We start from the raw sequence: 115343 nt of genomic DNA, 5'->3' as shown, positions 1-115343 counted from the left end.
GGCATAGGCCTTGTCGCCGGTGGCGCGGTACAGCATGCCCGCGCCGTAGATGGCCATGTAGTTGCGCTTGTGCTGCTCGTGGGTGCGGCCGCCGCCCGGATCCTTGGGCACGGGCACGTCGATGCCGGCCTTCATGGCCGCGTCGACCTCCTTGCGGACCCGCTTCAGTTCGGCGGCGAACATCGGATAGCCCTCGCCTTCGCTGCGCATGGCCGCCAGATCCGCGCCGCCGACCAGAACAGGCCCCTGCCCGCCCGGCTGGGCCATGACGCCGACGGGCAAAGCCGCCGAGACCAGCAGGGCCAGAACCAGGCCGCCCGCGCGTCGCCGAATGTGTCGCACTCGTCTTACTCCCTCGATGCCGCCAGCTCTGTGGCTGGTCCGCAGGTTCGAGAAAACGGCATACGGCAGAGCGGACCATTTGTCCTAACAAATTTTCAGATCTCAGCCCATTTTTGGTCCGCGATATTGCCTATACCAATTTAGACCAGTTTGGTTTGGCGCTCATTCGACGGCTTGCGGCCATGGCGCAGCGAGCCCGGCGCCCCTGCGGGCCTCGGGATCGGGATGAGCATCAGGGATGAGAACGGCGCGAAGCCGTCAGTTGATCCGGCGCTTTTCCAGCTTCCGGGCCAGGGTGCGGCGGTGCATGCCCAGACGCCGGGCGGTCTCGGAGATGTTGAAGTCGGTCTCGACCAGGGTCTGGTGGATCCGCTCCCATTCCAGATTCTTCAGCGAGGTGGCGCGCTCGCCGATGGCCGCGCCGGCGTCGCCCTCGCGCTTGTCGAAGGCCGCCTCGATGTCGTCGGTGTTGGAGGGCTTGGCGAGGTAGTGGCAGGCGCCCAGCTTGATGGCCTCGACCGCCGTGGCGATGCTGGCGAAGCCGGTCAGCACCACGATCAGCATGTCCGGATCGCGGGCGATCAGCGCCTGGACGCAGGACAGGCCCGACTCCCCGGCCAGCTTCAGATCCACGACCGCGTAGCGCGGCGCGAAGGTCTCCAGCGCCGCCAGGGCCTCTTCCAGGCCATGGACATGCACCACCTCGTAGCCCCGACGCTCGAACGAGCGCTTCAGGGTGGCGGCGAACTTCTCGTCGTCCTCGACGATGATCAGCTTGCGCTCAGCTGGCATGACGCCTCCGGATCTGCAGCGAGGCCAGGGGCAGGGTCAGCACGACGCTGGCGCCGCCCTCGGGGCGGTTCTCGGCGCCGACCGCGCCGCCCAGCTTGCGCAGCACGTTGACCACCAGGAACAGGCCAAGGCCGCCCCCTGCCCGCCCCTTGGTCGAGTTGTAGGGCTTGCCGAAGTTCTCCAGTGTCTCGAGCGCGAAGCCGGGGCCGTCGTCGTCGACCTCGATGACGATCAGCCCGCCGCTGACGCTCGCATGCAGCCGCACCGCCTCGGGCGAGGCGTCCAGCGCGTTGTCGAGCACGTTGTGGATCACCTGCTTGAGGGTCGATTCCGCGACGATCGAGGTCGGCGTGACCAGATCGGTCTCGTAGGTCAGGACGTCGCTGTTGCGGGTGGCGCGCCAGTCGGCCACCACCTCGTCCATGAAGGCCCGCAGGGTGCTGACGCGGACCTCGCCGCTGCGCGCCTCGCCCGCCGACAACAGGACGCCGGTGACGATCTGCTTGCAGCGCTGGACCTCGCCGCGCATGTCCTCCAGCTCCTGGGCCAGCTCGGGGTGCTTGGCGAAGACCTTCATGCGACGCCAGTCGCTCAGTATGACGTCCAGCGTGGCCAGCGGCGTGCCCAGCTCGTGCGCGGCGCCGGAGGCCAGCAGGCCCATGCGGACGATGTGGGTCTCCTCGGCCGCCCGCTGGCGCAGCTCGGCCAGGTGGGCGTCGTGGCGGCGCAGGTTGGTGTTGATGCGCGAGACGAAGGTCACCAGCAGCACCGCGTCCAGCACCACGCCCATCAGCATGCCCATGATGAACAGGCCGAAGAACGCCTGGTCGCTGAGCCCCGTGGCGATGACCGGACGGTTGAAGGCCACCAGCATCAGGAAGCAGAAGCTGGTCAGGAACACGATCGCCCAGGTGGCCCAGACCTCAAGCAAGACGACGCCCAGGATCACGTGCATCAGATAGAGGGTCGTGAAGGGGTTGGTCGCCCCGCCGCTGAAATAGAGCTGGGCAGTCAGGGCCAGGGCGTCCAGCGCCAGGGCCGAGAACAGGTCGTACGGGCCCAGCGGCTTGGCGCTCTTCAGGCGTAGGAGGCTGGCGAGGTTCAGCACCACCAGCGCCGCCAGCACCAGCATCATCGCCGCCAGGGGCAGCTGGAAGCCAAGGCTGAAATGCACCGCCAGTATGGTGACGACCTGCCCAACCACTGCGATCCAGCGCAGGTGGATCAGCTGCAGCATGTTCTGCCGGGCGATGGCGTCGGCGGGGTTCGCCGCGTTGTCCGCGGCCCGCGCCCCCGAAAGCCAGCCCGACATGCCGGCGATCAGGATGCGGGCGGTCGGCGTCATGGGGCCTCTTTAACCCGGTTCCGGCGCGCGTCGAACAGAACATAGGCGGCCGCCCTGCCGGTCAGCAGCGCAAGGCCGAACCAGGTCAGGGCGTAGACCAGGTGGCTGTTGGGGAAATTGACGACGGTCAAGCCGCCGATCGGCCAGCCGCCGGGATTGGGCGTCGCGTCGGCGTCCACGAAATAGGGCGCGGTCCGGCCCAGGCCCTTGGCCTTGGCGATGGCCTGGACGTCGCGGGAGTACCAGCGGCCGCCCGCCGGATCATTCTTGCGCAGGAAGCCGCCGTGCGGCTCGGTCAGGCGCAGCAGGCCCACGACGCTGACGGGACCGGCAGTCTGGGCGGCCAAGCGCGTTCCGGGCGCGCGATGATCGGCGGAAACGAAGCCGCGATTGACGAGGACGTCGAAGCCCTGGTCGGTGGAAAGCGGGGTGATTACCCAGAAGCCGGGCCCTTCGAGGGTGACGGCCTGAACCAGGGTCTCGCGGTCGTGAAGGAAACGACCGGTCAGGCGCACGCGGCGATAGCCGTCGGAGGCCTGGCTGATCCCCGCCCAGCGGTCGGGACCGGGGGGCGGGGTCGGCTCTGCGTGGATGCGCTGCTCGACCCGGGCGATCAGGTCGAGCTTCCAGGCCCTGCGCTGGACCTGCCAGCCGCAGAGCGCCAGGAAGATCGCGGTGAAGGCCAGGCAGAGCCCGGCCAGGGCGATCGTCCGGGCGCCGCCGCGGCGGGCCGTCATCAGGGAACTTCCCGCATGTCGTGCGGCATCGGGGCCATCATGTGGGTGTCGAGGTTGTGCATGACCCACAGCGAACCCGACAGCGTGATCACCACCACGACGAGGGTGAACACCAGGGCCAGCATGGTCCAGCCGCCTTCCGAACGCGAGTTCATGTGCAGGAAGTAGATCATGTGGACCAGCACCTGAATGATCGCCAGGCCCATGACGGCGATGGCGGTCATCTGGTTGCTCGGCAGGACATGGCCCATCACCAGCCAGAACGGGATGGCGGTGAGGATCACCGCCAGCACGAAGCCGATGACGTAGTCCTTCAGCGAGCCATGGGCGCCGCCGTCGTGGTCATGACCGTGGTCATCGTGCGCGTGGTGCGCATCGTGGCTGGCCGCGCTCATTTCAGGGCTCCGAGCAGATAGACGAACGAGAAGACGCCGATCCAGATGACGTCGAGGAAGTGCCAGAACATCGACAGGCACATCAGGCGGCGCTTCATCTCGACGCCGAGGCCGCGCTTGGCGACCTGGACCATCAGCGTGACGAGCCAGATGATGCCGAAGGTCACGTGCAGGCCGTGGGTGCCGACGAGCACGAAGAACGACGACAGGAAGGCGCTGCGCTGCGGGCCGGCGCCCTCGTGGATCAGGTGATGGAACTCATAGAGTTCCAGCGACAGGAAGCCGAGGCCGAAGAGGCCCGTGATCGCCAGCCAGATCAGCGTCGACGGAACCTTCTTGGCCTGGGCCGAGAGCATGGCGAAGCCATAGGTGATCGACGAGAACAGCAGCAGCGCGGTGTTCACCGCCACGATGGGCAGGTCGAACAGATCCGCCCCCGAGGGGCCGGCCGCATAGTTGCGGCCGAGCACGGCGTAGCACGCGAAGAGGACCGCGAAGATCAGGCAGTCGCTCATCAGGTAGATCCAGAACCCAAGCAGGGTCCCGTTCTCCGGATGGTGGTCCTCGGTCAGGTGGAAGCGGGTTTCGCCCGCTTCGGTCAGAGTCTGGGCGTGGGCCATGGTTACGCGAGGCTCCGCAGGGCTTCGGTCCGGGCGTCCTCGACTTGGACGACCTCCTCGGCCGGAATGTAGTAGTCACGCTTGAAGTTGAAGGTGTGGGCGATGGCCCCGCCGACCAGGGCGACGAACGACGCCACAGCCAGCCACCAGATGTGCCAGATCATCGCGAAGCCGACGACGATGCTGATGCCGGCCAGGATGATCCCCGCGCCGGTGTTCTTCGGCATGTGGATCGGGATGAACCCGGTGGTCGGACGCACGTAGCCGCGCTGCTTCATGTCATGCCAGGCGTCGACCTCGTGGATCACCGGCGTGAAGGCGAAGTTGTAGGCCGGCGGCGGCGACGAGGTCGACCACTCCAGCGTACGGCCGCCCCAGGGGTCGCCGGTCGGATCGGCCAGCTGCTCGCGCTTCAGATAGCCGACGACCATCTGCAGAACGAAGGCGATGATGCCGATCAGGATCAGAACCGCGCCGAAGGCCGAGATCACGAACCAGATCTGCAGGCTGTGGTCCTCGAAGTGGCTCATGCGGCGGGTCACGCCCATCAGGCCGAGCACGTAGAGCGGCATGAAGGCGAAGAAGAAGCCGATCTGCCAGAACCAGAACGAGACCTTGCCCCAGAACGGGTCGAGCTTGAAGCCGAAGGCCTTGGGGAACCAGTAGACGATGCCGGCGAACATGCCGAACACCACGCCGCCGATGATCACGTTGTGGAAGTGGGCGATCAGGAACAGCGAGTTGTGCAGGACGAAGTCGGCGGGCGGGACGGCCAGCAGCACGCCGGTCATGCCGCCGATGACGAAGGTGACCATGAAGCCCACGGTCCACAGCATCGGCACCTCGAAGCGGATGCGGCCGCGGTACATCGTGAACAGCCAGTTGAAGATCTTCGCCCCTGTCGGGATCGAGATGATCATGGTCGTGATCCCGAAGAACGAGTTCACGCTGGCGCCGGAGCCCATGGTGAAGAAGTGGTGCAGCCACACGATGTACGACAGGATCGTGATGACGACCGTGGCGTAGACCATCGAGCTGTAGCCGAACAGACGCTTGCCGCAGAAGGTCGAGACGACTTCCGAGAACACGCCGAAGGCCGGCAGCACCAGGATGTAGACCTCGGGGTGACCCCAGATCCAGATCAGGTTCACGTACATCATCGGGTTGCCGCCGAAGTCGTTCGTGAAGAAGTTGGTGTGCAGGTAGCGGTCGGCGGTCAGCAGGGCCAGAACGGCCGTGAGGATCGGGAAGCTGGCGACGATCAGGACGTTGCTGCAGAGCGAGGTCCAGGTGAACACCGGCATCTTCATCAGGCTCATGCCCGGCGCGCGCATCTTCACGATGGTCACGATCAGGTTGATGCCCGACAGGGTGGTGCCGACGCCGGCGATCTGCAGCGACCAGATGTAGTAGTCTACCCCGACATCTGGACTGTACGCCAAATTGGAGAGTGGCGGATAAGCCAGCCAGCCGGTGCGGGCGAACTCGCCGACGAACAGCGACAGCATCACCGTCACCGCGCCGCCGACCGTCATCCAGAAGCTGAAGTTGTTCAGGAACGGGAAGGCCACGTCGCGGGCGCCGATCTGCAACGGCACGACGAGGTTCATCAGGCCGGTGATCAGCGGCATCGCCACGAAGAAGATCATGATCACGCCGTGGGCGGTGAAGACCTGGTCGTAGTGGTGCGGCGGCAGGTAGCCGGCGGCGTCGCCGAAGGCCAGGGCTTGTTGCGCCCGCATCATCAGGGCGTCGGCGAAGCCGCGCAGCAGCATGATGATGGCCAGGATGATGTACATCACCCCGATCTTCTTGTGGTCGACGCTGGTCAGCCACTCACGCCACAGATAGCCCCAGACCTTGAAATAGGTCAGGGCGGCCAGGACGGTGATACCGCCCAGCGCGACCATGGCGAACGTGCCGAGCAGGATCGGCTCGTGGAAGGGAATGGCGTCCCATGTGAGACGGCCGAAGATCGTTTTTACGAGGTCCGGGGACATGATGATCTCTAGGCTTTGATCAGCGCGCTTCGGCGGGCGCGGACTTGGGGGCGCAGAGCGCGGCGACGAACGAGCGGATGCCGCCCTCCCCGCGCCGAACCCGCTTGTCGTATTCGAGGGTGGTGACGTTGGTGGTCCCGGCCATGCCGAGGCCGCCGGCCTTGTCGATGGCCATCATGTCGTGCTGGCACATCTTGCCCGGCTCGACGCAGCGGTTGACCGCCTTGTCGAACAGGCCGGCCTCGACCGAGGCGAAGCGTTGCGGCGGCACCTTCTCGCTCGGCTTTTCCAGCACGAGGTAGCGCGTGCCGTCGAGGCGACCGTCGCTCTTGCGGACGTCGGCGGCCCACTTGTCGAAGTCGGCGCGGCTCATGCCGTGGAACTTGAAGCGCATGTGCGAGAAGCCCTCGCCGCTGTAGTTGGCCGAGAAGCCGTCGAACACGCCCGGCTTGTTGATCACGGCGTGCAGCTTCGTGCGCATGCCGGGCATGGCGTAGATCTGGCCGGCCAGGGCGGGCACGTAGAACGAGTTCATCACCGACGAGGCCGTCAGGTCGAAGTCGATCGGGGTGTCGACCGGGGCCGCCAGTTCATTGACCGTGGCGACGCCCAGCTCGGGATAGATGAACAGCCACTTCCAATCGAGAGCGACGACCTGAACCTTCAGCGGCTTGACACCTTCGGCCGTGCGGCCCGGCGCCAGGCGGTCAAGCGGACGGTACGGGTCGAGCAGGTGGGTGCTGGTCCAGGTGACGGCGCCCAGGATCATGATGATCACCAACGGCGCGGCCCAGATCACGATCTCGAGCTTGGTCGAGTGGTGCCAGTCGGGATCGTACTTGGCGGTCTGGTTCGACTGCCGGTACTTCCAGGCGAAGAACAGGGTCAGGAAGATGACCGGCACAATGATGACCAGCATCAGCACGGTCGACAGGATGATCAGGTCGCGCTGCTGAACGGCGATATCGCCCGACGGGTTCATCACGACCCAGTCGCAGCCGCTCAGGGCGAGCAGCAGGGGCAGCAGGGCGAGCTTCTTCAATGGACTCGGAATCATGGGGAACCTGGACTTCGGACGCATTGGCCGGCGCGATAGTCTAACGCAGGAGGGCGCGACATTGGACCATTTGTCCTAGGGCGCCGCAGTGCAGCACGAAAATGAGGAGCCGAAGGCGCATCAAGGCGTTTGCCAGAACGGGGCAGTTGGTCTCATGCTCTCGTTCAGACCGTCGGCAAGGCGGCTGAAAAGAGTTTGGGACGGAACAACAGGAACAAGGCGCGTAGCTGCATGAATCAGGATTTCGCACTGCCGACGTCATCGGGCCTCGAGCGCGACGCGCGGCGATTGCACGCCGACCACAAGGGCGTCCGGCCTGGCGAGATCGCCATCGGCGTGATCATCGGGCGAACCTCGGAGTTCTTCGACTTCTTCGTCTACGCCATCGCTTCGGTGCTGGTGTTCCCTCACCTCTTCTTTCCGTTCGTGGACCGGCTGACGGGCGTCCTGTGCTCGTTCGCGATCTTCTCGCTGGCCTTCGTGGCCCGCCCGATCGGCTCGGCGATCTTCGGCGTCATCGACCGCAACTACGGCCGCGGCGTGAAGCTGACCATCGCGCTCTTCCTGCTGGGCGGCTCGACGGCCGCGATGAGCTTCCTGCCGGGCTACGCCACGGCCGGCGCCGCGGCGATCTGGGCGCTTGCGGCCTTCCGCATCGGCCAGGGCCTGGCCCTGGCGGGCGCCTGGGACGGCATGGCCTCGCTGCTGGCGCTGAACGCGCCTGAGAAGAAGCGCGGCTGGTACGCGATGATCCCGCAGCTGGGCGCGCCGTTCGGCTTCATGCTGGCCAGCGGCCTGTTCGCCTATTTCGTCGCCAGCCTGGGCTCGGCCGACTTCCTCGACTGGGGCTGGCGCTACCCGTTCTTCGCGGCCTTCGCGATCAACGTCGTGGCCCTGTTCGCCCGCCTGCGCATCGTCGCCACCGAGGAGTTCGGCCAACTGTTCGAAAAGGGCCAGCTGAGCCCCGTTCCGCTGACCAGCCTGATGAAGGCCCAAGGCTCGAACGTGATCATCGGCGCCTTCGCCCCGCTGGCCACCTTCGCCATGTTCCACCTGGTGACGGTGTTCCCGCTGTCGTGGGTCAGCCTGCACGACGACGGCGGCGAGGCGCTGAACTTCCTGCGCATCGAACTGGCCGGCGCCCTGGTCGGCGTGGTCGGGATCATGGTCTCCGGCTGGATCGCCGACCGCATCAGCCGCCAGAACCAGCTGGCGCTGTCGGCCGTGCTGATCGGTATCTTCAGCCTGGCGGCCCCGTGGCTGCTGGACGCCGGCAGCCTCGGCCAGACCGCCTATGTCGTGATCGGCTTCGCGATCCTGGGCCTGTCGTTCGGCCAGGCCTCGGGCGCGGTCAGCTCGGGCTTCCTGCGCAAGTTCCGCTACAGCGGCGCGGCCCTGACCTCGGACCTGTCGTGGCTGATCGGCGCGGGCTTCGCGCCGCTGGCCGCCCTTGCCCTGGCCAGCTTCTGGGGCTTGCCGGCCATCGGGCTCTACCTCGCCTCCGGCGCGGTCGCGACCCTGATCGCCCTGACCATCGACCGCCGCCGCCGGCTGCGCAAAGGCGCGCCCAAGGCCTGATCGAAGCCGTCAGCTCGAACAAAAAGGACGCCGCGGGCCCAGCCCGCGGCGTCTTTCGCATCAGAAGTCGGCCGACAGCGTGACCTGGAAGGTCCGGTGCGAGCCCGGCCGGAAGGTCGCGGCGGTGTTCACCGTGGTGCTGATCGTGCCCAGGTAATCCTCGTCGAAGATGTTATCGACGTTGATGCGGGCCTTGACCTGCTTCAGCGGCCCGACGCCGAAGCCGTCGCCGAGATCCACATAGGCGTTCCAGATGGTGTAGCCGTCGGTCTTCTCGGTGTTGGTCATGTTGGTGTAGCGGTCGCTGAGATGGCGGGCCGAGACGTTGACCACGGCCCAGTCGACCGGCTCCCAGGTCACCCCGCCCTGGAACAGCCAGGTCGGGAAGTCGGGCAGCGTGTTTCCGGCGATCGCATTGGTCCCGAAGTTGTTCTCGAACTCGGCGCGGTTGTACGACAGGTTGGCGTTGAAATAGATCTTGCCGCCCAGCAGCTCGGGCTTCCACTGGCCGCTGAACTCGGCCCCGTGGGCCTCCACGGCCCCGACGTTCTGGTAGAAGGTCTCGGTGGTCGTGCTGCCCGGCACCACCGAGGCGTAGGACTGCAGCCGATTGTCGAAGGCGGTGTAGTAGACCACGACCGAGGCGTTGAACGTCGCGCGGTTGGCGCGGTAGCCCAGTTCCAGGTTCTGCGAGGTCTCCGGCTCGGGTCCGGGGACGCTGGGGCTGGCCGCCGAGAAGATGTCGTCGGCGCCGCGCGGCAGGGCCAGGTTCTCCGAATAGGAGGCGAACACCTGGTCGCGGCTGTTGATCGAGTAGACCAGTCCCACCTGCGGCAGGAAGCCGTCCTTCCAGTTGTCGGTGATCGTCGGCTTGCGCTGGGCGATGTAGTCGGCCGGGTTACGATAGCCGCTGATCTTGTAGTCGATGTCGGTCGACTTGAAGCCGACCTCGACCTTCAGGCGGTCGTCGAGCAGCTTGACCGTGTCCTTGAGGAAGAACTGGGTGGTCTCGCGGGTCGAGACGTAGTTGCGCTGCAGGTGCACCGGCTCGTTCAGCAGCGGCGTGCCGTCCGGATCGCCGTTGACGGTGTTATAGCGCGCCTGGGTCCGGTGGTAGTCGTCCTTCTCCAGCCAGACGCCGGCCTGGACGGTGTGGGCGCCCGTCCGCCAGGTCCCGCCGACCGTGACGCCCTTGCGGATGCCGTCGACGCCCGACAGGCCGTATTGCAGGCCCTTCGGCGCGGTCAGGCCCGAGACGTAGTTCTTCTCGGCGTTGTAGCTGGCCAGCGAGGTGGCGTAGGCCTCCGGCGAGACGCCGTAGCCGCCCTTGTCCTCGTAATAGGCGGTCGAGCGGATCTCGAAGTTCTCGCCGATCGGCTTGTTCAACGACAGGCCGTAGAGGTGGTCCTGCCGGGCGTTGACCGCGAACTTGTAGTACTGGTTGTAGAGCGCGTTCGAATAGGGAACCCCGGTCGTCGTCGCCGCCAGGCTGGGCACATAACCGAGGTAGGCGAAGTCGCGCCCCTTGCGCCCGAAGGCGTCGCCGGCCGTGCCCAGGTACTGGGCCTTGGTGATCGACGGAGAGTCGTAGTCGTAATAGTCGTTGTGCACGGTCTGGAACGTCAGGTTCCCGCCGCTCTCGAAGGCGTAGTCGACCTTGCCCTCGTAGTGCTCGCGCTTGATCGTGCCGGGACCGCGCCACAGGTCGCCCTTCACCCAAGAACCGGCCACATAGCCCGACAGGTTGCCGATCTTGCCGCTCTCCAGGCGCAGGAAGCTGCGGCGCAGGTTGTCCTCGCCCCAGGTCTGGCTGGCCGAGCCGCCGGCTTCGGCGTCGGGCGTCTTGGTGAAGTAGTCAACGATCGGCCCCAGCGAGGCGTAGCTGGGCAGGGCGACGTCGCCGGCGCCGGCCGAGGCCTGCACGCGGGCCAGGTTCTCGTTGTCGACATAGCGATAGATCGGGCTGCCGCCGAACTGGTCGCTGCGGCCCATCGGAATGCCGTCGAGCAGGAAGCCGATCTGCTGGAAGTTGAAGGCCCGCACCGACACCGAGTTGCCGAACTCGTACATGCCCAAGGCGTCGTTGGCCTGGACGTTGAAGCCCGGCAGGCTCTCCAGCATCTTTAGGCCGGTGACGCCGGCCGGGGCCGACAGCAGCGCCTCGCGGGTGATCGAGACCGTGGCCGTGGCCTGGTCGGTGCCGATGGCGACGCTGGCCTCGGACACGCGACGACCGGTCACCACGATGGCGTCGACTTCTTCGGGAGCGCTCTCCTGGGCCAGGGCCGGCGACGCGCCGCAAAACACGCTGGCGGCCATCAAGGCCAGCTTCCAACGCGACGCGACGACGGGTTTCGATTGGGCTTTGGTCATGGCTATCCCCTGCTATTGACCCGACGAGCCTGACTCCCGACCCCAGGTCAAAAAACAGAAATCGCCATTTACTCAGCCCACTTTTCTTCGTGTTCCCGGGTGGCGCAAATGAGATGATTTAATATGCAGCCTGACCAGTTCTTGACTGATCGCGCACCACGACTTCGTCGACCGACTTCTTTCTGAAAAGTCAGACGCGGTTGGAGATCGAAATCTGCGATGGCGCACCGCTCTCCTTGGGCGCGACAAGGCAAGTCCATCGCCCTGCGCTCCACAGGTCAAGGGTCCGAGCCGACGACACGCCGCTTCGCCGCCGAACGCCCACGTGAGGGGCGCCCGGCGGACGACAACGGTCAAGCGATCCGCAACCGGACGATCCGCCCGGCGCGGTTCAGCCGAACAGCGGCCTGTGGTCCAGGCGCGGCAGCACGTGCCTGGCGAAGAGATCGGCCTCGGCGATGTGCGGGTAGCCCGACAGGATGAAGGCCTCCAGGCCGATCTCGCGATAGGCGTTGATCTTGGCCAGCACCTGGTCGGGATCGCCGACGATGGCCGCGCCGCAGCCCGACCGCGCCCGGCCGATGCCGGTCCACAGATTGTCCTCGACATAGCCGTCGCCCGCCGAGGCCTCGCGCAGTTCGGCCTGGCGGCGCACGCCGAACGAGGCCGCGTCCAGCGACTTGGCGCGGATGGCCTCGCCCTCCTTGGCGTCCAGCTTGGACAGCAGCCGGTCGGCGGCCGCCCTCGCCTCTTCCTCGGTCTCGCGCACTACCACGTGGACGCGATAGCCGAAGCGAAGGGTGCGGCCATGGGCGGCGGCGCGGGCGCGCAGGTCCTCGATGGTCTCCTTCACCACCTCCATGCGGTCCGGCCACATCAGGTAGACGTCGGCGCCCTGGGCGGCCACCTCGCGGGCCTCGTGCGACAGGCCGCCGAAGTAGAACGGCGGGCACTTGCCCGAGACCGTGCGCAGGCGCGGTGGATCGAGCTTCAGCTTGTAGAACTCGCCCTGGAAATCGATGCTCTCGCCGTTCAACAGCGAGCGCAGGATCGTCATGGCCTCCAGCGTGCGGGCGTAGCGCGGCCCGGACGCCAGGGTCTCGCCCGGCAGGTCGCTGGAAATGATGTTGAGGGTCAGGCGGCCCTCCAGCATCTGGTCCAGGGTGGCGATCTGGCGGGCCAGCTGCGGCGGCCACATCTCGCCGCAGCGGATGGCCAGGAGCAGCTTCAGCTTGTGCAGGATCGGCGCCAAGCCGCCCGCGAAGGCCACGCCCTCGATGCCGAGGTTGTAGCCCGACGGCAGCAGCAGATTGTCAAACCCGCCGCTTTCGGCCGCCAGGGCGATGTCGCGACAGTGGGCGTAGGAGGCCTTCAGCGCTGGATCGGGAACGCCGAGGAACTCGTAATCGTCGTCGCAGAGCGCCGAAAACCACGAGACTTCGCAGGGAGGCAGGGTGCTCACGGCAGGGGAACTCCGCGGCTGGCGGTGAGGATCGCGTACCACTGGGTGCGGCTCAGCTTCACGCGCAGGGCGTCGGCCGAGGCCTTGATGCGCTCGGGGGTCTGAGAGCCGACGATCGGGATCGGCCGCGACGGGTGGGCCATGATCCAGGCCAGAGCGACGGCGGCGCGGTCGACAAGCTGCTCGCGGGCGATGACGTCGAGGGCCTCGATCACGGCGCGGCCGCGATCGTCGGTCCCCTGCCCCACCAGACGGCCGCCGCCCAGCGGCGACCAGGCCAGCACGGCCAAGTCACGCTCCAGCGCCTGGTCCAGCACGCCGTCCGAGAGCGGCTCGATGGTCAGGGGCGAGAACTCGGGCTGGATGCTGGCCAGGGCGAACGGCAGGTGGGCCTGCAGGGCCGCCACCTGGCTCGGCAGATAGTTCGACACGCCGACGGCGTCGATCTTGCCCTGCTCGCGCAGCTTGGTCAGCGCGGCGGCGATCTCGGCCGGATGGGCCAGAACGTCGGGGCGGTGGATCTGGTAGAGGTCGATCTTCTCGACGCCCAGGCGCTGCAGCGAGGCCTCGCAGGCGGCGACCAGATAGTCGGCGCTGGAGTCGTAGGGCACGCCCAGGATGATGCCGCCCTTGGAGGCCAGCACGAACTTCTCGCGCAGGTGCGGGGCGTCGCGCAGCACCTTGCCGAGCAGGACTTCCGACGAGCCGAAGCCATAGGGCGTGTCGGCGCCGTAGACGTCGGCGGTGTCCAGCAGGGTGATCCCGCTCTCCAGCGCGGCCTCGACCAGCAGGCGGGCGTCGGCGACCGATTCCCCCTTGAAACGCCACATTCCCCAGGCCAGCGGAGAAACGGAAATACCGCTCTTGCCGAGCGGACGGGGTTCGTGTGACTGGCGGCTCTCACTCATGGGTACATGCTTTCAGTTCGGGGGATTTGAAGATGGTTGAGAAGCTCAGGGTCGGTCTGATCGGGGTCGGCATGATGGGCAACGAGCATCTGCGCAACCTCGAACTGATGCCAGACGCCCACGTGGCGGCCATCGCCGATCCGACGCCGGGCTCGCTGGACTGGGCGCGGGCGACCCTGGGCGACAAGGCCAAGGACGTCGAGGCCTTCGCCGACGGCGCCGAGATGCTGGCCAAGGTCGAACTCGACGCGGTGATCATCGTCTCGCCCAACTTCACCCACCGCAAGGTGCTGGAGGCGGCGCTGGCGACCAATGTGGCGATCCTCTGCGAGAAACCGCTGTGCAGCGACCTGGCCGACGCCCGCTGGGCGGCCGAGACGGCCGATGCGCGTACGGCCAAGACCGGCGCCCTCTTCTGGACGGCCATGGAGTACCGCTTCATGCCGCCGGCCGCCGAATTCATCCGCCGGGTCCACGCCGGCGACGTCGGCAAGCTGGCTATGCTGTCGATCCGCGAGCACCGCTTTCCGTTCCTGGTCAAGGTGGGCGACTGGAACCGGTTCGCCGCCAACACCGGCGGCACCATGGTCGAGAAGTGCTGCCACTTCTTCGATCTGATGCGCCTGATCACGCGGGCCGAGCCGGTCTCGGTGTTCTGTTCGGGGGCCATGGACGTCAACCACCTGGACGAACGCTACGACGGCAAGACGCCGGACATCATCGACAACAGCTACACCGTCGTCGAGTTCGACAACGGCGTGCGGGCCATGCTCGACCTCTGCATGTTCGCCGAGGGCGTCGAGGAGCAGGAGACCCTGACCGCGACGGGCTCGGAAGCCCGGCTGGAAGCCCTGATCCCGCCCGGCGACCTGGTGTTCGCCCCGCGCGTGCCGCTGGGCTCGCCCAAGAAGATGGTCCGCGAGCACGTGCCGGTCGACGAGGCGGCGATGAAGGCGGGCACCCACCATGGTTCGACCTTCTACCAGCTGCGGGCCTTCCTCGACGCGGTGCGTGACGGCGGAGCGCCCGCCGTCACCGCCCGCGACGGCCTGATGGCCGTGGCCATCGGAACCGCCGCCGAGATCAGCGCCCGCGAGAAGCGGGTGGTGACGCTGGCTGAACTGGGGTTCTGAGGGCCGGCTCGAAGCTCCCCTCTACTCCCGTCATTCCCGCCCTTGTGGCGGGAAACCCTCTTTCAGCCGCAGGTGCGAGTGAAGCGGACCGCCTGCGGTCCGCCGCATTTTCACGTGCGAGCGGACCCAGGGGTTCCCGCCACAAGGGCGGGAATGACGGGAAGTTAGGAGAAGTTGTTCAGCCCCCTAGAACTCCTTGCGCACCGACAGGCCCCAGTAGCGGGCGTTGTCGCGCGGCACGTAGCGGACCACGCCGGCCAGGCCGCCATAGACCAGGTACGGCGAGTACGACTTGTCGGCGATGTTCTTGACCACCGCGCGCACCTGCCAGCCGTTCTCGACGCCGACCAGGCCGACGCCGGCGTTCCAGATGCCGTAGGCCTTCTGGATGGTGTCCGGCGTCTCGGCTAGCGAGTACTGGGTGTCGTCCTTCCAGCTGTAGTCGGTCGACAGCACGACGTCGAAGGCGCTGTTGAGGCGCGTGCGGTACTCGACGTCGGTATAGGTCTTCCACTTCGGAGCGAAGGGCAGCGGCTGGCCGTCGATGTTGCAGCTGCTGGCCGCGCCGGTCGGGCAGTTGAAGTGCTCGACCGTGGCGTCGGTGTAGGCGAACGAGAAGCCCAGCTTCAGGCCATGGGCCGGACGCAGGGTGAAGTCGCCTTCGACGCCCTGGCTCGACACCGAACCGGCGTTGATCAGACGGCTGACGATCGCCGCCGGGGTGCCGGCCACGTCGGTGAAGTTGGCCTGGTAGTTCTCGTAATCGGTCTTGAAGATCGCCAGGGCGCCGACGAAGCGGCCGCCCAGGGCCGTGCCCTTGATGCCGGCTTCGTAGCTGTCCGAGGTCTCCGGCTTCAGCGAGATCTCGTCGATCGCCTGCATGTTGAAATAGGTGTTGTAGGCGGGGCCCTTGTAGCCGCGCGAGTAGGTCGCATAGACGTTGACCGTCTCGGCCACGTCGTACTGCAGGCCGGCGCGGCCGCTCCAGCCGTCCTTCTCCAGCGAGCCCGCGCTCGTGTGGTTGGGACGGATGCCGGTCAGGGCCACGGTCGTGGTGGCCTGGCGGTCATGGTAGTAGCTCAGCTCGTCGCGGATCGCGCGGGCGCCGAGGATGGCGCGGAACTTCGGCGTGAAGTTGATGTTGCCCTCGCCGAAGATCGCGTAGTTCACGCCGCGCGTGCCGTAGCGGGCGACGCCATAGTCGCTGACCGCCGAACCCGAGACGATGCGGGTCAGATCGCGGCGATAGACCTCGTCGGTCTCGGCCTTCAGGTAGTAGAGGCCGGCGACGTAGTCGATCAGCCCGCCCTTGGGCGAGGTGATGCGCAGTTCCTGCGAGACCTGGCTGAAGTCCACCTTGCCGTCATCGAAGGCGGTCGGGATGGCCGCGGTGGCCACGGCCAGTTGGTCGAAGTCCTGGCGCTGATGGTTCTTCCAGCTGCGGTAACCGCTGATGGAGGTGATCGTGAAATCGCCGACCTTCCAGTCCGCCTGGGCCGAGACGCCGCCGTTCGCATCCGCGCCGAGAACAGCGCCCCGATGGTCTTCACATAGGACGGCGTGCCCATCGACTCCGTCGCGCCCAGGGCCACGCGAGCGGCCGAGAACTGCAGCATGGTGTTGGCCCCGCCATGGGCCATGGCCGCCAGGCTCCAGGTCGCCACCCCGACGGGCGCGGCCCATTTGACGCCGAGCTTGTCGACGATACCGCCGGTGAACAGGAAGGCGATGGCCGCCGAGAACTGGAACAGCGAGGCGAGGCGCCCGTAGTCGGCGTCGCTCCAGCCCATGTCCTGCTCGATGATCGGCTTGAGCACCGCGATCACCTGCCGGTCCACATAGTTGAGGATGCCGGCGAAGATGATCAGGCCCAGCAGCAGCCAGCGACGGCGCTCGGCGGCGGTCTGGGCGGGCGTCTGACCCGCGGTCTGGGACACGGCTGCGGCGTCGGTCATCGAACGGTCTCCAAAGCAAAGCCAAACCCGATGGCGACGCTAGGAATTACGCCTTAGACGAGGCCGCGCCGGGCGGGTTGGCAGAATTTCTAGACGCCCTGCCAGCACCGCCGTCGCGGCCAGCTTTACCGCCGGCAATATCCGACATGAGAACACCGCATTGGTCGCCGCCGCAAAGCCCGGTCTAGCGTCGCAGAAGGCCGCGCCCCTTCCGGGACTCGGGCCGCTCCCCTCCCCCGATCGCAAACCAGAGCCGACCACAGAAAGCTCGACGTCATGTTCCGTCCCCTCCTCCTCGCCACCGCGGGCCTACTGGCCCTGGCGACCGCCGGCGCGACCCAGGCCGCCGATCTCGACGCCAAGGCCGTCCATGCCCGCGTCCTGGTGCTCGACAGCCATGCGGACGTGCCCCAGGACCTGGGCGTCGGCGCCCACGAGGCGGCCGTCGACGGCGACGGCCAGGTCGACCTGCCCAAACTCGAACGCGGCGGCGTCGATGCGGCGGTGCTGGCGGTGTTCGTCTCGCAAGGCCCGCGCACGCCGGAGGGCTACGCCAAGGCCCGCAAGGACGCCGACGCCAAGCTGGCCGCCATCCGCGGGATCGCCGAGCGCCATCCCGACCGCGCCGTGCTGGCCCTGAAGGCCGACGACGTCGAGGCCGCCGCCAAGGCCGGCAAGCGGGCGATCATCGTCGGCTTCCTCAACGCCTATCCGTTCGGCGAAGACCTGGCGCCCATCGACGCCTATTACGCTGCGGGCGTGCGCAGCTTCGGCTTCGTCCACGCCGGCAACAACGCCTTCGCCGACTCCTCGCGTCCCAGCGGCGGGACCAAGGTCGAGTGGGGCGGGCTGTCGCCGCTGGGCAAGCAGGCGGTGGCCAAGCTCAACGACCTGGGCGTGATCATCGACATCTCGCAGCTGACGCCGGACGGGGTGAAGCAGGTTCTGGCCCTGAGCCGCGCACCGGTCGTGGCCAGCCACTCGGGCGTGCAGGGCGTGGTCGACAGCCCGCGTAACCTGTCGGACGCCGAACTCGACGCCATCGCCGCCAAGGGCGGGGTCGTGCAGATCGTCGCCTTCGGCCCCTACCTGGTGAAGCCGGGTTCCGACTTCCCGCCCAAGGTCGCGGCCCTGCGCGCGCAATACGCCCTGCCGGTCGCCTATGTCCGCCCCGCCGACGGGACCGAGGCGCTGACGCCGGAGAAGCGGCTGGACTACAGCCACGCCGTCAACGCCCTGCTGCCCAAGGCGACGGTGAAGGACCTAGCCGACTCCGTCGACTACGCCGTCAAGCGCGTCGGGATCGACCATGTGGGCCTGTCGTCCGACTTCAACCACGGCGGCGGCGTCGTCGGCTGGAGCAATGAGGGCGAAGCCGCCAACGTCACCGCCGAACTGGTGCGGCGCGGCTATTCCGAGGCCGACATCGGCAAGCTGTGGGGCGGCAACTACCTGCGCGTCTTCCGCGCCGTCGAGAAGGCCGCCAAGCGCTAGACCTCGAACGCCGCCGGTTCAGTTGCCGCGATCCGCAACCAACTTTTCCGGCGGCGTCATTTCTCCGAACGCCGCGCGCTGGTCTTGGTGATCTTCAAGAGACACCAGGGAATCCAGCCTTGACCTACACCCCCGACAACGCCCGGCCGATGATCGTCGGTCAGCCCGTCCTCGTCGTCATCGACGTCCAGAAGGGCTCGTTCATGGACTGGGCGCCGTCGGAGCGCCTGCCCCTGCTGCCCGACCGGGTCGAACGCATGCACCGCGTGCGCACCCTGGTCGACGCCGCCCGCGCCGCCGACATCCCCGTGGTGTTCTTCAAGGAAGTGCACCGCCCCAACATGATCGACTTCGGCCGCGAGCTGGACGGTCGCGAGGACGTGCACTGCATCGAGACCTCGCCGGGCACCGAGTTCGCCATCGAGGAGCTTGGTATCGTCGAGGGCGACTACCTGCTCGCCAAGCGCCGCTACTCCTGCTTCTACGGCACCGAGCTGGAGATCCTGCTCAAGGGCCTGAAGGCGCAGACGCTGATCCTCTGCGGCGGCTTCACCGACGTCTGCGTGCACTACACCTTCGTCGACGGCCACCAGGGCGACTATTACTGCCGCGTGGTCGAGGACTGCGTGACGGCCTCGTCGACGCCGGCCCACGACGCGGCGCTGAACGCCATGGAATACATGCAGACCGGCGCCCGCCGGATGTCGGACGAGATCGTCGACGGCTTCGAGGCCTACGCCGCCAAGCGGGCGGAGAGCGCTGCATGAGCACGGCCGATCCCTACGGCGCCCAGGCCCACGCCCGCGCCCAGGGCGGCGCGGTGGTCGAGGCCATGCCCACCCTGCCGGCCTCGGCCGCGACCGATCTGCCCGAAGGCGTCTCGCCGGACGACATGGTCTGGGCCGAGACGATCGCGGCCGGCGGCTATGCCAGCAAGCAGATCGCCCGCGGGACCCGCCTGCGCCTGACCGATCTGGCCGGCGACGGCTGCGTGTCGATGCTGCTGTTCAACGCCGAACGGCCGGTCGAGCGGCTGAACGTGGCCGACACCCTGAAGATCCAGTGGAACGGCTATCTTGGCGCCGGCCGCTTCCTGCTGTCGGACATGGGCCGGGCGCTGATGAGCATCCTGGAGGACGACGCCGGCACGCACGACGCCTTCTGCGGCCCTTCCACGCCCTGGAGCATCGCCGCCAAGCACGGCCAGGCCGGCAACTACGGCCCGCATCCGTCGAGCCGCGAGCGGTTTGGCCTGGCGGTCGGCAAGTACGGCCTGGGACGCAAGGACATCCATCCCTGCATCACCTGGTTCAAGGGCGCCAAGGTCGAGGCCGACGGCGCGATCACGCCGCAGGTCGGTCCGTTCGCGGCGGGCCGCAGCCTGCTGCTGCGGGCTGAGATGGACCTGATCGTGGTGCTGGCCAACACCCCGCACGTGATGGATCCGCGTCCCGACTACACGGTCACGCCCGTGCGGGCCCAGGCCTGGCGCGGCCCCGTGGCGGCCGCCGACGACCCGATCCGCACCGGTACGCCGGAGGGCCTGCGCGCCTTCCTGAACGTCGAAGACTACTACGCCCGCTAGGAGGGTCCGATGCGCGAAGACCTCAACACGACGGTGCTGCACGACGAGGTGGTGCCCGCGCGCGCCCCGTGGATGCACGACCTGAAGGCCGGCGAGACGCTGGAGATCATCGACCTAGAGGGCAATCAGGCGGTCGACTTCCTGATGTACGCCACGGCTGACCACGCCGAACGCTACAGCGCCCAGGACACCATCGCCGCCCAGGGCAACCTCTTCCTGCGCGACGGGGCGGTGCTGCTGTCGAACGAGGGGCGGCCGATGATGCGGATCGTGGCCACCAACGTCGCCTATCACGACACCATCGGCGGGGCCTGCTCGTGCGAGAGCAACACCCTGCGCTACGGCCATCACACCAAGAAACAGCACGCCTGTGTCGACAACTTCCTCGACGCCAACGGCCGGGCCGGCCGCAACAAGCGCGACATGGTCAGCAACATCAACTGGTTCATGAATGTCCCCGTCGAGGCCGACGGCGCCCTGGGCATCGTCGACGGCATCTCGGCGCCGGGTCTGTCGGTGACCCTGCTGGCCGAGATGGATGTCACGGTGGTGGTCTCCAACTGCCCGCAGATCAACAACCCCTGCAACGGCTTCAACCCGACGCCGGTGCGCATGGTGGTGCGGGCGTGACCGCCCGGGCCGTTGCGACCACCGTCGCCGCCGGCGGGACGAGCGCGCTGGAGGCGGCCGACGCCGCCCTGGCCCGCATCGCCGCCTACGACGCCGTCCAGCCCCAGGTCTGGATCGAGCGGCTGGATCCGGAAGCCGTCCGCGCCTACGCCCACGCCGTCGACGCCCGGATCGCGGCCGGCGAGGTCCTGCCGCTGGCCGGCGCGACCTTCGCCATCAAGGACAATATCGACCTCTTCGGCCTGCCGACCACGGCCGGCTGCCCTGATTTCGCCTATGCGCCGGAGGCTTCGGCCGAGGTCGTGAGGCGGCTGATCGCGGCCGGGGCGATCCCGGTCGGCAAGACCAATCTCGACCAGTTCGCCACCGGCCTGAACGGCACGCGCAGCCCGCACGGCGCGCCGCACTGCGTGTTCAACCGCGCCTTCGTCAGCGGCGGATCGAGCTCGGGCTCGGCCGTCGCCGTGGGCGTGGGCTTGGTCGACTTCGCCTTGGGCACCGACACCGCCGGTTCGGGCCGGGTGCCGGCCGCCTTCAACAACCTCGTCGGCTTCAAGCCGACCAAGGGCCGCTGGAGCACCAGCGGCCTCGTGCCGGCCTGCCGGTCGCTGGACTGCATCAGCGTCTTCACCCGCGATCTCGAGGACGCCGAACTGGTCGACGCGGTCGCCGCCGGCTTCGATGCGGCCGATCCGTTTTCGCGTCCGCTGGAGGATCGTCCGCGCGACGCCAGGCGTCTGGGCGCGCCACTGCCCCATCAGCGCAACTTCCTCGGCGACGCGACCGCCGCCCACCTATACGAGCAGGCGCTGGAGCGCTTCGCCGCCGACGGCGCGGAGATCGTGCCGATCGACATCGATTTCCTCAGCGAGGCCGCCCAACTGCTCTATGGCGGCCCGTGGGTGGCCGAGCGCACGGCGGCGCTGAAGATGATGCTGGCCGACAAGCCGGACGCCATCGATCCCACGGTGCGGACGATCGTCGAGGCTGGCCTGGGCGTCACCGCCGTCGAGCTGTTCGAGGGCGAATACCGGCTGAAGGCTCTGGCCCGCCGGGCCGAAGCGATGTGGGACGAGATCGACCTGCTGGTCCTGCCCACGACCCCGACCGCCTTCCGCATCGCCGAGATGAAGGCCGAGCCGATCCGGCTGAACGCGGCGCTGGGCCTCTACACCAACTTCGTCAACCTGCTCGACATGAGCGCCCTGGCCGTGCCGGCGGGCTTCCGGGGCGGCGAGGTCGGCTTCGGCGTCACCCTAATCGGACCGGCTCATGCCGACCGCGCGCTGATCGAAGCGGCTCGCCCCTACATCGCGCGGCTCGATGCGCCCGCTCCCGCCCTCGACCTTGGAGACAAGATGGAAACCGTCACCCTCGCCGTCGTCGGCGCCCACCTGCAAGGCATGCCGCTGCACTGGCAGCTGACCTCGCGCAACGCCCGCTTCCTGGGCGAAGCCAAGACCGCGCAGAGCTACCGTCTCTACGCCATCGCCAACTCGACCCCGCCCAAGCCGGCCCTGGTGCATGCCGAAGGCGGCGCGCCGATCGCCGTCGAGCTCTACGAACTGGACCTGGCCGCCTTCGGCGGTTTCACCGCCGAGGTGCCCGCGCCGCTGGCCATCGGCTCGGTGACCCTGGACGACGGCCGCACGGTAAAGGGCTTCGTGGCCGAGCCGCGCGCGCTGGACGGCGCGAGCGAGATCACCAGCTTCGGCGGGTGGCGAGCCTATATCGCCAGCCTTTGAGCGGCCATTTCACCCGTAAAATCCCCGCGAAAGCGGGGACCCAGGTGTTTTATCCTCGAGCGCCGTGCGCTTCAGAAAAAGCCTAGCCCCCCGCTTTCGCGGGGGTTTTCGGTTTGGGGGAACGCCTCAGCCTTCCGGCTCCTGCAACGGCCCCGGCGGAACCAGGCTTGGGCACAGGTTGGCCACCGGCTTGTCGTGCAGCACCTTCTCGACGAAGGCCGGCGAGTCCGCCCGCGAGCGCATCACCGCGCTGCCGTGGGTGGCGTGCGGGTAGTAGCGCCATTCGACGGTGTTGCCGGCCGCGCACATGGCCGAGACGAAGTTGAACTGGCTGACGGTCTGGGCGTCGGAGTCGGCCAGGCCCGTGCCGACGAAGACCGGGGTCGGGATCTTCACGTCCGGAAAGTCGCTCAGCGCATCGGCCTTCACTTCCAAGGCGTCGATCGGCCGACTGTAGAGCTTTGAGACCGGCAGGGCGATCTCACGGGCGAAGGTGCGCAGGCCGCCCATGCAGGTGGTCTGGGCCTTCTCCAGCAGCGGGCGGCCCGCTTCGGCGATGTAGTCCTCTGCGCGGATGCCCTGCGGGTCGATCGAGCGCACCGTGCCCAGGAAGTAGAGGATCTCGTAGGCCGCGTTCCCGCCGGCGTCGCGGTCGGTGTAGAGGCTGGGGACCTCCTCCTGCGGCGCGCCCCGGGTGTTGTTGGTGTGGGCGACGACGCCGGTGGCCACCGTGCCCTTGATCTTCAGGTCCGGGGCGTAGGTCGGCGCCCAGTAGGCGGCGGCGAGAGCCGCGCCCGAGCCCTGCGACTGGCCCATGGTCACCACCTTGTTGGCCAGTTGGCCCGGATAGGCCTTCAGCACCGCCCGCACGCTGTCGAGCACGGCGAGACCTTCGGACCGCGACTGCAGGTACGGATGCGGGCCGGGCGTACCGAGGCCCGCATAGTCGGTGGCGACGATGGCGTAGCCGGCCTCCAGCCAGGCCGACAGGTACTGCTGGTCGCGCTCGGAGCGCGGCATGAACGACGGGGCGCAGACGTCGGCGACGCCTGTGGTGCCATGGGCCCAGGCGATCACCGGCCAGCCGCCGGCCGGCGGCGCGCCCTTGGGGAAGAAGACCGCGCCGGAGACCGTGACCATCTTCTTTGCGTCCAGCCAGTCGGTGGAGCTGTAGAGGATGCGCTCGGCCCGGCCAGCGCCGGCCAGCGCGTCCTCGGCCGGCAGGACCTCTCGCCTCAGCATCATCCCCGGCAAAGCGGGAGCTGCGCCGGTCCAGCGATAGAAGGGCGTGACCCCGCCATCGCCTGCCCAGCGGTCGGCCGAGGGCGGAACGGGTTGCGCCAAGACCGGTCCGGCGACCATGGCCGCGGCCGCGAGAAGGCAGGAAAGACGGGTTCGAAGCATCGGCGGCGGATCCTGGCAGGCGCAAAAGCGCGGTTTCGACGCCCAGCCCGGCCGATCGCCTTAGTTGCCGAAAGCGGAAAGATCGCCTTTCCCGGCTCGCCGCCCGCTCGTCGCGTGACGGTCGCCGAACGACGAGTTTTCGCCAGCGACGCATCCCGCGCAAAATTCAGGCGCCGGCCATCAGCTTTTCAGCAAACCCCAGGGATTTCCGGTTTCTAGCCGCCGGCGATCTTAGCCCCCTCCCGCCCGGTGCTATTGCGGACAGGCGTCGAGCGTGGATCGCGAGCATCAGATTGCGTCGCTTCCCCGGTCGTCGGGAATGCCCGCGTGGGCAATCATTGTTGTCGGACGAGCCAAGTATGGAACTGGGTCTGAAGCGTTTCACCGGCCGGGTCAGCGACAACGACCTGCGCCTGCTGCGCACCTTCGCCACGGTGGTCAAGCACGGCGGTTTCGTCGCCGCCGAGTCCGAGTTGCAGATCGGCCTGCCGTCGATCAGCCGCTACATAAAGGACCTGGAGATCCGACTGGGCGCGCGGCTGTGCGAACGCGGCCGGCGCGGCTTCACCCTCACCGCCGAGGGCGCGCGGGTACATGAGGCCTGCGAGAAGCTGTTCGACGAACTCGACCTGTTCGAGGCCCGGGTGCGCGACATCCACGCCAGCCCCGCGGGCGCCATCCGCATCGGCATGGTCGACGCCCTGGTCGGCGATCCCAACTTCCGCCTGCCCGAGGTGTTCGACGGCTACAAGGCCGCCTATCCGAACGTGCACTTCAACATCTCGACCACGACCTCGAACCTGATCGAGCAGGCGGTGATCGAGAACAATCTCGACGTCGGCGTGGTGTTCGAGCGCCGGCCGATGGAGCAGCTGCGCTACCACTTCCTCTACGAGGAGGTCAGCTGGCTCTACTGCACCGAGGACCACCCGGCCTGGCGTCTGCGCGCCCATGACGACCGCGTCGACCTGGAGGACATCGCCTCCTACGACTTCGTCGGCTACCCGTTCGAGCACGAGATGGAGCGGCTGGGGGTCAGCGGCCTGCTCAAACGCACGGCGACGGTGACGCACATGGAGTCGATCGCCATGATGATCGCCTCGGGCCGCTATCTGGGCTTCCTGACCGAGCATCAGGTCGCGGGCATGGGCGGCGGCAAGCGCTTCCACAAGGTCGCGCCGGAGACCTTCTCCTACGCCAGCAAGATCTCGGTGATCACCCGCCAGGGCCATCCGCCGCCGCTGGTCGCGGCCTTCATCCAGCAGGTCGAGGCGGCCCGCGCCCGAGTGAACTGAAAACCGGGGTGAACGAAAAAGGGGTGCTCCGCGAGGAGCGCCCCTTTCTTCTTGCCCATTCGAGAACTCGCCAACCCGGCCGCAGCGAAGCGGAAAGCCGGGATGGCGCTCCTCTCGGAGACTAGAACTTCGCCTTCACGTTCAGGCCCACGGTGCGCGGACGCAGCGCCAGGCCCTGGGTGACGAACAGAACCGAGGGCTTTTGGATGATGGTGTCCTCGTTCAGCAGGTTCTTGGCGAACAGCGACAGCTGGATGTCCGCGACATCCACACCGATGCTGGCGTCGACCAGGTCGTAGGACGGACGGCGATAGTCCTTGCTGGTGGTCGAGTAAGAGCCGTAGCTCTCGCCCGTATGCGACCAGTTCACGCTGGCGAAGCCGTCGATGCGGTCGGTGATCGCATGGTCGTAGTCGAAGCCCACCGAGAAGGTGTTCTCCGGCGTGCCCAGCAGCTTGGAGCCGTCGACCGCGCCGGTGCCCTTGGCCGCCTCTGTGATCTTGGCGTCGGTGACCGCGCCCGACAGGTTGAGGGTCAGGTTGTCGGTCAGGGCCGCGCGCAGTTCGAACTCGCCGCCCTGGCTGCGGGCGTCGCCGGCGTTGCCGGTGATCACCGAGCCGCAGGTCGACAGGCGCACCGACTGCTGGACATTCTTCCAGTCGATGTAGAAGGCCGAGGCGTTGAAGGTCACGCGACCGTCGAACAGGCGGGTCTTGGCGCCGCCCTCGTAGCTCCACAGGCTGTCGGGACGATAGCTCTTGGCGTCCGACAGGCCGAGGCTGGCGACGTCGGCCGCGCAGAACGAGGTCAGGGCGTTGTTCTGGCCGCCCAGGCGGAAGCCCTTGGCGGCGTTGGCGTACAGCGACACCGACTTGGACGCCTCGTAGGTCACCGCGAACTTCGGCGTCAGCGGCGCCGAGCGGGTGGACGCGTCGTCATGGGCCGGCGCGCCGTCGGCCAGCCAGCCGCCCTCTTCCAGCGCGTACTGGCTGGACGCCTTGACCTGGCGCAGCCCGACGGTCGCCTTGAGCTTGTCGGTGACCTTGAACGAGCCCTCGGCGAAGACGGCAATCTGGTTGTTGCGGCGCACCGAGTTGAAGTAGCCGATCAGGCCGCCCGGCGTGGCGTAGCCCAGGGCGTCCTGCGTCGTCGTGCCCAGTTCGGAGGCGACGGCGGCGTCCAGGCCCAGCACGTATTCGTGGTCGAGGCTGGTGATCTTCTGCTTGGCGAAATAGGCGCCCACCTGCCACTCGTAGCGCTTGCCGCTCTCGGCCAGCGACGGCGAGGCCAGGCGGAACTCCTGGCTGTAGGTCGCCACGGCGTCCTTGTTGCGCATGATCCCCGGCAGGGCCGCGATGGTTTCGTAGGTGTCGCCATAGCTGTCGTCGAGCACGCTGGCGACGTACTCGCTGTCATAGATCGAACCGTCGAACTGGCGGTCGAAGCTGCGATAGGCGTAGCCGCTGATCGAGGTGAAGGTCAGGTCGCCGAAGCGCTTCTCCACCGTCACGCTCGGCGCGAACAGGGTGTCCTGGCTGGGCTCGCGCACCGGCCGGTTCTCCTGGAACTTGCCCAGCGACAGCTTGGTGATGCCGGTGTCGTCGGCGTCGGTTTGCTGCCACTGCACCGTCGAGCTGACCTTCAGGTCGTCGGTCGGCTCCCACAGGAAGCTGGCGCGCAGGGCCGTGGTGCGCTCGGCGTCGACGTTCTTGTTGTCGACGACGCCGGCCGAATTGACGTGGTCGACGAAGCCGCTCTGGTACTCGCGCTGCACGGCAAGGCGGAAGGCGGCGTTCTCGCCGACCGGAGCGTTGATCATGCCGCCGAACAGGTAGTTCACGCCGCCTTCGTCGGTGTGCGAGACCTCGCCCTCGGCGCTGCTCTCATAGTCGCCCAGCTTCGGCGTCTTGGTGATGAAGCGCAGGGTGCCGCCCAGCGAGCTGTCGCCGTAGAGCGTGCCCTGCGGCCCGCGCAGCACCTCCACGTGGTCGAGGTCGAACAGCCGCGGCAGGGTCACGCCGGTGAAGAACTGGTTCGGGATCGTCAGCGACACGTCGTTCAGATAGACGCCGACCGTCGCCGAGCCCTGGGACGAGCTGATGCCGCGCAGGCTGATGCGCGACAGGCCGCTGTTGCCGGTGTTGCTGAACGACAGGCCCGGCGTGCTGCGGGCGAGATCGGCGTAGTTGGCCACGTGCTGCTTGGCCAGTTGGTCGCCGGTCAGAACGCTGATGCTCAGCGGCACGTCGCGCACGTTCTCAGAACGCTTCTGGGCGGTGACGACCAGTTCGGGCACGACGTTGTCGTCGGCCGGCGCCGTCGCGGTCTGCGCCCAGGCGAGGGTCGGCGACACGGCCGCCAGCATCCCGGCGACCATCAGCGTCGCCTTCAGGCCGCGCTTACGTCGGCGAGCCGTCACGAAATCCGAATACATCACGATTATCCCCTTGAGCTTGAAAGCCTTCGGACGGGCCTGGCCTCTTGATCGAGGGTGCTGCGGGCGCGGGTTCCTGGCGCTTTCCTCCTCCCGGAAAGGCCGCCCGCGTCTCGCTCAAGCCGGTCTCCATGCGAGGATTTGGCAGGAGCCCGCCAGCGAGAATGTCGCGTTGCACAATGATGGTTGCGCGAATTTGGAAGTGAACGGCGACGCTTCCCAAGCGGGCCAGCGGTTCGTTACGCGGCCCGCCAAGCATGGTTGCCGAGAACGACATCTACCCGCGACACGCGCCGTGGTTCGTCGGAGCGGTCAGAGTCTCCCACGGAACCAACATGGCCGACGCCGCTATCGCCGACGCAACGCCCGCACCGGCCCCTTCGAAGGTGTCGAGCCGGGCCTGGATCGTCCTGGCCATGCTGACCCTGGTCTACACCTTCAGCTGGATCGACCGTTTCCTGCTGATCATCCTGGTCGATCCGATCAGCCGCGACCTGAAGGTCTCCAATACCGAGATCGGCCTGCTGACCGGCTTCGGCTCTTCCCTGCTCTATTCGCTGGCGGGCTTTCCGATCGCGCGCCTGGCCGACAAGGGCTCGCGCCGAGCGATCATCGCCGCCGCCATCGGCACCTGGAGCACCCTGACCGTCATCAGCGGCTTCGTGGGCAACTTCATGGGCCTGGCGCTGGCGCGGTTCGGCATCGCCGTTTCGTCGGCGGGCTGCTCGCCCGCCGCCTACTCCCTGATTTCCGACTATTTCCCGCAGGCCCGGCGCGGGGCGGCCATCGCCGTCTACAGCCTGGGCATCTCGATCGGCATGTGGGCGGGCCTGACCTTCGGCGGCGTGCTGGAGGATCATTTCGGTTGGCGTAGCGCGTTCCTGATCGTCGGCTTTCCCGGGATGATCGTGGCGGCGCTGTTCTTCCTGATCGTGCGCGAGCCGCCGCGCGGGACCTTCGACGCCGCCACCGAGGAGAACGCCCGCCAGTACTCGCTGAAGGAAGCGGCCGGCCACATCGTCAGCCACCCCTGTTTCCTGCCGATCGCCCTGGGTTTTGCCTTGATCTCGGCCTCGGCCAGCGCCTTCGAGAACTGGGTGCCGACCTACATGATCCGCGTGCAGCACATGAGCTCGACCGAGGTCGGCTCGCTGAGCGGACTGCTGCAGGGCGTCACCGGCTTCGTCGGCACCCTGATCTTCGGCTTCGCCGCCGACCGTCTGGGCGGCCGCGACGCCCGCTGGTACCTGTGGCTGCCGATGATCGGCATCGGCGTCATGGGCCCGGCGATCCTGCTGTTCTTCCAGACCAGCGGCCCCACCGCCTATCTCTGCTACTTCATCGCCGAGCTGGCCGGCTCGGCCTTCTCGGCCCCGCTGTTCGCCGCCGGCCAGATGCTGCTGCCGCCGCGCCTGCGCGCCGTCGGCATGGCCAGCATGCTGTTCGTGCTCAACGTCATCGGCATGGGCGTGGGCCCGTTCCTGACCGGCTGGCTCAGCGACCTGTTCGTCGCCCGCGGCGCGGCCGACGGCCTGGCCTCGTCGATCTCGCTGATGCAGCTCAGCGCGGTGGCCGGCGGCGCCTGCCTGGTGTTCGCCGCCGCTCGGCTGAAGCGCTCGATCCCGGCCTGACCGACGACCCAAAGGGGTTGCGCCGACGCCTCGCAGGGCGTCTAAACCGCTCCGTGACCCTACGTTATCGCCGCCCCTCGCCCCCTGTCGCGACCTCCGAACACGAGGCCCGTGCGTGACCAGGCTGAGGCGGCGAGGCCTGGCGTCGATCAATTCCGAGGTCCGCGACGGCATCCTTCCGGCCGCCGACGGCGTCACCCGCGCGCCAGATGCGCCGGCGATCGACGACCGCAAGCGGCCGCCCTACCGCCTCGTCGCCGTCATCATCGCCTGCGCGCTCTTCATGGAGCAGATGGACGCCACGGTGCTGGCCACCGCCCTGCCGACCATGGCCCGTGACTTCGGCGTGCCCGCCCCCAGCCTGAGCTCGGCCCTCACCGCCTATCTCCTCGCCCTGGCGATCTTCATCCCGGCCAGCGGACGCCTGGCCGACCGCTTCGGCTCCAAGACCGTGTTCCGCCTGGCCATCGCGGTCTTCGTCGGCGGCTCGGTGCTGTGCGGCCAGGCGACCAGCCTGCCGCTGCTTATCCTCGCCCGCTTCCTGCAAGGCATCGGCGGGGCGATGATGATCCCGATCGGCCGGCTGGTGCTGCTGCGGTCGGTGGCCAAGCAGGACATGGTCTCGGCGATGTCCTGGCTGATCATCCCGGCCCTGATCGGCCCGATCCTGGGCCCGCCGATCGGCGGCTTCATCGTCACCTATCTGGACTGGCGCTGGATCTTCTACCTGAACATCCCGATCGGCGTGCTGGGCATCGTGCTGGTCACCCTGTTCATCGACGAGGTGCGCGGCGAGACGCCGGTGCGGGCCGATCCGGTCGGCTTCCTGCTGTCGGGCGCCTCGCTCGGCTGCCTGTTGTTCGGTTTCGAGATGACCAGCCGCAGCGGAGAGCTGCCCCAGGCCCTGGCCCTGATCGCCGTCGGTCTGGTCGCGGGCGGACTCTATCTGCGTCACGCCCGCCGGCGCGCCGACCCGATCCTCGATCTGTCGCTGATGGCCGTGCCGTCGTTCCGGCTGTCGGTAATCGGCGGCTCGCTGACCCGCATCACCCAGGGCGCCCAGCCGTTCCTGCTGCCGCTGATGCTGCAGCTTGGCTTTGGCATGACCGCCGCCGCCAGCGGCTCAATCACCATCGCCGGAGCAATCGGCTCGCTGGCGATGAAGAGCCTGGCGCCGCGCATCCTGCGCCGCTTCGGCTTCAGGAACAGCATGATCGTCGGCGGCCTGGCGGCCAGCGCCGGCTACGCGGTCTGCGGTCTCTTCCGGCCCGAATGGCCGATCTGGCTGATCTTCCTGACCCTGATGGCCAGCGGCTTCTGCATGTCGTTCCAGTTCACCGCCTACAACACCATCGCCTATGACGAGATCCCGCCCGAGCGGATGAGCGCGGCCACCAGCTTCTACGCCACCTTCCAGCAGCTGATGCTGTCACTGGGCGTCTGCGCCGGCGCCCTGGCCCTACATGTCGGCATGCTGGCGGGCGACCACGCCTCGCCTCGGCTGGCCGACTTCACCCTGGCCTTCCTGATCGTCACGGCGATCTCGGCCTCGGCGACGATCTGGAACCGCCGCTTCGCCCCGGACGCCGGCGCCGACCTCAGCGGACGCCCTCAGCGCGGCTGATTTTCCACCCGCGGCCGAAACGTCTTTCGCACCCGAAAACGTCGTTCCCGACGCTCGTGTTGCGCGGCGCTCGGCCCTTGTCGGCCGTTCATGCCGCGAGACGCTTCAGCCCCGCAACAAGACGCCCCACGCCGCATCCCAGGGCTCCGAATGCGCGCCATTCAGGCCGATCAATTCCGTCCGGATATATCGTATAATTTATTTTGACCTTGTCTGAGTTATATGCGTTCCTCCCTGTCACGAATTTGTCAGGGGAGAGGACAAATGCAGGTCCGAGGGAAGAATTGGTTGCTGGTCGCTACGAGCGCGGCGGCAATTATGGTTGGAAATCAAGCGCTCGCGCAGGACGCGCAGACAAGCGCAACGAGCGTTTCGGAAAAGTCAGACAAGAAGACCGATGACGACACCAATGTCGTCGATGAGGTGCTCGTCAAAGGCATCCGCGGCAGCCTCAGCGCCGCGGCCGACAGAAAGCGGAAATCCGCCCAGATCGTCGAGTCGATCGAATCCGAAGACGTCGGCAAGCTGCCCGACAACAACGTCCCGGAAGCTCTGTCGCGGGTCACCGGCGTGCAGATCGAGCGCATCCACGGCGAAGGCACCAACATCACCATCCGCGGGATGACGGGCGTCTCGACCACGATCAACGGCAACAGCAACAGCGCGGGCGAAGGTCGCTCGGCAACCCTGGCCGACATCCCCGCCGAACTGCTGAAGTCGGTTCAGGTCTACAAGACCCGCACCGCCGACCAGGACGAAGGCGGCATCGCCGGCGCGGTCAACGTCGAACTACGCCGTCCGCTGGACCTGCGTGACGGCTGGACCCTCGCCGGCAGCGTCAAGAACGTGCACGGCAGCACGGGCGGCACCAACAGCCCCTACGCCAGCCTGCTGGTCGCCAACCGGTTCGACACCAACCTCGGCGAGATGGGCTTCCTCGCCAACATCGCCTATTCGAAGAACAACTACCAAGAGCAGTACATAGAGAGCGAGTCGCCGAGCACCTTCTTCGGCAACGCCCTGACCAGCGTGACCGCCCTGGGTCACGCCAACGCCATCGCGCCCTACGCGATCAACTACGGCATCGAGGACGGCTCGATCGAGCGCCCGTCCGTCAACCTCGCCTACCAATGGCGCGTGAACGACAACTTCGACATCGTGCTTGAAGGTTCGTACTTCGGCAGCGACGAGACCCGCTCGCGCGACCGCCTGCACGTCACCGTGCGCAACGACAACCACACCGTCTCGAACCTGGTGCTGGGATCAGACGGACGCACCGTCCAATCGCTGACCCTGAGCAACGCCAACGGCGTCGACGCCAGCGTCCAGTCCTATCGGGAAGAGGTGGAGTCCAACAACTACACCACCAACCTCGAAGCTCACTGGAACAAGGACGATCTCAGCGTCACGGGCCAGCTGCAGTATAACTGGAGCGACACCAACTATTACGGCGTCCTGACGCTGTACCGCCTGCTCGACAGCAGCGGCTCGCCGATCAAGACCGTCGACGTCGACCTGAACTCCAGCAAGGTCCCGGGCCGCGGCCCCTACGTCACCTTCCCGACCACGGACCTGAGCAACGTCGCCAACTATCGCCTGTACAATGTCCACGACGAGCAGACCTACGCCGACAGCAAGCAAGCGGTCGCCAAGGTCGACGTCTCCTACAAGGTCAGCGACGACAAACTGATCCGTCGCCTGCAGGCCGGCCTGCGATACGAGAACCGCGACACCACCCGCGACTACGGCTATCGCGACGCCGACACCTCGATCGCCCTGACCAGCTTCGTCACGGGCAGCGACTACGCCACCACCACGGTGAAGATCGGCGACGCTTCGAACACCTGGCACCATCTGTCGGGCGAAGCCCTGATGGCCAACATGGCGGCCGTCCGCCAGGCCGTCGGCTGGACCACCGAAAAGCCGTCCAACAACCGCGGACAGAGCTACGTCTCCAACGAGAAGCAGTTGGCGGGCTTCGGCAACGTCTACTACGGCTTCGACGTGGGCGACGTGCCGATCGACGGCGTGGCTGGCGTGCGGGTGACCAAGACCAAGGGCACGATCGCCAGCGCCATCTACAATCTCGACAAGGACTGGAACGAGGTCATCACCGAGACGCAAGGCGGCGGCAGCTATGTCGACGTCCTGCCCAGCATCAATGCGATCATCCACCTCACGTCCAAGATGCAACTGCGCCTGGCCTATACGCGCGACATCCAGCGCCCCAACTTCCTGGACACCTCATCCTGGAAGACGGTGCTGGCCGCCGTCAACGTCGTCTATTCGGGCAACCCCGAACTGAAGGCCAACCGCTCGACCAACTACGACGCCTCGCTCGAATACTACTTCGGTCGCGGCGGCGTGCTGTCGGCCGGCGCCTTCCTGAAGAAGCCGGACGGCTACATCTACTACAGCGGTGTGGACGAGTACGTTCCCGAACTGGGGACCACCGGCACAGTCTACAAGCTGCGCAACGCGGGTCCGGGCGAGTTCCTGGGCTACGAGTTCAACGCCAGCGGCTTCTTCGACTTTCTGCCCGGCAAGCTGCGCAACTTCGGCGCCAGCGCCAACTTCACCTACATGGACAAGTTCGAGATCCGCTATCCGTTCGATGATCCGGCGCAGCGGGCCATCCCCGGCGTCTACGACGCCGACAGCACCTCGAAGTACACCTACAATCTGGCGCTCTACTACGACACGCCGCAGTTCAGCGCCCGCCTCGCCTACAACTACCGCGCCCGTTACAAGGTCACGGTGTGGCAGGAATATCCCGAGTACTCGCCCTACAACGACGCGACCTCGCGCCTCGACGCAGCCGTGAACTGGACGCCGGTCAAGCAACTGACCCTCAGCGTCGAAGGCACCAATCTGCTGAAGGAAAACAACAACGTCTATTGGGGCCAGGAGCGCTCGCTGCCCCTGGGCGTGCGCGTACAGGCCCGCACCCTGCAGGTCAGCGCCCGCTTCCGCTACTGACCAACACCAACCGGCGTCCGGCCCCAACCGGACGCCGTCAACGAGCGGCTCTAGTCCCCCAGCCGCTCCCAGGGGAGGAGGCGATCATCGCCCCTCCCCTTCTTCTTGTCCGCTTCGCGGAGCCGGGCCGGTCATCACAGCGCGTCGTGACACAAGCCCTCGGGGCCTCAGATCGTCACCCATGAAAAAAGGGGCGCGGACCGAATGGCCCGCGCCCCTCGCCTTTACGGCCTGAAAGGAAGCCTCAGCTCCCTTTCACCTTCACCATCACGACGCCGCGCGCCGGCACCTCAAAGGCCTGCTCGCCGGCCGGCAGATCGGCGCCGCGCCAGAGGTCGCGCACGACCGCCAAGCCGGCGACGCCGGCGTCGGCCGCCTTCAGCTCCATCCGGACCGGCTTGTCGCCGCGATTGAACAGCGCCACGGCCACCTGGCCGTCGGCCAGCGGCTTGCTCCAGACCTCGGTCACGCCATCCTTGCGCACGGCCTTGCCCTGCACGCCGCGGGCGTCCTGGTCGATGGCGATCACCTCGCGGTTCTCGAGGATCTTCAGCACCTCGGCGCCGGTCTCGCGCAGGTCGTGGCCCATCATCAGCGGCGCCGCCGACATGGCCCACAGGCTCATGTGGGTCAGATACTCGTCCTTGGTCATGCCGCCGTTGCCGACCTCCAGCATGTCCGGATCGTTCCAGCCGCCGGGACCGGCGAACTCGGGCTTGCCGTTCTTGTCGAAGCCGATCTTGGCCATGGTCGGATAGTCGTCGGTGATGTCGCCGGTGGTGCGCCACAGGTGACCGCCGACCTGGCGGCCCCAGGCGCCGACGTCGAAGCGGCCGTACTGGCACAGCGAATAGATCATCGGCCGACCGGTGGCCCGCAGCGCCGCGCCCATCTCGTAGTAGGTGCGCTTGACGGTGTCGGCGTCGGCATAGAACCACTCGCCCGAGCACAGGTCGTACTTCAGATAGTCGACGCCCCACTCGGCGAAGGTCTTGGCGTCCTGGGCCACGTGGCCGTAGCTGCCGGCGTAGCCCGCGCAGGTCTTGGGACCGGGGGAGCTGTAGATGCCAAGCTTCAGCCCCTTCGAATGGACATAGTCGGCCAGGGCCTTCATGTCCGGGAACTTGTCGTTGGGCCGCAGCACGCCGTCGGCGCCGCGCTCGCCCTGCCAGCCGTCGTCGATGTTGACATAGACATAGCCGGCGTCGCGCAGGCCGAAGGCGACCATGGCGTCGGCCATGGCGCGGACCGTCTTGTCGTCGATCTCGGCGCCGAACTTGTTCCAGCTGCTCCAGCCCATCGGCGGCTTGGCGGCCAGGCCGTCGGCGGCCAGTTCGCCCATCGGCGGCAGGCTGGTGCTGGTGAAGGCGCGGGCCTTGGCGTCGGCGGCCGTGCCCCGGCGGCCGTCCTGCTCGACATGGGCGTACCAGATGTCGCCGGCCAGGGAGACCCCGGCGCCCTTCAGGGTCGCGGTCCACTGGCGGGTGGGCTTGTCCTTGTCGTTGAGATTGCGCAGCTCGAAGGTCGCCACCCCGTCCTTCACGACGAGGTTCTGCATGTCCATCGAGCCGTACCAAGCGGTCGTGACGGTCCCGGTCGGCTTGCCGGCCTTCTGCTCGATCTTCATCAGGGTGATGCCCGGATAGGACGGCGCGTTATCGAAGGTCCAGACACCGGCCAGCCCCGGCTGGGCGGCGGGCGAGGCCATGGCGGCGTGCGAGGCGACGAGCCCCAGGGCGAGCGGGGTTAGCAGGCGACGCATGCGATCTCCTTAGTCTGGATAGGGGTCTGGATCAGGCTGCGACAGGCGCAGCAAAGCTCAGGCCCGGCGCGACGCCAGGGCCTCGATAAATCGGTCAAGACGATCCGCGCGCCCGGCCCGGCGCGCGGATCGTCCATAGTCGGCTCAGCGCGCGGCCTCGCAGGGCGGCGCATGGCCCGAGCCCGACTTGGGAAGCGCCGGGCTGGGGGCCAGCACCTCCCACTCCTGGACGGCGACGGCGGCGTAGGTTCCGCCGGCCGAGGAGGCGTCGAACACCGCCCGCAGGCAGCGGGTCGTCACGGGCGCGAAGCTTGCGTCCTGGAAGGCGCCGACGTCCGTGCCGAAGCCCTTGGGACCCGCGACCGGCTTCCAGCCGCCGTCCCAGTACTCCATGCGCCAGGCCTTGGGCGGGGCGACGCCGATGCCCGAACCGGCTGGCTGGTCGCCCCAGAACCAGATGCGGGCGCCGTCAACGGTCACCGGCGCGTCGAAGCGGTACTCGACCCACTGACGCGGCGGATTGTTGGGCGACCAGGTGCCCCAGGTGTCGGGCGGCAAGGGCGAGGCCTTGGTGATCCCGTCGTTCAGCGCCTTGATCCAGTACTGGACCGGGATCGGCTCGTTGGAGGCCGCGGCGGTCGCCTGGCCGGCGATATTGCGGGTCGGGGCCGGCGGGGCTTGCGGGCGGCGGGTCGGGATCAGCTTGCGGATCGCCGGCGGGCTGACGCTGTCGTCCCACTCGATCGGATCCAGGGCGACGCTGCGCCGGAAGTGGCCGCCTCCCGCCGCGTCGGCGGTGTGGTAGGCCATATACCAGCGGCCCTTGAACTCTACCGCGCCCGAGTGCGAGGTCGTCGACGACACCGGGCCCAGCATCACGCCGCGATAGGTCCACGGCCCCAGCGGCGAGCTCGCCGTGCCGTAGGCGATGCAGGCGTGATAGACGGCCGGCGTGCAGTCCGACTTCGGACCCGCGCGATTGCCGGCGTAGAGCATGTAGTAGACGCCCTTGCGCTTCATCAGCCACGGAGCCTCGAAGAAGCCGGTCAGCCCTTCGACCTTCACCTCGGGTCCCTTGGGCGTGACCATGTCGGCGGCCAGCTCCATGCCGCGCAGCTGACCGAAGGTGCCCCAGTAGATGTAGACCCGGCCGTCGTCATCGATCAGCACGGTGGGATCGATGTTCTGGATGTCGTTGGCGACCGGGGTAGTCTGCGAGATGATCGGGCCGGACGGATGGGCGTCCACCCACGGTCCCGTCATGCTGTCAGAGACGGCCACGCCGATGGCGAAGCGGTCCCTGGCGTTACCGCCGGCCTGCAGCACGGGGGCGTAGAGATAGAACTTGCCGTCCCTGCCCTTCACGATCTGGCCGGCGTAGGCGCGCCCTTCTTCGGCCCACTTGAACACGGCCTGCGGCTTGGCGATGGCCGGATAGTGCAGCCAGTCGCCGGACGCCGGGTCCTTGGTGGCCAGCAGCTGCCACTCGTTCATGATGAAGTCGTTGACGTCCGGCGCCGCCTCGTCGCGGCCGGCCAGGATCCACAGCGTGTCGCCGTCGACCACCGGGGCCGGATCGGTCGAGTAGTAGCGGCCGTCGGCCAAGATCGGATTGCCCGGGGCGTGGATCGCTTCCGGGCCGGCCGCGCAGGCGGCGACCGGCGACAGCAGCAGGGCCGCGCCCGCGACCAGGGCGCGCTTCAACTCATTCCTCATCAGGATAGGGCCCCTTGCCGCCATCGGCGATCAGTTGGTCGATGCGGGCCTGGATCACCGGGATCGGCGCCGAGCCGATCTCGAGCACGGCGTCGTGGAAGGCGCGGATGTTGAACTTCGGCCCCAGGGCCCTCTCAGCGCGGGCGCGGCCCTCCACGAAGGCCAGCATGCCCATGTAGTAGGACAGCGCCTGGCCCGGCCAGGCGATGTAGCGATCGACCTCGGTGCCGATCTCGTGGTCGCCCATGGCGGTGTTGTCGTGCAGGTACTTCTGGGCCTGCTCGCGGGTCCAGCCCTTGGCGTGGAGCCCGGTGTCGACGACCAGGCGCGCGGCGCGCCACATCTGGTAGCTCAGCATGCCGAAGCGGTCATAGGGCGTCTCGTACATGCCCATGTCCTCGCCCAGCGCCTCGCAATAGAGCGCCCAGCCTTCGCCGTAGACCGACAGATAGGTGTCGCGGCGGAAGGCCGGCAGGTTCTTGTTCTCGGCCGCCAGCGGCATCTGGAAAGCGTGACCCGGGGCGCTCTCGTGCAGGGTCAGGGCAACCTGCGAATAGAGCGGGCGCGAGGGCAGGTCGTAGGTGTTGACCAGGTAGATGCCCGGCCCGCCGCGACCGCCGGTGTAGAACGGCGCGATCTCGTCGGGCACCGGCTTGATGGCGAAGCGGCTGCGCGGCAGGCGGCCGAACCACTGGCTGGCCTTGCCGTCGAAGGTCTTGGCGATCCAGGCGGCGCGGTTGAGCAGTTCCTGCGGGGTCTTGGCGTAGAACTTCGGATCAGTGCGCAGATAGGTCAGGAAAGCCGGCAGGTCGCCCTGGAAGCCGACCTCCTTGATCACGTCTTGCATCCGGCCACGGATCTTGGCCACTTCCGCAAGACCGATGGCGTGGATCTCGTCGGGCGTGTGGTCGGTGGTGGTGAACTCGACGATCTTGGACTGGTAGTAGGCCTTGCCGTCCGGCAGGTCATAGGCCGCCAGCGAGGTCCGCGCGCCGGGGATGTACTCGTTGCGCAGGAAGGCCAGCAGGCTGGCGTGAGCGGGCGTCACGTCCTTGCTGATCGCCTCGGCCGCTTGGCTGCGAAGCTCGGCCTGGACCGCGGCGGGGATCACCGACGGCATGGTCTTGAACGGCGCGTAGAATGGCGAGTCCTGCGGGGTCTTGGCCTCGGCCGCCAGCACCACGCCGGCGTCGCGGCCCTGCAGGGTGATCTTGGCAGCCGTGAAGCCGCGCTTCACGCCGCTGCGCATGTTGATGATCTGCTGGCCGTAGTAGCGCGGGATCTCGCGCAGCATGGCCACGTAGTTGCGGTAGTCCTCCTCGGTGCGGAACGACCCGCGCGACCACTCGGCCACGTCGCCCCAGAAGCTGGTGTCGGCGCTCAGCGGCTTTTCGTACTCACGGTACTTCTGCTCGGCCAGCAGGGCGTCGATCTGGCCCTTGTAGACGGCGAAGTTGATCTTGTTCTCGACCGACAGCTGGGCGACCGGAAGGGCGGCGAGCTGGCTCGACACCTCGGTCCAGCGCTTCAGGCGCGCGGCCTGCACGGCCGGACCGACGTCGGGCAGCCGCTTGGGGGCGTTGGGATTGTCCTCGTCCGGCGCGGCCTGGCTGACCCGCCAGTCGTACTCGGCGGTGTAGATCGCCTCGAACCGCTTGTCGGCCGAACCGGCGGCGGTGACCGCCCAGGCCGGCGCGGCGGCGAGGCCCAGGACGGCCGCGCCGGAGAACATCAAACCGCGACGGTTCATGCCGTGGCTCCAGCCTTGGCGCTGAACACCCGCACGCCAAACACCGGCCCGGCGCTCGACCGCTCCTTCGGCACGAAGCGCACCTTGACGCTGGTCTTGCCCTTGGTCAGGGCCTCGGCCAGCGGGTACTCGACGTCGAAGAACTTGCCCGGGCGATCGTTGTCGAGGACCTGGGTCGCCACCTTGGTCCCGTCGACCAGGATGTCGAAGGTCCGCGCGCGCTCGCCGCCCCAATAGGTGGCCTGCAGGATCAGCGCCCCGGCCCGCACCTTCATATCGAACTCGAAGAAGCCGCCTGAGCGGGCGTCACGGCCGTTACGGCCGCGATAGCTGACCGGATAGGAGATGTCGGAGGTCAGGTTGTGGTCGCGCTCGGGCTGCATCTCGCCCAGATGCATGACGTCGACCGAGCGGGCGGCGATGTCGCGAGCCTTGGCCTGGTCGGCCAGGAAGGCGGCTTCTTCCGTCTTCCACGAGGCCTCGGTGAAGCGCTTGAAGTAGACGGCGCTGCGGCGCTCGTACTGGCTGTAGAACGGCGCGAAGCTAAGGGCGCCTGGCCGCGACACGCCATCGACGGCGTAGAGCGCCTTCTTCGGCTCGACCGGCTTAAAGCCGGCCAGCAGATCGGTCCCGACCATGGCCGGATCAGCGCTGTTCCATTCGGCTTCGCCGGGACCAAGGTCGGCGGCCAGCACCATGGGGCCGCGCAGGAAGGCGATGGTGTTGGGATCGCCGGGCGCCGCTTCCAGCCGCAGATCGAGCGGCAGGGCGATCGAGACCACATCGCCAGCCTTCCACTTGCGCTCGACCAGGGCGTAACCGCCCGACAGCACCGGCGTCACCGCCTCATCGTTGACGCTGACCACGGCCTTGCCATTCGCCCAGCCGGGCACGCGCAGGGCGATGGTGAAGCGGCCGGGCTTGGCCAGCTTGCTCAGGGTCAGGCGGCTTTCCGGTTCGAACGGATAGAGGGTTTCGAGCTTGAGGGCCGCGCCGCGCGCTTTCCACTGGGCGTCGGCCGGGATGTAGAGGTTGACCAGCAGGGTCCCCTCGCCTTCCCAGAAGATCGACTCGCCGTGCTTGGCGTGGCTCTCCATGCCGCTGCCGACGCAGCACCAGAAGGCGTCGTCGTCGGTGGTCGAGAAGCCCCGCGTCGATCCGGTCATCAGCGGCGTCATGTAGGTGAAGCCGCCGGTCTTGGGATTTTGCGCCGCCATCACGTGGTTGAGGTGCGCGCGCTCATAGTAGTCGAACAGCGAGCCGTCCGGCTTCCAGCTGTAGAGCTGCCGGGTCAACTTGAGCATGTTGTAGGTGTTGCAGTGCTCGCAGGTCTGCTCGGTGATGTGGTCGGCGATGCTGTCGGGCGACGAGAAGTACTCGCGGTCGGCGTTGCCGCCGATGACGTAGCTGTGGTGCTGGGTCACGGTCTGCCAGAAGAAGCGCGCGGCCGTGGCGTCCTTCTCCTTGCCGGTCAGCTCATAGAGGCGGCCCAGGCCGATCAGCTTGGGCACCTGGGTGTTGGCGTGGAAGTTGGCCAGCTTGTCCTCTCGCGCGGCCAGCGGATCCAGGACCTTGCGGTCGTAGATGCGCTCGGCCACCACCAGCCAGCGCGCGTCCTTGGTGCGGGCGTAGAGCTCGGCGTAGCTCTCGTTCAGGCCGCCGTATTCGCAGCCCAGCAGGGTCTGCATCTGGGCATCGTCGAGGGCGGCGAACACCTTCTCGAAATAGGCGCCCAGCCCGGTCACGACCTCCAGGGCCTGGGCGTTGCCCCAGGCGGCGTGGATGTCGAGCAGACCGGCGAACAGCTTGTGCACCGTGTAGAGCGGCGACCAGGAGCCGTTGAGGTCGAAGCCGCCCGAGCGGATGTCGCCCTTCATGACCTCGCCGAAGATCTCCTCGCCGTCGACGACCGTGCCGTCCTTGCGCTTGCGCTGCAGGGCGCCGACGTAGCCGGTGCCGCGCCTGGCCTGGGCGCGGGCCAGTTCGGAGACGATGTAGTCGGCGCGGCGGCGGCATTCGGCGTCGCCGGTCTGCTGCCAGGTCAGCACCAGGGCGCTCATGTAGTGGCCCAGGGTGTGGCCGGCGATGGTGTCGGATTCCCAGCCGCCGTAGATTTCCCCCTTGGCGGGCAGGCCGGCGAAGATCATGAAGTTGTGCAGCAGCCGGTCGGGGCTGAGGCGCAGCAGGTAGGCGTGGTTGACCTCGACCGCGGTCGCGAAGTCGGACGGCAGCAGCCGCACGTCGGAAAGCGGCAGCGGCGCGGCCTTGGTCGGAACGGAAGGCCCCTTGCCGGCGGCGAAGGCGCGGATCGGCTGGGCGGCCGCCATGACGGCGGCGGTGGCGAGCAGCAAATCACGGCGGCTGGCGGACATCGAAGCACCCCAAACTTAATACGGTATACGAAATAAGTCAGACATATTTTCGAAGGTCAATCTCCTGATTTGCAGGGACATGGGAAGCGGCGCCGAAACGCGCCCGACCTACATGACGGAGCCTACCGACCGAGCAGGCCGCGATCTCTATTCGTGCAGGCGAGTCAGAGGCTTGGCCGGCTCGTCTCAGCCAGGTCGAATGGACGCCAAGGCTCCGACTTATACAGACGCTTGCGGGGAGCGAGCACGGGACGTCAGCCGCCGTGTCGCTGCCCATCCTCAAGCGTGCAGTCGGCAAAAAGTCTGATCATATATCGTATAATCTTCTTGACGACGCATCACGCCCCGTCGTTTCTGCAACGAAGTGAAACGGGGGTGAGCCTTGCGGACGAAGACGCGCATGTCGCGACGAGCGACCTTGTGGATGACGGCGGGCGCCGTCCTGGCCCTGTCCACGCCGGTGATTTCCGTCGCCGCGACAACGACCAAGTCCGCCTCGACCGCGACCGCCCCCTCCTCCCAGCCGCCGATCGCCGAACGCTATCGCAAGGCCGACGCCTTCCTGCGCCAGAACCTGGCCAAGCTGATCGTCGACGCCGACCTGCAGCCGGCCTTCACCGACGACGGCAAGGGTCTGCTCTATCTGAAGGGCAAGGCTGGCGAGCGATCGGTCCGCTTTGTCGATCTGGCCACCAAGCAGGACCGCGTCCTGACCGACGACCGCGCCCTGGCCGGCAAGCTGTCGGCGGCGCTGGGCAAGCCCGTCCCGGCCGACGGCCTGTGGCTCGCCCGCCTAGCCTACGACACCGCCGGCGGCGCGCTCTCCTTCGACGCCCAGGGCAAGCGCTGGTCTCTCTCGGCCAAGGGCGAGCTTTCCGAGGCGCACGAAGCGGAATGGAACCCAGGCCTGTCGCCCGACGGCCGCTTCGAGATCGTCGCCCGCGACTTCAACCTCTTCGCCCGCGAACTGAAGACCGGCCGCGAGATCGCCCTGACCCAGGACGGAACCCGCGAACAGCCCTACGGCCGCGGCATCCCGCAGCTGGCCGACATCCTGAAGGCCGGCCGCGAGGAGCCGGACATGCCGGTGTCGGTGCGCTGGTCGCCGGACGGCGCCAAGATCCTGACCTGGCGCCTCGACACTCGCGGCGTCGAGCGCCTGTCGATCACCCAGCAGAACCCCGGCGGCCTCTATCCGCGCAGCTTCGCCTACGTCTATCCGCTGGCCGGCGCCAAGGTGCTGCCGCAGGCCACGCGGCTGGTGATCGACGTCGACCAGGCCTTCAAGGACGGCAAGGCCAAGCAGGTCCCGCTGCAGATCCCTAGCGAGTCGCTGCTCTATCCCGCCGATCCGGACCTCGGCTGGATCGGCGACCGGCCTCGCATCCAGTGGACCGAGCGCGGCTATGGCCAACTCGTCGTCTATTCGGCCGATCCGAAGACCGGCGCCGCCACCGTCGTGGCGCGCGAGGCGGTCAAGCCGATCGTCACGGTGACCTCCACCCAGATCCAGCCGCAGCCCGAGCTCGGCGGCGAGCTGGTGATCTCCGAGCGTTCGGGCTGGGCCCAGCTCTACCTCGTCAAGCCCGACGCCCCCGACGGCGGCGCGGCCCTGACCAGCGGCAATTGGGAAGTCCTGTCGATCGAGCACATCGACCCGGCCGCCAAGAGCCTGGTGCTGACCGGCGTCGGTCGCGAGACCGACCGCAACCCCTACGACCGCGCCCTCTATCGCACGGGCTTGGACGGCGCCGCGCCGCGCCTGCTGACGCCGGAACCGCTGGACCATGACACCCGCGTCTCGCCGGACGGCCGCTGGTTCGTCGACGCCATGTCGAGCCCGACCCAGCCGACCCGCACCGTGCTGCGCGACGCCGCCGACGGAAAGATCGTGCTGGAGCTCGGCCGCGCCGACGCCAGCGCCCTGGCCGCCGCCGGCTACACGCCGCCCGAGCCGTTCCAGGGCGTGGCCGCCGACGGCAAGACTCCGCTCTACGGCATGATCTTCCGCCCGGCCGGCTATGATCCCAAGCGCCGCTATCCGGTGATCGACAACGTCTATACCGGCCCAACCACAACCCAGGTCCCGGTCGAATGGAGCGAAAGCGTCCTGGCCGGCGGCAACAGCGTCGCCCAGATCGGCGCGATCGTGGTGATGATCGACGGTCGCGGCACCTCTCGTCGGGGCCAGGCCTTCCGCCTGCCGGCCTACCAGAACCTCGGCGAAGTCGGCCTCGACGACCACATCGCCATGATCAAGCAGATGGCGGCCAAGCATCCGGAGATGGACGCGACCCGGGTCGGCGTCTACGGCGGCTCGGCCGGCGGCTACGACGCCGCTCGCTTCGTGCTGCGCCGGCCCGAGTTCTTCAAGGTCGCCGTCGCCTCGTCGGGCAACCACGACCTGCGCCTGGACAAGGCCTGGTGGCCCGAGGTCTCGATGGGCCTGGCCGACGAAGCCACCTGGGAGCGCAACTCAAACATGTCGGTCGCCGGCAACCTGCAGGGCAAGCTGCTGCTGGTCCACGGCGATATCGACGACAACGTGCCGGTCACCGAGAGCCTTCGCCTGGCCCAGGCCCTGATCAAGGCCGGCCGCGACGTCGACCTGGTGATCCTGCCCAACACCACCCACGCCGTCGGCCAGCCCTTCTTCCACAAGAAGCTGCGCGACTACTTCACCCGTAATCTGCTCGACGAAGCCCCGCCGCCGCTGACCACAGCGGCGACCTCGGCTCCGGTCACGCGATGAGGCGCCCGATGAACAAAGCACGCTCCCTTTCCCTGGCCCTGCTGCTGCTCGCCGGCGCCTCCGCCGCCCTGCCCGTCCCGATGACGGCTTTCGCGCAAGAACCGCCCAAGGAAGAAAAGAAGGTCTTCCCGCCGATCGCCAAGACGGCCTACCGCACCAAGCAGTTTCAGCTCGACCTGCGGACCGACACCCAGACCCTGGCGCGCCTGTCGCCGCTGGGCGAAGCCGCCTTCGACTTCACCCCCGGCGCCCGCGAGGCCGAACGCGCCGAGGACGGCTATGTCCACATCGGCGACATCCATCTGCGCGTGCGTGAAGCCGGCGGAACTTGGCGCGACTTCAGTTCGGCCCACGCCCGCAAGCCGATCCGCGCCCTGAAAGCCGGCGGCGCGGTGCTGGCCGCCGCCGATATCACCGCCTCGCTGGGCGACGGCGCACCGGTGCGTATCGAGCGCCGCTGGGTCAACGACAACGGCGTGCTGGCCCTGCGCTTCACCCTGGTCAACACCGGCAAGACGCCGCTGGAGATCGGGGGCCTGGGCCTGCCGATGGTGTTCGACAACATCATCACCGACCGCTCGCTGGAAGAGGCCCACGCCCAGGCCAGCTTCGTCGATCCTTATATCGGCCGCGACGCCGGCTACCTGCAGGTCACCCGCCTGAACGGCAAGGGTCCGGCCCTGCTGGTTCTGCCCGAGAAGGGCACGCCGCTGGAGGCCTACCGCCCGATCCGCGAGGCCCGCGCCACGCGTGGCGACGGCGACATCCTCACCGACAAGACCCAGCGCGGCCAGACCGCCGAGGGTTTCTACGACTGGACCGTGGCCAGCCTGGGCTTCGCCGAGAAGGAATGGAAGAACGCCGGCCAGCAGTGGAACACGCCGACCAGCGTCACCCTGCAGCCGGGCGAAAAGCGCGAGATCGGCGTGCGATTCGTGGCCTCGCCCTCGATCCGCGCCATCGAGGACACCCTGGTCGCCAACAAGCGCCCCGTGGCCGTCGGCGTGCCCGGCTACGTGCTGCCCACCGACCAGCAGGGTTCGCTGTTCCTGAAGTCGCCCTCCAAGGTGGCCAAGGTCGAGAGCTTCCCGGCCGGCGCCCTGACCGCCACGGCGAGCGGCGAAGGCAAGGGGTGGGCGCGCTATGACGTGAAGGCCTCGGGCTGGGGCCGCGCGACCCTGTCGATCACCTATGCCGACGGCCAGGTGCAGACGGTCAGCTACTTCGTCACCAAGCCGCTCGAACAGACCATGGCGGACCTTGGCCGCTTCACCACCGAGAAGCAGTGGTTCGACGACAAGGCCGACCCGTTCGGCCGCTCGCCGGCGATCCTCAGCTACGACCGCGAGACCAACAAGATCGTCACCCAGGACTCGCGGGTCTGGGTCGCGGGCATGAGCGACGAAGGCGGCGCCGGCGCCTGGGTGGCGGCGATCATGAAGCAGCTCGACAACCCCGACGCCGGCGAGGTCTCCCGTCTGGAGCGGATGGTCGATGAGACCGTCGTGGGCAATCTGCAGGTCGCCGACGGCCCGCAGGCCGGGGCGGTCAAGAAGAGCCTGTTCTACTACCAGCCCGACGAACTGCCCAACTACTACGATCCCAAGATCGACTGGCGCTCCTGGACCTCGTGGTCGAAGAAGGACGCTGGCGACCTGGGCCGCTCCTACAACTATCCGCACGTCGCCATCGGCCACTGGGTGCTCTACCGTCTGGCCCGCAACCACCAGGGCCTGGTCACCCGCCACGACTGGCGCTGGTACCTCGACCACGCGCGCATGACCGCCGTGGCGATGATGCGCGACGCCCCCTACTACGCCCAGTTCGGCCAGATGGAGGGCGACGTCTTCGTCGACATCCTGAAGGACCTGAAGCGCGAAGGCATGACCGCCGAGGCGGCCGAGTACGAGGCCCTGATGAAGGGCCGCGCCGATCACTGGAAGACCCTGCCCTATCCGTTCGGCAGCGAGATGGCCTGGGACTCCACCGGCCAGCCCGAGGTCTACGCCTGGATGCGCTATTTCGGCTACCAGCCGCAGGCCGACGAGACCCGCGAGGTGATCCTCGCCTACGACCCGACCATCCCCAGCTGGGGCTACAACGGCAACGCCCGCCGCTATTGGGACTTCCTGTACGGCGGCAAGTATTCGCGCATCGAGCGGCAGATCCACCACTACGGCTCGGCCCTCAACGCGGTGCCGCTATTCGACGCTTTCCGCGCCGATCCGGCCGACCTGCACCTGCTGCGCGTGGCCTACGGCGGCATGATGGGCGGCATCACCAACATCGACCAGGACGGCTTCGGCTCGGCCGCCTTCCACTCCTATCCCGACATGATGAAGTGGGATCCGCTGACCGGCGACTACGGCATGGGCTTCTTCGGCCATGCCTATGCGGCGGCCACCTATGCGGTGAAGGACCCGACCTTCGGCTGGCTCGGCTTCGGCGGCGACGTGAAAGCCGACGGCGCCGTGGTGCGGATCACGCCCAAGGACGGCGCCCGCGCCCGCCTGTTCGTCGCTCCCGTCGGCGCCTGGCTGACGCTGGAGGCCGGCAAGATCGAGGCGGCGACCTACGCCCCGGCCACCGGCGAGATCACGCTCACCCTGGCGGCCACCGATGCGGCCACCCCGGCGGCGCGCCTGCTGGTCGAGGCCACCACGGCCGGCGCCAAGGCCTACGCTCCGGCGGAAGGAACCTTCGAACGCGGGGCCTACACCCTGCCGCTCGGCGACAAGGCCAAGACGATCGTCCTGCGTCCACGATAGATCCGGCGGACGCCCCTTCTACGAACGCCGTCGCTCTCGAGCGGCGGCGTTTTCGTTTGATTGGCGAGCGTGAGCAGCTGCTTCCTGCTCAAGCCAGGTCAGTTGTTGGTCAGCTTAGAGTTTTATCTGATATACGATGAACGAAGCAGCGCCGCCGGTCGCGGCCTTGGAAGATACTCCGTTCATCATGAGCATTATTGTTCGCACGCTCTCAGAGCAGACCTACGAAGTCGTCCGCCTCAAGATCCTGATGGGCGACATGTCGCCGGGAACCGCCGTGCGCCAGGACGCCATCGCCGCCGAGCTCGGCGTCTCGAAGATCCCGTTGCGCGAGGCCCTGAGCCGGCTGGAGCAGGACGGCCTGCTCAGCTCCTACCCCAACCGCGGCTACGTGGTGCGCGGCGTCTCGACCGAGGAAGCCAGCGAGGTCTTCGTCCTGCGCCTGAAGCTGGAGCCCGGCGCGGCCGCCAAGGCCGCCATCAAGGCCGGCCCCGAAGACCACGAGCGGGCCGAAGCCGCGCTGACGGCCCTGGAGGCCGCGCTCGGCAGGCCGGACGGCGACCACGTCAGCCACAACCGCGCCTTCCACATGTCGCTGGTCCGCCCCGGCGGTCACATCACCAGCCAGTTGGTCGAGCGCCTGCAGATCCTGTCGGAGCGCTATGTGCGCATCCACCTGGAGCCCTTCGGTCGCGACGAGCGCGCCAGCCGCGAGCATCGGGAAATTCTCGAGGCGTGGAAGGCCGGGGACGCCGCCAAGGTCGAGGCCCTGCTCGCCGAGCACATCCAGGGCACGCTTGACGACCTGCGCCAGCAGCTGGCGCTCAAGCAGGGCTGAACCGCGCGCCGCCCCTAGCGCAGCCGCGCCAGGACCCAGTCGGCGAGCGCCTCGCGTCCGGCGGCGGGATCCTCGTCTGCCCGGCAGGCGAACCAGATGGCCGACAGCAGGCGCGAGGCGACGCCCGCGGCCAGCACCACCTCTTCGGCGGACCTTCCGGTGACCCGGCCAAGGGAGTCGCGCAGGGTGCCTCCGTGGGAATAGCGGATCACCGCTCCGGCCCCGGCGAGATCGGCGCGGCGCAGGGCCGCCAGGAACAGCCGGCGACGGCGCAGCACCGGGCTGGCCGGACGCTCGGCGCGGGCGTGGAAGATCAGCACCTCGCGCAGCCGCTCCAGGGTCAGCACCTCGTCGATGTGGGGCGCAGCCTCCGCGGCCTCGACGGCCTCGACGGCCTCGGCCTCCATGGCCGCGACCTGGCCGCGGATCGCGCCACCGACCAGATCCTCGACGGTGCGGAAATAGTGCGTCACCGCCCCCGTCGTGACGCTCGCCCGGGCGGCGACGGCGCGGTGCGTCAGGCCCGCCAGGCCCTTCTCCTCCACGACCTCGGCGGCGGCGGAGGCGATGCGCATGGCCGACAGCGGCACCGAGCCGTGCGGGCGAGCGCCGGCCGCGCGCTCGGCCGCCAGCAGGGCTCCGGCCTCGGGCCGGGCGGGAGCGTCCAGCCAGACGGCGGCGAAGTGGTCGATCATGTCGCGCAGCACCGCCCGCTCCAGGGCCGGCGACCACGGCGACAGGTGATAGAGCGCCTCGGATTCGAAGAAGGCGTGCAGGGCACGGCCGGCGATCGGCGGCAGATCGAGCGTCCGGGCCGTATCGCGCCAGAAGCCGGCCCAGGCCCGCGTCCAGTCCAGGCCCGCGCCTTCGGCGACGGCTTCCTGGTAAAGCAGCGCCAGGGGACGAGCCGGCCCCGTCCATTCGATCAGCACATGCTCCAGCGCCCGCGCCGCCCCGTCGGGTCCGGGCGGAAGCATGGCGACCTCGCGCGACCGCGCCGCCAGCCAGTCGCCCGCCTCCTGCGCCCCGAGGGCGAAGGCTGACGATAACAACTGTTCCATTCCGCCCAGGTTGTAGTTGATGGCGCTGGGCGAAACGCCTGCGGCCGAGGCGACGGCGCGGGCCGTCGCGGCGGCGATTCCCTCCTGCGCCATAAGTCGCGCCGCGGCCTGGACCAAGCGTGAGGCGCGGTCGGCGCTCTCGCTTGAATCCCGCATTGATTGAGGTTCCAGCGCGAAGGTCGCGGATGGCGGCGATACGGTCATGCCCCATGATCCCCAGCCGCCCCTGTCGGCGCAAGCCTCGCGCTCACCGAACGGCGACCTTCACGAATACGATACATAACGTTCGTTCCAAGTTCATGGAGGCTGGCTACTCGCCCCGCATCGCAGACGCCGAGACGTCGCGCTTCAGGGGATAGAGACATGCGACAGACTTCCGACCGCGCCGCACTGCGCGCCGCCCTTCTGGCGAGCGCCGCGGCCCTGGCCATCGCCGCCCAGGCGCGCGCCGCCGACCTGCCCGTCGCCGACACGGCCGCGGCTCCGGGCGGCGACTCCGCCGCCATCAGCCTCGACGAGGTCGTGGTCACCGCCCAGAAGCGCAAGACCAACCTGCAGGACACCCCGATCTCGATCTCGGCCATGGACGCCGAGGCCCTGAAGGCTCGTAACGTCCAGTCCGTCGAGGACCTGGGCGACGGCTCGATCCCGTCGCTGCGCGTGGCTCCGTTCTTCTCGCGCAAGTCGGCCCTGACGATCGGCATGCGCGGCATCGGCGCCCTGGGCGACGCCAACCAGCCGGCCCGCGACCAGGCCGTCGGCGTCTATGTCAACGGCGTCTATATGGGCCGCGCCCAGGGCCTGGGCTCGGCGCTGTACGACGTCGAACGCATCGAGGTTTTGAAGGGTCCGCAAGGCACGCTGTTCGGCCGCAACACCGAAGGCGGCGCGGTCAGCATCATCACCAAGGCCCCGACCGGCCAGTTCGGCATGAACACCACGCTCGGCTACGGCAGCTACAACGCCTACAAGGCCGAGACCCACATCGACCTGCCCGAGATCCACGACGTCAGCATCAAGATCGACGCCCTGCTCAGCAAGCGCGACGGCACCGTCACCAACCCGACCACCTCGGGCCAGCCGGACTTCAACAGCTACGACAAGCGCGGCGTGAGCGTCGAAGCCCTGTGGCGTCCGAACGACAACTTCAGCGCCGACTACGCCTTCGACTCCTCGTACGACGGCTCGACGCCCTACTACGTGCAGCTGGAGAAGAAGGGCCTCTACGCCCTGGCCCCGATGCTGAAGACGCAGTCCGACCGCGCCGAAAGCGCCAATGTCGGCGTGCCGCTGCAAGTGAGCGACGGCGACACCTGGGGCCACCGCCTGAACCTGAACTGGAAGCTGGGCGACAACCTCGAACTGAAGTCGATCAGCTCGTACCGCAAGCTGCAGCAGAACCAGTTCGACAATGGCTCGGAGATGCTCTCGGTCTATTCGCCGGGCGGCACCTTCGCCCGCTACAGCGTCGCCCGCTTCTGGCAGGACCAGGCCAGCGAGGAGCTGCAACTGGTCGGCAAGACCGACCGCATCGACTACGTGTTCGGCGCCTTCTATTTCCGTGAGAACGTGCGCGACAACGCCCAGACGCCGAACTCCCTGCAGTGGAATTCGACCGGCACGGCCTACAGCTACCTGTCGCTGAACTTCGACACGATCGCGCTGGACCGGGCCAGCCACGCAAAGACCACCAGCTACGGCGCCTTCGGCCAGGCTTCGTGGACGCCGGCCGTGCTCGACGACCGCCTGCACGTCACCGCCGGCGGCCGCTTCACCACCGACAAGAAGAGCGGCACGCTCGACATCGTCAACGGCGCCCTGCCCAGCTACGTCAACGGCGCCGGGGCGACGATCACCGGCATCATCCCGTTCGACGCCAAGTGGAACCATTTCGACCCGATGGTCAGCGTCGCCTTCGACGTGACGCCGGACGTCAACGTCTATGGTCGCTGGAGCACCGGCTACAAGGCCGGCGGCGCCAATTCGCGCTCGCTGACCTACCGCACCTTCGATCCCGAGAAGGTCAAGATGTTCGAGGTCGGCGCCAAGACCGAGTTCTGGGACAACCGCGCCCGCGTGAACGTCGCGGCCTATACCGGCGACATCACCGACGCCCAGGTCGACTTCAGCGTCACCATCCTCAACCAGAACCGCGGCACGCTGGAAACTACCAACGCCGCCAGCGCCACGACCAAGGGCGTCGAGCTGGACTTCGCCTTCAAGGTCGCCGACGGCCTGACGCTGTCGGGCGGCTACGCCTACACCGACCTCAAGCTGTCGAAGGCCTACAACCCCTTCACCGACACGATGGCGACCATCTATCCGCTCTACAGCCCCAAGAACGCCGGCAGCCTGGCGGCCGACTACCGCCGCCCGTTCCTCGGCGCGACGCTGAAGGCCCACCTCGATGCGAACTGGTCCGACGGCCAGTACACCACCACCACCGATCCGACGCTCAGCGACAAGTCGTTCATCGTCAACGGCCGCCTGACCCTGGCCGACATCGCCATGGGCGACAACCAGCCCGACCTGCAGCTGTCGATCTGGTCGCGCAACCTGCTCGACGAGTCGCACGCCTTCATGCGCAACACCAACGTCGCCCTGGGCACCTACGCCATCTACAACGAGCCGCGCACCTTCGGCATCGAAGCCAACGTGAAGTTCTAAACCCATGAAAACTCAAAAGATCGACCGTCGCGGCTTCATGGCCGCGACGCTGGGCGGCGGCGCGATGGTCGCCGTCTCCCCCGCAGTCACCCTGGCCGCCGCACCGCGCCTTGAGGCCAAGGCCGAGCGCGCCGGCCCGGACGCCCTGCGTCTTAGCTGGACCGGCACGGCCGCCGCCTCGGTGTTCGCCTCCAGCGATCCCGACGCCAAGCGCGCCGCCATGCGCCCGGCCAAGGTCGCCGTCGCCGGTGGTTCGGCCAATGTCGAGGCCCCGGTCTCGCCGCGTCCGTACTTCCTGGTCGCCGCCGCCGACGGCCGCGCCACCCGCGTGGCCGAGCGCCTGCTGCCGCTGCAAGGCGGCCGCAACTTCCGCGACCTGGGCGGCTGGTACGCCGCCGACGGCCGCCAGGTGAAGTGGGGCAAGCTCTATCGCTCGGGCGTGACCAGCGGCCTGACAGACGGCGACCTCGACTATCTGGGCAAGCTGGGCGTCTCGGTGATCTGCGACCTGCGAAACCCGCAGGAACGGGCGGCCGAGCCCAGCGCCTTCCTGAAGGTCGCCGGCGCCAAGGTCGCGGCCTTCGACTACGACATGAACGCCTCGATGAGCATGCTGGCGGGCCTGAAGACCCGCGACCAGGCCGTCGACGCCTTCGCCGCGGCCTATGTCGCCTTCCTCGACACCCTGCAGCCGCACTTCACCGACATGTTCGCCCGGCTCGTGGCCAGCGAGGCGCCGCTGGCGTTCAACTGCTCGGCCGGCAAGGACCGCACCGGCACGGCCGCGGCTCTGATCCTGTCGATCCTGGGCGTGCCGCGCGAGACGGTGCTGGCCGATTACGCCCTGACCCAGGTCTATACCCCGCCGTCGATGTACAAGGCGCAGATGGCCAAGGCCGGCGCCGGCGCGACCGGCGGCATGACCGTCGAGCAGATGAAGGCCTTCGCGGCCATGCCGCCCGAGGTTCTGGACGTGATCATGGGCTCGGATCCGGAGGTCATGCGCCGCGCCCTGGGCCAGATCGACGCCAGGTTCGGCGGCCCGACCGCTCTGGCCAAGGCCCGCTTCGGCCTGACCGACAGCGGCGTCGCCAAGCTGAAGGCGACCTATCTCGTCTAAGGCTGGTCGGGCCTTGGAAAGGGTGTCGCGCCGCCTGCTTCGGGAGCGGCGCGGCATTTCCTCCCGACCTTCTCGACCGCGTTATCGGGCGGCTCCGACGGAGCCGCCCAGCGCCTGGTCCAGCGCCGCATCGAGTTCGCCCTTCCACGCCGCCGGCGGCATGAAGGAATGGCGCACGCCGTTGGCGACGAACAGCCGGGCGGACGGCGTCCTGGCCACGAACGGCTCGACCGCGCCGCCGGCGCAGCCGTGTTCCCTGCCGCCCTCGACCAGCCCCCAAGGGACCTTGAGATCGACGGGGCGGTAGACCCAGCCGGGCACGTATTTCATCCGGAAGCCCATGGTATGCCCCTCGGCGTCGCCGACGGGATTGACCGTGTTCTGGTCCGGGCAGAAGCCGGCGGAGACCAGGCCGGCCACATCGCCAGGCCGAGCCTGGGCGGCGGCCGCGTAGGCCAGGGTCGCCCCGGCCGAATAGCCGCCGAAATAGATGGGCCCCTCGGCATGATAGCGACGCGCGCCGTCGGCCGCGACGGCCTTCATCTCGCCGGCGAGGTCGTAGGGCGCCTTGCCCTTGGCCATGCGCGCCATGGTCGGATTGACGTCGAGGCCGAGCGCGAGAACGCCGCGCTGGGCCAGGGCCTCGACCATGCGGCCGCTGGCCTCCCAGGGCTTCCAGCCGCCGTCGCCCGACAGCACCACCGCAACGCCGCGCGGCGTTCCCGTCGGCGCGAAGACGTGGACCGCGCCGAGGTCCGCATAGGGATAGCTCGCCGTCTCGGCGGGAACGGACGCCGAGAGCGCGGCGGCGGCGGCCATGGCGACGACGGGAAGAGACATTCGAGGCGCTCCGGGCTTGGAACAGTGGGCTTGGAACAGGGAAAGGCCGCGACGCTGGGGGGACGGAGCGCCGCGGCCTCTTGGGAGGGGTCTTTGAAGTTCGGGTTTTAGTGTCTGGAACGGAGGGGCGCGGCGATCAGGCCGGCTTGGCGTGGCGCATGGTGTGAGCCTTCTTCTTGGCGGCGGTCTTGTGCACGGCCGGCTTGGCGACCTTCGGGGTCTTGGCGGGGGTGGCGACCTTGGTCACGGCCTTGGCCGGCTTGGCGGTCGCCGGCGCCGAGGCCGGGGCGACGGCGGCGCTGGCCGAGGCGGCGACGGCCAGGCCGGCGGTCGAGAGGACGGCGGCGGCGAGGATGGCGCGGATGGTCACGATGGTCTCTCCTAGGGCTGTCTTGCGGCGGGAAGCGCCGATGGAGATGACCCTGAAGCCGCGCCCTGACGCGTTGCGCTCACCAACCTTACAACGGCGCCAGGAACCGCCTCCGAACCTTACAAATCTGCGAGACGGGCGCCGTAAGCCCGCAAGGGCGGTAAGGCTTTATGGTCTCGCGCCGACGCTCACGGGCGCGGCCCAGGAACGCCCAGCCATGCCCTCTCGCCCACTGCCGATCGCCACCCTGCTCGTCGCCAGTCTGTGCGCATCGACGCCGGCCCTGGCCTCCGCCCTCCCGCGCAAGACGCCGCCCTCCCGCGCCGAGATCGCCAAGCGCGCCGCCTGCGAGAAGGTCTGGGCCGCCCAGAAGGTTCGCCACGGCGCGCGCCAGGCCTTCCTCGCCGCCTGCGTCGCCAAGGGCTAGCTCCTCGCGACGACGCGAGGCACTCTGACCTGTCGCCCAAGGAGTATCGATGAGCCGACGGATCCTGGTGGTCGAGGACGACGCCGACACCGCCGAATACATCCTCAAGGGCCTGCGCGAAGCGGGCTTCACCGCCGAGCACGTCGCCGACGGCCGCGACGGCCTCTACATGGCCAGCAGCTCCGACTTCGACGCCGTGGTCATGGACCGGATGCTGCCGGGGATGGACGGACTGTCAGTGACCAAGGCGGTGCGCGCCGCGGGCGTGCAGACCCCGATCCTGATCCTCAGCGCCCTAGCCCACCTGGACGAGCGGGTCACCGGCCTGCGCGCCGGCGCCGACGACTACCTGACCAAGCCTTTCGGCTTCGCCGAGCTGGCCGCGCGGCTGGAGAACCTGATGCGCCGCGGCGGCGCCAAGCCGGTCGAGACCAGCCTGGCCTGCGGCGACCTGATGCTCGACCTGCTGTCGCGGCGCGTGACCCGGGCCGGCCGAACGCTGGAGCTGCTGCCGCGCGAGCTGAAGCTGCTCGAATACTTCCTGCGCCACCGCGACCGGGTGGTGACCCGCACCATGCTGCTGGAAGAGGTCTGGGACTATCGCTTCGACCCGCACACCAGCCTGATCGACACCCACATCAGCCGCCTGCGCAAGAAGATCGACGAGGGCTTCGACAAGCCCCTGCTGCACACCGTGCGCGGCTCGGGCTATCGCCTGTCGGAAGCGCCTTGAGCCGCCCCCGCCCCGTGCGCGGCGCCAGGCCCGCGACCCTGGCCCTGGTGGTAGCCGGCGCCGTCGCCCTGGCCCTGGGCATCGGCCTCTTCATCGTCGGTTTCGCCGGCGAGCGGCTGATCGAACGTCGCCAGCACCTGGTGGCCGAGACGGCGCGCGACTACTTCGTCGCCTTCGCCCACGAGGACGGTCTGGCCGCCATGGCCCGTGCTCTGGACCGCCGCACGCGCAGCGAGGGCGGCGCCTTCGACTACGCCGCCTTCGACAACGACGGACGGCGGGTCGGCGGCGCCGGCCTGCTGACCGCCGAACAGCTGCCCGCGCCGGGCTACAGCGTCCGCGAGATCGGCGACGCCGACTACGAGATCCTGGTCCAGCCGATGTCGGTGGGCGGCACGCTGGTGATCTACGAGAACCTCGCCGACCGCCGCGCCTTCCACTGGGCGATCGTCACGGCGGTGGGAGCGACCCTGCTGATCAGCCTGGTGATCGTCGCCGGCGCGGCCCTGTTCCTGGGCCGCTTGCTTATGCGACGCGCCGAGGGCATCGCCCGCGCGGCCGAGGACATCGCCGCGGGGGACCTCGCCGCCCGCGCGCCGATCGCCGGCGCCGGCGACGTCTTCGACGACCTGGCGGTTGCCATAAACGCCATGCTGACGCAGATCGAGGAGCTGATGACCGGCATGCGCACGGTCACCGACAGCCTGTCGCACGACCTGCGCTCGCCGCTCACCCGCCTGCGCGGCGCACTCAACCGCGCACTGGACGAAGACCTCGCCCAGGCCGACCGCCTGGCGCTGATCGCCGAGGCCGAGGCGGAATGCGACCAGGTGCTGGCCACCTTCAGCGCCCTGCTCGACATCGCCCGGGCGGAGTCGGGCCTGTCGCGCGACCTGATGGCGCCGCTCGACCTGGCCGAGCTGGTGCGCGACATCGGCGACCTCTTCGAGCCGGTGATCGAGGACGCCGGCCAGGCCCTGGTCGTGACCGCCCCGGACGCCCCGGTCCCGTTCGTCGGTCACGAACTGATCCTGCGCCAGGCCCTGGGCAACCTGCTGCACAACGCCGCCCGCTACGCCGGCGACGGCGCCTACGTCGCCCTGTCGCTGGAAACCGGAGAGGACGGCGGCCCGCGCCTCGTCGTCGCCGACACCGGGCCCGGCGTGCCAGCGGCCCAGCGCGGCCGGGTGCTGGAACGGTTCGTGCGGCTGGACGAAACCCGCTCAACGCCCGGCTCTGGCCTGGGCCTGGCCATCGCCGCGGCCTGCGCCAAGCTGCATGGCGGCCGCCTTACCCTGGGCGACAACCGTCCCGGCCTGCGCGTGGTGCTCGACCTGCCCGCCGCCGCGATCGACTGAACCTCACAGAAAATCCAGGTTCGCGCCAAGTCCCGGTGAGACGCCGGCGCGATCAAGCCCCTCGTCGTCAACGACAGCAGAGGGGCCAAGGCCATGCGCGACGCCATCCAGAAACTCGACGCCGAAGCCCGTCGCCTGCTGGGCCACGGCTTTCGCGAACTGGAATCCGAAGAGCGCCGGGTGATCCTGCAGATCGTGCGGCGCGCCGCCATCGCCCGCAACATCGCCGACGAGACGGACGAAGCCATGTCGTTCGGTCAGCGGCTGGCCGACCGCGTGGCCGAGATCGGCGGCTCCTGGGGCTTCATCATCAGCTTCGCCTTCTTCCTAGTCCTGTGGGCCGGGCTGAACGCGGGCGTTCTGCCGCGTCTGGGTCTGCGCCCGTTCGACCCCTATCCCTTCATCTTCCTCAACCTGATCCTATCCATGGTCGCGGCCGTACAAGCCCCGATCATCATGATGAGCCAGAACCGCCAGGCCTCGAAGGATCGCGCCGCCGCCGAGCACGACTACGAGGTCAATCTGAAGTCCGAGCTCGAGATCATGGCCCTGCACGAAAAGCTCGACGCCCTGCGCACGCGTGAACTGGCCGACATGACCGCCCACCTGATCGTGCTGAGCCAGCAGACCGCCGAGGCCGCCCGCCGGGCTGAAACCGCCGCCGAAGAGATCGTCGCGGAGGTCGCCGGTGTCTGACGTCGCGCGAACCGGCTTTACCCAGGAGGCGAAAGCCGCTCCCCTGCCCGTCATGGGCGTGGACACTCTGAAGACGATCCTTTCGCGACTGCTGCCGATCGCCCTGCTGGCGACGGCGGCCTTCGTGCTCTGGCGTGAGCTTCATCACCTGTCGCCGGTCGAGATTGGCCGCGAGATGCACGACTGGGGCGCGGCCCGGCTGGCCATGGCCGGCGGGCTGGTCGCGCTCAGCTACAGCCTGCTGGCGGCCAACGAGCAGTTGGGCCTGCGCTGGGCGGGCGCCAAGGTGCCGCTGCGCGTGGGCCTGCCCGGCTCGTTCATCGCCTACGCCTTCGCCAACAGCATCGGCCTGACCCCGATCGTGGCGGGGGCGGTGCGCGCCCGGCTCTACGGCCGACACGGCGCCGATGTCGGCAAGGTGGCGCGCACGACGCTCTATTGCGCCATCTCCTTCGCCCTGGGCCTCTCCAGCCTGGCGGGGGTCAGCCTGCTCACCGCGCCAGCAGCGACCTTCGCGGCGCTGCATCTGCACCCGGGCCTGGCCCATGCGGTCGGTGTTCTGCTGCTGAGCTTTCCCATCGCCTATCTCGTCGCCTGCGCGACCCAACGTGGTCCGCTGCGGATCTTCGGCCGCGTCTTCACCTTGCCGCCGCTGACCTGGGGCCTGGCCCAGCTGGTCATCGGCGTGGCGGACAACATCGCGACCTCGGCCCTGGTCTGGCTGCTGGTCGGCGACGCCGCGCCGCCCTTTCCCGCCTTCGCCAGCGCCTACGCGGTCTCGACCGCGGCCGGCCTGTTCTCGGGCCTGCCCGGCGGCGTCGGCGTGTTCGAGGGCGCGATGCTGGCCCTGCTGCCCAACCTCGACCGCGCGGCCCTGACCGCCGCCTTCGTCGGCTATCGCCTGTTCTACTACATCGGCCCGCTGCTGGCGGCCGCCGGCCTGCTGCTGAGCCTGGAGTCCGGCGCGCGCGGCGCGGGTCTGGCCGTCCGTCGCGCCTGGCGGGCGACGGGGCCGACCGCCATCGCAGCCGTCTCCTTCGTGCTCGGCGGGGCCCTGGTGCTGATCGCCGTCGGCCGCATCCCCACCGACCGCCTGGGCCTGCTGAAGTCGGTCGTGCCGCTGATCGTGGTCGAGACCAGCCACCTGATCTCGCTGGCCAGCGGCCTGGCCCTGATGGTGCTGTCGCTGGGCCTGTTCCGACGGCTGCAGACCGCAAGGCTGGCGGCCATGCCGGTGGCCCTGCTCGCGGCCTCGACCGCCCTGCTGCGCGGCCTGGACTTCGCGCCGGCCTGCGTGGCCCTCGCCCTGGCCGCGGCCCTCTTCGCCTCCGGACGCCTGTTCACCCGTCGCGGCGCGATAGAACGCGACTCCCTGGCCCCGTGGCTGGCGACCGGCGTGCTGGCGGTGTTCGTCGGCTCCATCGCCCTGGGGGCCTGGATCTACGAGCGCGCGCCGTTCGAGACCCGACTGCTGACCCACTTCGGCTATCACGCCGACCACGCCCGCTTCATGCGCAGCATCGCCTTCCTGGGGGCGCTGATCTTCGCCGGCGGCATCTGGCGGCTGGCGCGCCTGCCCCACGCCGAAGCCCGGCCGGCGCCGCGCGAGGCGCTCGAAGCGATCCGGCCGCTGGCCGCGGCCTCGCCCGACACCACCGCCCGCCTGGCCCTGACCGGCGATAAGGCGATCCTGGCCGCCGAAGACGGCTCGGCCTTCCTGATGTACGGCGCGGAAGGCGCGAGCCTGATCATGCTCGGCGACCCGGTCGGCGACCGCGAGGCCGGCAAGGCCCTGCTCTGGAAGTTCCGCGAACTGGCCGATCGCCAGGACGCGCGGCCGGTCGCCTATCACGCCAGCGGCGAGCGCATCACCGACTATCTCGACCTTGGCCTCTCGGCCATCAAGCTGGGCGAAGAGGCCCGCGTGCCCCTGGCCGACTTCGAACTGGCCGGCGGGGCGCGCCGCAATCTGCGCCAGAGCCACGCGCGCGGCCAGCGCGAGGGCCTGACCTTCGAGGTCGTCCAACCGCCGATCGCCGACGACCTGCTGGCGCGCCTTCGGACGGTGTCGGACGCTTGGCTGCTCGACCATGGCGGACGCGAGAAGGGCTTCTCGCTGGGCCGCTTCGACCCCGCGGTGCTGCGCCACGATCCGATCGCGCTGGTTCGGCGGGGGGATGAGATCGTCGCCTTCGCCAACATCTGGACCGGCGGAGAGGTCGAAGCCTCCATCGACCTGATGCGCCACGTGGCCGATGCGCCGCGCGGCGTCATGGACTTCCTGTTCGTCGAGCTGATCCTCTGGGCCAAGGCCCGGGGTTTCGCCTGGTTCAATCTCGGCATGGCCCCGCTTTCGGGCCTGGTCGATCATCGCCTCGCGCCCTTCTGGCACAAGGTGGGCCGCCAGATCGCCCGCCGGGGCGGCGCCTATTACGGCTTCGAGGGGCTGCGGGCCTTCAAGAGCAAGTTCGATCCGGTCTGGACGCCGCGCTACCTGGCCGCCCCGCCGTCAGGCCTGGCCCCCGCCCTGATCGACGCCACCCGCCTGATCGGCCGCGAACCGCCCGCCCTCACAAATCCGTAAGGTCGGCGGCAGGGAGAAGACAGTCGGGCCTGGGACAACACCCTCGCAGTCACGTCGAGGGAGCCTCCCCATGTCCATCCGCAAGATCCTGCTGGGCGCCGGCGCCGCCCTGGTCCTGGGCGCCGGCGGCTTCGTCGCCCTGCACGGCCGCCTCGCCGCCACCGCCGACGCGGGGACGGTCGTCGCGCCCCCGTCCCCGCCCGTCCCGATGGGTCCGCTGACCGAGACGCCCTTCCGCTTCGGCTCCTTCGGCGCGGTGACGATCTATCGCCGCTCGACAGAGCCAGGGCGGTTCGTGGTGCTGATCTCCGACAAGGCCGGATGGACGCCCGAGCTCACCGACCTTGCCCGTCGTCTGACGATGCAGGACGTCACCGTGGTCGGCGTGGACCTGCGCCGTTTCCTGCCCGCCGCCGAGCAAGCCGCCGGCAGCCACGGGCTCTATCCGGCCGGCGACTTCTCCGAACTGGCACAGGCCGCGCAGAAGACCCTGAAATTTTCGGGCTATCATCGTCCGATCCTGATCGGTCAGGGCGCCGGCGCGGCGCTGGCCTATGGGACGCTGGCTCAGTCGCCCGTCGGCATCTTCCAGGGCGGCGCCGGTCTCGACTTCCGCGCCGATCTCGCGACCGCCCATCCTCTCGTCGCCGGCGACGGCGGCCTGGTCCACGCGGCGGCGCCGCAAGGCGGTTTCGCCTATGCGCCGAACCCGAAGCTGAGCACGCCGTTCGTCATCGTCGGCCCGGACGCGGCGCCGGCCCACGCCTTCGCGGCCGTCCTGGCGCAAGGCCGCGTCGAGGCCGACCTGCCCCAGGCCCTGGCCGCGATCGCCCCCGTCGCCGTCGCAGCGCCACAGGCCTCCGCCGCCCGACTGGCCGGCCTGCCGCTTGTCGAGGTGCCGACGGCCTCGAACGGCGACACGCTGGCGGTCTTCTATTCCGGCGACGGCGGCTGGGCGGGCATCGACAGGGGCCTGGCCGAAGGCTTCGTGAAGGCGGGCGTGCCCGTGGTCGGCTACGACTCCCTGCGCTACTTCTGGAGTCGGCGCACACCACAGGCCGCGGCCGACGACCTGGCCGCCGTGATCCGCCACTACCAGGCGGCCTGGGGCAAGAAACAGGTGATCCTGGCGGGCTATTCCTTCGGCGCCGACGCCCTGCCGATCATCGTCCAGCACCTGCCGGCCGACCTGCGCGGTCAGGTCCGCATCGTCGCCCTGCTGGGAACCGATTCCACCGGCGAACTGGAGTTCCACCCCGGCGACTGGCTCGATGTCGGCGCCAAGGACAGCTACCCGATCGCGCCGGTCCTGGCCTCGCTGAAGGATCTGAAGATCGTCTGCGTCTATGGCTCCGAGGAGCACGGCGACGCCTGTCCGGCCTTCCCCGCCCAGGTGCGCAAGATCGGCTTGCCCGGCGACCACCACTTCAACGGCGACTACGACGCCGTGGGTCGCGCCCTCAGCCAGGCGGCCGGCCTCTAGGCGGCTTTAGTCAGGACGAAAAAGGAACGGCGTCTCAGAGGGAAGAGACGCCGTTCAGTTGTTCCCAGATCGTCATGAACCGGCCGATCTCGGCCGTTCCATTTCACGCCAGATCAGGCATGCTCGCCCGCGCGCCTGGCGTTGCGGAATCTTCGGTGCGACGTCAGCCAGCCTCCGGACTCGGTGGCGCGCCCTACCTCGACGACAGCGGTCACCCACTACACCGCCGCGCACGAAAATGAAACACACTTTCCCAGATGACCTTGACATGGAATATGCCTTCCACTTTTGTGTCAGCCAACGAAAGCGATGCTCAGCATCCGATAATCAAGTCCATTAGCGAGTAGAGAAACGCCATGATCCGCCCCCAGACGACGCGTCGGCGCCTCCTTGGTCTGGCAGCCGGACTCGGGCTGACGGCGGCGGCCGGCGGATTGCTGGGGGCCTGCTCGCGCGGCGGTCAGGACGCCGAGGTGGTGGTCAGCTTCAACGACCTTTCCCAGCCCTTCTTCGTGGCTATGCGCCGCGAACTGGAAGACGAGGCGACCAAACTGGGCGTGAAGGTCCAGGTCATGGACGCCCAGAACAATTCCTCCAAGCAGATCGCCGACCTCGAGGCCGCCGCCGTGCAGGGCGCCAAGGTGGTGATCGTCGCTCCGACCGACTCCAAGGCGCTGGCGACCGCCGCCGACGAACTGGCCAACCAGGGCGTGGCGGTGATCTCGGTCGATCGCAATATCGCCGGCGCGACGCCGCCCGTGCCCCATGTGGGCGCCGACAACGTGGCCGGCGGCCGCGCCATGGCCGATTGGGTGGTCAAGACCTATCCGGCCGGCGCGCGCGTGGTGGTGATCACCAACGACCCCGGCAGCTCCAGCTCGATCGAGCGGGTCAAGGGCGTGCACGAGGGCCTGGCGGCCGGCGGCGCGGCGTTCAAGATCGTCACCGAGCAGACCGCCAACTCCAAGCGCGACCAGGCCCTGACCGTCACCCAGAACGTGCTGACCTCGATGCACGACAGCCCGCCCGACGTGATCCTGTGCCTGAACGACGACATGGCCATGGGCGCGCTGGAGGCCGTGCGCGCCGCGGGCTTCGGTCCGGCCAAGATCAAGGTGCTGGGCTTCGACGCCATCCCCGAGGCCCTGGCCCGCATCAAGACCGGCGAGATGGTCGCCTCGGTCGAGCAAAACCCCGGCCAGCAGATCCGCATCGCCCTTCGCCAGGCCGTCGACAAGATCAAGACCGGCGCCGCGCCCAAGTCGGTCAGCCTGACCCCGGTGCTGATCACCAGCGCCAACCTGACCGAGGCCTCGCGCATCTCCGAGGTCAAGTAGGTCGCCATGACCCTCCTGGACGTCAGCAAGGTCAGCAAGCGCTTCCCCGGCGTGCTGGCCCTCGACCATGTGCGGCTGGCCGTCGGAGCGGGCGAGGTTCACGCCCTGCTCGGCGAGAACGGCGCGGGCAAGTCGACCCTGATCAAGATCCTGTCGGCGGCCCACGCCGCCGACGAGGGGACCGTGACCTTCGACGGTCATGCGCTGGACCCGCGCGATGCGCCCCTACGTCGCCAGCAACTGGGCATCGCCACGATCTATCAGGAGTTCAACCTCTTTCCCGAGCTCAGCGTCGCCGAGAACATGTATCTCGGCCGCGAGCCCAAGCGGCTGGGGCTGATCGACTGGGGCAAGTTACGCGCCGACGCCCGCGACCTGTTGGACGAACTGGGCCTGCCGCTCGATCCGAACGAAGTCGTGCGTCACCTGACGGTGGCCGAGCAACAGATGGTCGAGATCGCCAAGGCGATGACCCTGAACGCCCGGCTGATCATCATGGACGAGCCGACAGCCGCCCTCTCCAGCCGCGAGGTCGATCGCCTGCACGCCATCATCGCCGGCCTGAAGGCGCGCGGCGTCAGCGTGATCTACGTCTCGCACCGCCTGGCCGAGGTGAAGGCCATGTGCGACCGCTACACCGTCATGCGCGACGGCCGTTGGGTGGCCAGCGGCGACGTCGCCGACGTCGAGGTGGCCGACATGGTCCGGCTGATGGTCGGCCGCAGCGTCGAGTTCACCCGCCGCGCCCGCTGCGGCCCGGCCGGCCCGGTGGTGCTGAAGGTCGAGGGCGTGACGCCCCGCCGCCCTCGCCTTTCCGCGCCCGGCTATCTGAAGAACATCAGCCTGGAGGTGCGCGCCGGCGAGATCGTCGGCCTGGCCGGCCTGGTCGGCGCGGGCCGTACGGACCTGGCCCGCCTGATCTTCGGCGCCGACGCCATCGCGTCCGGCTCGATCAAGCTGGACGACAAGCCGCTCAAGCTGAAGTCGCCGCGCGACGCGATCAAGGCCGGCGTCATGCTGGTGCCCGAGGACCGCAAGCAGCAGGGCTGCTTCCTCGACCATTCGATCCGCCACAATCTCAGCCTGCCCAGCCTGGGCGGCCTCAGCCGCATGGGCCAGTGGATCGACGAGAACGCCGAGCACGATCTCGTCGAGACCTACCGCCAGAAGCTGCGGATCAAGATGGCCGACCAGGAGACCGCGATCGGCAAGCTGTCGGGCGGCAACCAGCAGAAGGTTCTGTTGGGCCGCTCCATGGCCCTGGCCCCGCGAGTGCTGATCGTCGACGAGCCCACGCGCGGCATCGACATCGGCGCCAAGGCGGAGGTGCATCAGGTGCTGTGCGACCTGGCCGCCCAGGGCGTGGCGATCGTCGTCATCTCCTCGGAGCTGGCCGAGGTCATGGCCGTCAGCGACCGCATCGTCGTCTTCCGCGAAGGCGCGGTCGTCGCCGATCTCGAGGCCGAAACGGCCACCGAAGAGGGCCTGATGGCCTACATGGCGACCGGCGCCCGTCCGGTCTCGTCAGGAATGGAACACCGCCCGCAATGACCGCCTCCCCCACCCTCTCCCCCGACCCGGCCGCCGAGCGCGCCGCACCTTCGCCGGGCCGCCGCTTCGACCTGCTGGCCTTCGCGCGCAAGCACCGGACGATCCTGTTCCTGCTGCTGCTGATCGCCGTGTTCGGAACCGTCAACGAACGCTTCCTGACCCTGCGCAACGCGCTGAACATCCTCAGCGAAGTGTCGATCTACGGGATCATCGCGGTCGGCATGACCTATGTGATCCTGATCGGCGGCATCGACGTGGCGGTGGGCTCGCTGCTGGCCTGCGCCTCGCTCGCCGCGGCCTATGTGGTCACGAACCTGATCGGCGGCTCGCCGGCCGCCTGGTTCGTCGCCCTGGCGATCTCCAGCGCCGTCGGCCTGATCGCCGGCTATGTCCACGGCAAGGTGGTGACCAAGCTGCATGTGCCGGCCTTCATCGTCACCCTGGGCGGCATGACCGTCTGGCGCGGGGCGACGCTGCTGCTCAACGACGGCGGCCCGATCTCGGGCTTCGACGCGGCCTATCGCTGGTGGGGCACCGGCCAGATCCTGTTCGTGCCGGTGCCGATCGTGGTCTTCGCCCTGGTGGCGGCCGTCGGCCACGTGGTGCTGCGCTACACCCGCTACGGCCGCCAGGTCTATGCGGTGGGCGGCAACGCCGAGGCCGCGCGACTGTCGGGCGTCAACGTCGATTTCGTCGTCACCAGCGTCTACGCCGTGATCGGCGCCCTGGCCGGCCTGTCGGGTTTCCTGCTGTCGGCGCGCCTGGGCTCGGCCGAGGCCGTGGCCGGCACCGGCTACGAGCTGCGGGTCATCGCCTCGGTGGTGATCGGCGGCGCCAGCCTGTCCGGCGGCTCGGGCAATGTCGGCGGAACCATCCTGGGCGCCTTGCTGATAGGCGTCCTGTCCAACGGCCTGGTCATCATGCACGTCACCTCGTACTTCCAGCAGGTGGTGATCGGCTTGATCATTGTCGCCGCCGTCGCCTTCGACCACTACGCCCGCACCCACAAGGCCTGACTCGACTCGGCCGGTATCCAGGATGGCGACGATGCGTTCCTTTCGAGCCCTTCTGCTCGGCGCGGTCATGATCTCGACCCCGCTGGCGGCCCTGGCCCAGGCGGGGCCGCCTGATCTTACCAGCAAGGTCGATCCCTTCGTCGGGGTCGACGGCGGTGGAGTGACCGGCGGCAACACCGTGCCGGGCGCCGGCGTGCCGTTCGGCTTCGTTTCGCTGAGCCCCGACACCACCAACGCCGACACCAACGGCTACGACTCCAAGAGCCCGATCATCGGCTTCAGTTACACCCACGTCAGCGGCACGGGCGGCTCGGGCAAGTACGGCAACTTCCGGGTCACGCCGACGGTGGGCCCGCTGAAGCTGAATCACCTGCATTTCGGCAAGACCGACGAGCAGGCCTCGCCCGGCTACTACGCGGTGGGCCTGGGCAACAGCGAGGCCGAGCGGATCCGGGTCGAACTGACGGCCTCGCGCCGGGTCGGCTTCCAGCGCCTGACCTATCCGGCCAATGCGCAGAGCCAGCTGATCTTCGACGTCAGTTCGGTGGTGGCCATGCGCGGGCGCGGCCAGCGCGTGCGTCTGGCCAAGGTGGAGCTGATCGACGACCACACCCTGGCCGGCGAGGTCACGGTCGAGGGCGGCTGGAACCCCACGCCCTACACCCTCTATTTCCACGCCGTCGTCGATCGCCCGGCCAAGGCCTTCGGCTCGTGGACGGCCGGCCAGGGCTGGTTCGAGGCCAAGCCCGGGAAGGGCCGCGCCGAGGGCGGCTCGCAGGTCAAGAGCACGGCCAACCGCCAGGGCCTGATGATCGAGTACGACACCGAGCGCGAGTTCTCCAACCGCCTGGGCGCCTGGCTGACCTTCGACACCACCACCGACCGCCAGGTGCAGATGAAGCTGGCCGTGTCGTTCGTCAGCGCCGACCAGGCCCGCGCCAACCTGGCCGAGGAAATGCCCGGCTGGGACTTCGACGGCTATCACGAGGCGGCCAAGACCCAGTGGGCCCAGGCCCTGGCCAAGATCCAGGTGCAGGGCGGCAGCGACGAGCAGCAGCGGATCTTCTATTCCGCCCTCTACCGCTCCCACACCATGCCCCACGACCTGTCGGGCGAGAACGTCTGGTGGAAGTCGGACGAGCCTCACTACGAGGACTTCTACACCCTGTGGGACACCTTCCGGACGCTGCATCCGCTGATGACGGTGATCCAGCCGCAGCGCCAACGCGACATGCTCCGTTCCCTGATCGACACCTACAAGCATACCGGCTGGATGCCAGACTCCCGCATCGCCGGCGCCAACGGCATGACCCAGGGCGGCTCGAACGGCGACATCCTGGTGGCCGACGCCGTGGTCAAGAAGCTGGGCGGTTTCGACCTGCCCCTGGCCTATGAGGCGCTGCGCAAGAACGGCGAGGTCGACAGCGACCAGCCCTTCCTGCAGGGCCGGGTGCTGAAGGACTACCTGAAGCTCGGCTACGTGCCCTTCACCGAGACGCGCTCGGCCTCGCGCACCCTGGAATACGCCTATGACGACTACGCCATCGGCGTGGTGGCCAAGGCCCTGGGCAAGACCGAGGACGCCAAGCGCTACATTGCGCGCTCGGGCAACTGGAAGAACATCTGGGACGACAGTCTTGGCTGCGTGCGGCCGCGCTATCCCAACGGTGAATGGGTCGAAAACTACAGCTGCACCTACGAATATCCCGACCGCTCGGGGCCGTGGTGGGACGCGGTGTTCTACGAGGGCAACGCCCTGCAGTACTCGACCTATGTCCCGCAGGACGTGGCCGGGCTGATGGCCAAGACGGGCGGCGCCAAAGGGTTCGTGACCTGGCTCGACCACCTGTTCGACGGCCACTATTCGCAGGGCAACGAGCCCGACATCCTGGCGCCCTACCTCTACATCCACGCCGGGCGGCCCGACCGGACGGCCGAGATCGCCCGCCAGCTGATGGCCAAGCACTATCGCGCCACCCGCACCGGCCTGCCGGGCAATGACGACGCCGGCGCGATGTCGAGCTGGTACGTCTGGAACGCCGTCGGCCTCTATCCGAACGCGGGCCAGCCCTACTACTACATCGCCTCGCCGGTGTTCACGCGCAGCGCCATCGCGCTGGAAGGCGGCAAGACCTTCGTGGTCTCGGCGCCGGCGGCGTCGGAAGCCAACCGCTACGTGACGGCGGCCAAGCTGAACGGCAAGTCGATCGACCGGGCCTGGATCACTCATGACGAGTTGGCCAAGGGCGGTGTGCTGGAGCTGACCATGGGCCCAGCCCCGTCCGCCTGGGCGACGACGTTCACGGCGCCGCCGAACGGGCTTTGAAGCGCATCAATTTTCGCCTCTGAGGTCGTCATCCCGGCCGTAGCGCGCAGCGCGTAGAGCCGGGACCCAGGGGTCGCCGCAATGCGCCGGCGACCGCTCGGGCGTTCGACCCCGCCGCTGCGCCCAGTCCCCCTGGGTCCCGGATAAGCGCTACGCGCTTTCCGGGATGACGAACTATTTGGCCTCAGTGGTTCTCGTGCGTCGCCACCTGCTCGGGAACGACCAGACGCACCCGGTCCAGACCCACCCGGCCCACGCGCGCTGTCACCACCACCGTATGCCGCCCGGGCGACAGCGACGGCCCGACGACAGGCTTCAGCAGGTTGTCGAGCACGCCCTCGGCCCAGGCCGGCGAGCCAACCTTGCGCGGCAGGGTCACGCGCTCAGCCGGACCGTCGTCGATGCTGACGTCGAAGGCGATGTCCTGGGCCTGGCCGTCGGGGAAGATCGGCAGGACGCCCAGTTGCACGCGGCGGCCGTCGGCGGTCGCCACATCGACCGCCAGGGTCAGGGTGGCGCCGGGCGCATCGGCCAGCATGACGCCGCGCCCGCGACCAACGCCCTCGACCAAGCGCCAGCCAGTGTTGGCGGCGAAGGCCTCGGCCTCGACGATTGGCGAATTGGCCGGCGCATTGCCATCGACCACGGCCAGGAACGCCGCCGGATCGGAGACGAGGCCAAGGCTCGGCGTCGGGATCGGACGGGCGCGGTAGATCCGCCACTGGCTGTCGGCCGGCTCTTCCGGCATCAGCCAGCGCCACTTGCCGCCGGCGACCTGGTTGTTGAACTTGTCGGTCAGAGCCGTGATCTCGGCCTGGGCCTCGACGGCCGCGCCGCCGGCCGAGCGGGCCATGGACTGCTGCTTGTCGACCAGTTCGTTGTACCGTTCGGCCGCGAAGAACCGCATGTTGGCGGCGGCCGAGACGCGGATCGGGAATTCGACCAGCTCGAACCAGGCATCGGCCAGTTGCGGCGGCACGTCGGCGGTCGCCGCCTTGGTGTCGGCCGTCAGCTTGCGGAAGGCACGCAGGCGGTCGTTGACCTCGTCGGGGGTGTAGCTCGACAGGTGGCGGTTCTCGGCCTGGGGCTGCCATTCCAAGTGCTCGGGCCGGCGCTCGAAGTTCAGGCGGTAATAGGCGTCGAGCAGGTCGGCCGCCTTGCCGCCGAGGGCGGGGCCGAACGCTCGGCCCGTCCAATCGGCCAGGAACTGACGCTGGGTCTTGCCCCGCCAGCGGTCGATGTCCCAGGCCATCTCCAGGAAGTGGCTGGCGCCGATCTCGGCCGGCTTGATGTCGCCGACATTGGCGATCCAGACGCTGCGCGCGCCCCTGTCCCAGGCATGGATCATCTCCTCCTGGACCAGGGCCGGCGGCGTCGTGCCCAGCCACAGATAGGCCAGCGGATAACCCAGATAGGACAGGTGGTAGTAGACCCCCGCCCCGCCCCTGCGGCCGGCTTCCTCGGCGCTGGGGAACTGGCGGATGTAGCCGAAATTGTCGTCGGGCCAGACGATGGTGACGTCGTCGGGCACCTTCACCCCGGCGCGGTAGATCTCCAGCACCTCCTTGTAGGGCACGAAGATCTGCGGAACCTTGGAGACGTCGCCCGGCACGTTCTTGGCCAGGACCTCGCGCTGGTCGGCGATGATCCTGTCCAGCAGGGCGACCTTCTCCTCCATGGTCTTGGGGCCGACCATGCCGGTGTCGTGGATGCCGCGCATGCCCAGGGTCCAGAGGCTCTCATAGGGGCCGTTGGCCTTGGCGCGCTCTTCCCAGTAGGCCTTCACGCCCTCGGGATTGGTGGCGTAGTTGAACTTGGCGGGGTCGTCCTTCCACTCGCCGACATTGTTGCGCAGCATGGCCTCGGCGTGGGACGAGCCCATGACGATGCCGTACTCCTCGGCTAGCTTGGCGTTCTCCGGATCGGAATTGAACGGCGCGGTCGTGTGGTGCATGGCCGGCCACAGGGTGTTGGCCTTCAGCCGCAGCAGCAGGGTGAAGATCCGGCGATAGGTCTTGGGACCGATGTCGCCGCGCTCGGGATCGAAGGTCTTCACCGCCCACGGATAGAGGCCCCAGTCCTCGTCGTTGACGAAGACGCCGCGGTAGCGAACCGACGGCGGGCCGAAGCGATGGACGCCGGCGGCGACGAACAGCTTGTCGCGATGAGTGGGCGTGACGTCGGCCCACCAGGCCCAGGGCGACACGCCCATGGCCTGCGCCACCTCGTAGACGCCGAAGGCCGTGCCGCGCCGGTCGCCGCCGACCACCACCAGGGCCTTGTCGACGCCGGGCGCCGGACGGTCGACCGAGGCGATGACGAAGCTCTCCCAGGCGCCGGAGAGACGCGAGACGTCGATCTTCCGGGCCTTGACCAGAGCGTCGATGATTTTGCTGTGGCCCAGGGTGCCGACCAGGATGGCCGTCTTGCCCGAAGGAGCCTCCGACACGGCCGCTTGCTGGCCGGTGACGGTCTTGAGGTCTTCGGCCAGATCGTCGGCGGCGTGGCGCACGACGGTGGCGTCGGCGGGATCGACCACGATCGTCGGCGCCCTGCCCGTCTCGACCAGCACGAAGCCGCCACGCGAAAGGCTGTCGGTGAAGATCGCGCCAGCCTCGCCGCGTCTCTGGGCTTGGGCGGCCTGGACGGCGCCGAGGCACAGCACGAGCGCCAGGGCGCCGCGCCAGATCGACTTCGACATCTTCATAGGCCCGGGCCTCCCTACGCGTGGCGGGTCTTGTACTGGATAGGACGGCGACGGCGCGCCAAACCTCAACGGCAGGCGGTCCCGGCGATCAACTCGACCTCGGAAACCTCGATCGCCTTGCCGGCGGTCAGCTCCAGGCGATAGCGGGCATAGGCCTTGGCGGTCTTCAGGTCGAAGCTGCGCGTGGCGTGGCGATGATCGAAGCGCTCGCCGCGCCGCTCGTCGAGCTTGACCCAGCGCTTGCCGTCGAAGCCGCTGAACCGCCAGGCGGTCGGATCGGCCGCCTTGACGCCGACGCTGACGGTATAGGCCTTCAGGCAGGTCGCCGCGGGACGGATGAACGTCGCCGACTGGCCAGCCGAGGCGGTCCAGGCCGTCGAGGTCTTGCCGTCGACCAAGACTGGCACGCTGGCCTCGCTGGCCAACACCGCGCCGTCATAGGCCCACTGGCCGGGCTTGTCGCTCATGGTGAAGCTCAGCACGCCGCCGGCCAGCACCTGCGCCTGGGTGATGAAGGGACCGGCCAGCGGCTTTCCGTTCAGGCTGGCGGCGGCGATGTAGGGACGATCGGCCCCGGCATTGGCCGCTACGACCTCCAGCGACCGCCCGCCCTCCAGGTGCAGCACACTGCGCGGATGGCGCGGGCCGTGCAGGTAGAAGAGATCGCTGCCCAGCTTGGGGAACAGGCCCAGGCGGTTGAAGACGTAGTTGGAGCTCATCGCGCCCGCGTCCTCGTCGCCCGGATAGGCGGTCGCGGTGAAGTGCTTGAACACCTCGCCCGACCAGTAGGACGACAGGTCAGACCGGCCCAGGGCATGGAACAGCCAGGGGGTGGCGAAGGACGGCTCGTTGGTGATGTCGATCAGGCCAGCGTCCAGGGCGTGGTTCAGGCGCTCGTTGAAGCGCACCCGGCCGCCCATGGCCTCGATCAGGCCCGGCAGGTCGTGCAGCACGCCGTAGGAATAGATCCAGGCCGTGCCCTCGTAGTAGCCGACATTGTTGTGGACCTTGCCGTCCCAGCCGAGCTTGGGGTCGATGTCCTGGAATTTGCCGTCCGGATAGCGCGGCATCAGGAAGCCCGCGAAGCCGTCGCTTTCGGTTTCGGGATTCCAGATCTTGCGCCAGTTGGCCGAGCGCTTCTGCAGGACGCCCGCCTCGTCGGCATGGCCGGCCTTGGCGGCGACCTGAGCGGCGAAATAGTCGTTGAGCGCGAAGCCCAGGGTCGAGGAGCCCGACTTGGCGCGCTGGTTGTTTGGCTCGGGGCTGCGATCGCCGACCCCGAAATACCCGCTTTCCAGATAGCGTGGCCGGCGGCGCTCGAAGGCGTTGAAGTGGGTCAGCCGCCAGGCGTCGTTCCAGTTGACGCCCGCAGCCCCGCGCAGGGCCGCCTCGCCCAGCACGTTGTCGACTTCGTCGCCCCCCTGCCCCACGTGATAGTTCTGGCCGCCGATGATGGCCGTGTCGGCCGCGCCGAACTTGTCGAAGGTGTGGATCAGCGAGTTGATGTTGGCCGCGTAGTCGCTGGGGCGCAGCACCGACATCAGCGGAAACAGCGTCCGGTAGGTGTCCCACAGGGTGTAGTGGTCGTCCCAGTTGGGGCGGCCCAGTTCCTTGGCCGACTGGTCCAGGCTGCGGTCCCGGGGATGGGTCGAGGCGTGGTAGAAGGCCGTGTAGAATCGGCGGGTCTGGGCCTGGTCCAGGCCCGAGACCTCGATCTCGCCCAGCCGATCGTTCCAGGCCGCCTGGGCCTGCTGGCGGACGCGGTCGTAGTTCCAGTCCAGGATCTCGCGGTCCAGCAGGGCCTCGGCCGTCTCGGCGCTGGTGAATGACACCGCGATCTTGACCAGCAGCGGCTTGCCGGCCGTCGTCTTGAAGGTCTGCCAGGCGCCCAGGCGCTCGTCCGGACCTGTCTTGCCCTCGGTCGCGCCCGCGCGACGCTCGGCCTTGTCAAAGACGCCCCAGGCGACGGGCTTCTGGTCGAACTTGGCGACGAACCAGATGTCGATCAGGGCCGGGTTCCAGTAGCCCTTGGCCTTCACGTGGCCGACGATCTTGCCCTCGGCCGGATAGAGCTTCACGTCCGCCTGCTCCGAGGCGACGAGGCCGCCGACCTTGCGGGTGACGTCGAACACCAGCTGAGCCTGGTCGGTGTCGGGATAGGTCAGGCGATAGATCGCCGCGTAGTGGGCCGGCGTCGCTTCGACCTTGGTGTCGTAGCGGCTCAGCCGCACCGAATAGGCGTCGGCGGCCAGCACCTCGTCGGCCTTGGGCGACAGGTGAGCGGTCTCGTCGAATTCCGGCTGGCCCACCTGTGGCGACAGCAGGAACGTGCCGTAGGTGGTGACCCCGCCCGACCCTTGCGAATGCAGTTGCGCGAAGCCGCTGATCGGCTCGGCGGCGTTGTAGCCGGCGTTGCTGGGATTGGGCGTCTCGGGCGAAGGATGGATCGAGCCGTTGGGCAGGGTCGGCCCGGGAATGGTGTCGCCTTCGTTGTCGTTGCCGAGGCCGACCTCAAGGGCGGGAAGCTTGTAGAGGGACTGGGCGGGGGCGGCCTGGGCGATCGGGCCCGCCGCCAGCGCGGTCGTGGCCAAGAGAGTCGCCAGCAGGGTGGAAAATCCAGCGCGTAGTCCCGGCATCGAAATCCTTCCGGTCTCAGGCCTTCCGCGAGTCACCCGACAGGCGCCGCGGAAGAGAAAATATAGCCGGTCCACGGAGGGACCGGCTATCGAGTGCATCACTGGGGGAAGTGAACTTTAGAACGTGGCGCGCGCCGTCAGGGTAAAGGTGCGGCCGTCGTAGTCGACCCAACGCGAGACTTGGTAGTCGTTCTCGTATTCGAAGCGGACCGCGTCGGTCAGGTTGTAGGCGTCCAGCGAAACGGTGAGCTGGTCGTTGACGTTGTAGGACGCCGACATGTCCAGCTGGCCGCGCGGCTTCACCGAACGCGAGCCGCCGCTGTAGGTGCCGTTGGCGTTCAGGTCGTAGGCCGAGCGATAGTTGTAGACCATGCGCACGCCGAACTTCGGCGTCTCGTAGTAGCCGATGACGTTGACGTTGTGCTTGGAGATGCCCGGGAACGGAGCGATCGAAGGGCTCTTCGACGTCGTGTAGGCGTAGTTGAAGCTGCCGCCGAAGTTCTTCCAGAAGCCCGGCAGGAAATCGAGGTTCTGCTGGATGTTGAACTCGACGCCCTCGACGGTGGTCGGCTTGTCGAGGTTGTAGGCGCCGCTGGCGTTGACGTGCACCTGCTTGGTGGTGCTGCTGAGCGCGGTGGCCGTGCAGTAGGTGCCGTCCCACGACAGGGCGCCGAAGCCCCAGGTCGAGCCGTCGGCCGGGCACAGCAGCGCCGGATCCGAGGTCGAGGCGATGCGACCGGTGATGTTCTTGCGGAAATAGGCCAGCGAAACCAGGCCGTTGGGGCGGTTGTACCACTCCAGCGACAGGTCGAAGGATTCCGCCAGATAGGGCTTCAGCTTGTTGTTACCGATCTGCACCGAGACGTCGTAGACGTTGACGCTGCCCGAGGTCAGGCTGGTGTTGAGGATCTGGGTCGGACTGACCTTGGTCGACGGCGAATACTGGCGCGGGTGCGGGCGGACATAGGTCTTGTAGTAGGCGCCGCGCAGGATCAGGTCGTCGGTGACGTCGGCCACGAAGATCGCCGACGGCAGGAAGTAGTCGTACTTGTTGACGTACTTCTCGGTTTTGAAGGCCGTGGACGAGCCGATCGAGTCGGTCGGCGCGGTCGTGCGGTCCAGGGTCGTGATGGTGTTCTTGGTGTCTTCGTAGCGGCCGCCGAAGTTGCCGCGCAGGCCGTGACCGAAGATCTCGGTGTCGTACTTCGCCTGGATATAGAACTGATTGATATCGTTCTCGTTGGTGAAGTTCTTGTCGTAGTAGCTGCTGTCGGCGTACTGGATGTTGAAGCCCTGGGTCGACAGTCCGCCGCTCTGATAGGCGGTGACCGGGCGGACGGCGTTCAGGAACTGACGGATGTTCAGCACCTGCCAGTTGCGATTGTAGCTGCCGCCCTTGCCGCCCATGAAGTCGTCGACGAAGGGCGACGTGATCATCATGCTCGAGGTGATGTTCTGCAACTGCGCGCCGTAGGCGTAGACGCGGTAGCCGGTCGACACATACTTCTCGCGCTCCAGGCGCACGCCGCCCTGGATGCTCTTGATCGGGCCCAACTGCGTGAAGCGCTCAACGTCGAACGCCGCGCTGTTCAGCTCGTTCTCGGCGAAGCTCTCGGTGCCCTGGATCTGGATCTGGTTGGTCGAGTTGGCCTTGGCGCCGTTGTTGTAGAACGACGTCGGGTCGGAAGTTCCGCCCCAGGTCCAGGTCTGGCCGGTGGTGATCGAGTTCTGCGGGTTGGGCGAGGTGCTGTAGATGAAGTTGCCGATGTCATCGAGGCCGGTGGTCAGCGAACCGGTGACGCCGTTGCCGCCTGCGCGGGTGTAGTTGGCGACATCGACCTCGGTCTCGACCGAGGCGTTGTAGCCCGACGACAGGGTCAGGGCGGCGGCGACGCGCCAGTCCTCGTTCTTCCAGTCGAAGGTGCCGAGCAGACCGTCCGACTTCTGGCGCTGTGAATACAGACGGGTCGAGGACAGCGCGTTCATGTTGGCGAACGTGTAGCTCTGGTACAGGTAGCGGCCGTCGTTGGTCTTCACCGGCGTGCCCGTCGGCGTGATCACAGTGCCCGCGCCGGCCGTGGACGACGGCAGGACGGTGTTGATCAGGAAGTACTGGACGGTGTCGGGCAGGTTGCGATCGGTCTTGAAGCCGATCAGGCCGATCTTGGTGTCGTCGTTGGGGCGCCACTCGACGCCGGCCGTACCCGACCAGACCTCGCCCACGTTCATGCGGGTGTACTGGCGGATCTGGCTGTTGGCCCAGACGCCGTTGCTGCTGGTCGAACCGGTGTTGCTGGTGGTGTAGGCCGCGGCCTGCGCCTGGGTCAGCCCCAGGGCCTGGCCCAGCGAGCGGCAGTAGGACGTCGCGCTGGTCGGGCAGGCCGTGGGCGAATAGTACTGGCCGTAGGTGGCGTTGAACTGGCTGGCCGTCAGGCCCGTCATCGCCGACGTCAGATAGTCGTAGCTGTTGAGACGGATCGTATCGCGGCGGAAGTTCTCTTTCTTGTAGGCCAGGGTGCCGAACACCGCGAGATCGTCGGTGATGTGCTTGTTGTAGCCGATGGTCGCGGCCGGCGCACCCAGGCTGCCCAGGGTGTTGTACTCGTAGGACGCCTTCATGAAGCCGCCGTCCTTGCGCGACAGCGCCGGCGCGATCTGCAGATCGACATTGCCCGACAGGCCGCCCGAGACGGTGTTGGCCATCGGCGACTTCTGGATCACGAAGGCCGAGAAGATGTCGGAGTTGAACGCGCCAAGCGGCGAGCCCTGGTTGTCGCGCAGCAGCGCGGGGCCGGCGAACGACTGGCCGTTCAGCGTGTTGCGGGCGTATTCGCCGGGCATGCCGCGCAGGTTGATGGTGGCGTCGCGGCCTTCGGCCTCGCGGTTGATCTGGACGCCGGGAATACGCTGCAGGGCCTCGCCGACGTTGAGGTCGGGGAAGCGGCCCAGGCCGTCGGACGAGATGCCGTCGGTGATTTCAACGGCGTTCTTCTTGGTGCGAACGGCGTCGGCGTAGCTTTTCTTGAAACCCGTGACGACGACGGTGTCGACCGTGTCGTTCTGGGTCGCGGCGGCTTCCTGGGCCATGGCGAGCGCCGGCAGGCCGCCCATGACGGTGGCTGACAGAAGCGCGATCTTCAGGACGCGCATCGAGCTGATCTTGGACTTCAATTTCGTTCCCTCCTCGTTATGGCCCGCCGTCTTGCGTGACAGCTTTTCAGCCAACCCCTCTCGCGGTACCGGTCCCAGCAATCTTGCGATTGGCCAGGGCAATGTGGAGATAGAACCCACACGGCGCCGCGCCCGTAAACCAACGACGATCAGTTTGATATCGCTGGCTTTTTTCGTATTGTTAAATTGATTTGTATATTATTTTCCCGAGACAATCTAGAAAATATTTTTCGGAATTGCAAATTGGTCAGGCCAAAATAGATAGGTCGCAACCAGCGGTGACAGCGCCTCACCTGAGCGTTGAGCGCAGCCGGACTGGAAAAGCGACGCGGGCTGAACGAGGCTCGGGTCAGGGAGTGAGTGTAATGAAGGCAAGCATGATGGCGGGCGCGGCCTGGCTGGCGATCGGCCTCGCCGCCCAGGCGGAGGAAGCGCCCCGAGTCGATCCGGTGCAGGTGGACGCCTCTCGTCCCGACTGGGAGAACCCAGCCGTCAACGCCCGCGGCAAGATGCCCGCCAGCGCCAGCCACTTCCCGTTCGAAAGCAGAGCAGCCGCCCTGGCCGGCGACATGACCAGGTCGGCCCGCTATCTCAGCCTCGACGGCCAGTGGGCCTTCCACTTCAGCCCGTCGTCGGACGACGTGCCCAACGGCTTCGAAAAGTCGGACTACGACGCCTCTTCCTGGAAGAGCATCAAGGTGCCGGCCATGTGGCAGGCCGAAGGCTACGACCAGGCCCGCTACAACAACATCACCTATCCGTTCCCGGCCAACCGGCCGCTGATCCCGCACGCCACCAACCCGGTCGGCTCCTACCGCCGCACCTTCGAGGTCCCGGCCGGCTGGAGCGGCCAGGACGTCATCCTGCACATCGGCGCGGCCGGGGCGGCCTACCGCGTCTGGGTCAACGGAGCGGAGGTCGGCTACTACGAGGACTCCAAGCTGCCGGCCGAGTTCGACGTGACCAAGTGGGTCAAGCCCGGCCAGAACCTCGTCGCCATCCAGGTGCACCGCTGGGCCGACGGCTCCTACCTCGAGGACCAGGACTTCTGGCGGGTCTCGGGCATCGAGCGCTCGGTCTATCTGAAAGCCGTCCCGCAGGCCCGCACCAGCGACGTCTTCGTCCACGCCGGCCTCGACAGGGCCTATCGCGACGGGGTGCTGAGCACCGAGCTCTCCCTGACCGCCCGCAAGGCGCCGCTGACCGCGCGGATGACTCTGCTCGATGGCGACAAGGAAGTCCTCAAGACCGAGACCAAGGTCGCGGCCGGCGCCGCGCGCACCGTCTCGCTGAACGCGACCGTCCCCGGCGTACGCCAATGGACCGCCGAGACCCCGAACCTCTACACCCTGCTGGTCGAGTTGCTCGACGCCAAGGGCGAGGTCGTCCAGGCCACGCCCCAGCGCATCGGCTTCCGCACCGTCGAGATTAAGGACGGCCGGGTGGCGGTCAACGGCCGCCCGATCGTCATCCGCGGCGTCAATCGCCACGAGCACGACCCGGAGACCTTCCACGTTATCTCCGAGGCCTCGATGCGTCGCGACATCGAGCTGATGAAGAAGGCCAACATCAACGCCGTGCGCACGGCCCATTACCCCAACGCCGAGCTCTGGTACGCCCTCGCCGACGAGTATGGCCTCTACGTCATGGACGAGGCCAATATCGAGAGCCACGCCTATATGGGTTGGGGCAACGCCGATCCCGACCAGCGGGCCAAGCGCCAGATCGGCTTCGATCCGGCCTGGGAAAGCGCCCATGTCGACCGGGTGATCAACATGGTCGAGCGCGACAAGAACCACCCCTCGGTGATCTTCTGGTCGCTCGGGAACGAGGCCGGCATCGGCCAGAACTTCGAGAAGGCCGCCGCGGCCGCCCGCAAGCGCGATCCCAGCCGCCTGATCTCCTATCTCGGCTGGGGCGCGCGCCCCTGGGAGCACGTGCCCAACACTTACGTCGACATCTACGCCCCGATGTACGACGACGTGACCAAGATGGTGGACTGGGCGACCGACCCCACCCGCACCCAGCCGATGATCCAGTGCGAATACGCCCACATGCAGGGCAATTCGGGCGGCAATCTGAAGGACTACTGGGACACCATCTACAGGTACGACAAGCTGCAGGGCGGCTTCATCTGGGACTGGGTCGACCAGTCGATGTACCGCTACACCAAGGACGGTCGCCGCTATTGGGGCGACGGCGGTGAGTATGGTCCCAATCCCGGCGGCGAGATCGAGTTCGGCGACGGCGTGATCCAGCCGGACCGCACGCCCAATCCCCAGTTCTACGAAGTCCGCAAGGTGCTCTCGCCGATCCAGTTCGGCGGTTTCGATCCGGCGACCGGCAAGCTGACAGTGACCAACCGCCACGACTTCCGCGACCTGTCGGGCTTCGACTTCGAGTGGGTGCTGGAAGGCGACGGCGTCGAGGTCGCCTCGGGCGCCCTGCCGGCTCTGTCGACCAAGGCTCGGGGCGTCGAGACCCTCACCCTGCCGCTACCGGCGATCGCGACCAAGCCGGGCGTGGAATATCTCGTCACCGTCCGCGCCAAGGCCAAGGCAGGCGCCGTGCCGATGACCCCGGCCGGCTTCGTGGTCGGCTGGGAACAGTTCGCGGTCTCCGCCACGCCCAAGCCGGCCATCGCCCGCTCGGGCGCGGTGGCGCTCGCGGACGGCAAGGACGCCGTCACCCTTTCGGCGGCCGGCGCCACGCTGAAGATCGATCGCGCCACAGGCCTCGTCACCGCCTACAGCAAGGACGGCGTCGTCCTCGCCAAGGGCGGCCAGCCGAACTTCTTCCGGGCCGAGACCGACAACGACGCCGGCACCGGCCTGTCGGCCCAGCAACGCCCCTGGCAGGTGATGACCCAGCAGCGCCAGTTGCGCTCGGTGACCACGCGCGCCACCGCTGACGGCGCCGATGTGGTCGTGACCTATGGACTGGGCGCGGGCGCGGCGAAGTTCGTCACCACCTACGCCATGGCCGGCGACGGCTCGGTGGCGGTGACCGGCGACCTCACCCCGCTGAAAGACGACCTGCCACCCCCGGTGCGCGTGGGCCTGTGGTTCACGGTCCCCTCAAGCCTCAAGACCGTCGAATGGTACGGCCGCGGCCCGCACGAAACCTATGTCGACCGCTACACCTCGGCCCCTATCGGCCTTTGGCGCGGCGCGGTGGCCGACCAGAACCACGACTACATGCGGCCCCAGGACACCGGCAACAAGATCGACGTCCGCTGGCTGGAACTGTCTGGGAACGGCCAAGGCCTGCGGGTCGCCGGCGACAAGCCGCTGATGACCACCGCCCTCGCCTTCCCCTACGAGGACCTCTATCGCCGTCCGCCAGGGACCTGGAAATCCACCGACATCGTGCCCCACGGTGACGGGACCCTGCTGGTCGACGCCGCCCAGTGGGGCATTGGCGGCGACACCACCTGGAACGGCTTTGGCCTGCCGCACATGAAGTACCGCACGCGGCTGGAGCCCACCCGGGTCAGCTTCCGCCTCGAGCCGTTCAGCGGCGACGGGACGACACCCGACAAGGCCCATCCCGCCGAAGCCACGCCGCCGCAATAGCCGTCCGCATGACCATCGCCTCGATTGCCGAAGCCGGCGAGTCCAAGGAGTTCCCCATGAAGCGTCTCGCCCTCTCGCTCGCCGTCCTGCTGGCCGGATCGGCGCTCGCCAGCGCCGCCCTGGCCGGCGAACCGATCAGCCCGCGCTTCAACGCCGACCCGTCGCCGCACGCCTTCAAGGGCGGCTACTACCTCTACGCCACCGACGACGCCTCCAACTCGGGCAAGTACTGGGACTCCACGACCTGGCGGCTCTACACCTCCAAGGACCTCAAGACTTGGAAGGACGGCGGCGCGTTCCTGGGGGTCACGGTGTTCAAGTGGGCCAAGCCCGACGCCAAGGCCTGGGCGCCCGAGGCGGCCTATCGCGACGGCAAGTACTACTTCTACGCCCCCGTCGGCGGCGACAAGATCGGGGTGGCGGTGGCCGACCGTCCGGAGGGGCCGTTCGTCGACGCCATCGGCGCGCCTCTGGTCGACAAGGCCCGCGACGCCAACGCCGGCGCCGAGCCGATCGACCCACAGGTGCTGATCGACGACGACGGCCAAGCCTACATGCTGTTTGGCACCCGCGTGCCGAAGATCGTCAAGCTGGGCAAGGACATGAAGAGCCTGGCCGGCCCGATCCAGGACATCGCCGTCACCGGCTTCCCGACCGACGATCCGAAGAAGAAGTACGGAGAGGCTCCGTTCCTGCACAAGCGCAAGGGCCTCTACTATTTCAGCTTCTCGACCGGCTGGCCGGGCCAGATCGTCTATGCGACCTCGAAGACGCCGCTGGGCCCCTACGCCTATCGCGGCGTGATCTTCGACTACCTGAAGATCTCGACCAACCACCAGGCCATCCTGCAGGACAAGGGCAAGACCTGGTTCTTCTATCACGACAACCTGCTGCCCGGAGGCGGCGACCACCGCCGCTCGATCGCCATCGAGCCGCTGACCTACGGTCCCGACGGCGCGATCGTGGAAGTGCGCCCCGGGAAGAAAGCGCCGTGAAGGGCAAGGCGCGACGTCCGTACCGAGCGCTGACCGCCGCCCTGTTCCTGGGTCTGATGGCTCCCAGCCTGGCGGCGGCGCAGACGGCGCCCAAGCCGCTTTACCGGGATCCGGTGCTGGACGGGGCGGCCGACGTGTCGATCGTCTGGGACCGCGCGGCGCATCTGTGGACGATGTTCTACACCAACCGGCGGGCCACCCTGCGTCTGCCCGACCCGGCTGACGTCGCCTGGGTGCACGCCACCCCGATCGGCGTGGCGACCTCCGCGGATGGCGTGACCTGGCGCTACAAGGGAACCGCGACCTTCCCGCAGGCCTGCACGGGCGTGACCCTTTGGGCGCCGGAGCTGTTCTACGAGCAAGGCGTCTACCACCTGTGGCTCACCATCGTGCCCGGCGTTCACCACCGCTGGGGCGAGCCCGGCGCGACGACGAAGATCGTGCACCTGACCAGCGCCGACCTTTCCGACTGGACCTGCGGCGAGACGCTCGACCTGGGCTCCGACCTGGTCATCGACGCCTCGGTCGTGCGGCTGAAGGACCGCTATCGCCTGTATTATCGGGACTCTCGGCCCAAAACCCGCCTCAAGGCCGTCGACAGCCAGGACCTGAAGACCTGGACGCCCGCGCCGGAAGGCGACATCACGAAGGGCGCGGCCGAGGGTCCCAAGGTCTTTCGCTTCAAGGGGCGCTGGTGGCTGATCGCCGACGTCTGGAAGGGCCTGCTTGTGCTCCAGTCCAAGGACGGGCTGCACTGGACCGAGCAGGCCGATCGGCTGCTGCAGACCCCAGGCGCGCTGCCGACCGATCGCGGCATCGGCCAACATCCCGACGTCGTGGTCAACGGCGGACGGGCCTTCATCTACTACTTCGTGCACCAGGGCGCCGAGCCGGAAGCGAAGGACGATCCCTACTGGAAGCAGAGGACGGTCATCCAGGTGGCGGAGCTGAAGCTCGTCGGGGGCCGCTTAACGGTCGATCGCGACGCGCCGGTGAAGTTCCGGCTACGGCCGCCGCGTCGGTAGCGGGGTCGGCGACGACCGGGCGAAAACCTCGTCCTTCGACAGGCTCGGGATGAGGTTTTTCCAGCGCCGCAGTCTGCAATGGTCCTCATCCTGAGCTTGTCGAAGGACGGGGACCACGCAGTGTGGTTGGAGGCGAGCCCCTCTCACCGCATGGTCGGGATGACGAAGCTCTGGTCGAGCACCGCGCCGCCCTTGGGCCAGCGTTGGGTGACGGTCTTGGTGCGGGTGTAGAAGCGCACGCCGTCCAGGCCGTACTGGTTGAGGTCGCCGAAGCCCGAACGCTTCCAGCCGCCGAAGCTGTGATAGGCCACGGGCACCGGGATCGGCACGTTGATGCCGACCATGCCGACCTCGACCTGATCGGCGAACTCGCGCGCGGCGTCGCCGTTGCGGGTGAAGATGGCCACGCCGTTGCCGTACTGGTGGCGCGAGGCCAGATGGATCCCCTCCTCAAGGCTCTCGGCGCGGACCATCTGCAGCACCGGGCCGAAGATCTCGTCCTGATAGGAGCGGCTGGTCGGCTTGACGTGGTCGAACAGGGTCGGACCGACGAAGAAGCCGTCCTCGTGGCCCTGCAGGGCGAAGCCGCGACCATCGACGACCAGTTCAGCGCCCTCCTCGACGCCCAGCTGGATGTAGTTCTCGATCCGCGCCTTGTGGGCGGCGCTGACGACCGGGCCGTAGTGGGCGTCCTTGTCCGTGCTGACGCCGACGCGCAGGGAGCCGATCGCGGCGACCAGCTTCTCGCGCAGGGCGACGGCGGTCTTCTCGCCGACCGGCACGACCACCGGCAGGGCCATGCAGCGCTCGCCGGCCGAGCCGTAGGCCGCGCCGATGATGTCGGCGGTGGCCTGGTCGAGATCGGCGTCAGGCAGCACGACCCCATGGTTCTTGGCGCCGCCCATGGCCTGGACCCGCTTGCCGGCCGCGCCGGCGCGCTGGAAGACCGACTGGGCGATGTCGGAACTGCCCACGAAGCTGACGGCCTTGATGTCCGGATGGTCGAGGATGCCCTCGACGCAGTCCTTGTCGCCCTGGACGACGTTGAGAACGCCCGGCGGCAGGCCGGCCTTGATCATCAGTTCGGCCAGGCGCACCGGCACCGACGGATCGCGCTCGGACGGCTTGAGGATGAAGGCGTTGCCGCAGGCGATGGCCGGACCGAACATCCACATCGGGATCATGGCCGGGAAGTTGAACGGGGTGATGCCCGCGACCACGCCCAGCGGCTGACGCATGGAATAGACGTCGATGCCGGGGCCAGCGCCTTGCGTATACTCGCCCTTCAGCAGGTGAGGAATTCCGCAAGCGAACTCAATGACTTCCAGGCCGCGCTGAATGTCGCCCTTGCTGTCGGCGATGACCTTGCCGTGCTCGGCCGACAGCAGGTGGGCCAGCTCCTCCATATGGATTTCCAGCAGGCGCTTGAACTCGAACATCACCCGGGCGCGGCGCTGGGGATTGGTCGCGGCCCAGGCCGGCTGGGCGGCCTTGGCGTCGGCGATGGCGGCGTTCAGCTCCTCGGCCGAGGCCAGGGCGACGCGGGCCTGCACCTTACCGGTGTTGGGATCGAAGACCTCGCCGAAACGGCCGGACGCGCCCTCGACGGCGGCGCCGCCGACGAAGTGGGGAATACTGCGCATCAAGCGCTCCTTGTCGATGTCGCCGAGGATCATGGCTTGCGCACGATCCAGTCGTGGGCCGGGTCGTTGCGGAAGATCCACTTCCGGTGCGGGCCGGCCATGACGTTGAGATAATAGAGGTCGTAGCCGTGCGGGGCCCCGACCGGGTGATAGCCGCGCGGCACCATGACCACGTCGCCGTCCTGCACGCAGACCGTCTCGTCGAGGCTGCGGTCGTCGGTGTAGACGCGCTGGAAGGCGAAGCCCTGCGGCGGGTTCAGGCGGTGATAGTAGGTCTCCTCCAGCGCCGTCTCCTCGCCTTCGCTGGCGGTGTCGTGCTTGTGCGGCGGATAGCTGGACCAGTGGCCGCCCGGCGTGATCACCTCGACCACCAGCAGCCCGTCGGCCGGCGCGGTCTCGGGCAGGATGTTGCGGACGTGGCGGACGTTAGTCCCCTGCCCCCGCACCTCGCGCGGCATGTCGGCCTCGGCGATCAGACGGATCTGGCCGCCGGGCTTGCCCGGAGCCGTGCACAGGGCCAGTTCGACGTCGGTGGCCGCGACGACCGCATAGGCGGCGCCGGCCGGGACATAGACCGCGCCCGGGGCCTTGTCCTCGAACACGCTGGCGCGGCCGCCGATCTTGCCGAAGGCGACGCCCTCGGCGCTGACCTCGGCGGCCCCGCTCATGATCACCACACAGGTTTCGCGGTCGGGCTCGACGCCGTCGAAGGTCTCGCCAGCGGCCAGCTTGATCACCCGGAAGCCGACATGGCTCCAGCCGGCGCTTTGCGGCGTGACTTCGAGCACCGAGCCGTCGGCGTCGGGCGCGTGGGGGCGGACGAGCAGCCGGCTCATCACGCCGCCCTCAAGCCCGCCGAAGCCGCCTCACGTTTCAGGGTCGCCAGGCCGATCTCGCCGTACTGGCGGGGATTGGCGATGGCCGGATCCTGCTCGGCCTCGACGATGATCCAACCGGAATAGCCGATCTCGGCGAGAGCCTGCATGACGGCGGCGTAGTCGAGCGAACCGTCGCCCGGCGCGGTGAACATGCCGGCCAGCACGCCTTCGAGGAAGCTGCCGCCGTCCTGCGAGATCACCTTGCGGAAGACGTCGCCACGGATGTCCTTGCAGTGCACGTGGGCGACGCGCTCGGGGTGATTGCGGATGATCGAGACGGGATCGAGGCCGCCAAGGGCCGCATGACCGGTGTCGACGGTCAGGCCAACCGACGGGCCGGTGTTGGCCAGGAAGGCGTCCAGGTCCTCGGGCCGCTCGACGACGGTGCCCAGGTGATGGTGATAGGCGAACTTCAGGCCCTGGGCCTGGATGTAGTCGGCCACCTGCGTGAGGCGCGCGCCGAATTCCTTCCAGCCCTCGGCGTCGAGGCGCGGCGTGGCCGATAGGGCCTGGGAGCGGTCGCCGTGGATGGCGTTGCTGGTCTCGGCGTGGACGAAGACAGTACAGCCCATGGCCTTCAGCAGCGACAGGTGCGGTTGCAGCGCCGCGATCTCGTCCTGCGCCGACTGGACCAGCAGGTTGCCGCTGTACCAGCCGCCGACGAGGTCGAGGCCGTAGCGGTCGAGCAGCGGCTTCAACACCGCAGGGTCGCGCGGGAAGACGCCGCCCAGTTCGACGCCGGAAAAGCCGATGGCCTGACAGTCGGCCAGCACGCTTTCCAGCGGGGTGTCGCCGCCCAGTTCGGGCATGTCGTCGTTGATCCAGGCGATGGGGCTCACGCCGAAACGGATGGTCATGGGTCAGTCCCCTGTACGCTGCTGCTTGATCTTGTCTTCGTAGTCGGCGCGGGCCGCGTTGACGGCCGGACGCACCGAGACCTCGGGCACGGCCACGTCCCACCAGGCGCCGCCCGGCGTGGTGGGCGCCGGGTCGGTGTCGATGACCACGACATAGGTCCGCTCGCTGGCCTTGGCGCGTTGCAGCGCGGCTTCCAGTTCGGCCAGGCTGGCCACCTTCTCCGACCGCGCGCCGAGGCTCGCGGCATGGGCGGCGAAGTCGATGTCGGGCAAGGTCTCGTGGACGGTATCGGCCAGCAGGTTGTTGAACGCCGCCCCGCCCGTGGCCGCTTGCAGGCGGTTGATGCAGCCGAAGCCGCGGTTGTCGAGCACGGTGACGATCAGCTTGGCGCCCAGCATCACCGAGGTGGCGAGCTCGGAATTGAGCATCAGGTAGCTGCCGTCGCCGACCATCACGTGGACCTCGCGATCTGGCGCGGCCATCTTCACGCCGACGGCGCCGGCGATCTCGTAGCCCATGCACGAGAAGCCGTATTCGACGTGATAGCCGCCGGGCCGGCGCGTGCGCCACAGCTTGTGCAGCTCGCCCGGCAGGCCGCCGGCGGCGCAGACCACCACGCTGTCGTCGGACGAGGCCCGCCACACCGCGCCCAGCACCTGGGCGTCGGTCGGCAGCGGCCGGTCGTCGGACGCCGTCGCGGCGTCGAAGATCGCGTTCCAGCCGGCGACCCCGCCAGTCGCCTCTGCGGTCCAGCCGTCCGGCGCGCGCCAGCCGTCCAAGGCTTCGGCGAGCGCTTCGACCACCGCCTTGGCGTCACCGACGACGCTGACCGCACCGTGCTTGTGGGCGTCGTGCGGGGCCACGTTGACCTGCACCAGCTTGCGGCCTTCGGCCCCGAACAGGGCGCGGGAGCCGCTCGTGAAGTCCTGCAGGCGCGTGCCGATGCCGACGACGAGGTCGGCCTGCTCGGCGGCGGCGACGGCGGCGCTCGTACCGGTGACACCGATCGCGCCCAGGTTCAGGGGATGATCCCAGGCCAGGTCCCCCTTCCCGCCCTGTGTCTCGGCGACCGGCAGGCCGGCGGCGGAGACGAGGTGGGCGAGCGCTCCTTCGGCGCGGGCGTAGAGCACCCCGCCTCCGGCCACGACCAGCGGCCGCTTCGCAGCCTTGATCAGGGCGACGAGATCGGCCAGTTCGCGCGGATCGGGACGCGGCGCGCGGATGCGCCAGACCTTCCTGGCGAAGAAGGCTTCCGGATAGTCGAAAGCCTCGGCCTGGACGTCCTGGCAGAAGGCCAGGGTCGCGGGGCCGCAGGTCGCCGGATCGAGCATGGTCGCAAGCGCCCGCGGCAGGGCGTCGAGGATCTGCTCGGGCCGGGTGATGCGGTCGAAATAGCGCGAGACCGGCCGGAAGCAGTCGTTGGCGCTGACCGTGGCGTCGCCGAAGTCCTCGATCTGCTGGAGGACGGGATCGGGCCGGCGGCTGGCGTAGACGTCACCGGGCAGGAACAGCACCGGCAGGCGGTTCACATGCGCCAGGGCGGCGGCGGTGACCATGTTGGTCGCGCCCGGCCCGATCGAGGTGGTGCAGACCATGGCCCGCTCGCGCCGCGACTGCTTGGCGAAGGCGATGGCGGCGTGGGCCATGCCCTGCTCGTTGTGGGCGCGCCAGGTCGGCAGCACGTCGCGAGCGCCGTGCAGGGCCTCGCCCAGGCCCGCGACATTGCCGTGGCCGAAGATCGCCCAGACCCCGGCGAAGTAAGGGAGCACGCCCTCGCCGGTCTCGACATGCTGCTGCGAGAGCCAACGGACGGTCGCCTGGGCGGCGGTAAGACGGATCACGGCCATTACGCGGCTTTCTCGGCGGCGCTCCGCAGACGCTTCCAGGCGTCCACCAGCACCTTGAACTTGCTCACCAGGGCGGCGACGGCCGCTTCGTCGTCGATGCGGCCGGCCAGCCAATCGCGAGCCACATCGTAGAAGATGGTCCGCCCCACGGCGAAGCCCTTCACGATCGGGAACGGCGCGACGACCTCGAACGAGGCGACGAGTTCGGCCTCCGGCGCCGACAGCCCCAGCAGCACCACGCCGCGGCAGAGCGGGTCGTTCTCGCGGATGGCGATCTCGATCTCGCGCCAGGCGGCCGGATCGGTCAGGGGCTCCAGCTTCCACCAGTCGGGGCGGATGCCCAGGTCGTAGAGCCGGCGCACGCCGCGCGCCACGGTGCGGCTGTCGCTCTGCATGCCGGGCGGCAGGATCAGCTCGAGCAGCAGTTCGTGGCGCGTCTTGCGACAGGCGTCGAACAACCGCAGCAGCTGCCGCTCCTGGCGCTCGCGCAGTTCGACCTCGTCGTCGGGGTGATAGAAGACCAGGCACTTGACGATCTGGTTGGCCGGCCACTCGACCAGCTCCGTGGCCACGTCGGCCGAGCTTTCGAACTCCAGCGGCCGCGACTTGGGAAGCTCGATCGGGCGGGCGATCCAGTAGTCGTGGTCGGCGGCCTGCGCCAAGGCGTCGAACCCGAAACGGCCGTCCAAGAGCAAGCCGAAGCGGCTCTCGTCGCCGCCGGCCACCGCCTCGACCGCGCGCAGGGCCAGGGTCTTGAAGTGCGGAATGCGTTCGGGATCGCCGCCCGTCTCGGCGATGAGGTCGAGGAACTGGCTGCGATGGTCGACGGCCAGGACGGTCAGCTCGTCATAGACCCGGTCGCGGGTGGTGGCCCAGTGGATGTGCTCCAGCTCTACGTCCTCGCGCAGGCGGAACGGTCGCTCGCGGTCGGACAGGAAGGCCTCCAGCTCGACCCAGGTCGGCATGGCCGGGGTGCAGCCGTGGCGCGAGACGACGATGGCCCCGCAGGCGTTGCCCCACTCGCAGCAGGTCTCGACGCTTTCGCCGCGCAGCCAGCCTCGCAGGAAGCCGGCCATGAAGGCGTCGCCGGCCCCCAGAACGTTGAACACCTCGACCTTGAACCCGCGCGCACTGACGCCCTCGTCCAGGCTGTCGGGGATAGCACCCGGGAAAGCCACGCAGCCGTCGGGCCCGCGCTTGCAGACCAGCAGCGCGCCAGGGGCTCCGCAGCGGATCGCGCGCAGGGCGGCGATGGTGTCGGTCGAGCCGCCAAGGATGTGGATCTCCTCCTCGGTGCCGACGATCAGGTCGCAGAGGGCCACGACCTCCTGCAGCTTCTCGGTGACCTGCCGGTTCTCGACGAAACGGTTCTCGCCGGCGTCCTTGCCGGCCAGCCCCCACAGCACGGGGCGGTAGTCGATGTCGAAGACCACCCGGCCGCCGGCCGCCTTCACCGCGCGGGCAGCCTTCAGGCTGGTCTCGTAGACATTGGGCTGCGACAGGTGGGTGCCGTTGATCAGCACCGCGCCGGCCCTAGCGATCCAGGCCTCGTCGACGTCGGAGGGCAGCAGCGCCATGTCGGCGCAGTTCTCGCGATAGAAGATCAGGGGAAAATTGACCCGGTCGCGGATGCCCAGGATCACCAGGGCGGTCAGGCGGTCGGGGTCAGACAGCACGCCGGCGACGTCGACGCCCTCGCGGACCAGCTGCTCGCGGATGAAGCGGCCCATGTGGTCGGAGCCGACCCTCGTCAGCAGGCCCGTCTTCAGGCCCAGGCGGGCGCCGCCCGCGGCGGTGTTGGTCGGACTGCCGCCCAGATACTTGGCGAAGGAGGACATGTCCTCCAGCCGGCCGCCGGTCTGCTGGCCGTACAGGTCGACGGAAGAACGGCCGACGGTGATGAGATCAAGGGCCTTTTCGTCGTGCGCCATTCCGGTTCCACGCTACTTTTTTCTGACCGACCTCCCCGTCGGCGCCATGTAACGCATATTCCAAGCTTCCAAATCTCGCAACATTCATTTCATTTTTGAGCGAGAATGGAACGCACGGTTCAGCCGGCCTTGCGCTTCCTGCCCTTTTCCCTGTTGGCCTCGAAGGCGAAGCCGATCACCAGGGCCTGGGCCAGGCAGATCGAGGCGGCCAGGGAGCGGAAGGTCCGCACCTCGGACTCGCGCACGTGCAGCACCAGTTCGGCCGGCTTGGCGATCGGGCTGACCAGGCTGTCGCTGATCGACAGCACCTTGGCCTCGCGCTGCACCGCCATCTCGACGGCCTGCACCGTCTCCTCGGCATAGGGGTGGTAGCTGACGGCGATCAGCAGGTCCTTGGGGCCGATCGTCTGGACCTGCTGCTTGGTCAGGCCCGCCACGCCGTCGATGAACAGGGTGCGCTTGTTCACCTGCTGCAGCGAATAGGCCAGATAGGAGGCCACCGGGAACGAGCGGCGGAAGCCGACCACATAGACCGTCTCGGCCTTGTCGATCAGGGCGACGGCCTTGGCCATGTCGGCTTCGCTGACCGTCTGACCCAGGTTCTGCAGGGCCAGGGTGTTGCCCTCGACGAACTCCGACAGCACGTCGGCGCCGCTCTCGGGTTTACGCGCCACGGCTTCGTTGAAGTGGCGCACGCGCTCGCCATAGCCCAGGGCCGAATGCCCCGACAGCAGGCCGTCGCGGAACAGCCGCTGCATCTGGCTGGCGCCGGGGAAGCCGAAGGTCTTGGCGAAGCGCACGATGGCCGAGGGCTGAACGCCGCATCGCTCGGAGATCACCGCCAGGGTCTCCAGGGCCATCTCGTTGGGCTCGTCCAGCACGTAGCGGGCGATCTGCTGCAAACGCTTGCTGAGCGTCTCGTAGCGTTCGAGGATCGCCGCCCGCAGCTCGTCCGCGCTGGTGGGGGCGTTCGCCGCCATGATTTCGTCCGTCATCCGCGCCCCACAGTCCGATCGGTCAAATTAGAATATCCGTTCCGTGTATGAACGCCAGGGTTCAACTTACGACCAGGAATTCCACTTTACCCGTAGAGGGAATTTTTATTCCAGGCTACAGGAACACGAAGTCCCGGCCGCGTCATGAGCCGGACGAGGGAGCGATCATGGTCGAGACGACGCGATCGAACGGTCAGGCGACGGACACGCCGCCCGCTCCTGCGCTCAATCCACCGAGACCTTGAAGGTTCCCATGCACGACATCGCCATCCTCGGCGCGGGCCGCATCGGCCGCATCCACGCCAAAAACGTCGCCGGCCAGGCAGGCCTGCGGCTGAAGCATGTGGTGGATCCCGTCGCCGAGGCGGCCGAGGCGCTGGCGGCCGAGACCGGCGCCCAGGTCTCCGATCTCGACACGGCGCTGAACGATCCGTCGGTGGCCGGGGTGATCATCGCCAGTTCGACCGACACCCACCTCGACTACAGCCTGAAGGCCGTGGCGGCGGGCAAGGCGGTGTTCTGCGAGAAGCCGATCGACCAGGAGCTGGCCCGCGCCCGCTCGGCCGCCGCCGAACTGGGCGCGCCCGGCGTGAAGCTGTTCCTGGGCTTCAACCGCCGCTTCGACCCCAGCTTCCAGGCCCTGCAGGCGCGCCTGGCGGCCGGCGCGGTCGGCGCGCTGGAGACGGTGCACATCACCAGCCATGACCCGGCCCCACCGCCGGTCGCCTACGTCAAGGTGTCGGGCGGCCTCTTCAAGGACATGGCGATCCACGACTTCGACATGGCCCGCTGGCTGCTGGACGAGCCGGTGACCGAGGTGTTCGCCGCCGCCAGCTGCCTGGTCGATCCGGCCATCGGCGAGGCCGGCGACGTCGACACCGCCAAGATCCTGCTGCGCACCGCCTCGGGCAAGATCTGCATGATCAGCAACAGCCGCCGCAGCGGCTACGGCTACGACCAGCGCATCGAGGCCTTCGGCTCCAAGGGCTTGGTCCGGGCCGACAACGTCACCGAGAGCACAGTCTCGGTCTGGGGCGAGGCCGGCGCGGCCAGCGACGCCTTCCAGAACTTCTTCCTCGACCGCTACGCCGAAGCCTATCGCCGGGAGATGGCGCACTTCGCCCAGATCATCCGCAGCGAGGCCCTGCCCGCGATCGGCTATGCCGACGGCGTCGAGGCCCTGGCCCTGGCCGAGGCGGCCGGCCAGTCGGCCCGGACGGGTCAGGTGGTCAAGCTGTAGGACGGATCGATCTTGATCCGCCATGCGTGGTCATCGTCCTTCGACAAGCTCAGGATGAGGACCATTGCAGCCTCAGACGCCAGAAAAACCTCTTCCTGAGCCTGTCGAAGGACGAGGTTTTCGCCCCCGCTAGAACTCCAGCTGCAAGCGGGCCTGGGCGACGGTGAAGTCGGCGTCCAGTTGGGAGCCGGCGATCAGGCGGTTGTCGATGGTCGCCCGCGTCAGGTTCCCGGTCAGGCGCACATAGGAATAGGGATACCAGTTGGCGCCGAGGGTGACGGCCTTGTAGGTCCCTGCCGTCGAGAGGCCGGTCTGCGAGGCCAGCGAGGCGACGCCGTTGGCCGCCATGTCGCTGAAATCGGCATAGTCGTAGCGGGCGGCGAACTCCAGCGCGCCCAGGCCGCCCTTGTCGAGCGGATGGGCGACCTTGATCCGGCCGAACGAGCCGTTGGGATTGTAGGGTCGCGTCTCGCCGGTCGCGAACCAGCTGGCCGAGGCGTAGGCGGTGACGATGTCGAAGTCCGGCCCGCCCAGGGTGGAGCTGAGATTGGTGGCGATGCGGTCGACCTTGATCCGGGCCGCCTCGCCTTGCAGTGACAGCGCCCGATGGATCCAGGCGGCCTCGATCCCCAGCGTGGTGTCGCCGTCGCCGACCGCGCCGGTCGAGAACAGGGTCGCGCCGGACGAGGTCTGGGACCTGAAGGCGGTGTTGGCCGCCGCCGAATAGGTGAAGCCGGTCTCCCCTCCCCGATCGCGGCGGCGCAGCCAGGCGCCCAGGTGCAGGCGGTCGGCTTCGGAAAGCTGCGGCGACCAGGTGGCGCGAACGGTGGCGCCCAGGCGCTCGACGGCCTGGTTGGGATCGTAGCCGCCCGTGGCGTCGGTCTTGTTGATGTTGTCGCCCTGTAAGGCGCCCCACAGCGACCAGTTGGTCCCCGTGCGCACGGCCTCCAGCGACAGGGCGTAGCCGGCGTCGATCACGTCGCCATAGGCGCCCCGTTCCATGAAGGTGATCGACTTGAACGAGGTCAGGCCCTCCAGCGAAGCGGCTTTCTGGTTGCCGGCCAGCAGCGAGGTCTGGGCGTCGAGCTTGTACTCGATGATGGCATCGTCCCAGCTCCAGGCGCCGCCGCTGACCGCGCCGCCTTCCAGGCGATAGCCCCAGCGGCCGGTCTGTCCCTCGACGCCCAGGAACAGCTGCCGGGCCTTGAACTGGCGGGCGTGATAGTCGGCGACGCCGTCGCGCTCGGCGACCGCATCGACGGCGTCCAGCAGGATGCGGCCGCGCAGCTTGAAGGTCGAACCCGAGGCGTCGGTAAAGCGGGGCGAGTTCTCCCAGCGGACGGTCTCGACGGCCGGCTTCGGCGGGGCCGCCGGGGCGGTCGGCAGGGTTGCGACCGGCGCGGGCGTGGGCGCGGCGGTAGCGACAGCGGACTGGCGTTCCAGGACGTCGATCCGCGCTTGCAGCAGCTGGATCTGAGTCTTGAGGGCGGCGAGATCGGCGTCCTCGGCGCGGGCGGCGCCGGCGAAGCCGACGGCCACGAGGGCCGTGGTGGCGAAGAGAATGCGCATGGGCGTGGGTTCCCGCTCCCGCTTTGCGCGGGAGGAAGAGGAAGGAAAGGGGCCGCCGCGTCGGCGGCCCGGCTGCCTGGAAGGATCGTTACTCGGCCGCGGCCGGAACCGGCTCGACGTCGGACGGCACGGCGTGACCGGCCAGGGCGGCGTCGAGGGCTTCCTTGTCGAGAGCCTTTTCCCAGCGGCTGACGACGATGGTGGCCACGGCGTTGCCGATGAAGTTGGTCAATGCCCGGCATTCGCTCATGAACCGGTCGACGCCGAGGATCAGGGCCATGCCGGCCACCGGCACCGAGGGCACCACCGAAAGGGTGGCGGCCAGGGTGATGAAGCCTGCCCCGGTGACGCCCGCCGCGCCCTTGGACGACAGCATGGCCACGGAGAGCAGCAGCAGTTGGTCGCCCAGCGACAGGTGCACGCCCGTGGCCTGGGCGATGAACAGCGCCGCCAGGGTCATGTAGATGTTGGTGCCGTCGAGATTGAACGAATAGCCGGTCGGGACCACCAGGCCGACGACGGGCTTGGCGCAGCCGGCGCGCTCCAGCTTGTCGATCAGGCTGGGCAGGGCCGATTCCGACGAGCTGGTGCCCAGCACCAGCAGCAGCTCACTCTTCAGGTAGCGGATCAGCTTGAGGATCGAGAAGCCGTTGAACCGGGCCACCGCGCCCAGGATCACCACGACGAAGATGATCGAGGTGGCGTAGAACGTCCCGACCAGGGCGGCGAGGTTCACCACCGAGCCGATGCCGTACTTGCCGATGGTGAAGGCGAAGGCCCCGAAGGCGCCGATCGGGGCGGCCTTCATCAGGATGCCGACCAGGCGGAAGAAGGCGTGGGCGATCGACTCCAGCAGATCGACGACCGGCTGGCCCTTGTCGCCGACCAGCACCAGGGCGACGCCGAACAGGATCGAGAAGAACAGCACCTGCAGGATGTCGCCATCCGCGAAGGCGCCCGTGACCGTGGCGGGAATGATGTTGCTGAGAAAGCCGACGATGGTCGTCTCGTGGGCCTTGGCGGCGTAGCTGGCGACCTTCTCGCTGTGCAGCGTGGCCGGATCGATGTTCATGCCCGCGCCCGGATGGACGATGTTGCCCACCACCATGCCCAGCACCAGGGCCAGGGTGGAGAAGGTCAGGAAGTAGGCGAAGGCTTTCAGCACCACCCGCCCGAACTTGCCCAGGTCGCGCATGCCGGCGATGCCGGTGACGACGGTGAGGAAGATCACCGGAGCGATGACCATCTTCACCAGCTTGATGAAGGCGTCGCCCAGCGGCTTGAGGCTCTCGCCGAAGCCCGGCCAGAAGTGGCCGATCAGGGCGCCGGCGGCGATGGCGACCAGCACCTGGACGTAGAGATGCGTGTACCAGGGACCGGGGCGCGGCGGGGCCGCGGCGGACGGGGCTTGCGGGATCATCTGGCGGGCTCCTGGGCTCGTTTCCTCGCGCGTCCTTGCAGGTCGGGCGCTTAGACCAAGAGTGGCGCAGGATGGTCAGGACGGGAGTCCGCGATCCGATAAAATCCGTAAAGCCATGAATAACTGAAAGAATAGCCCGATACGGGCTCGCTTCGACGCGATGCGCCGTGCCATAGTCCGCCCAGCTCGGATCCATATTGTGTGGAATATGGCACAACCCAAGTCGATCGCACCGGAAGCGCTCTCCGCGTCAGGCCCTGTTGTATCGAGATCCCGACTGGTGGTGTTCACCCTGGTCGCGGCGGCGATCGGCGCGCTCCTGGTCTGGTCGGTCGGAGCCCTGGTCGAGCAGCGGGCGATGACAGCCCTGCGCGCGCGGGCAAGCGCTTCGGCGGCGCTGCACGCGGCGGTGCTGCGCAGCGAACTCGACAAGCAGCGGGCCCTGCCCCTGGTCCTGGCCGACGACGCCGACCTGGAGGCCGCGCTCGCCAGCCGCTCTCCCGCCAAGCTGGAAGCCTTGTCGCGCAAGCTGGAGACGCTGGGCGTCCAGGCGCGCGCCGCGGCGGTCTATGTCATCGCGACCGACGGCGTGACTGCGGCCGCCAGCAACTGGCGGCTGCCGACCAGCTTCGTCGGCTCCAACTACGGCTTTCGCCCCTATTTCGCGCAGGCCCTGCGCAGCGGCTACGCTGAACAGTTCGCCCTGGGCACGGTCAGCCGCAAGCCCGGCCTCTACCTCGCCCGCCGCGTTGATGGCCCAACGGGTCCGCTGGGCGTCGTCGTGGTCAAGCTGGAGTTCGACGGCGTCGAGGCCGCCTGGCGGGCCATCGGCGAGCCGGCCTTCGTGGTGGACCGCCAGGGGCTGGTGCTGATCACCAGCCAGCCCGAATGGCGCTTCCTCGCCCGTGATCCCCTGCCGCAGGCCAGACGCGACGCCCTGCGCGCCGGAGGCCAATATGGCGGAGCGACCTTCGCTCCCCTGCCCCTGCGCCAGAAGTCCGGCGCCGTGGCCCGGACCGATACGCCCCGCGCCGAGCGCCAGATCGAGACCCGCCTGCCCGATATCGCCCCCGGCTGGACGCTGCACCTCCTCAGCACCGCCGTTCCCGCCGAGCAGGCGGCGGCGGCGGCGCGCTGGATCACCGCCCTGGTCTGGACCCTGCTGAGCGCGACCCTGCTATGGCTGTGGATGCGGCGGCGGCGCATCCACCTGGCCGCCCTGCGCGATCGCGAGACGCGCCTGGAGCTGGAACGGCGGGTCGAGGAACGCACCCACGAACTGACCGACGCCAACCGCGCCCTGTCGCACGAGGTCGAGGAGCGCCAGCGCACCGAAACGAGGCTCCGCTCGTTGCAGGCCGACCTGGTGCAGGCCAACAAGCTGGCGTCCCTGGGCCAGATCGCCGCCGGGGTGGCGCACGAGATCAACCAGCCGGTGGCGGCGATCCGGGCCAACGCCGACAACGGCCTGCTGCTGATCGGCCGCGGCCTCGCCGACGCCGCCGGCGACACCTTCACCGCGATCGTGGCGATGACCGAACGGATAGGCCGGATAACCGACGAACTGAGGGCCTTCTCGCGCAAGGCCGACGGCCGGGTCGAGCCGACCCTGGTCACCGAGGTGATCGACGGCTCGGTGCTGCTGACCGCCAGCCGTTCGCGACGCCAGGAGGCGCGTCTGATCCGCCAGGGCGAGACGGCGGGGCTGAGCGTGCTGGGCGAAAGAGTCCGGCTCGAGCAGGTGCTGGTCAATCTGCTGCAGAACGCCTTCGAGGCGGTGGGCGCCCGCGCCGACGGCGTCGTCACCGTCACGGTGCGGGAAGACGCGGACACGGTCGAGATCGCCGTCGGCGACAACGGCCCGGGCCTGGCGCCCGAGGTGGAACGCGCGCTCTTCACGCCTTTCCTGACCACCAAGCCGCGCGGCCTGGGCCTTGGCTTGGTCATCGCCCACGACATCGCCGTCGATTTCGGCGGTCAACTGACGGCGACCTCGGCGCCCGGCCAGGGCGCAACCTTCATCCTGACCCTGCGCAAGGCCGTTCCATGAGCGCGCCGGCCGGCAAGATCCTGCTCGTCGACGACGACGAGGCGCTGCGGGTCGCGGTCGCCCAGGGCCTGACGCTGCGCGGCTTCGACGTCATGGCGTTCGACAACGCCCTGGCGGCGCTGAAGGCGGTGTCGCGCGACTTCGACGGCGTCATCGTTTCGGACGTGCGCATGCCCGGCATGGATGGTCTGGCGCTGTTCCAGCGCGTCCGGGCGATCGATCCCGACATGCCGGTGCTGCTGATCACCGGCCACGGCGATGTGGCCATGGCCGTCGCCGCCTTGCAGGACGGTGTCTACGACTTCGTCTCCAAGCCCTTCCCCATGGAGCGGCTGACGGCCGCCCTATCGCGCGCGCTGGAGAAGCGCCGGCTGGTGCTGGACAACCGCCGCCTAGAGGCCGCCGCCCAGAACCCCGGCGGCTCGATGCTGCTTGGCGACACGCCGGTCATGCAGCGCCTGCGCGCCACCATCGCCCAGTTGGCCGAGGCCGAGGTCGACGTCCTGATCCAGGGCGAGACCGGCGTCGGCAAAGGCCTGGTGGCCCAGGCCCTGCATCGCGGGGGGGCGCGGCGCGCACGGCCGATGGTCGCGGTCAACTGCGCGGCCCTTCCAGAGGCCGTGTTCGAGACCGAGCTGTTCGGCGCGGCCGGCGGCGCCGGCGGCCTTCGCCCCGCGATCGGCCGCATCGAGCGCGCCGATCGCGGGGTGCTGTTTCTCGACGAGATCGAGGGCCTCTCGTCCAGCATGCAGGCCAAGCTGCTCCGGGTGGTCGAGGAGCGCGAGATCTGGCCCGTCGGCGCGTCCGAGCCGCACCACCTGGACCTGCGAATCGTCGCGGCGAGCAAGGTGGACCTGGCCGAGGCCGTGCGCGACGGCGCCTTCCGCGCCGACCTCTATTACCGCTTGAACGTGGTCACCCTGGTGGTTCCGCCCCTGCGTGAGCGGCGCGAGGACGTGCCGGCGCTGTTCGGCCATTTCCTGGCCGAGGCCGCGGCCAGGCTGCGGCGGCCGGCGCCGCGCCTGACGGCGACGATCCGCGACCACCTGCTGGGCCACGACTGGCCGGGCAACGTCCGGGAACTGGCGCACTACGCCGAGCGGGTGGCCCTGGGGCTGCCCTCGGCCGCCCTGGGCGAAGACGGCGCCGTCCAGGGCGCCGACGAAGGCCTGGCCGAACGCACCGGCCGCTACGAGGCGATGGTCATCCGCGAGACCCTGGCGGCCTGCGGCGGCGACGCCCGCACGGCCATGACCCTGCTGCAGACCCCGCGTAAGACCTTCTACGACAAGCTGCGCCGCCACGGCATCGACATCGACCGCTACCGCCCGGCGAAGCCTTCACGCCCGGGAGGATAGGCCATTGCGGCCTCTGCCCAAGGCGATCGACTGAACAGCAACGCCCACCGCAAAATTACGCGCCAAGACTTCATGGACAGATCGCTTCAGCGACATTCAAATCTTCGACTTCAGGTATATTAGCGAACATCGCCAACGGTATTTTACAAACTCGCATGATCATTCGGCAGCCGTCGTTATAGCCTCTGCAAGCGGCCGATGAGTGACCGCACGGAGGAACATCCATGACGGTCACGCTTGAGCGACGCCCCGAGGTCAAAACCGCCGGCCTCACGCTTTCGCCCCTGGAACCGACGATCGGCGCCGAGATCGCTGGCGTCGATCTCAGCCGCCCGCTGAGCACCGAGGATCGCGATTTCATCAAGGCCGCGCTGCTGCGCTACAAGGTGGTCTTCTTCCGCGACCAGCACGCCCTGGACGCCGAAAGCCAGGCCGCCTTCGCCGCCAATTTCGGCCCGCTCTACACCCACCCCACCACCCGCTCGGACGCCAACAACAAGCCGATCCACAAGATCGAGCCGCCGGATCCCTATCTGTTCGAGACCCGCAAGGCGGCTGGTGCGGGGCTGGTCCAGGCCGGCTATCACAGCGACACCAGTTGGAGGCTGGTCCCGACCTGGGGCGCGGTGCTGCGGGCGATCGACCTGCCGGAGGTCGGCGGCGACACCGTCTGGGTGGACGCCGACGCGGCCTATGAGGGCCTGAAGCCCGAGACCAAGGCCCGGCTGGAAGGCCTGCACGTCACCCACGACTTCCGCGACGCCCTGCTCGCGGCCGGTCACGACTATCCCATCGTGGCCCACCCGATCGTCCGCAAGCACCGCGAGACCGGCGCCTCGATCCTGTGGGTGAACTTCACCCAGAAGCCGCAGGTCATCGGACTGGACCGCGCGGAGAGCAACGCGCTGCTGACCGAGATCCTCGACCAGTACCGCAAGCCCGAATACCAGGTGCGCTTCAAGTGGCGCCCCGGCTCGGTGGCGTTCTGGGACAACCGCGCCGCCGTCCATATCGCCATCCGGAACTATGGCGACTTCCCTCGCCTGCTCGACCGCGTGCTGATCGCCGACGAGCCGCTCTGGACCGACCTCTAAGTCCACGCCGACCAAGGCCGCTTCCCCGCCGCACGGGGAAGCGGCTCCACCGCGCTCGCCATCCAAAGATCGATCCTTCTTGCCCCGCCCTATCGAGCGCCCCGACGCGTCCTCCGTCCTGATCCCGCTCGTCGTCGGCTGCGGCCTGCTGATGCAGGGCCTGGAGGGGACGGCGATCGCCACCGCCCTGCCAACCATGGCCAAGGCCCTGGGCGAAAGCCCGATCCGACTGAACCTGGCGATCAGCGCCTACATGCTCAGCGTGGCCGTCTGCATCCCGCTCAGCGACTGGACGGCCAATCGCTTCGGCGCCCGCAACGTGTTCTGCGCGGCGATGGGCCTCTTCGCCCTGTCCTCGGCCCTGTGCGGCCTGGCGACCGACCTTGCGCAACTGCTGGCCGCCCGCGTGCTGCAAGGCGTGGCGGGCGCCCTGATGACGCCGGTGGGGCGGGTCGTGATCCTGCGCGCCACGCCGCGCGACCAGATCGTCAGAGCCATGTCGATCCTGACCGTCCCAGCGGTGCTGGGACCCATACTCGGCCCCTTGATCGGCGGCGTCATCGTCGAGGCGGCGTCATGGCGGTGGATCTTCCTGCTCAGCGCGCCCGTGGGACTGATCGGCCTCGTGGCCGCGCTGCTGGTCGTCCCGGATCTGCGCGGCGAAGCCGGCGGCCGTCTCGACCTCAAGGGCTTTGTCCTGGCTGGCGGCGGCGTTGCGGCCCTGGTGACGGCCCTGGGCGAAGTGGGAAGGCCAAGCTGGCCGCCCGGCGCGATCGCCGGCCTCGGGGCGCTGAGCGTGCTGGCGCTCGCGGCCTACGCCAGGCACGCCCGGTCGGCGCGCTCGCCAATCCTGGACCTGTCGCTGCTACGCATCCCGCCCATGAACGTGGCCATATTCGGCGGCGGCGTGTGGCGGGTGGCCATGGGAGCCTCGCCGATCCTGCTTGTGCTGCTGTTGCAGGTCGGCTTCGGGATGTCGCCCCTGCGGTCGGGCGTTATCTCGTTCGCCGGCGCCATGGGCGCGCTGCTGATGAAGGCGCCGGCGACGGCGCTGCTGCGGCGCTACGGCTTTCGCCGCGTGCTGATCGTCAACGGCGCCCTGACCGGCCTGCTGCTGGCGGGCATCGGCCTTTTCCAGGCCTCGACCCCGCACGCGCTTATCTTCGCCCTGCTGCTGCTCGGCGGCTTCCTGCGATCGCTGCAGTTCACCGCCCTGTCGGCGCTGTGTTTCGCCGACGTGCCCGACCGGTCTCTGGGCGGCGCCAGCGCCCTGGCCAGCATGACCCAGGAACTGGCCCAAAGCCTGGGCGTGGCGCTGGCCGCCACCACCCTGCAAAGCCTGCTGACGCTGCGCCAGGGCGCGAACTTCACGGCGCAGGACATCTCGATCAGCTTCTTCGTCATGGGCGGCCTGTCGCTGCTGTCGCTGCCCCTGTTCCACCGCCTGCCTCCGGAGGCCGGCGACCTCCTGAGCGGTCGATCCGTGCGCCAGACCAAGGCGAAGGCCACCCATGACCCGGCTGAATATCCGGCTTGAGAACGCCTCGTTATCCCTGGCGGCGGCGAGCCCCTAGGTTCGCCCCCGACATCGAACGGAGATTGAGATGAAGGCTTACGGGGACAAATGAGCGGTCTGGATCTGTCGACCGAGGTGCTGGTCATCGGCGGCGGCATGGCGGCGGCCTGGGCGGCCATCGCGGCCGCCCAGCAAGGTGCGACGGTGACGCTGGTCGACAAGGGCTTCGTCGGAACCAGCGGCGTGACCGCGACCGCGGGTCCCGGCCACTGGTGGGTTCCGCCCGATCCCAAGCAGCGCCAGGCGGCGATCGAGAAGCGCTATCCCAGCAGCTACGGCCTGGCCGAAAAGGCATGGATGGAGCGGGTGCTGGACGTGACCTGGCGGACCCTGCCCCAGCTCGCGCCGTACTACGCCTTCGGCCGCGACGGCGATGGAAACACCTACTATCCGGGCGTGCGCGGCCCCGAGTACCTGCGAGCTCTGCGCGCCTACGCACTGGACAGCGGCGTGCGGGTGCTCGACCACCATCCGGCGCTGGAGCTGCTCATCCATCAGGACGGCTCGGTCGCTGGAGCCGCCGGCTATGCGCGGCTGGAGCGCCGAGCCTGGACCATCCGCGCCGGGGCGGTGATCCTGGCCACGGGCGGCTGCGCCTTCCGCTCGGGCCTGATCGGCAGCCACACCAACACCGGCGACGGCCATCTGATGGCGGCCGAAGCCGGCGCCGAGTTGTCGGGCATGGAATTCTCCAGCATCTACACCCTGTCGCCCGCCTGGTGCTCGACCCGGACCCTGCCCTACACCGCCGCGCGCTTCTTCGACGCGGCCGGCCAGGAGCTGGATATCCCGCCGGCCCTGGCCGATCGCGACCACCACCGCGCCCTGGCCAAGGCAATGTTGGAGGGGCCGGTGTTCGCCGACCTCAGTGAAGCGCCCCCTGCCCTGCGACCGATCCTGCGCCGCATCCAGCCGGCCACCGTCGCGCCCTTCGAGCGCAAGGGCGTGCGGCTGTTCGACGAGCGCTTCGAGGTGAAGCTGTTCGGCGAGGGCACTATTCGCGGCACGGGCGGCCTGCGGATCGTCGATGACGACTGCCAGACGACGGTGCGCGGCCTGTTCGCCGCCGGCGACACGGCGACGCGGGAACTGATCGTCGGGGCCAGCAGCGGCGGCGGCTCGCCCAACTCGGCCTGGGCCCTGACCTCCGGCAAGATCGCCGGCGTCGCGGGCGCCAGGCTGGCCAAGGCCGACGGCGTGCGCGCCGGCGAGCCGGCCGCCCCAGCCGGTCGTGCGGGCTTGAGACCGGCCGGCGCTGTCGCGGCGGTCGACGAACGCGCCGCCGTCCAGACCGTGCAGGATGAGATGCTGAGCTACGACAAGGCCCTGTGGCGCCGCCGCGAGACGTTGGAGGCGTCCCTGGCCCGCCTCGACGACGCCTGGAGCGCCGTGGCGACCCACCGACGCCCCGAGGGCCTCGACCAGGTCGCCGCCCGCGAGACCGCCGCCCTGCTGGCCAGCGCCCGCTGGTCGACCCGCGCGGCCCTCGACCGCGACGAGACACGCGGCCTGCACGCCCGGGCCGACGCCCCGGATCTCTCCGCCGATGGCGGCAGGCGGCTTCTGGTCGGCGGACTGGATCAGGTCTGGACCCGCTACGAGCCGGGCCAGCAACGAAACGCCGTGGAGGCCGCGGCGTGATCGCCCATATCTTCGAAGACCTGTGCAACGGCTGCGGCTCCTGCGTCAGCGCCTGCCCCACCCACGTTCTGGATCCGTCACCGACCGGCGGACCGCCGGTGATCGCACGCCTCGATCAGTGCCAGACCTGCTTCATGTGCGAGCTCTACTGCGCCTCCGACGCCATCTATGTCGGCCCGGACCAGGGGGCGCCCGAGATCGTCGATCCGGAGGTCGTGAGGGCCTCGGGCGCTCTGGGCCAGATGCGTCGCGACCACATCTGGGACGCACCGCCGGGCGACCAGGAACCGCTGGCCGAATATTGGCGCCTGGGGCCGCTGCTGATGGAAGGCGCCCAGATCTCGGCCCGCCGCTACGCCCTGAGGCGCCCGCCCACCGAACCCGCCACCTCCGCCGAGTCCGCCGCGCCGGACACGGCCGCCGCCCCTTCGCGTTAGGAGCATCCATGTCCGCTTCCGTCACCTCGCTCGCCGCCTTGCCGGCTGAAACGGCCAACCACCCGCTGCTGAGCGCTCGCTATGGACGCGATTCTCCCTCGATCGCGGCGCTGCTCAACCCGACCATCGAGGGACTGCTGGCCCACAGGTCGGTGCGGGCCTATCTGCCCGATCCTCTGGCCGATGGCGTGCTGGAGACCCTGGTCGCCAGCGCTCAGTCGGCGGCGACGTCGTCCAACCTTCAGCTCTGGAGCGTCGTCGCCGTCGAGGATCCGGAACGCAAGGCGCGGCTGGCGGATCTGGCCGGCGGCCAGGCGCATATTCGGCAAGCCCCGCTGCTGCTGGTCTGGCTGGCCGACTTGGCCCGGGCCGAACGCATCACCCGCCAGGCCGGCCGGGGCAAGGAAGCCCTCGACTACCTGGAAAGCTTCCTGGTGGCGGCGGTCGATGCGGCGCTGGCGGCCCAGGCCGCGGTGACCGCCCTGGAATCCCTGGGCCTGGGCTCGGTCTATATCGGCGCGATCCGCAATCGCCCCGAGGAAGTGGCGGCCGAACTTGGCCTGCCGCCGCTGGTGCTGCCCGTGTTCGGCCTCGTTGTGGGCCATCCCGATCCCGCCGCGCCAGCCGCCATCAAGCCGAGGCTCTCGCAGGCGGCGGTCCTGCATCGCGAAACCTACGACCTCGCGGTTCAGGACGCGCCGGTGCGAGCCTATGACGAGACCCTCGGCGCCTTCCAGACCTCGCAAGGCCTGCCGCCGACCGGCTGGAGCGCGGCGATCGTCAACCGGGTCAGCAACGCCAAAGTGTTGAACGGCCGCGAACGCCTGCGCGAAGCCTTGGAAGGCTTTGGTTTCCCGTTGCGCTGATCCGTGGCGCGGCTGGCGCTCAACGTTACCAGCACGACTACGTCGTCACCTTGGCGAGCGACTGCCTGGCCAGCGACGATCCCGAGCATGAGCGGGTGTCATTGCGCTACATGATCGGCAAGATCGCGCACGCCGAGACCAAAGCCGAACTCGTCGCGCGCGTTCTAGCTAAACGCTGATCTGACCACGAGAACCGGCTGCTGCCACGCGCTCGCCAGCGGCTCGGATCGGCCAACGGCCTGCCTGGCGATGCTCTGACGCCAGCGCGAAAAGCCGCCTTCATGTTGAACCTTTGCCTTAGATCCGCGTTCACGGACCTTGCACGGCGATGTCCGTGATCGGGGGACTTGTGATTTTCAGCTCAAATTCGAGGCCGGCGACAATCAGCCGACCGGCATGGACGTCGGCGTGATCGACCCCTGCCCGCCCTATTTCCCCAGTTCCGGCCCGACACGCGCGGCCCACGCCCACAGTTCGAGTTTCTCATGTCGCTGACCCCTTCCACCCGCGAGGCCGCCCGCACCAACGTGGACCTGTGGACCACCCTGGGCCTCGTGACCGTGCTGGCCTTCTTCCTGATCAGCGGCACGATCGCCTATCGCAACATCCAGGTGCTGCGGACCAACAACCAGATGATCATGCACTCCCACAAGGTGCTGATCGCGCTGGACGAACTGCTCTCCACCGCCCAGGACGCCGAGACAGGCCAGCGCGGATACCTGCTGACCGGCAACGACCGCTATCTGGAGCCGTACCAGAGCGCGGTGACCGCAGCCGCCACACGGCTGGAGGCCGTCTCGTCCCTCACGCAGGACAACGCCGAACAGCAGGCCAACACCCGCCAGTTGCGCAAGCACATCGACGCCAAGCTGGCCGAACTCGACGAGACCATCACCCTGCGCCGCAGCCAGGGCGCCCAGGCCGCGCTGGCGGTCGTTTCCACCGATCGCGGCAAGACCGAGATGGACGCTATCCGCAGCCAGCTCGACGTCATGCGGCAGGAGGAAAACCGGCTGCGCGCGCTGCGCATCGCCGAAATGCAGGAAGCCTACAAGACGGCCACGGCCAGCGGCGTCCTGTCGGGTCTGCTCGGCGCGCTACTGACCATCGCGGTGTTCGTCCTGGTCCGTCGGGCGGCCACCGCCCGCGCTCGCGAGGAATGGCTCCAATCGGGCCAGGTCGGGCTTTCCGACGCGATGATGGGCGACAAGTCGGTCGAGGAGCTGTCCGACGGCATACTGTCGTTCCTGGCCGGCTATCTGGGCTTCCAGGCCGGCGCGCTGTTCAAGGGCGAGAACGGCCACTTCTATCGCGCCGCCGCCCTGGGCATTCCCGCCGACGCCAACGTGCCGCTGCGGTTCAGCCTGAAAGAAGGCCTGCTGGGCAAGGTCGCCGCCGAAGGGCGAGCGACGATCGTGCGCGACGTGCCGGACGGCTACATGACCATCGGCTCGGCCCTGGGCGCCGACAAGCCGCGCCACCTCGTCCTGGTCCCGACCCATGCCGACGACACGGTCAACGCCGTCATCGAGCTGGGCTTCCTGCATCCGGTGGGCGACCAGGTGCTGAGCCTGCTCGACCAGGCCTCGGCCTCGATCGGCATCGCCCTGCGCTCGGCCCGCTATCGCGTCGAGCTGCAGAACGCCCTGGAGGAAACCCAGCGCCAGTCGGAAGAACTGCAGGTGCAGAGCGAGGAACTGCGGGTCTCCAACGAGGAGCTCGAGGAGCAGAGCCGCGCCCTCAAGGAATCCCAGACCCGGCTGGAGCAGCAGCAGGTCGAGCTGGAACAGACCAACAGCCAGCTGGAGGAACAGGCCCAAACCCTGGAAACCCAGCGCGACGAACTGGAGCGCAGCACCGCGGCCGTCACCTTGAAGGCGCGCGAGCTGGAGCAGGCCAGCCAGTACAAGTCCGACTTCCTGGCCAATATGAGCCACGAGCTGCGCACCCCGCTGAACTCGCTGCTGATCCTGTCCAAGCTGCTGAGCGACAATCCCGACGGCAACCTGTCGAGCGAACAGGTGAAGTTCGCCCAGACCATCGCCTCGTCGGGCAACGACCTGCTGACGCTGATCAACGACATTCTCGACCTTTCGAAGATCGAGGCCGGCCACATCGAGGTGCGGCCCGAGACGGTGAGCGTGCAGCGCCTGGTGAGCGACCTGCGCCAGCTGTTCCAGCCGGTCGCCGACGAGCGGCGCCTGGCCTTCGAGATCGAGATCGACCCCGCCTGCCCGGCCGCCTTCGAGACCGACCGCCAGCGCCTGGAGCAGATCCTCAAGAACCTGCTGTCCAACGCCTTCAAGTTCACCGAGAAGGGCGGCGTCACCCTGACCATCAAGCCGGCCGCCGAGAGCCTCGCCTTCGCGGTCCGGGACACCGGCATCGGCATCGCGCGCGAGCAGCAGGAAAGCATCTTCGAAGCCTTCCGCCAGGCCGACGGCACGATCAGCCGCAGATACGGCGGCACCGGCCTTGGCCTGTCGATTTCGCGCGAGCTGTCACGGCTGCTGGGCGGCGTGATCGGCCTGGAGAGCCAGGCCGGCCAGGGCAGCACCTTCACGGTGACTTTGCCCGTGGCCTACGATCCCGCCCGCATCGCGCCGCGCGAGACTCAGGTTCGCGCCGAAACGCCGGCGCCCACCGGGTCGCCTCAGCGCGCGCCGCGGCCGGTTCAGACCGTGGAGGACGACCGTGAACAGCTGGGCGGCTCGCGCCGCGTGCTGCTGGTCATCGAGGACGACGAGGTGTTCGCCGGCATCGTGCGCGACCTCTCGCGCGAGATCGGCTTCCAGTGCCTGGTGGCCGGCACCGCCGAGGAGGCCCTGAAGCTGGCCAAGCGCTTCAAGCCCAGCGCCGTGGTGCTCGACGTCGGCCTGCCCGACGAGTCCGGCCTGATGGTGCTGGACCGCCTGAAGCGCGACGACGCCACGCGCCACATCCCGATCCACGTGGTGTCGGCCAGCGACCACGCCCAGACCGCCCTGTCGCTCGGCGCCATCGGCTATCTGGTCAAGCCGGTCCGGCACGAGGACCTGGCCGACGTTCTGCGCGGGCTGGAGGCCAAGCTGGCCGGGTCGGTGCGGCGAGTGCTGATCGTCGAAGACGATCCTGTGCAGCGCGACGCCGTCGGCAAGCTGCTGTCGTCGGGCGACGTCGAGACCGTCGGCGTCGGCACCGCCGCCGAATGCCTCGAACAGCTCAAGCAACAGACCTTCGACTGCATGGTGCTGGACCTGTCTCTCCCGGACGCCTCGGGCTTCACCCTGCTGGAGACCCTCAGCCAGGACGACGACCGCGCCTTCCCGCCGGTGATCGTCTATACCGGCCACGACCTGTCGGCCGACGACGAGCAGCGGCTGCGCCGCTATTCCAGCTCGATCATCATAAAGGGGGCCAAGTCGCCCGAGCGCCTGCTCGACGAGGTGTCGCTGTTCCTGCACCAGGTGGTGTCGGAACTGCCGGCCGAGCAGCAGAAGATGATCCAGAAGGCGCGCAATCGCGACGCCGTACTGGAAGGGCGGCGGATCCTCATCGTCGAGGACGACATCCGCAACGTCTACTCCCTGACCAACGTGCTGGAGCCGCGCGGCGCCATCGTCGAGATCGCCCGCAACGGCCAGGAGGCGATCGACGCCCTGGCCCGCGCGGCCGAGGATCCCGCCCGCGCCGTCGATCTGGTGCTGATGGACGTGATGATGCCGGTGATGGACGGCCTGACCGCCGCCCGCGAGATCCGCAATGACCCCAAGTGGGCCAAGCTGCCGATCCTGATGCTGACCGCCAAGGCCATGCCAGACGACCAGGAACGCTGCATCGCCGCCGGCGCCAACGACTACATGGCCAAGCCCATCGACGTGGACAAGCTGCTCTCGCTCGTCCGGGTCTGGATGCCGAGATAGGCGACCCCAGTGCCCGAATCCGTCGTCGACCTCGAAATCCAGCTGCTGCTGGAGGCGCTGTACCAGCGCTATCACTACGATTTCCGCCACTATGCGCGGGCGTCGATCAAGCGACGCCTGGTGCAGGCGCGCGACCAGTTGGCGTTCCCGACCATCTCGGCGATGCAGGACCGCGTGCTGCACGACCCGTCGTTGCTGCCGCGCCTGCTCGACTACCTGACCGTCCAGGTCAGCGAGATGTTCCGCGATCCGTCCTATTTCCGGGCGCTGCGGGAGAGCGTGCTGCCTCACCTCAAGACCTATCCGTCGCTGAAGGTCTGGATCGCCGGCTCCAGCACCGGCGAGGAGGTCTATTCCCTGGCCATCCTGTTTCGCGAGGAAGGCCTCTACGACCGGACGCTGTTCTACGCGACCGACATCAATCCCGAGGCCCTGGCGGCCGCCGAAGCCGGGGTCTATCCGCTCGAGCGCATCCGCAAGTTCACCGAGAACCACCAGAAGTCCGGCGGGCGGTCTTCGCTCTCGGACTACTACACCGCCGCCTACGGCCGGGCCGTGTTCGACAAGACGCTGCGCGAGCGGGTGGTGTTCTCCGACCACAGCCTGGTCACCGACGCCGTCTTCGCCGAGATGCACCTGATCTCGTGCCGCAACGTGATGATCTATTTCGATCGCCCCCTGCAGGACCGCGCGATCGGCCTGTTCCACGACTCCCTGGCCCGCAAGGGTTTCCTGGGACTGGGCTCGAAGGAAAGCCTGCGGTTCTCGGCCCATGCCGGCGGCTTCTCGGACTTCGTCCCCGGCGAGAAGATCTACCAGAGGCGCGAGCCATGAGCGCCGCCCCCTTGAAGGCTGTCGTGATCGGCGCCTCGGCCGGCGCCGTCCAGGCGCTGCTGACCATCCTGCCCGCCCTGCCCGCCAGCTTCCCCCTGCCGGTGCTGGTGGTGGTGCACGTGCCGCCAGACCGCGACAACGTCCTGGTCTCCCTGCTGCAGGCCAAGTGCCGGCTGACGGTGAAGGAGGCCGAGGACAAAGAGCCTCTGGTCGGCGGGACGGTCTTCTTCGCGCCGTCCGATTATCATCTCCTCGTGGAGACTGACGGAACGCTGGCCATCTCGACTGACGAGCCGGTGAACTATTCACGACCGTCGATCGACGTGCTGTTCGAGAGCGCCGCCGACGCCTTCGGCGAAGCCCTGGTCGGCGTCGTCCTGACCGGCGCCAACCACGACGGCGCGGCGGGCCTGCGGGCCGTGACGCAGGCGGGCGGGACGGCGATCGTCGAGGATCCGAACTTCGCCCATTCCCGGGCCATGCCGCTCGCCGCCCTCGAAGCGAGCCCCGAAGCCGCCATCATGACCATCGATGCGATCGCATCGTACCTGTCGAGTTTGGGAACCACGCGATGATCGCCGAAAAGCCGATCAATTTCCTCCTGGTCGACGACCTCGAAGAGAACCTGCTGGCGCTGGAAGCCCTGCTCCAGCGCGACGGCCTGACCTGCCTGAAGGCTCGATCGGGCGAGGAGGCGCTGGAGCTTCTTCTGACGCACGAGGTCGCCCTGGCGCTGCTCGACGTGCAGATGCCCGGCATGGACGGCTTCGAACTGGCCGAGTTCATGCGCGGCAGCGAGCGCGCGCGGCACATCCCGATCATCTTCCTGACGGCCGGCGCCGCCAACCTGCAGCGCCGCTTCCGCGGCTACGAGGCCGGGGCGGTCGATTTCATCCAGAAGCCGATCGAGCCGAACGTCCTGCGCAGCAAGGCCGCCGTGTTCTTCGACCTGCACCAGCAGCGCCAGCAGATCGAACGGCAGCGCGACGAACTGGACGCGGCCGCCCAGGCCCTGCGCCGGGCCGACCGTCACAAGGACAACTTCCTGGCCGTGCTGGCGCACGAGCTTCGCAACCCGGTCGCGGCCCTGGGCGGCGGCCTGCACCTGCTCAACAAGGACATCCCGCCCGAGCGGGCCAGGGACATCCGCGTGCGCATGGACCGGATGCTGTCGCACCTCTCCCACCTAGTCGACGACCTGCTCGACGTCTCGCGCGTCAGCCAGGGCAAGATCTCGCTGAAGAAGGAGCGGATCGAACTGGGCGACGCGCTGCGCTCGGCGATCGAGGCCAGCCAGCACAACATCGACGCCGGCTCGCACCGCTTCGACGCCGACCTGCCCGACGAGGCGATCTGGCTCGACGCCGACCACACGCGCGTGGCGCAGATCGTGGCCAACCTGCTCAACAACGCCGCCAAATATACCCCGCCCGGCGGCGAGATCACGCTGACGGCGCGACGCCTGGAAGCCGAGGTCGAGATCCGGGTCACCGACACGGGGGTCGGCATTCCGCCGGCGATGCAGTCGCGCATCTTCGAGATCTTCGCCCAGGTCGAGGACCATCTGACCAAGGCCCAGGGCGGCCTGGGCATCGGCCTGGCCCTGGTCAAGCAACTGGTCGCGCTGCATCGCGGGACGATCGAGGTCGAGAGCGCGGGCGAGCACCTGGGGAGCACCTTCATCGTGCGGCTGCCGACCATCGAATGATGAGCGCGGCTCACGGCGTCAGAGAGCAACGCGTTCCGACCCGAGGGCCCGGCGTCGCCTGACGTATTAGCCGCCGGCCACGAGGTTGATCTCGAACTGCAGCCCACGCGCCGAAGGCGTCACGGCGATATCGCCGCCGTGAGCGGAGACGATGGCGGCCACCGTCGCAAGACCAAGGCCGTGGCCCGCCGTGGTGCGCGACGGATCGAGGCGCACGAAGCGCTTGAAGATTCGGTCGCGATCTTCTGGCGGCACGCCCGGCCCGTCATCGCCGAACACCACCCGGACACTGTCGCCGGTCGCTCGCGTCAGTATGCGGATCCGAGCCCCGGCGCCCGCGTGGAACAGGCTGTTGTCCATCAGGTTCGACAACCCCTGCAACAGCAGGGGGCGATCGCCGCGAACGGTCGCGGGCTGCAGGTCGAGCGACAGCGTCATGCCGGCCTTTTCCAGCGCCGGACCATAGGCTTCGGCCAGTTCTTGGACGAGCGCGACGAGGTCCAGGGCCACGAAACGATCGCGCACGGAACGCCCTTCGATCTCCGCGAGCGCGAGAAGACCCGACAACAGGCCCTGCAGATCATCGACCTCGCTCAAAGCGCCTTCGACACGCGCCTTCTGGGCGCCATCGGTTGTCTCCGCCTCGATATCCTCCAGGCGCGCGCGCAGGCGGGTCAGGGGGGTGCGGATGTCGTGGGCGATGTCGCCCGAAACCTGGCGCAGGTTGCTCATCAGGGCCTCGATGCGATCGAGCATGCGATTGAGCACCGCGGCCAGCTGGTCGAACTCGCCGCCCGAGCCGTCGACCGGCATGCGGCGGCGCATGTCGCCGGCCATGATCCCTTCGGCGGCGCCATGGATCGCGTTGAGCCGCCGTTGCACGACCCCGCCGAAGCCAAAGGTCGCCAGTACGCCCACCGCCGCCACCAGGCCGGCGCTGATCAGGAACACGCGCAGCAGGGCGCGGTCGATATCGAGCAGGTCGGCGCGGTCGGCCGCCACGACCAGTCGCCCGCCGCCTGGCAGGGGCGCATTCATCGCCTGGGCGACGCCGCTGCTGCCGTCGGGCCGGCGGAACCGGATGAACTCGCTCCAGCCGGGCGGCGGCGTCTCGGCCTGGAAGTCCCCTGCCCTTCGCCTGCCCGACGCGTCGAGCACGATATAGCCCATGCGGCTGCCGGCCTCGGACCGCCCCGCCAGATAACCCAGCGTGCCCCGGGCTGGACGCCGGTCGCGATCGGTCACCGCCCGCACCAGCACGTCGAAGCCTGCCCGCTCGTAGGTGGCGAGCAGCGACTGGGTTTCCAGCTCGATGCGATGATCCAGCTGCCGCTCGATCTCGTGGTGGACCATGCTGAACGTCACCACCCCGACCGCCAGCGTCAGGACGCAGGAAATCCCCGCCACCACGAGGCTGAGGCCACGAACGGTCCTGGGCGTTCGACTAAGCATCGTCGTTCATCATGTAGCCGGAGCCTCGGACCGTGCGGATGGCGCTGCGCTCGAAGCCTTCGTTCAGCTTGCTGCGCAGCCGGGACATGTGGGTCTCGACGATGTTGGTCTTGGGATCGAAACCGAAGTTCCAGACCTTTTCGAGCAGCATGGTCCGCGTGACGATGCGGCCGGGATTGCGCATCAGTTGCTCCAGCAAGGTGAATTCCCGGGGCTGCAGATCGACCAAGCGCCCGCCCCGACGCACCTCCCGGCGCAGCAGATTCATCTCGATGTCCGCCACGCGCAGGACCGTATCGAACTCGCCCGTCGGCGGCCTGCGCCCCAGCGCCGCCACGCGCGCGGCGAGCTCGACGAAGGCGAACGGCTTGACGAGGTAGTCGTCGGCGCCCTCCTCCAGGCCGTCGACCCGATCCGCGATCTGGGCCATCGCCGTCAGGAGCAGGACCGGCGTCGTCCGCCCCTGCGCGCGGATCGCCTTCAGGACCGACAGCCCATCGACGCCGGGCACCATCCGGTCGAGCACCAGCACGTCGAAATCACGCTCGGCCAGGCACCGAAGCGCCACCGAGCCATCGGCCTCGACCTCCACCACATGGCCACGCTCCGTCAGGCCGCGCTCGATGAACGCAGCGGTCTCGGGATCGTCCTCGAGCAGGAAGACCTTCATGCCCGCCTTACCGTGATGTTGGCCGCGCTATACATTTTCCCAACCTTGCTTCCAGCGCATCGACACGCCAGCGCCAAACGATAAGGCTTGGGCGCGCACCGTCCGCTCGCCCACCCTAGGCCGATATCCCCCGCCGTGATCCACGCTCAAGCCCAGCCTCCGCAACAGAGCCCGCCGATGGACGGGCCTCGCCAGGCCGTGTCTGAGCGCTGCGCCCGGATCGGCCTCAAGCTCACCGACAAGCGTCGCGAACTGATCGAACTGCTCGACGGGATGGACGCCCCCTTCGACATGGAACAGGTCTGGTGGACCGCCCACAACCGGGGCCAGCGCGTCAACCGGTCGACGCTGCATCGACTGGTCGTCGACCTGGTGGCGGCGGGAGTTCTGAACGAGATCGGATCGATCGACCGCCAGCGCCGCTTCGCGCCGCCCCTGCCGGTCGATGTACAGGTCCAGACCCCCGAAGGTCGCGTCCCCGTGGACGACGCGACCCTGGCCGAGATGCTGGCGCGCGTGGCCGCCAGCAGCGGGCTGGCCGTTGGCCGGGGCAGGATCGTCATCACCGTCGAACCCTAGCCCGCCGCCGGACCGGAAGCGTCCAGGCGATCGGCAAGGTCGCGATAGGCCGCGACGGGCGCGCTACGGAGAAAAGCGACCATCTTCGCCGTAAACGCGGCCGTCGCGGTTGTCGCCGCCTGTTCGAACTGCGCCAGCGCGCCGGCGATCTCGCCCTCGGCGGCCAGCACCCGACCGAAGTTGAAATGGCCGCGAAAGTCGCCGCCGGCCGCGGCCCTGGCGTAGCAGTCCCGGGCCATGGCGAAGTCCTGCTCGACCTCCCAGCCGTCCTCGTAGAAACCGCCCACCACGTTGATCGACTTAGCGTGGCCCAACTCGGCCGCTCGCTGAAACCAGGCCAGGGCCGCCTTGCGATCAGCCTCCACGCCCTCGCCCAGCATCAGCCGGGTGGCGAGGTTGTACATGCCCCAGTCGGAACCGGCCTCGGCGGCCTGGAGATACCACTGCGCCGCGACGGCGAGGTTGGCCGCCACGCCCCAGCCGTTCTCGTAACAGCGGCCGACCATGTTCAGCGCCATCGGATGCCCCGCCCCGGCGGCCCGCAGGAACAACGCCAGACCGCCGGCCGGATCGGCGGGACCGCCGGCGCCGTCGAGCAGCATCTGCGCCAGCAGGGCCTGGGCCTCGGCGACGCCGGCGGCGGCCTGCTGCGCCAGCCAGGCTCGCGCGGTCTCGGGCGGCCCGGAAAGGACTTCGGCGACGGCGGCGGCGATGTCGTCCGGGGAGACGTTTTCTGAGGCGGTGTCCATGGACTCTCACCAAAGCGAAAGGCCGCGCCCGCCGAAAGGCGGACGCGGCCGGTTCAGGGATGTCGCCGCGCCTAGAACTTGGCGTTCAGCGACAGGACGGCTGAGCGCCCCGGCGCGATGGTCGCGTAGTGCGAGGCGTAGGCCTGGGTGTAGTAAACCTCGTCGGTCAGGTTCTGGATGTTGAGCCGGGCCGAGAGGTTCTGGTTGATGGTGTAGGTGGCGTTGGCGTCGAACCGCCAATAGTCCGGCACCCACTTGGGCGTGGTGGCGCTGGCGTTGCCCATGACCTTGGCCTGGTAGTTGGCGCCCAGGCCGACCTTCAGCTTCGGCAGAACCTCGTACGTCGTCTGCACCGCGAAGCTGTGCTTGGGCGTGTTGGGGAACTGCATGCCGTCGGTCAGGCCCGCCGCCGCGCCCGAACCGCCGTTCTTGACCAGGATGGCGTCGAGATAGGTGTAGCCGCCGAAGACGTCCCACTTGTCGGTGATCGAGCCGGACGCGCCCAGCTCGTAACCACGGACGCGCTTCTCGCCGGCCATGGCCACGGTGCCGTCGGTCTGGGTGATGCGGGCGTTGGTGGTCTTCACCTCGAACGCCGCGCCGGTCAGGCTGAGCTTGCCGCCGAACACGTCCCACTTGGCGCCGGCCTCGAGGGTGGCGTTCTCTTCCGGGCTGAGGTTGGCGTTGACCGTGCTCGACAGCGCGTTGCCGTCGCTGCCCTGGTTCAGGGCGTTGCCGGCCGGGGTCGAGGCGGTGGCGTAGGACAGGTAGATCGCGCCGGCCGTCGTCGGCTTGTAAACCACCGCGGCCTGGTAGTTCAGCAGGTCGTCCTTGCGCTCGTAGGTCGAGCGGGCGAACGGCGTGGTCGTCGCCCGGGCGCTGACGTAGCGGGCGTCGTAGCTGTCGTAGCGCAGGCCCAGGTTCACCTGCCAGTGCTCGTCGAACTCGATGGTGTCGAAGCCGTAGATCGACTTGGTGACCGTGCGCGAGTTGTTGGGGTTGTTGACCCGCGAGATCGTGCCGGTGAACGGGTCGCTGGTGTTGGGATTGGCCAGCGTCGTGCAGACATAGGCGGCGATGGCCGCGGCCGAGCAGCTGCTGAACGTCGAGGCCAGGGCGCCGTTATAATAGACGTTGTAGCTGTCGTTCTCGCCTTCCTCGCGCGACAGCTCCAGGCCCGTGGCGAAGTTGTGCTGGATCGAGCCAGTCTGGAACTTGCCGTAGAAGTCGGTCTGGTTGGTCAGGGTGCTGACCTCGCTGACGCGGCTGTTGGGACGGCGCCAGACCAGGCCGTAGTAGATGTTGCCCTTGCTGTCGTCGGGCTGGGTCCAGATGTAGTCCTGGCCCGTCTCGGCGTAGCGGGTGGTGTTGCGCAGGTGCAGGTTGTCGCCGAAATCGTGCTCGAAGCGGACCGTGCCCATATCGACCCGCTCGCGGCGGAAGTCGCGACCCTTGACGCCGTACCAGGCGCTGCGGTCGGCGAGCAGCGGCTGGCCGTCGCCGGTCTGGTAGACGCGCGCGCGGCCGTCGGTGCGGGCCACGAAGGTCGGGTTGTTGTACGGGATCCCGCTGTCGGGGATGTCGTCGCTCTGCATGTGGTAGTAGCTGACGACGACGCGATTGTCGGTTCCCAGGCCGAAGGCGATCGAGGGGGCCACGCCCCAGCGGCTGTAGTGGACCTCGTCGCGGCCATCGACGCCGGCGTCGTGGGCCATCAGGTTCAGGCGCACGGCGACGCCTTCGGCGACCACGTGGTTCACGTCGAAGGTGGCGCGCTTGTAGTCGGCGGTGCCGACCGCGACCTGCCCGCCGATCGAGTCCTTCAGGGTGGGGGCCTTGTTGTTGATGAAGACGCCGCCGCCGGCGCCGCCGCGACCGCCGTAGCTGCCGGTCGCGCCCTTCACGACCTCGACGTTCTCAACGTTGAAGACTTCACGCGACTGGGAGCCGATGTCGCGCAGGCCGTCGACATAGGTGGCCGACTGGGCGTCGTAGCCGCGCAGGAACGGACGATCGCCGACCGGGTTGCCGCCCTCGCCCGCGCCGAAGGTGATGCCGGGCACGGTGCGCAGCGCCTCGACCAGGCTGACCGAACCGGTCTGGTCGATGAGGTCGCGCGGGATGACGGTGATAGATTTCGGCGTATCGCGCAGCGGCGCGGTGATCTTCGGCGAGGCGGCCTGGGCCTTCTTGCTGTCGACCTGGACGCCAGAGACTTCGGTGGTGTCGCCGTTGTCCGGCGCGGCGGTGGCCACCGGCTCGTCAGCGACGGTCGCCGCGCTGGCGGCGGCCGACAGGCCCAGGCCGGCGACGCCCGCGACCGCGGCGGCGCTCAAGGCGCGTCGGCTCAAGCTGCGAACGCCTTGGGTGGAAGTGTTTCTCATGATCTCGATCCCCGAAGCCCTGCCCGGCTGGGATCAACCGAGCGCCTTTGTTCCTGACAATGCGAGGCGCTCTTAACTTCCACCTATCGCCACATCAATGAGAAGCAGTCGCAACAAACATTGATTATTCCCAATGTTCACCACAGTCCTTCGGCTGCTCGCGACAGGTTGGTGCTTCTTGACGCCGCAAACTCATCTTCACTGAGGCCCTTGGAGACCTCAGCGCACGAAGAAGTCGACCGGTACGACCACCTCGACCGGGTCGCCCGGCACGTCGTCGGGCGGCGGCGGCATCGGCGAGGCGCGGCGGACCGTGGCCAGGGCTTCCTCGTCGAGCAGCGGATAGCCGCTGCCGCGCGCGATCCTGGCGCTCAGCACCGCGCCGCGCCGATCGACCGTGAAGGCGACCTGGACGACGCCCTCCTGTCCCTGGCTCTGGGCCCGGCGCGGATAGCGGCGATAGGCCTTCAGGCGGCCGAGCAGCAGGCCTCGCCAGGTGACGGCGGCG

General features: G+C 68.4%; 77 protein-coding genes and 4 pseudogenes (1 of these 81 running past the window's edge). 42 read left to right on the top strand and 39 right to left on the bottom strand.

Translation table 11 applies throughout. The annotated features are described in order from the left end of the window. The 8 genes from AC2YHT_RS16825 to cyoA all read right to left on the bottom strand — a co-directional run. Window positions 1-342: the start of an alginate lyase family protein gene (locus AC2YHT_RS16825; protein WP_487290926.1), read on the bottom strand. Its footprint begins 1875 nt before the window's first position; the window shows 342 of its 2217 coding nt (coding positions 1-342); it begins with the start codon at window positions 340-342; its stop codon lies off the left edge, out of view. Between the two features lie 258 nt (window positions 343-600). Next, complete coding sequence (locus AC2YHT_RS16820) at window positions 601-1134, bottom strand: response regulator transcription factor (RefSeq protein WP_487290925.1); 534 nt, start codon at window positions 1132-1134, stop codon at window positions 601-603. Then, on the bottom strand, window positions 1124-2479 hold the full coding sequence (locus AC2YHT_RS16815; RefSeq protein ID WP_487290924.1) for an ATP-binding protein: 1356 nt from the start codon (window positions 2477-2479) through the stop codon (window positions 1124-1126). Before AC2YHT_RS16815 ends, AC2YHT_RS16820 begins: the two co-directional genes overlap by 11 nt. Further along, a complete protein-coding gene (locus tag AC2YHT_RS16810; RefSeq protein WP_487290923.1) occupies window positions 2476-3216 on the bottom strand; it encodes an SURF1 family protein in 741 nt (246 codons plus the stop codon). The genes AC2YHT_RS16815 and AC2YHT_RS16810 overlap by 4 nt, the downstream gene beginning before the upstream one ends. Further along, window positions 3216-3611 (bottom strand): cytochrome o ubiquinol oxidase subunit IV, encoded by a 396-nt coding sequence (gene cyoD, locus AC2YHT_RS16805; protein ID WP_487290922.1) that lies wholly within the window; start codon window positions 3609-3611, stop codon window positions 3216-3218. The genes AC2YHT_RS16810 and cyoD overlap by 1 nt, the downstream gene beginning before the upstream one ends. After that, window positions 3608-4231, bottom strand: coding sequence for a cytochrome o ubiquinol oxidase subunit III (cyoC, locus tag AC2YHT_RS16800; protein ID WP_487290921.1), 624 nt, complete (start codon window positions 4229-4231; stop codon window positions 3608-3610). The genes cyoD and cyoC overlap by 4 nt, the downstream gene beginning before the upstream one ends. A gap of 2 nt (window positions 4232-4233) precedes the next feature. Beyond that, window positions 4234-6231 carry a cytochrome o ubiquinol oxidase subunit I gene (gene cyoB / locus AC2YHT_RS16795; RefSeq protein WP_487290920.1) on the bottom strand — a complete coding sequence of 666 codons (1998 nt, stop codon included), beginning with the start codon at window positions 6229-6231 and terminating at the stop codon, window positions 4234-4236. Between the two features lie 19 nt (window positions 6232-6250). Beyond that, window positions 6251-7312, bottom strand: coding sequence for a ubiquinol oxidase subunit II (gene cyoA / locus AC2YHT_RS16790; RefSeq protein ID WP_110120520.1), 1062 nt, complete (start codon window positions 7310-7312; stop codon window positions 6251-6253). Between the two features lie 207 nt (window positions 7313-7519). On the opposite strand from cyoA, the gene AC2YHT_RS16785 reads away from it, so the two are divergent. After that, window positions 7520-8866: an MFS transporter gene (locus AC2YHT_RS16785; RefSeq protein ID WP_487290919.1), complete on the top strand. Its 1347-nt coding sequence runs from the start codon at window positions 7520-7522 to the stop codon at window positions 8864-8866. Window positions 8867-8926: 60 nt separating this feature from the next. Here the strand turns inward: AC2YHT_RS16785 and AC2YHT_RS16780 are convergent, their stop codons facing one another. The 3 genes from AC2YHT_RS16780 to AC2YHT_RS16770 form a co-directional block, all read right to left on the bottom strand. Further along, a complete protein-coding gene (locus AC2YHT_RS16780) occupies window positions 8927-11239 on the bottom strand; it encodes a TonB-dependent receptor family protein (RefSeq protein ID WP_487290918.1) in 2313 nt (770 codons plus the stop codon). A gap of 391 nt (window positions 11240-11630) precedes the next feature. After that, a complete protein-coding gene (locus AC2YHT_RS16775) occupies window positions 11631-12701 on the bottom strand; it encodes an LLM class flavin-dependent oxidoreductase (RefSeq protein ID WP_487290917.1) in 1071 nt (356 codons plus the stop codon). Next, window positions 12698-13531: an aldo/keto reductase gene (locus AC2YHT_RS16770; protein WP_487290916.1), complete on the bottom strand. Its 834-nt coding sequence runs from the start codon at window positions 13529-13531 to the stop codon at window positions 12698-12700. Before AC2YHT_RS16770 ends, AC2YHT_RS16775 begins: the two co-directional genes overlap by 4 nt. A 110-nt stretch (window positions 13532-13641) precedes the next feature. Here AC2YHT_RS16770 and AC2YHT_RS16765 point away from each other — a divergent pair, with 110 nt between their 5' ends. Beyond that, on the top strand, window positions 13642-14742 hold the full coding sequence (locus AC2YHT_RS16765; protein ID WP_487290915.1) for a Gfo/Idh/MocA family protein: 1101 nt from the start codon (window positions 13642-13644) through the stop codon (window positions 14740-14742). A 186-nt stretch (window positions 14743-14928) separates the two neighbouring features. Here AC2YHT_RS16765 and AC2YHT_RS16760 read toward each other — a convergent pair. Both AC2YHT_RS16760 and AC2YHT_RS16755 read right to left on the bottom strand, forming a co-directional pair. Further along, window positions 14929-16281: pseudogene (locus AC2YHT_RS16760) on the bottom strand (TonB-dependent receptor); the annotation flags it as partial. Further along, a pseudogene (locus AC2YHT_RS16755) lies at window positions 16257-16697 on the bottom strand (MFS transporter); the annotation flags it as partial. The pseudogenes AC2YHT_RS16755 and AC2YHT_RS16760, both read right to left, overlap by 25 nt. A 276-nt stretch (window positions 16698-16973) precedes the next feature. On the opposite strand from AC2YHT_RS16755, the gene AC2YHT_RS16750 reads away from it, so the two are divergent. The 5 genes from AC2YHT_RS16750 (at window position 16974) to atzF (ending at window position 22151) form a co-directional block, all read left to right on the top strand. Beyond that, window positions 16974-18191 (top strand): dipeptidase, encoded by a 1218-nt coding sequence (locus AC2YHT_RS16750; protein ID WP_487290914.1) that lies wholly within the window; start codon window positions 16974-16976, stop codon window positions 18189-18191. A gap of 119 nt (window positions 18192-18310) precedes the next feature. After that, a complete protein-coding gene (locus AC2YHT_RS16745) occupies window positions 18311-18958 on the top strand; it encodes a cysteine hydrolase family protein (protein WP_487290913.1) in 648 nt (215 codons plus the stop codon). Beyond that, a complete protein-coding gene (locus tag AC2YHT_RS16740; protein WP_487290912.1) occupies window positions 18955-19776 on the top strand; it encodes an urea amidolyase associated protein UAAP1 in 822 nt (273 codons plus the stop codon). The genes AC2YHT_RS16745 and AC2YHT_RS16740 overlap by 4 nt, the downstream gene beginning before the upstream one ends. Before the next feature lie 9 nt (window positions 19777-19785). Continuing rightward, window positions 19786-20406 carry an urea amidolyase associated protein UAAP2 gene (locus AC2YHT_RS16735; protein WP_487290911.1) on the top strand — a complete coding sequence of 207 codons (621 nt, stop codon included), beginning with the start codon at window positions 19786-19788 and terminating at the stop codon, window positions 20404-20406. After that, entirely contained in the window at window positions 20403-22151 is a 1749-nt protein-coding gene (gene atzF, locus AC2YHT_RS16730) for an allophanate hydrolase (protein ID WP_487290910.1), read from the top strand. The genes AC2YHT_RS16735 and atzF overlap by 4 nt, the downstream gene beginning before the upstream one ends. A gap of 126 nt (window positions 22152-22277) precedes the next feature. Here the strand turns inward: atzF and AC2YHT_RS16725 are convergent, their stop codons facing one another. After that, window positions 22278-23555, bottom strand: a complete 1278-nt coding sequence (locus AC2YHT_RS16725) for a lipase family protein (protein WP_487290909.1) — start codon at window positions 23553-23555, stop codon at window positions 22278-22280. 359 nt (window positions 23556-23914) lie between these two features. Here AC2YHT_RS16725 and AC2YHT_RS16720 point away from each other — a divergent pair, with 359 nt between their 5' ends. Then, window positions 23915-24850 carry a LysR family transcriptional regulator gene (locus tag AC2YHT_RS16720; protein WP_487290908.1) on the top strand — a complete coding sequence of 312 codons (936 nt, stop codon included), beginning with the start codon at window positions 23915-23917 and terminating at the stop codon, window positions 24848-24850. A gap of 121 nt (window positions 24851-24971) precedes the next feature. On the opposite strand, the gene AC2YHT_RS16715 is transcribed toward AC2YHT_RS16720, so the two are convergent. Further along, window positions 24972-27284: a TonB-dependent receptor gene (locus AC2YHT_RS16715; RefSeq protein WP_487290907.1), complete on the bottom strand. Its 2313-nt coding sequence runs from the start codon at window positions 27282-27284 to the stop codon at window positions 24972-24974. Between the two features lie 335 nt (window positions 27285-27619). Here AC2YHT_RS16715 and AC2YHT_RS16710 point away from each other — a divergent pair, with 335 nt between their 5' ends. The 3 genes from AC2YHT_RS16710 (at window position 27620) to AC2YHT_RS16700 (ending at window position 33518) form a co-directional block, all read left to right on the top strand. Continuing rightward, on the top strand, window positions 27620-28915 hold the full coding sequence (locus AC2YHT_RS16710; protein ID WP_487290906.1) for a spinster family MFS transporter: 1296 nt from the start codon (window positions 27620-27622) through the stop codon (window positions 28913-28915). Between the two features lie 115 nt (window positions 28916-29030). Next, window positions 29031-30539, top strand: a complete 1509-nt coding sequence (locus tag AC2YHT_RS16705) for an MFS transporter (protein ID WP_487290905.1) — start codon at window positions 29031-29033, stop codon at window positions 30537-30539. Between the two features lie 318 nt (window positions 30540-30857). Continuing rightward, a complete protein-coding gene (locus tag AC2YHT_RS16700) occupies window positions 30858-33518 on the top strand; it encodes a TonB-dependent receptor (RefSeq protein ID WP_487290904.1) in 2661 nt (886 codons plus the stop codon). 244 nt (window positions 33519-33762) lie between these two features. Here AC2YHT_RS16700 and AC2YHT_RS16695 read toward each other — a convergent pair whose 3' ends face one another. The 4 genes from AC2YHT_RS16695 to AC2YHT_RS16680 all read right to left on the bottom strand — a co-directional run bounded on the left by AC2YHT_RS16695 (window position 33763) and on the right by AC2YHT_RS16680 (window position 41118). Next, window positions 33763-35280, bottom strand: coding sequence for a glycoside hydrolase family 27 protein (locus tag AC2YHT_RS16695; RefSeq protein ID WP_487290903.1), 1518 nt, complete (start codon window positions 35278-35280; stop codon window positions 33763-33765). 144 nt (window positions 35281-35424) lie between these two features. Further along, complete coding sequence (locus AC2YHT_RS16690; protein ID WP_487290902.1) at window positions 35425-36996, bottom strand: family 43 glycosylhydrolase; 1572 nt, start codon at window positions 36994-36996, stop codon at window positions 35425-35427. Next, the gene (locus AC2YHT_RS16685) at window positions 36986-38746 is read right to left on the bottom strand and encodes a DUF885 domain-containing protein (protein WP_487290901.1); all 1761 of its coding nucleotides are present in this window, start codon (window positions 38744-38746) and stop codon (window positions 36986-36988) included. The genes AC2YHT_RS16690 and AC2YHT_RS16685 overlap by 11 nt, the downstream gene beginning before the upstream one ends. Continuing rightward, a complete protein-coding gene (locus AC2YHT_RS16680) occupies window positions 38743-41118 on the bottom strand; it encodes a beta-L-arabinofuranosidase domain-containing protein (protein WP_487290900.1) in 2376 nt (791 codons plus the stop codon). The genes AC2YHT_RS16685 and AC2YHT_RS16680 overlap by 4 nt, the downstream gene beginning before the upstream one ends. A gap of 400 nt (window positions 41119-41518) precedes the next feature. Between AC2YHT_RS16680 and AC2YHT_RS16675 the strand changes: the two genes are divergently transcribed. The 3 genes from AC2YHT_RS16675 (at window position 41519) to AC2YHT_RS16665 (ending at window position 47476) form a co-directional block, all read left to right on the top strand. Then, window positions 41519-43870 carry a S9 family peptidase gene (locus AC2YHT_RS16675; RefSeq protein ID WP_487290899.1) on the top strand — a complete coding sequence of 784 codons (2352 nt, stop codon included), beginning with the start codon at window positions 41519-41521 and terminating at the stop codon, window positions 43868-43870. Between the two features lie 8 nt (window positions 43871-43878). Then, complete coding sequence (locus AC2YHT_RS16670) at window positions 43879-46638, top strand: DUF5695 domain-containing protein (protein ID WP_487290898.1); 2760 nt, start codon at window positions 43879-43881, stop codon at window positions 46636-46638. 187 nt (window positions 46639-46825) lie between these two features. Further along, window positions 46826-47476: a GntR family transcriptional regulator gene (locus AC2YHT_RS16665; RefSeq protein WP_487290897.1), complete on the top strand. Its 651-nt coding sequence runs from the start codon at window positions 46826-46828 to the stop codon at window positions 47474-47476. Window positions 47477-47490: 14 nt separating this feature from the next. Here the strand turns inward: AC2YHT_RS16665 and AC2YHT_RS16660 are convergent, their stop codons facing one another. Further along, window positions 47491-48693: a TetR family transcriptional regulator gene (locus tag AC2YHT_RS16660; RefSeq protein WP_487290896.1), complete on the bottom strand. Its 1203-nt coding sequence runs from the start codon at window positions 48691-48693 to the stop codon at window positions 47491-47493. Between the two features lie 207 nt (window positions 48694-48900). Here AC2YHT_RS16660 and AC2YHT_RS16655 point away from each other — a divergent pair, with 207 nt between their 5' ends. Together AC2YHT_RS16655 and AC2YHT_RS16650 are read left to right on the top strand one after the other, a co-directional pair. Further along, complete coding sequence (locus tag AC2YHT_RS16655; RefSeq protein WP_487290895.1) at window positions 48901-51204, top strand: TonB-dependent receptor; 2304 nt, start codon at window positions 48901-48903, stop codon at window positions 51202-51204. Between the two features lie 4 nt (window positions 51205-51208). Continuing rightward, on the top strand, window positions 51209-52324 hold the full coding sequence (locus AC2YHT_RS16650; protein ID WP_487290894.1) for a tyrosine-protein phosphatase: 1116 nt from the start codon (window positions 51209-51211) through the stop codon (window positions 52322-52324). Window positions 52325-52405: 81 nt separating this feature from the next. On the opposite strand, the gene AC2YHT_RS16645 is transcribed toward AC2YHT_RS16650, so the two are convergent. Together AC2YHT_RS16645 and AC2YHT_RS16640 are read right to left on the bottom strand one after the other, a co-directional pair. After that, window positions 52406-53164, bottom strand: coding sequence for a thioesterase domain-containing protein (locus tag AC2YHT_RS16645; RefSeq protein WP_487290893.1), 759 nt, complete (start codon window positions 53162-53164; stop codon window positions 52406-52408). A 136-nt stretch (window positions 53165-53300) separates the two neighbouring features. After that, complete coding sequence (locus AC2YHT_RS16640; RefSeq protein ID WP_487290892.1) at window positions 53301-53534, bottom strand: hypothetical protein; 234 nt, start codon at window positions 53532-53534, stop codon at window positions 53301-53303. 217 nt (window positions 53535-53751) lie between these two features. Between AC2YHT_RS16640 and AC2YHT_RS16635 the strand changes: the two genes are divergently transcribed. The 10 genes from AC2YHT_RS16635 to AC2YHT_RS16590 all read left to right on the top strand — a co-directional run bounded on the left by AC2YHT_RS16635 (window position 53752) and on the right by AC2YHT_RS16590 (window position 67045). Then, window positions 53752-53961 carry a hypothetical protein gene (locus tag AC2YHT_RS16635; protein WP_487290891.1) on the top strand — a complete coding sequence of 70 codons (210 nt, stop codon included), beginning with the start codon at window positions 53752-53754 and terminating at the stop codon, window positions 53959-53961. Window positions 53962-54010: 49 nt separating this feature from the next. Further along, on the top strand, window positions 54011-54694 hold the full coding sequence (locus AC2YHT_RS16630) for a response regulator transcription factor (protein ID WP_487290890.1): 684 nt from the start codon (window positions 54011-54013) through the stop codon (window positions 54692-54694). Next, window positions 54691-56052 (top strand): sensor histidine kinase, encoded by a 1362-nt coding sequence (locus tag AC2YHT_RS16625; protein ID WP_487290889.1) that lies wholly within the window; start codon window positions 54691-54693, stop codon window positions 56050-56052. The genes AC2YHT_RS16630 and AC2YHT_RS16625 overlap by 4 nt, the downstream gene beginning before the upstream one ends. A 93-nt stretch (window positions 56053-56145) precedes the next feature. Beyond that, complete coding sequence (locus tag AC2YHT_RS16620) at window positions 56146-56748, top strand: DUF1003 domain-containing protein (protein ID WP_487290888.1); 603 nt, start codon at window positions 56146-56148, stop codon at window positions 56746-56748. Next, on the top strand, window positions 56741-59332 hold the full coding sequence (mprF, locus tag AC2YHT_RS16615; RefSeq protein ID WP_487290887.1) for a bifunctional lysylphosphatidylglycerol flippase/synthetase MprF: 2592 nt from the start codon (window positions 56741-56743) through the stop codon (window positions 59330-59332). Before AC2YHT_RS16620 ends, mprF begins: the two co-directional genes overlap by 8 nt. Window positions 59333-59402: 70 nt before the next feature. Further along, window positions 59403-60815, top strand: coding sequence for an AcvB/VirJ family lysyl-phosphatidylglycerol hydrolase (locus tag AC2YHT_RS16610; protein ID WP_487290886.1), 1413 nt, complete (start codon window positions 59403-59405; stop codon window positions 60813-60815). A gap of 356 nt (window positions 60816-61171) precedes the next feature. Continuing rightward, window positions 61172-62152 carry a substrate-binding domain-containing protein gene (locus tag AC2YHT_RS16605; protein ID WP_487290885.1) on the top strand — a complete coding sequence of 327 codons (981 nt, stop codon included), beginning with the start codon at window positions 61172-61174 and terminating at the stop codon, window positions 62150-62152. Between the two features lie 6 nt (window positions 62153-62158). Continuing rightward, a complete protein-coding gene (locus tag AC2YHT_RS16600) occupies window positions 62159-63703 on the top strand; it encodes a sugar ABC transporter ATP-binding protein (RefSeq protein ID WP_487290884.1) in 1545 nt (514 codons plus the stop codon). Next, entirely contained in the window at window positions 63700-64719 is a 1020-nt protein-coding gene (locus AC2YHT_RS16595) for an ABC transporter permease (RefSeq protein ID WP_487290883.1), read from the top strand. The genes AC2YHT_RS16600 and AC2YHT_RS16595 overlap by 4 nt, the downstream gene beginning before the upstream one ends. Before the next feature lie 22 nt (window positions 64720-64741). Continuing rightward, on the top strand, window positions 64742-67045 hold the full coding sequence (locus AC2YHT_RS16590) for a GH92 family glycosyl hydrolase (RefSeq protein WP_487290882.1): 2304 nt from the start codon (window positions 64742-64744) through the stop codon (window positions 67043-67045). A 184-nt stretch (window positions 67046-67229) separates the two neighbouring features. On the opposite strand, the pseudogene AC2YHT_RS16585 reads toward AC2YHT_RS16590, so the two are convergent. From AC2YHT_RS16585 to AC2YHT_RS16575, 3 genes and pseudogenes are all read right to left on the bottom strand, one after another. Next, a pseudogene (locus AC2YHT_RS16585) lies at window positions 67230-69656 on the bottom strand (glycosyl hydrolase 115 family protein); the annotation flags it as partial. A gap of 161 nt (window positions 69657-69817) precedes the next feature. Beyond that, window positions 69818-72388 carry a GH92 family glycosyl hydrolase gene (locus AC2YHT_RS16580; RefSeq protein WP_487290881.1) on the bottom strand — a complete coding sequence of 857 codons (2571 nt, stop codon included), beginning with the start codon at window positions 72386-72388 and terminating at the stop codon, window positions 69818-69820. A gap of 117 nt (window positions 72389-72505) precedes the next feature. Beyond that, window positions 72506-75538, bottom strand: coding sequence for a TonB-dependent receptor (locus tag AC2YHT_RS16575; RefSeq protein ID WP_487290940.1), 3033 nt, complete (start codon window positions 75536-75538; stop codon window positions 72506-72508). Window positions 75539-75924: 386 nt separating this feature from the next. Here AC2YHT_RS16575 and AC2YHT_RS16570 point away from each other — a divergent pair, with 386 nt between their 5' ends. From AC2YHT_RS16570 to AC2YHT_RS16560, 3 genes are read left to right on the top strand one after another with little or no spacing between them, the layout of a single operon-like run. Next, window positions 75925-79134, top strand: coding sequence for a glycoside hydrolase family 2 TIM barrel-domain containing protein (locus AC2YHT_RS16570; protein ID WP_487290880.1), 3210 nt, complete (start codon window positions 75925-75927; stop codon window positions 79132-79134). A 56-nt stretch (window positions 79135-79190) separates the two neighbouring features. Then, window positions 79191-80129, top strand: a complete 939-nt coding sequence (locus AC2YHT_RS16565; protein ID WP_487290879.1) for a family 43 glycosylhydrolase — start codon at window positions 79191-79193, stop codon at window positions 80127-80129. Then, a complete protein-coding gene (locus tag AC2YHT_RS16560; protein ID WP_487290878.1) occupies window positions 80126-81154 on the top strand; it encodes a glycoside hydrolase family 43 in 1029 nt (342 codons plus the stop codon). The genes AC2YHT_RS16565 and AC2YHT_RS16560 overlap by 4 nt, the downstream gene beginning before the upstream one ends. 25 nt (window positions 81155-81179) lie before the next feature. On the opposite strand, the pseudogene AC2YHT_RS16555 reads toward AC2YHT_RS16560, so the two are convergent. From AC2YHT_RS16555 to AC2YHT_RS16525, 7 genes and pseudogenes are all read right to left on the bottom strand, one after another. Continuing rightward, a pseudogene (locus AC2YHT_RS16555) lies at window positions 81180-81271 on the bottom strand (hypothetical protein); the annotation flags it as partial. Between the two features lie 26 nt (window positions 81272-81297). Continuing rightward, a complete protein-coding gene (locus AC2YHT_RS16550; RefSeq protein ID WP_487290939.1) occupies window positions 81298-82800 on the bottom strand; it encodes a CoA-acylating methylmalonate-semialdehyde dehydrogenase in 1503 nt (500 codons plus the stop codon). Between the two features lie 26 nt (window positions 82801-82826). Continuing rightward, window positions 82827-83636, bottom strand: a complete 810-nt coding sequence (gene iolB, locus AC2YHT_RS16545; protein ID WP_487290877.1) for a 5-deoxy-glucuronate isomerase — start codon at window positions 83634-83636, stop codon at window positions 82827-82829. Continuing rightward, a complete protein-coding gene (iolE, locus tag AC2YHT_RS16540; protein WP_487290876.1) occupies window positions 83633-84532 on the bottom strand; it encodes a myo-inosose-2 dehydratase in 900 nt (299 codons plus the stop codon). The genes iolB and iolE overlap by 4 nt, the downstream gene beginning before the upstream one ends. A 3-nt stretch (window positions 84533-84535) precedes the next feature. Then, window positions 84536-86380 carry a 3D-(3,5/4)-trihydroxycyclohexane-1,2-dione acylhydrolase (decyclizing) gene (gene iolD / locus AC2YHT_RS16535; RefSeq protein WP_487290875.1) on the bottom strand — a complete coding sequence of 615 codons (1845 nt, stop codon included), beginning with the start codon at window positions 86378-86380 and terminating at the stop codon, window positions 84536-84538. Further along, on the bottom strand, window positions 86380-88311 hold the full coding sequence (locus AC2YHT_RS16530; protein ID WP_487290874.1) for a bifunctional 5-dehydro-2-deoxygluconokinase/5-dehydro-2-deoxyphosphogluconate aldolase: 1932 nt from the start codon (window positions 88309-88311) through the stop codon (window positions 86380-86382). Before AC2YHT_RS16530 ends, iolD begins: the two co-directional genes overlap by 1 nt. 119 nt (window positions 88312-88430) lie before the next feature. Further along, complete coding sequence (locus tag AC2YHT_RS16525) at window positions 88431-89306, bottom strand: MurR/RpiR family transcriptional regulator (protein WP_487290873.1); 876 nt, start codon at window positions 89304-89306, stop codon at window positions 88431-88433. Between the two features lie 253 nt (window positions 89307-89559). Between AC2YHT_RS16525 and iolG the strand changes: the two genes are divergently transcribed. Beyond that, a complete protein-coding gene (gene iolG, locus AC2YHT_RS16520; protein ID WP_487290872.1) occupies window positions 89560-90546 on the top strand; it encodes an inositol 2-dehydrogenase in 987 nt (328 codons plus the stop codon). Between the two features lie 129 nt (window positions 90547-90675). Here the strand turns inward: iolG and AC2YHT_RS16515 are convergent, their stop codons facing one another. Both AC2YHT_RS16515 and AC2YHT_RS16510 read right to left on the bottom strand, forming a co-directional pair. Beyond that, complete coding sequence (locus tag AC2YHT_RS16515; RefSeq protein ID WP_487290871.1) at window positions 90676-92115, bottom strand: OprO/OprP family phosphate-selective porin; 1440 nt, start codon at window positions 92113-92115, stop codon at window positions 90676-90678. Window positions 92116-92203: 88 nt separating this feature from the next. Further along, the gene (locus AC2YHT_RS16510) at window positions 92204-93535 is read right to left on the bottom strand and encodes a dicarboxylate/amino acid:cation symporter (RefSeq protein WP_487290870.1); all 1332 of its coding nucleotides are present in this window, start codon (window positions 93533-93535) and stop codon (window positions 92204-92206) included. A 280-nt stretch (window positions 93536-93815) separates the two neighbouring features. Between AC2YHT_RS16510 and AC2YHT_RS16505 the strand changes: the two genes are divergently transcribed. The 11 genes from AC2YHT_RS16505 to AC2YHT_RS16455 all read left to right on the top strand — a co-directional run bounded on the left by AC2YHT_RS16505 (window position 93816) and on the right by AC2YHT_RS16455 (window position 109001). Beyond that, window positions 93816-95585: a sensor histidine kinase gene (locus AC2YHT_RS16505; protein WP_487290869.1), complete on the top strand. Its 1770-nt coding sequence runs from the start codon at window positions 93816-93818 to the stop codon at window positions 95583-95585. After that, window positions 95582-96943, top strand: a complete 1362-nt coding sequence (locus tag AC2YHT_RS16500; protein ID WP_487290868.1) for a sigma-54-dependent transcriptional regulator — start codon at window positions 95582-95584, stop codon at window positions 96941-96943. Before AC2YHT_RS16505 ends, AC2YHT_RS16500 begins: the two co-directional genes overlap by 4 nt. A 224-nt stretch (window positions 96944-97167) precedes the next feature. Then, window positions 97168-98037: a TauD/TfdA dioxygenase family protein gene (locus tag AC2YHT_RS16495; RefSeq protein ID WP_487290867.1), complete on the top strand. Its 870-nt coding sequence runs from the start codon at window positions 97168-97170 to the stop codon at window positions 98035-98037. A 79-nt stretch (window positions 98038-98116) separates the two neighbouring features. After that, window positions 98117-99574, top strand: a complete 1458-nt coding sequence (locus AC2YHT_RS16490; protein ID WP_487290866.1) for an MFS transporter — start codon at window positions 98117-98119, stop codon at window positions 99572-99574. An 87-nt stretch (window positions 99575-99661) separates the two neighbouring features. Next, the gene (locus AC2YHT_RS16485; RefSeq protein WP_487290865.1) at window positions 99662-101254 is read left to right on the top strand and encodes an FAD-binding protein; all 1593 of its coding nucleotides are present in this window, start codon (window positions 99662-99664) and stop codon (window positions 101252-101254) included. Beyond that, window positions 101251-101691 carry a 4Fe-4S dicluster domain-containing protein gene (locus AC2YHT_RS16480; RefSeq protein WP_487290864.1) on the top strand — a complete coding sequence of 147 codons (441 nt, stop codon included), beginning with the start codon at window positions 101251-101253 and terminating at the stop codon, window positions 101689-101691. Before AC2YHT_RS16485 ends, AC2YHT_RS16480 begins: the two co-directional genes overlap by 4 nt. An 8-nt stretch (window positions 101692-101699) precedes the next feature. Further along, the gene (locus tag AC2YHT_RS16475; RefSeq protein ID WP_487290863.1) at window positions 101700-102557 is read left to right on the top strand and encodes a nitroreductase family protein; all 858 of its coding nucleotides are present in this window, start codon (window positions 101700-101702) and stop codon (window positions 102555-102557) included. Window positions 102558-103042: 485 nt separating this feature from the next. Beyond that, window positions 103043-106459, top strand: coding sequence for a response regulator (locus tag AC2YHT_RS16470; RefSeq protein WP_487290862.1), 3417 nt, complete (start codon window positions 103043-103045; stop codon window positions 106457-106459). Between the two features lie 9 nt (window positions 106460-106468). Further along, a complete protein-coding gene (locus AC2YHT_RS16465; protein ID WP_487290861.1) occupies window positions 106469-107293 on the top strand; it encodes a CheR family methyltransferase in 825 nt (274 codons plus the stop codon). After that, on the top strand, window positions 107290-107868 hold the full coding sequence (locus AC2YHT_RS16460; RefSeq protein WP_487290860.1) for a chemotaxis protein CheB: 579 nt from the start codon (window positions 107290-107292) through the stop codon (window positions 107866-107868). The genes AC2YHT_RS16465 and AC2YHT_RS16460 overlap by 4 nt, the downstream gene beginning before the upstream one ends. Next, window positions 107865-109001: a hybrid sensor histidine kinase/response regulator gene (locus tag AC2YHT_RS16455; protein ID WP_487290859.1), complete on the top strand. Its 1137-nt coding sequence runs from the start codon at window positions 107865-107867 to the stop codon at window positions 108999-109001. The genes AC2YHT_RS16460 and AC2YHT_RS16455 overlap by 4 nt, the downstream gene beginning before the upstream one ends. A gap of 66 nt (window positions 109002-109067) precedes the next feature. On the opposite strand, the gene AC2YHT_RS16450 is transcribed toward AC2YHT_RS16455, so the two are convergent. Then, window positions 109068-110453, bottom strand: a complete 1386-nt coding sequence (locus AC2YHT_RS16450; RefSeq protein WP_487290858.1) for a sensor histidine kinase — start codon at window positions 110451-110453, stop codon at window positions 109068-109070. Then, window positions 110446-111123: a response regulator transcription factor gene (locus AC2YHT_RS16445; RefSeq protein WP_487290857.1), complete on the bottom strand. Its 678-nt coding sequence runs from the start codon at window positions 111121-111123 to the stop codon at window positions 110446-110448. Before AC2YHT_RS16445 ends, AC2YHT_RS16450 begins: the two co-directional genes overlap by 8 nt. Before the next feature lie 177 nt (window positions 111124-111300). On the opposite strand from AC2YHT_RS16445, the gene AC2YHT_RS16440 reads away from it, so the two are divergent. Beyond that, the gene (locus AC2YHT_RS16440) at window positions 111301-111702 is read left to right on the top strand and encodes a helix-turn-helix domain-containing protein (RefSeq protein ID WP_110132978.1); all 402 of its coding nucleotides are present in this window, start codon (window positions 111301-111303) and stop codon (window positions 111700-111702) included. On the opposite strand, the gene AC2YHT_RS16435 is transcribed toward AC2YHT_RS16440, so the two are convergent. The 3 genes from AC2YHT_RS16435 to AC2YHT_RS16425 all read right to left on the bottom strand — a co-directional run. Beyond that, on the bottom strand, window positions 111699-112451 hold the full coding sequence (locus tag AC2YHT_RS16435) for a tetratricopeptide repeat protein (protein ID WP_487290856.1): 753 nt from the start codon (window positions 112449-112451) through the stop codon (window positions 111699-111701). The genes AC2YHT_RS16440 and AC2YHT_RS16435 overlap by 4 nt on opposite strands. A gap of 71 nt (window positions 112452-112522) precedes the next feature. Continuing rightward, window positions 112523-114835 carry a TonB-dependent receptor gene (locus tag AC2YHT_RS16430; RefSeq protein ID WP_487290855.1) on the bottom strand — a complete coding sequence of 771 codons (2313 nt, stop codon included), beginning with the start codon at window positions 114833-114835 and terminating at the stop codon, window positions 112523-112525. 219 nt (window positions 114836-115054) lie between these two features. Next, on the bottom strand, window positions 115055-115343 hold a 289-nt coding region (locus tag AC2YHT_RS16425; RefSeq protein ID WP_487290854.1), incomplete at its 5' end, for an energy transducer TonB.

The organism is Caulobacter sp. SRI_008 (genome assembly GCF_057586355.1).
The sequence above is the reverse complement of the archived record's forward strand: the minus strand, read 5'-3'. Positions and strand labels throughout refer to the sequence as shown.

Excerpts from the sequence above, each read along its gene's own strand:
- AC2YHT_RS16575 (WP_487290940.1), bottom strand. The coding sequence starts at position 75,538 with ATGCGCGTCCTGAAGATCGCGCTTCTGTCAGCCACCGTCATGGGCGGC.
- AC2YHT_RS16735 (WP_487290911.1), top strand. The coding sequence starts at position 19,786 with ATGCGCGAAGACCTCAACACGACGGTGCTGCACGACGAGGTGGTGCCC.
- AC2YHT_RS16660 (WP_487290896.1), bottom strand. The coding sequence starts at position 48,693 with ATGCGGGATTCAAGCGAGAGCGCCGACCGCGCCTCACGCTTGGTCCAG.
- AC2YHT_RS16690 (WP_487290902.1), bottom strand. The coding sequence starts at position 36,996 with ATGAGGAATGAGTTGAAGCGCGCCCTGGTCGCGGGCGCGGCCCTGCTG.
- AC2YHT_RS16450 (WP_487290858.1), bottom strand. The coding sequence starts at position 110,453 with ATGCTTAGTCGAACGCCCAGGACCGTTCGTGGCCTCAGCCTCGTGGTG.
- cyoB (WP_487290920.1), bottom strand. The coding sequence starts at position 6,231 with ATGTCCCCGGACCTCGTAAAAACGATCTTCGGCCGTCTCACATGGGAC.
- AC2YHT_RS16530 (WP_487290874.1), bottom strand. The coding sequence starts at position 88,311 with ATGGCGCACGACGAAAAGGCCCTTGATCTCATCACCGTCGGCCGTTCT.
- AC2YHT_RS16680 (WP_487290900.1), bottom strand. The coding sequence starts at position 41,118 with ATGTCCGCCAGCCGCCGTGATTTGCTGCTCGCCACCGCCGCCGTCATG.
- AC2YHT_RS16605 (WP_487290885.1), top strand. The coding sequence starts at position 61,172 with ATGATCCGCCCCCAGACGACGCGTCGGCGCCTCCTTGGTCTGGCAGCC.
- AC2YHT_RS16525 (WP_487290873.1), bottom strand. The coding sequence starts at position 89,306 with ATGACGGACGAAATCATGGCGGCGAACGCCCCCACCAGCGCGGACGAG.
- AC2YHT_RS16725 (WP_487290909.1), bottom strand. The coding sequence starts at position 23,555 with ATGCTTCGAACCCGTCTTTCCTGCCTTCTCGCGGCCGCGGCCATGGTC.
- AC2YHT_RS16750 (WP_487290914.1), top strand. The coding sequence starts at position 16,974 with ATGTTCCGTCCCCTCCTCCTCGCCACCGCGGGCCTACTGGCCCTGGCG.
- AC2YHT_RS16720 (WP_487290908.1), top strand. The coding sequence starts at position 23,915 with ATGGAACTGGGTCTGAAGCGTTTCACCGGCCGGGTCAGCGACAACGAC.
- AC2YHT_RS16650 (WP_487290894.1), top strand. The coding sequence starts at position 51,209 with ATGAAAACTCAAAAGATCGACCGTCGCGGCTTCATGGCCGCGACGCTG.
- AC2YHT_RS16445 (WP_487290857.1), bottom strand. The coding sequence starts at position 111,123 with ATGAAGGTCTTCCTGCTCGAGGACGATCCCGAGACCGCTGCGTTCATC.
- AC2YHT_RS16440 (WP_110132978.1), top strand. The coding sequence starts at position 111,301 with ATGGACGGGCCTCGCCAGGCCGTGTCTGAGCGCTGCGCCCGGATCGGC.
- iolG (WP_487290872.1), top strand. The coding sequence starts at position 89,560 with ATGCACGACATCGCCATCCTCGGCGCGGGCCGCATCGGCCGCATCCAC.
- AC2YHT_RS16565 (WP_487290879.1), top strand. The coding sequence starts at position 79,191 with ATGAAGCGTCTCGCCCTCTCGCTCGCCGTCCTGCTGGCCGGATCGGCG.
- iolD (WP_487290875.1), bottom strand. The coding sequence starts at position 86,380 with ATGGCCGTGATCCGTCTTACCGCCGCCCAGGCGACCGTCCGTTGGCTC.
- AC2YHT_RS16810 (WP_487290923.1), bottom strand. The coding sequence starts at position 3,216 with ATGACGGCCCGCCGCGGCGGCGCCCGGACGATCGCCCTGGCCGGGCTC.
- iolE (WP_487290876.1), bottom strand. The coding sequence starts at position 84,532 with ATGACCATCCGTTTCGGCGTGAGCCCCATCGCCTGGATCAACGACGAC.
- cyoC (WP_487290921.1), bottom strand. The coding sequence starts at position 4,231 with ATGGCCCACGCCCAGACTCTGACCGAAGCGGGCGAAACCCGCTTCCAC.
- AC2YHT_RS16485 (WP_487290865.1), top strand. The coding sequence starts at position 99,662 with ATGAGCGGTCTGGATCTGTCGACCGAGGTGCTGGTCATCGGCGGCGGC.
- AC2YHT_RS16645 (WP_487290893.1), bottom strand. The coding sequence starts at position 53,164 with ATGTCTCTTCCCGTCGTCGCCATGGCCGCCGCCGCCGCGCTCTCGGCG.
- AC2YHT_RS16595 (WP_487290883.1), top strand. The coding sequence starts at position 63,700 with ATGACCGCCTCCCCCACCCTCTCCCCCGACCCGGCCGCCGAGCGCGCC.
- AC2YHT_RS16780 (WP_487290918.1), bottom strand. The coding sequence starts at position 11,239 with ATGACCAAAGCCCAATCGAAACCCGTCGTCGCGTCGCGTTGGAAGCTG.
- AC2YHT_RS16785 (WP_487290919.1), top strand. The coding sequence starts at position 7,520 with ATGAATCAGGATTTCGCACTGCCGACGTCATCGGGCCTCGAGCGCGAC.
- AC2YHT_RS16430 (WP_487290855.1), bottom strand. The coding sequence starts at position 114,835 with ATGAGAAACACTTCCACCCAAGGCGTTCGCAGCTTGAGCCGACGCGCC.
- AC2YHT_RS16740 (WP_487290912.1), top strand. The coding sequence starts at position 18,955 with ATGAGCACGGCCGATCCCTACGGCGCCCAGGCCCACGCCCGCGCCCAG.
- cyoD (WP_487290922.1), bottom strand. The coding sequence starts at position 3,611 with ATGAGCGCGGCCAGCCACGATGCGCACCACGCGCACGATGACCACGGT.
- AC2YHT_RS16460 (WP_487290860.1), top strand. The coding sequence starts at position 107,290 with ATGAGCGCCGCCCCCTTGAAGGCTGTCGTGATCGGCGCCTCGGCCGGC.
- AC2YHT_RS16765 (WP_487290915.1), top strand. The coding sequence starts at position 13,642 with ATGGTTGAGAAGCTCAGGGTCGGTCTGATCGGGGTCGGCATGATGGGC.
- AC2YHT_RS16610 (WP_487290886.1), top strand. The coding sequence starts at position 59,403 with ATGTCCATCCGCAAGATCCTGCTGGGCGCCGGCGCCGCCCTGGTCCTG.
- AC2YHT_RS16655 (WP_487290895.1), top strand. The coding sequence starts at position 48,901 with ATGCGACAGACTTCCGACCGCGCCGCACTGCGCGCCGCCCTTCTGGCG.
- AC2YHT_RS16500 (WP_487290868.1), top strand. The coding sequence starts at position 95,582 with ATGAGCGCGCCGGCCGGCAAGATCCTGCTCGTCGACGACGACGAGGCG.
- AC2YHT_RS16670 (WP_487290898.1), top strand. The coding sequence starts at position 43,879 with ATGAACAAAGCACGCTCCCTTTCCCTGGCCCTGCTGCTGCTCGCCGGC.
- AC2YHT_RS16665 (WP_487290897.1), top strand. The coding sequence starts at position 46,826 with ATGAGCATTATTGTTCGCACGCTCTCAGAGCAGACCTACGAAGTCGTC.
- AC2YHT_RS16695 (WP_487290903.1), bottom strand. The coding sequence starts at position 35,280 with ATGCGTCGCCTGCTAACCCCGCTCGCCCTGGGGCTCGTCGCCTCGCAC.
- AC2YHT_RS16470 (WP_487290862.1), top strand. The coding sequence starts at position 103,043 with ATGTCGCTGACCCCTTCCACCCGCGAGGCCGCCCGCACCAACGTGGAC.
- cyoA (WP_110120520.1), bottom strand. The coding sequence starts at position 7,312 with ATGCGTCCGAAGTCCAGGTTCCCCATGATTCCGAGTCCATTGAAGAAG.
- AC2YHT_RS16715 (WP_487290907.1), bottom strand. The coding sequence starts at position 27,284 with ATGTATTCGGATTTCGTGACGGCTCGCCGACGTAAGCGCGGCCTGAAG.
- AC2YHT_RS16675 (WP_487290899.1), top strand. The coding sequence starts at position 41,519 with ATGTCGCGACGAGCGACCTTGTGGATGACGGCGGGCGCCGTCCTGGCC.
- AC2YHT_RS16510 (WP_487290870.1), bottom strand. The coding sequence starts at position 93,535 with ATGATCCCGCAAGCCCCGTCCGCCGCGGCCCCGCCGCGCCCCGGTCCC.
- AC2YHT_RS16570 (WP_487290880.1), top strand. The coding sequence starts at position 75,925 with ATGAAGGCAAGCATGATGGCGGGCGCGGCCTGGCTGGCGATCGGCCTC.
- AC2YHT_RS16495 (WP_487290867.1), top strand. The coding sequence starts at position 97,168 with ATGACGGTCACGCTTGAGCGACGCCCCGAGGTCAAAACCGCCGGCCTC.
- AC2YHT_RS16700 (WP_487290904.1), top strand. The coding sequence starts at position 30,858 with ATGGTTGGAAATCAAGCGCTCGCGCAGGACGCGCAGACAAGCGCAACG.
- AC2YHT_RS16455 (WP_487290859.1), top strand. The coding sequence starts at position 107,865 with ATGATCGCCGAAAAGCCGATCAATTTCCTCCTGGTCGACGACCTCGAA.
- AC2YHT_RS16620 (WP_487290888.1), top strand. The coding sequence starts at position 56,146 with ATGCGCGACGCCATCCAGAAACTCGACGCCGAAGCCCGTCGCCTGCTG.
- AC2YHT_RS16815 (WP_487290924.1), bottom strand. The coding sequence starts at position 2,479 with ATGACGCCGACCGCCCGCATCCTGATCGCCGGCATGTCGGGCTGGCTT.
- AC2YHT_RS16475 (WP_487290863.1), top strand. The coding sequence starts at position 101,700 with ATGTCCGCTTCCGTCACCTCGCTCGCCGCCTTGCCGGCTGAAACGGCC.
- AC2YHT_RS16580 (WP_487290881.1), bottom strand. The coding sequence starts at position 72,388 with ATGCCGGGACTACGCGCTGGATTTTCCACCCTGCTGGCGACTCTCTTG.
- AC2YHT_RS16710 (WP_487290906.1), top strand. The coding sequence starts at position 27,620 with ATGGCCGACGCCGCTATCGCCGACGCAACGCCCGCACCGGCCCCTTCG.
- AC2YHT_RS16515 (WP_487290871.1), bottom strand. The coding sequence starts at position 92,115 with ATGCGCATTCTCTTCGCCACCACGGCCCTCGTGGCCGTCGGCTTCGCC.
- AC2YHT_RS16770 (WP_487290916.1), bottom strand. The coding sequence starts at position 13,531 with ATGTGGCGTTTCAAGGGGGAATCGGTCGCCGACGCCCGCCTGCTGGTC.
- AC2YHT_RS16635 (WP_487290891.1), top strand. The coding sequence starts at position 53,752 with ATGCCCTCTCGCCCACTGCCGATCGCCACCCTGCTCGTCGCCAGTCTG.
- AC2YHT_RS16630 (WP_487290890.1), top strand. The coding sequence starts at position 54,011 with ATGAGCCGACGGATCCTGGTGGTCGAGGACGACGCCGACACCGCCGAA.
- AC2YHT_RS16435 (WP_487290856.1), bottom strand. The coding sequence starts at position 112,451 with ATGGACACCGCCTCAGAAAACGTCTCCCCGGACGACATCGCCGCCGCC.
- AC2YHT_RS16590 (WP_487290882.1), top strand. The coding sequence starts at position 64,742 with ATGGCGACGATGCGTTCCTTTCGAGCCCTTCTGCTCGGCGCGGTCATG.
- AC2YHT_RS16820 (WP_487290925.1), bottom strand. The coding sequence starts at position 1,134 with ATGCCAGCTGAGCGCAAGCTGATCATCGTCGAGGACGACGAGAAGTTC.
- AC2YHT_RS16600 (WP_487290884.1), top strand. The coding sequence starts at position 62,159 with ATGACCCTCCTGGACGTCAGCAAGGTCAGCAAGCGCTTCCCCGGCGTG.
- AC2YHT_RS16685 (WP_487290901.1), bottom strand. The coding sequence starts at position 38,746 with ATGAACCGTCGCGGTTTGATGTTCTCCGGCGCGGCCGTCCTGGGCCTC.